This window comes from Hymenobacter sp. UYP22 (genome assembly GCF_040547285.1).
In the GTDB taxonomy this organism is placed as follows: Bacteria; Bacteroidota; Bacteroidia; order Cytophagales; family Hymenobacteraceae; genus Hymenobacter.
The window spans coordinates 461,373-576,715 of record NZ_JBEPPK010000002.1 but is presented as its reverse complement, the minus strand read 5'-3'; the positions used below and the strand labels follow the sequence as shown (position 1 = coordinate 576,715).

General features: G+C 60.0%; 92 protein-coding genes and 1 riboswitch (2 of these 93 cut by a window edge). Of the genes, 38 read left to right on the top strand and 54 right to left on the bottom strand.

Annotated features, from left to right (window positions below; genetic code table 11):
• From ABIB60_RS05835 to ABIB60_RS05820, 4 genes are all read right to left on the bottom strand, one after another.
• A protein-coding gene (locus tag ABIB60_RS05835; RefSeq protein ID WP_354578392.1) for an NAD(P)/FAD-dependent oxidoreductase crosses the window boundary here: on the bottom strand, positions 1-528 show its 5' portion. The gene continues 420 nt to the left of window position 1, outside the view; 528 of the gene's 948 nt are visible here — the first part of the coding sequence; its start codon is at positions 526-528; its stop codon lies off the left edge, out of view.
• A gap of 147 nt (positions 529-675) precedes the next feature.
• Positions 676-7,992 carry a T9SS type A sorting domain-containing protein gene (locus ABIB60_RS05830; protein WP_354578391.1) on the bottom strand — a complete coding sequence of 2,439 codons (7,317 nt, stop codon included), beginning with the start codon at positions 7,990-7,992 and terminating at the stop codon, positions 676-678.
• Between the two features lie 253 nt (positions 7,993-8,245).
• Complete coding sequence (locus ABIB60_RS05825) at positions 8,246-15,232, bottom strand: T9SS type A sorting domain-containing protein (protein ID WP_354578390.1); 6,987 nt, start codon at positions 15,230-15,232, stop codon at positions 8,246-8,248.
• Positions 15,233-15,825: 593 nt separating this feature from the next.
• Entirely contained in the window at positions 15,826-18,558 is a 2,733-nt protein-coding gene (locus ABIB60_RS05820) for a 4-alpha-glucanotransferase (protein WP_354578389.1), read from the bottom strand.
• 491 nt (positions 18,559-19,049) lie between these two features.
• Here ABIB60_RS05820 and ABIB60_RS05815 point away from each other — a divergent pair, with 491 nt between their 5' ends.
• Positions 19,050-24,536, top strand: coding sequence for a translocation/assembly module TamB domain-containing protein (locus ABIB60_RS05815; RefSeq protein ID WP_354578387.1), 5,487 nt, complete (start codon positions 19,050-19,052; stop codon positions 24,534-24,536).
• Between the two features lie 60 nt (positions 24,537-24,596).
• On the top strand, positions 24,597-27,035 hold the full coding sequence (gene tamL / locus ABIB60_RS05810) for a translocation and assembly module lipoprotein TamL (protein WP_354578386.1): 2,439 nt from the start codon (positions 24,597-24,599) through the stop codon (positions 27,033-27,035).
• A gap of 139 nt (positions 27,036-27,174) precedes the next feature.
• Here the strand turns inward: tamL and ABIB60_RS05805 are convergent, their stop codons facing one another.
• Genes ABIB60_RS05805 through fdhD form a run of 3 tightly spaced genes read right to left on the bottom strand, consistent with a single transcriptional unit; the run spans position 27,175 to position 31,001 of the window.
• Complete coding sequence (locus ABIB60_RS05805) at positions 27,175-29,724, bottom strand: FdhF/YdeP family oxidoreductase (protein WP_354578384.1); 2,550 nt, start codon at positions 29,722-29,724, stop codon at positions 27,175-27,177.
• 45 nt (positions 29,725-29,769) lie between these two features.
• On the bottom strand, positions 29,770-30,096 hold the full coding sequence (locus ABIB60_RS05800; protein ID WP_315997372.1) for a DUF7009 family protein: 327 nt from the start codon (positions 30,094-30,096) through the stop codon (positions 29,770-29,772).
• A gap of 26 nt (positions 30,097-30,122) precedes the next feature.
• On the bottom strand, positions 30,123-31,001 hold the full coding sequence (fdhD, locus tag ABIB60_RS05795; protein ID WP_354578382.1) for a formate dehydrogenase accessory sulfurtransferase FdhD: 879 nt from the start codon (positions 30,999-31,001) through the stop codon (positions 30,123-30,125).
• A 151-nt stretch (positions 31,002-31,152) separates the two neighbouring features.
• Here fdhD and moeB point away from each other — a divergent pair, with 151 nt between their 5' ends.
• The 4 genes from moeB (at position 31,153) to ABIB60_RS05775 (ending at position 34,546) form a co-directional block, all read left to right on the top strand.
• Positions 31,153-32,310: a molybdopterin-synthase adenylyltransferase MoeB gene (moeB, locus tag ABIB60_RS05790; protein ID WP_354578380.1), complete on the top strand. Its 1,158-nt coding sequence runs from the start codon at positions 31,153-31,155 to the stop codon at positions 32,308-32,310.
• A gap of 105 nt (positions 32,311-32,415) precedes the next feature.
• Entirely contained in the window at positions 32,416-33,018 is a 603-nt protein-coding gene (locus ABIB60_RS05785) for a hypothetical protein (RefSeq protein WP_354578378.1), read from the top strand.
• Between the two features lie 40 nt (positions 33,019-33,058).
• On the top strand, positions 33,059-34,222 hold the full coding sequence (locus ABIB60_RS05780) for a putative sulfate/molybdate transporter (protein WP_354578377.1): 1,164 nt from the start codon (positions 33,059-33,061) through the stop codon (positions 34,220-34,222).
• Between the two features lie 6 nt (positions 34,223-34,228).
• On the top strand, positions 34,229-34,546 hold the full coding sequence (locus ABIB60_RS05775) for a hypothetical protein (RefSeq protein WP_354578375.1): 318 nt from the start codon (positions 34,229-34,231) through the stop codon (positions 34,544-34,546).
• 162 nt (positions 34,547-34,708) lie between these two features.
• Here ABIB60_RS05775 and ABIB60_RS05770 read toward each other — a convergent pair whose 3' ends face one another.
• The gene (locus ABIB60_RS05770) at positions 34,709-35,530 is read right to left on the bottom strand and encodes a DUF2490 domain-containing protein (RefSeq protein ID WP_354578373.1); all 822 of its coding nucleotides are present in this window, start codon (positions 35,528-35,530) and stop codon (positions 34,709-34,711) included.
• Positions 35,531-35,632: 102 nt separating this feature from the next.
• A complete protein-coding gene (locus ABIB60_RS05765; RefSeq protein WP_354578371.1) occupies positions 35,633-36,436 on the bottom strand; it encodes an alpha/beta hydrolase in 804 nt (267 codons plus the stop codon).
• Positions 36,437-36,511: 75 nt separating this feature from the next.
• Between ABIB60_RS05765 and ABIB60_RS05760 the strand changes: the two genes are divergently transcribed.
• Entirely contained in the window at positions 36,512-37,003 is a 492-nt protein-coding gene (locus ABIB60_RS05760) for a TlpA family protein disulfide reductase (protein ID WP_354578369.1), read from the top strand.
• Positions 37,004-37,060: 57 nt separating this feature from the next.
• Here ABIB60_RS05760 and ABIB60_RS05755 read toward each other — a convergent pair whose 3' ends face one another.
• Positions 37,061-37,339 (bottom strand): DUF1294 domain-containing protein, encoded by a 279-nt coding sequence (locus tag ABIB60_RS05755; protein ID WP_354578367.1) that lies wholly within the window; start codon positions 37,337-37,339, stop codon positions 37,061-37,063.
• Between the two features lie 174 nt (positions 37,340-37,513).
• Complete coding sequence (gene moaA / locus ABIB60_RS05750) at positions 37,514-38,524, bottom strand: GTP 3',8-cyclase MoaA (protein ID WP_354578365.1); 1,011 nt, start codon at positions 38,522-38,524, stop codon at positions 37,514-37,516.
• Between the two features lie 178 nt (positions 38,525-38,702).
• On the opposite strand from moaA, the gene moaD reads away from it, so the two are divergent.
• Entirely contained in the window at positions 38,703-38,945 is a 243-nt protein-coding gene (moaD, locus tag ABIB60_RS05745; RefSeq protein ID WP_354578363.1) for a molybdopterin converting factor subunit 1, read from the top strand.
• Positions 38,946-39,115: 170 nt separating this feature from the next.
• Positions 39,116-39,535, top strand: a complete 420-nt coding sequence (locus ABIB60_RS05740) for a molybdenum cofactor biosynthesis protein MoaE (RefSeq protein ID WP_354578361.1) — start codon at positions 39,116-39,118, stop codon at positions 39,533-39,535.
• Between the two features lie 3 nt (positions 39,536-39,538).
• Here the strand turns inward: ABIB60_RS05740 and ABIB60_RS05735 are convergent, their stop codons facing one another.
• The 3 genes from ABIB60_RS05735 to moaC all read right to left on the bottom strand — a co-directional run bounded on the left by ABIB60_RS05735 (position 39,539) and on the right by moaC (position 43,110).
• Positions 39,539-41,332: a S41 family peptidase gene (locus ABIB60_RS05735; RefSeq protein ID WP_354578360.1), complete on the bottom strand. Its 1,794-nt coding sequence runs from the start codon at positions 41,330-41,332 to the stop codon at positions 39,539-39,541.
• 115 nt (positions 41,333-41,447) lie between these two features.
• Positions 41,448-42,632: an NTP transferase domain-containing protein gene (locus ABIB60_RS05730; protein WP_354578358.1), complete on the bottom strand. Its 1,185-nt coding sequence runs from the start codon at positions 42,630-42,632 to the stop codon at positions 41,448-41,450.
• Positions 42,622-43,110 (bottom strand): cyclic pyranopterin monophosphate synthase MoaC, encoded by a 489-nt coding sequence (gene moaC, locus ABIB60_RS05725; protein ID WP_354578357.1) that lies wholly within the window; start codon positions 43,108-43,110, stop codon positions 42,622-42,624. The genes ABIB60_RS05730 and moaC overlap by 11 nt, the downstream gene beginning before the upstream one ends.
• A gap of 251 nt (positions 43,111-43,361) precedes the next feature.
• Between moaC and ABIB60_RS05720 the strand changes: the two genes are divergently transcribed.
• Positions 43,362-44,600 (top strand): molybdopterin molybdotransferase MoeA, encoded by a 1,239-nt coding sequence (locus tag ABIB60_RS05720; RefSeq protein ID WP_354578355.1) that lies wholly within the window; start codon positions 43,362-43,364, stop codon positions 44,598-44,600.
• A 4-nt stretch (positions 44,601-44,604) separates the two neighbouring features.
• Here ABIB60_RS05720 and ABIB60_RS05715 read toward each other — a convergent pair whose 3' ends face one another.
• The 10 genes from ABIB60_RS05715 to metH form a co-directional block, all read right to left on the bottom strand.
• Entirely contained in the window at positions 44,605-45,219 is a 615-nt protein-coding gene (locus ABIB60_RS05715; protein WP_354578353.1) for a hypothetical protein, read from the bottom strand.
• A gap of 52 nt (positions 45,220-45,271) precedes the next feature.
• A complete protein-coding gene (locus ABIB60_RS05710) occupies positions 45,272-45,688 on the bottom strand; it encodes a putative signal transducing protein (RefSeq protein WP_354578352.1) in 417 nt (138 codons plus the stop codon).
• A 94-nt stretch (positions 45,689-45,782) separates the two neighbouring features.
• Positions 45,783-45,929, bottom strand: a complete 147-nt coding sequence (locus tag ABIB60_RS05705; protein ID WP_354578351.1) for an MFS transporter small subunit — start codon at positions 45,927-45,929, stop codon at positions 45,783-45,785.
• A 32-nt stretch (positions 45,930-45,961) separates the two neighbouring features.
• Positions 45,962-47,365 carry an L-lactate MFS transporter gene (locus ABIB60_RS05700; RefSeq protein ID WP_354578349.1) on the bottom strand — a complete coding sequence of 468 codons (1,404 nt, stop codon included), beginning with the start codon at positions 47,363-47,365 and terminating at the stop codon, positions 45,962-45,964.
• A 346-nt stretch (positions 47,366-47,711) separates the two neighbouring features.
• Positions 47,712-49,262, bottom strand: coding sequence for an N-acetylmuramoyl-L-alanine amidase (locus ABIB60_RS05695; protein WP_354578348.1), 1,551 nt, complete (start codon positions 49,260-49,262; stop codon positions 47,712-47,714).
• 71 nt (positions 49,263-49,333) lie between these two features.
• The gene (locus ABIB60_RS05690; RefSeq protein WP_354578347.1) at positions 49,334-49,861 is read right to left on the bottom strand and encodes a hypothetical protein; all 528 of its coding nucleotides are present in this window, start codon (positions 49,859-49,861) and stop codon (positions 49,334-49,336) included.
• 80 nt (positions 49,862-49,941) lie between these two features.
• On the bottom strand, positions 49,942-50,511 hold the full coding sequence (locus ABIB60_RS05685) for an energy transducer TonB (RefSeq protein WP_315997349.1): 570 nt from the start codon (positions 50,509-50,511) through the stop codon (positions 49,942-49,944).
• 292 nt (positions 50,512-50,803) lie between these two features.
• Entirely contained in the window at positions 50,804-51,274 is a 471-nt protein-coding gene (locus ABIB60_RS05680; protein ID WP_354578345.1) for a tetratricopeptide repeat protein, read from the bottom strand.
• 112 nt (positions 51,275-51,386) lie between these two features.
• Entirely contained in the window at positions 51,387-52,343 is a 957-nt protein-coding gene (gene metF / locus ABIB60_RS05675) for a methylenetetrahydrofolate reductase [NAD(P)H] (protein ID WP_354578343.1), read from the bottom strand.
• A 104-nt stretch (positions 52,344-52,447) separates the two neighbouring features.
• Entirely contained in the window at positions 52,448-56,182 is a 3,735-nt protein-coding gene (metH, locus tag ABIB60_RS05670) for a methionine synthase (RefSeq protein ID WP_354578341.1), read from the bottom strand.
• Between the two features lie 73 nt (positions 56,183-56,255).
• A riboswitch (SAM riboswitch) is annotated at positions 56,256-56,369 on the bottom strand.
• A gap of 442 nt (positions 56,370-56,811) precedes the next feature.
• Between metH and ABIB60_RS05665 the strand changes: the two genes are divergently transcribed.
• From ABIB60_RS05665 to ABIB60_RS05645, 5 genes are all read left to right on the top strand, one after another.
• Positions 56,812-57,933, top strand: coding sequence for a PA14 domain-containing protein (locus tag ABIB60_RS05665; protein WP_354578339.1), 1,122 nt, complete (start codon positions 56,812-56,814; stop codon positions 57,931-57,933).
• Positions 57,934-58,038: 105 nt separating this feature from the next.
• The gene (locus tag ABIB60_RS05660; RefSeq protein WP_354578337.1) at positions 58,039-59,043 is read left to right on the top strand and encodes an SDR family oxidoreductase; all 1,005 of its coding nucleotides are present in this window, start codon (positions 58,039-58,041) and stop codon (positions 59,041-59,043) included.
• Between the two features lie 85 nt (positions 59,044-59,128).
• Positions 59,129-59,719, top strand: a complete 591-nt coding sequence (locus tag ABIB60_RS05655; RefSeq protein ID WP_354578335.1) for a gluconate 2-dehydrogenase subunit 3 family protein — start codon at positions 59,129-59,131, stop codon at positions 59,717-59,719.
• A gap of 106 nt (positions 59,720-59,825) precedes the next feature.
• Complete coding sequence (locus ABIB60_RS05650) at positions 59,826-61,517, top strand: GMC family oxidoreductase (RefSeq protein ID WP_354578333.1); 1,692 nt, start codon at positions 59,826-59,828, stop codon at positions 61,515-61,517.
• A gap of 78 nt (positions 61,518-61,595) precedes the next feature.
• The gene (locus ABIB60_RS05645) at positions 61,596-62,933 is read left to right on the top strand and encodes a family 1 glycosylhydrolase (protein ID WP_354578331.1); all 1,338 of its coding nucleotides are present in this window, start codon (positions 61,596-61,598) and stop codon (positions 62,931-62,933) included.
• Between the two features lie 75 nt (positions 62,934-63,008).
• Here ABIB60_RS05645 and ABIB60_RS05640 read toward each other — a convergent pair whose 3' ends face one another.
• Positions 63,009-64,517, bottom strand: a complete 1,509-nt coding sequence (locus tag ABIB60_RS05640; protein ID WP_315997340.1) for a catalase — start codon at positions 64,515-64,517, stop codon at positions 63,009-63,011.
• A gap of 117 nt (positions 64,518-64,634) precedes the next feature.
• On the opposite strand from ABIB60_RS05640, the gene ABIB60_RS05635 reads away from it, so the two are divergent.
• From ABIB60_RS05635 to pulA, 4 genes are all read left to right on the top strand, one after another.
• Positions 64,635-65,564, top strand: coding sequence for a LysR substrate-binding domain-containing protein (locus ABIB60_RS05635; protein WP_354578329.1), 930 nt, complete (start codon positions 64,635-64,637; stop codon positions 65,562-65,564).
• Positions 65,565-65,667: 103 nt separating this feature from the next.
• Positions 65,668-66,279 (top strand): TlpA family protein disulfide reductase, encoded by a 612-nt coding sequence (locus tag ABIB60_RS05630; protein WP_354578327.1) that lies wholly within the window; start codon positions 65,668-65,670, stop codon positions 66,277-66,279.
• Positions 66,280-66,347: 68 nt separating this feature from the next.
• Complete coding sequence (locus ABIB60_RS05625) at positions 66,348-67,097, top strand: alpha/beta fold hydrolase (protein WP_354578325.1); 750 nt, start codon at positions 66,348-66,350, stop codon at positions 67,095-67,097.
• A gap of 60 nt (positions 67,098-67,157) precedes the next feature.
• On the top strand, positions 67,158-69,167 hold the full coding sequence (gene pulA, locus ABIB60_RS05620) for a type I pullulanase (protein ID WP_354578323.1): 2,010 nt from the start codon (positions 67,158-67,160) through the stop codon (positions 69,165-69,167).
• 173 nt (positions 69,168-69,340) lie between these two features.
• On the opposite strand, the gene ABIB60_RS05615 is transcribed toward pulA, so the two are convergent.
• The 7 genes from ABIB60_RS05615 to ruvX form a co-directional block, all read right to left on the bottom strand.
• Entirely contained in the window at positions 69,341-71,632 is a 2,292-nt protein-coding gene (locus ABIB60_RS05615; protein ID WP_354578321.1) for a patatin-like phospholipase family protein, read from the bottom strand.
• Between the two features lie 336 nt (positions 71,633-71,968).
• Entirely contained in the window at positions 71,969-72,310 is a 342-nt protein-coding gene (locus ABIB60_RS05610; protein ID WP_354578319.1) for a DUF2752 domain-containing protein, read from the bottom strand.
• A gap of 79 nt (positions 72,311-72,389) precedes the next feature.
• Positions 72,390-72,707, bottom strand: a complete 318-nt coding sequence (locus ABIB60_RS05605; protein WP_354578317.1) for a CD225/dispanin family protein — start codon at positions 72,705-72,707, stop codon at positions 72,390-72,392.
• A gap of 86 nt (positions 72,708-72,793) precedes the next feature.
• A complete protein-coding gene (locus ABIB60_RS05600; protein WP_354578315.1) occupies positions 72,794-72,973 on the bottom strand; it encodes a DMT family protein in 180 nt (59 codons plus the stop codon).
• A 39-nt stretch (positions 72,974-73,012) separates the two neighbouring features.
• A complete protein-coding gene (locus ABIB60_RS05595; RefSeq protein ID WP_354578313.1) occupies positions 73,013-73,990 on the bottom strand; it encodes a zinc dependent phospholipase C family protein in 978 nt (325 codons plus the stop codon).
• Positions 73,991-74,159: 169 nt separating this feature from the next.
• Positions 74,160-74,759, bottom strand: coding sequence for a peptide deformylase (gene def, locus ABIB60_RS05590; protein WP_354578311.1), 600 nt, complete (start codon positions 74,757-74,759; stop codon positions 74,160-74,162).
• On the bottom strand, positions 74,756-75,166 hold the full coding sequence (ruvX, locus tag ABIB60_RS05585) for a Holliday junction resolvase RuvX (RefSeq protein WP_354578309.1): 411 nt from the start codon (positions 75,164-75,166) through the stop codon (positions 74,756-74,758). The genes def and ruvX overlap by 4 nt, the downstream gene beginning before the upstream one ends.
• A gap of 489 nt (positions 75,167-75,655) precedes the next feature.
• On the opposite strand from ruvX, the gene ABIB60_RS05580 reads away from it, so the two are divergent.
• Entirely contained in the window at positions 75,656-77,269 is a 1,614-nt protein-coding gene (locus tag ABIB60_RS05580) for a S41 family peptidase (protein WP_354578307.1), read from the top strand.
• Between the two features lie 162 nt (positions 77,270-77,431).
• On the opposite strand, the gene ABIB60_RS05575 is transcribed toward ABIB60_RS05580, so the two are convergent.
• On the bottom strand, positions 77,432-78,421 hold the full coding sequence (locus ABIB60_RS05575; RefSeq protein WP_354578305.1) for a transglutaminase-like domain-containing protein: 990 nt from the start codon (positions 78,419-78,421) through the stop codon (positions 77,432-77,434).
• Positions 78,422-78,613: 192 nt separating this feature from the next.
• On the opposite strand from ABIB60_RS05575, the gene ABIB60_RS05570 reads away from it, so the two are divergent.
• Both ABIB60_RS05570 and ABIB60_RS05565 read left to right on the top strand, forming a co-directional pair.
• Positions 78,614-79,822, top strand: a complete 1,209-nt coding sequence (locus tag ABIB60_RS05570; RefSeq protein ID WP_354578303.1) for a homogentisate 1,2-dioxygenase — start codon at positions 78,614-78,616, stop codon at positions 79,820-79,822.
• A gap of 263 nt (positions 79,823-80,085) precedes the next feature.
• A complete protein-coding gene (locus ABIB60_RS05565) occupies positions 80,086-80,616 on the top strand; it encodes a hypothetical protein (protein WP_354578301.1) in 531 nt (176 codons plus the stop codon).
• A gap of 97 nt (positions 80,617-80,713) precedes the next feature.
• On the opposite strand, the gene ABIB60_RS05560 is transcribed toward ABIB60_RS05565, so the two are convergent.
• From ABIB60_RS05560 to ABIB60_RS05540, 5 genes are all read right to left on the bottom strand, one after another.
• On the bottom strand, positions 80,714-82,270 hold the full coding sequence (locus ABIB60_RS05560; protein ID WP_354578299.1) for a hydroxymethylglutaryl-CoA reductase: 1,557 nt from the start codon (positions 82,268-82,270) through the stop codon (positions 80,714-80,716).
• Between the two features lie 103 nt (positions 82,271-82,373).
• Positions 82,374-82,580: an energy transducer TonB gene (locus tag ABIB60_RS05555; RefSeq protein WP_354578297.1), complete on the bottom strand. Its 207-nt coding sequence runs from the start codon at positions 82,578-82,580 to the stop codon at positions 82,374-82,376.
• A gap of 238 nt (positions 82,581-82,818) precedes the next feature.
• Entirely contained in the window at positions 82,819-83,337 is a 519-nt protein-coding gene (locus ABIB60_RS05550) for an energy transducer TonB (RefSeq protein WP_354578295.1), read from the bottom strand.
• A complete protein-coding gene (locus ABIB60_RS05545) occupies positions 83,334-84,137 on the bottom strand; it encodes an energy transducer TonB (RefSeq protein WP_354578293.1) in 804 nt (267 codons plus the stop codon). Before ABIB60_RS05545 ends, ABIB60_RS05550 begins: the two co-directional genes overlap by 4 nt.
• A gap of 125 nt (positions 84,138-84,262) precedes the next feature.
• On the bottom strand, positions 84,263-85,045 hold the full coding sequence (locus ABIB60_RS05540; protein ID WP_354578291.1) for a WG repeat-containing protein: 783 nt from the start codon (positions 85,043-85,045) through the stop codon (positions 84,263-84,265).
• A 225-nt stretch (positions 85,046-85,270) separates the two neighbouring features.
• On the opposite strand from ABIB60_RS05540, the gene ABIB60_RS05535 reads away from it, so the two are divergent.
• Positions 85,271-86,086, top strand: coding sequence for a phytanoyl-CoA dioxygenase family protein (locus tag ABIB60_RS05535; protein ID WP_354578289.1), 816 nt, complete (start codon positions 85,271-85,273; stop codon positions 86,084-86,086).
• 92 nt (positions 86,087-86,178) lie between these two features.
• Positions 86,179-86,961: an SDR family NAD(P)-dependent oxidoreductase gene (locus ABIB60_RS05530; protein WP_354578287.1), complete on the top strand. Its 783-nt coding sequence runs from the start codon at positions 86,179-86,181 to the stop codon at positions 86,959-86,961.
• Between the two features lie 27 nt (positions 86,962-86,988).
• Here the strand turns inward: ABIB60_RS05530 and ABIB60_RS05525 are convergent, their stop codons facing one another.
• Positions 86,989-87,621, bottom strand: coding sequence for a phosphatase PAP2-related protein (locus tag ABIB60_RS05525; RefSeq protein WP_354578285.1), 633 nt, complete (start codon positions 87,619-87,621; stop codon positions 86,989-86,991).
• A 323-nt stretch (positions 87,622-87,944) separates the two neighbouring features.
• Here ABIB60_RS05525 and ABIB60_RS05520 point away from each other — a divergent pair, with 323 nt between their 5' ends.
• Both ABIB60_RS05520 and ABIB60_RS05515 read left to right on the top strand, forming a co-directional pair.
• Entirely contained in the window at positions 87,945-89,261 is a 1,317-nt protein-coding gene (locus ABIB60_RS05520; protein ID WP_354578283.1) for an amidohydrolase, read from the top strand.
• Between the two features lie 129 nt (positions 89,262-89,390).
• Entirely contained in the window at positions 89,391-90,287 is an 897-nt protein-coding gene (locus ABIB60_RS05515) for an ATP-grasp domain-containing protein (protein ID WP_354578281.1), read from the top strand.
• An 82-nt stretch (positions 90,288-90,369) separates the two neighbouring features.
• On the opposite strand, the gene ABIB60_RS05510 is transcribed toward ABIB60_RS05515, so the two are convergent.
• Entirely contained in the window at positions 90,370-91,161 is a 792-nt protein-coding gene (locus tag ABIB60_RS05510) for an SDR family oxidoreductase (RefSeq protein ID WP_354578279.1), read from the bottom strand.
• 302 nt (positions 91,162-91,463) lie between these two features.
• Between ABIB60_RS05510 and ABIB60_RS05505 the strand changes: the two genes are divergently transcribed.
• A complete protein-coding gene (locus tag ABIB60_RS05505; protein ID WP_354578277.1) occupies positions 91,464-93,935 on the top strand; it encodes a M4 family metallopeptidase in 2,472 nt (823 codons plus the stop codon).
• Between the two features lie 106 nt (positions 93,936-94,041).
• Here the strand turns inward: ABIB60_RS05505 and ABIB60_RS05500 are convergent, their stop codons facing one another.
• Positions 94,042-94,797, bottom strand: coding sequence for an outer membrane protein (locus tag ABIB60_RS05500; protein WP_354578275.1), 756 nt, complete (start codon positions 94,795-94,797; stop codon positions 94,042-94,044).
• A 79-nt stretch (positions 94,798-94,876) separates the two neighbouring features.
• Positions 94,877-95,584: a tetratricopeptide repeat protein gene (locus ABIB60_RS05495; RefSeq protein ID WP_354578273.1), complete on the bottom strand. Its 708-nt coding sequence runs from the start codon at positions 95,582-95,584 to the stop codon at positions 94,877-94,879.
• 164 nt (positions 95,585-95,748) lie between these two features.
• Here ABIB60_RS05495 and ABIB60_RS05490 point away from each other — a divergent pair, with 164 nt between their 5' ends.
• Positions 95,749-96,630 carry an alpha/beta hydrolase gene (locus tag ABIB60_RS05490; protein ID WP_354578271.1) on the top strand — a complete coding sequence of 294 codons (882 nt, stop codon included), beginning with the start codon at positions 95,749-95,751 and terminating at the stop codon, positions 96,628-96,630.
• A gap of 50 nt (positions 96,631-96,680) precedes the next feature.
• Here ABIB60_RS05490 and ABIB60_RS05485 read toward each other — a convergent pair whose 3' ends face one another.
• A complete protein-coding gene (locus ABIB60_RS05485; RefSeq protein ID WP_354578269.1) occupies positions 96,681-97,187 on the bottom strand; it encodes a methylated-DNA--[protein]-cysteine S-methyltransferase in 507 nt (168 codons plus the stop codon).
• A gap of 324 nt (positions 97,188-97,511) precedes the next feature.
• Here ABIB60_RS05485 and ABIB60_RS05480 point away from each other — a divergent pair, with 324 nt between their 5' ends.
• On the top strand, positions 97,512-99,053 hold the full coding sequence (locus ABIB60_RS05480; protein WP_354578267.1) for a PA14 domain-containing protein: 1,542 nt from the start codon (positions 97,512-97,514) through the stop codon (positions 99,051-99,053).
• Between the two features lie 65 nt (positions 99,054-99,118).
• Here ABIB60_RS05480 and ABIB60_RS05475 read toward each other — a convergent pair whose 3' ends face one another.
• Genes ABIB60_RS05475 through ABIB60_RS05465 form a run of 3 tightly spaced genes read right to left on the bottom strand, consistent with a single transcriptional unit; the run spans position 99,119 to position 102,045 of the window.
• Entirely contained in the window at positions 99,119-99,835 is a 717-nt protein-coding gene (locus ABIB60_RS05475) for a phospholipase D-like domain-containing protein (RefSeq protein WP_354578265.1), read from the bottom strand.
• Positions 99,836-99,844: 9 nt separating this feature from the next.
• On the bottom strand, positions 99,845-101,044 hold the full coding sequence (locus tag ABIB60_RS05470; RefSeq protein WP_354578264.1) for an amine oxidase: 1,200 nt from the start codon (positions 101,042-101,044) through the stop codon (positions 99,845-99,847).
• A gap of 44 nt (positions 101,045-101,088) precedes the next feature.
• Complete coding sequence (locus ABIB60_RS05465; RefSeq protein WP_354578262.1) at positions 101,089-102,045, bottom strand: cation diffusion facilitator family transporter; 957 nt, start codon at positions 102,043-102,045, stop codon at positions 101,089-101,091.
• 130 nt (positions 102,046-102,175) lie between these two features.
• Between ABIB60_RS05465 and ABIB60_RS05460 the strand changes: the two genes are divergently transcribed.
• On the top strand, positions 102,176-103,588 hold the full coding sequence (locus ABIB60_RS05460; protein ID WP_354578260.1) for an APC family permease: 1,413 nt from the start codon (positions 102,176-102,178) through the stop codon (positions 103,586-103,588).
• A gap of 36 nt (positions 103,589-103,624) precedes the next feature.
• On the opposite strand, the gene ABIB60_RS05455 is transcribed toward ABIB60_RS05460, so the two are convergent.
• The 3 genes from ABIB60_RS05455 to hemB form a co-directional block, all read right to left on the bottom strand.
• Positions 103,625-103,825, bottom strand: coding sequence for a hypothetical protein (locus ABIB60_RS05455; RefSeq protein WP_354578259.1), 201 nt, complete (start codon positions 103,823-103,825; stop codon positions 103,625-103,627).
• Between the two features lie 405 nt (positions 103,826-104,230).
• Complete coding sequence (locus tag ABIB60_RS05450; protein ID WP_354578258.1) at positions 104,231-104,734, bottom strand: GNAT family N-acetyltransferase; 504 nt, start codon at positions 104,732-104,734, stop codon at positions 104,231-104,233.
• A gap of 95 nt (positions 104,735-104,829) precedes the next feature.
• Positions 104,830-105,822 (bottom strand): porphobilinogen synthase, encoded by a 993-nt coding sequence (gene hemB / locus ABIB60_RS05445; RefSeq protein WP_354578257.1) that lies wholly within the window; start codon positions 105,820-105,822, stop codon positions 104,830-104,832.
• A 362-nt stretch (positions 105,823-106,184) separates the two neighbouring features.
• Here hemB and ABIB60_RS05440 point away from each other — a divergent pair, with 362 nt between their 5' ends.
• The gene (locus ABIB60_RS05440) at positions 106,185-106,502 is read left to right on the top strand and encodes a hypothetical protein (protein ID WP_354578256.1); all 318 of its coding nucleotides are present in this window, start codon (positions 106,185-106,187) and stop codon (positions 106,500-106,502) included.
• A 114-nt stretch (positions 106,503-106,616) separates the two neighbouring features.
• Here the strand turns inward: ABIB60_RS05440 and ABIB60_RS05435 are convergent, their stop codons facing one another.
• The 5 genes from ABIB60_RS05435 to ABIB60_RS05415 all read right to left on the bottom strand — a co-directional run bounded on the left by ABIB60_RS05435 (position 106,617) and on the right by ABIB60_RS05415 (position 110,089).
• Entirely contained in the window at positions 106,617-107,159 is a 543-nt protein-coding gene (locus ABIB60_RS05435; protein WP_354578255.1) for a hypothetical protein, read from the bottom strand.
• Positions 107,160-107,311: 152 nt separating this feature from the next.
• Entirely contained in the window at positions 107,312-107,533 is a 222-nt protein-coding gene (locus ABIB60_RS05430; RefSeq protein WP_354578254.1) for a hypothetical protein, read from the bottom strand.
• Between the two features lie 213 nt (positions 107,534-107,746).
• Positions 107,747-109,006 carry an ornithine--oxo-acid transaminase gene (gene rocD / locus ABIB60_RS05425; RefSeq protein ID WP_354578252.1) on the bottom strand — a complete coding sequence of 420 codons (1,260 nt, stop codon included), beginning with the start codon at positions 109,004-109,006 and terminating at the stop codon, positions 107,747-107,749.
• 69 nt (positions 109,007-109,075) lie between these two features.
• The gene (locus ABIB60_RS05420; protein WP_354578251.1) at positions 109,076-109,588 is read right to left on the bottom strand and encodes a DUF2314 domain-containing protein; all 513 of its coding nucleotides are present in this window, start codon (positions 109,586-109,588) and stop codon (positions 109,076-109,078) included.
• A gap of 42 nt (positions 109,589-109,630) precedes the next feature.
• Positions 109,631-110,089, bottom strand: a complete 459-nt coding sequence (locus tag ABIB60_RS05415) for a hypothetical protein (protein ID WP_354578250.1) — start codon at positions 110,087-110,089, stop codon at positions 109,631-109,633.
• 91 nt (positions 110,090-110,180) lie between these two features.
• Here ABIB60_RS05415 and ABIB60_RS05410 point away from each other — a divergent pair, with 91 nt between their 5' ends.
• From ABIB60_RS05410 to rimO, 7 genes are all read left to right on the top strand, one after another.
• Positions 110,181-110,369: a C1orf53 family protein gene (locus ABIB60_RS05410; RefSeq protein ID WP_354578249.1), complete on the top strand. Its 189-nt coding sequence runs from the start codon at positions 110,181-110,183 to the stop codon at positions 110,367-110,369.
• 121 nt (positions 110,370-110,490) lie between these two features.
• Positions 110,491-110,730, top strand: a complete 240-nt coding sequence (gene rpmB / locus ABIB60_RS05405; RefSeq protein ID WP_044003635.1) for a 50S ribosomal protein L28 — start codon at positions 110,491-110,493, stop codon at positions 110,728-110,730.
• 194 nt (positions 110,731-110,924) lie between these two features.
• Positions 110,925-112,574 carry an aminopeptidase P family protein gene (locus tag ABIB60_RS05400; protein ID WP_354578247.1) on the top strand — a complete coding sequence of 550 codons (1,650 nt, stop codon included), beginning with the start codon at positions 110,925-110,927 and terminating at the stop codon, positions 112,572-112,574.
• Positions 112,575-112,723: 149 nt separating this feature from the next.
• Positions 112,724-112,906, top strand: a complete 183-nt coding sequence (gene rpmG, locus ABIB60_RS05395) for a 50S ribosomal protein L33 (RefSeq protein ID WP_022825071.1) — start codon at positions 112,724-112,726, stop codon at positions 112,904-112,906.
• Positions 112,907-112,913: 7 nt separating this feature from the next.
• On the top strand, positions 112,914-113,075 hold the full coding sequence (locus ABIB60_RS05390) for a DUF4295 domain-containing protein (RefSeq protein WP_315997292.1): 162 nt from the start codon (positions 112,914-112,916) through the stop codon (positions 113,073-113,075).
• Between the two features lie 193 nt (positions 113,076-113,268).
• The gene (gene ftsY, locus ABIB60_RS05385) at positions 113,269-114,246 is read left to right on the top strand and encodes a signal recognition particle-docking protein FtsY (RefSeq protein ID WP_354578246.1); all 978 of its coding nucleotides are present in this window, start codon (positions 113,269-113,271) and stop codon (positions 114,244-114,246) included.
• A gap of 270 nt (positions 114,247-114,516) precedes the next feature.
• On the top strand, positions 114,517-115,343 hold the 5' portion of the coding sequence (gene rimO / locus ABIB60_RS05380) for a 30S ribosomal protein S12 methylthiotransferase RimO (protein WP_354578245.1). Its footprint extends 487 nt past the window's final position; only the first 827 of its 1,314 coding nucleotides appear in the window; the start codon lies at positions 114,517-114,519; its stop codon lies off the right edge, out of view.

Genomic DNA, 115,343 nt, shown 5'->3' with positions numbered 1-115,343 from the left:
GCGGCTCACCAGCAGGGCCAGGCCGGTAACCAATTTGGCCCGGCCATACACAGCCAGCGGCTGGTTACGCACTTCCCAGCCATGGCAATACGGGCAGTGCAGCACCCCCCGGCCCCATAGGTCGCGCATACCGTCAATAGGTGGCAACTCGTCCTCTACACCAGTAGCCAGCAGGACTTTACGGGCTGTGACGGCAGATGTGCGGCCGGATTCACCTTCCAGCGTCAGCTCAAAATGGCTCCCTACTTGCTGAACGGCTGTTACCCGGCCCGTCCGGATTTCTACGGTAGTGTAAGGGGCCAACTGCTCCCGGCCCAGGCGTAGTAGTTCGGCCGGCTTGGTTCCGTCGCGGGTGAGAAAGCCTTGCACGGCCGGAGAAGGAGCATTCCGCGGCGCCCCTCCATCCAGCACCAGTACCCGGCGCAGGCAGCGGCCCAGCGTCAGGGCCGCGCTTAATCCCGCTGCACCGGCCCCAATTATGGCAACGTCAATGTCAGTAGAGGGCTGGCTGGGAACAGAGTGGCGCATGAGGTACGGGGGAAAAGGTGTGACAAGCCTATACCTGAAAAACTGGGTGCAGGTTGACCACGCTTCCCGAACAACCGGGGTGGACAACAAAAAACCCCTTCTCCTGAGAGAAGGGGTTTTTTTGAACGAACCAGGTTAAGAAGCTGGCTATTCTTTGATCAGACGCTTGGTGAAGGTCTGGTCGTTGCCGCGCACCTGCACGAGGTAGCTGCCGGTGGGCAACTGCGTTACCTGCAGGTAGTCGTTGCTGCCACCGTTCCGGGAAAGGGTGCGCACCGTGCGGCCCGCCATGTCCGTAATGGTTACCTGGTAGCTACCAGCGGGGGCACCCGTCAGGTCCAGGCGAGCATCCTGCAGGCTGGAAGCCGGGTTGGGGTACACCTCAACTGTGGCCTGAGCGGCAACCGGGAAGCTCACGCTCTGTACCGTGCTGAAGGACTCGGTGCCATCGGTATCTACCTGGCGCAGGCGGTAGTACACTACGCGGCCCTGGGCTTTGGCGGCTACCTGAGCATCCACCTCGGCGTACACCGTGGCAGTAGATTTAGTACCCTGGCCTTTCACCTGCTTCACCGTGGCGAAAGTCTGGCCGTCGAAGCTGCGCTCCACCACGAAGTGGTCGTTGTTCACTTCCTGGGCCGTGGTCCAGGCCAGTTTGGCATCCTGACCAGCGGCCTGGGCCGTGAAGCTCACCAGCGTTACCGGCAGCGGGCTGGCACCCACCGGAATGGTTACGCTCTGGGTGGTAACGCCACCGTAGATATCGGTGGTGGTGATGCTCACCGTGTACGAACCTTGCTTGAGCAGCAGGCGGTTGGCTACGAATACCTGACCCGTAACCGGGTTCAGGGCCAGACCTACGGCGCTGAGCGTGTTCTGATCAGCCGTGGAGATGGTAGCGTTGGTACCCGAGGTGGGCAGACCATTGGCAACCGACGTATTTACGAGCACACCGGTAGTGGCATCGTAAATAGCTCCTGTGCTGTTGTAAACTGCTCCATTGATGTCTACCACGAAGGCCAGCACGTCGTTGTTCTGGTACCGGTTAGTGCCACCTTTGGTAGGCGTAGTAGCGTAGCGCGAAGCGTTATCGGAGGCAACCGGAATGGTGTATACCGCCGTGTTGCTGGATACCGCGTTGTCGTTGTCGATGGCAGTGTAGCTGAAGAAGGCATTGCCAACGAACGAGCTTACGGGGCGGAAGGACAGCTTGTTGGCATCAGCCAGCAGCACTACCTGGCCTTCCGTAGCGGCCACGCCATTCACGAACAACGTGCCTTGGGTGGTCGTGTTCGGGAGGTTGGTGAGCGTGAACGACTTGATGGTACCGTCTGCATCGGTGGCAGCCAGCGTAGAAATCGGCTGAGCAACCACGGCGCTGTTTCCATCAGGAGCCGTTACGCTGTTAACCACGTTGCGGGCTACCGGAGCCTGGTTGGCAATGTTCGTGGTGAAGGGGTCCGTATTGTTAGCCGTTACGCCGCCTTCCGCAGTAGTAGTTGTTACGTTGGCTACCAAGCGGTAGGAAGTCGTCGGGAACGGGAAGCTGATGGTGTTCGTAACCGCTTGCGCAGTGCCGGAGTTCAGCGTGGTAATAGTTGGGAAAGTTACCAAACCATTGCCGCTGTCGTAGCTGCCACCACCCGATACTACTACACCCGTCAGACCCGTGGGCAACTGCACCGTTTGCTGTACGTTGCTGGCCGGGGAGGAGCCGTTGTTACGGGTAATGACCGTGTACGAAACTTGGCTACCGGCTGAAGCCGTGCCTACTCCGTCCAGTACCGTCTGAACATCGGCCAGTGCGTTGATGGTTACACTGTTTTGGCTGATGTTGTTGGCGGGCACGTTGTCCGTGTTGTCGGAAGATGTGCTGGCCACTGCTACCACCGGACCAGCGCCCGGAGCATTAACGCTGAAGGTGTACGTGAGCGAGGCATTACTAGCCAGTGACACACCAGCCGAAACCGGCGTTACCAGCACAACCCCAGAACCAGTACTGTAAGAAGCACCCGTGGGGCCCGAGAAGCCAGTCAGGTCGCCGGGCAGTGCTACCCGCGTCCGCACATCCGTAGCCGTGGCCGAGCCGTTGTTCGTAACCGTTACGGTATACGTGATGGGCGAACCGGCCGTGTACGTGCTGGCATTGGAGCTGATGGCTACTGCCAGGTCGCTAACAGCCGTAGTGGGCTGGTTGATAGTAGTGCTCGACTGCACCACGTTGTTACCCAGGTTCAGGTCGTTGGTAGCGTTGGTTACGTTAGCCGCCGCCGTTACCGTCAGGCTCTTGGCCTCGGGGGCCAGGAAGCTGATGGTGTTGGTTACGGTGCCATCAGGGCCGGCCGGTACTTCAGTACGAGCAGCAAAAGTCACTACCCCGGTAGCAGCGTCGTAGGTGCCACCACCCGATACCGTTACGCCCGTTAGGCCCGTGGGCAATTGTACCGTAGTGGTTACCGAGGCGGCTGGGGCCTCTCCGTTGTTCACGGTAGTAACCGAGTAAACTACTGGCGTACCCGTTACAATGGGGCTAGCCGGAGATGCCAGGTATACCTGTACATCCGAGGAGCGCTGGCTGGTGGTCGTTACCGTAGCCGTGTTGTTCGTCACGCTGGTTTCCGGCGTACCGGTAGCCACCGACGACACAACACTGATTTGCGTTTCCGTCGGCATGAAGAAGCTGATGGTATTCTGCACCTGCGTACCGGCATTCACCGTACCTAGGTTGAAGGTGACTTCACCAGTAGTGTTGTTGTAAGTGCCACCACCCGTAACAGTTACATTGGCTGTACCCAAGTAAGGCGGAATCCGGACTACCTGTGTGCTGCCAGCTGCGGCAGCTGCACCGTTATTAACAGCCGTAGCATTGTACGTAACCAGTTGATTGGCAACAGCCGTGCTCGGGCCCGATACACTGGTCAGCAGATCGGTGCGGGGCGTTACTGTTACCGAAACTTCTGTCTGGTTATTGCCGGGTACTGGGTCAATAGTAGTGCCAGCAATAGAAGACGTAGCCAGCACCGTTCCTGCAACCGGAGCCGTTACGTTAAACGTGAAGCTTGAGGAGAAGCCGCTGGCCATGGTAGCCGTTACGGCCGAAGGCGTAATCTCGCCCGTGGTTGAGTTGTAGGAGTAGCCCGTAGGCAAGCCCGTAACCGTCAGGCCGGGAGCCAGCAAGATGCGCAGGCTGGTGTTCGTAGCCGTAGCGGGGCCGTTGTTACCAAAAGCTACCGTGTACGTATACACCTCACCCGGGGCCGGTGCCGTCGTCGACGAAGTGATGGTCGAGAACAGGTTGGCCTGGTTGGTAGTGGTGGCGGCGTTAACCGTCAGCGCCGCCGTAGCCTGGTTGTTGTTGGTAGGCGTTTCATTACCGGTGCCGGAAATGTTAGCTACCGCCGAGATGTTGCCGGCTGCCAGGGCTACAAAGCTTACCACGTGGTTCACGTTCTGTCCGCTGGGCAGGGTAGCCAGAGTCGGGAACGTAACAACGCCGCTGGCGGCATCATAGGTACCGTTGTCGGATACGTACACGTTCGTCAGGTTAGCCGGCAGCGTAACGGTTTGCGCTACTGCAGTAGCTAAGCCGGAGCCCAGGTTCAGGGAAGTAACGCTGAAGGTTACCGGCTGGCCTGCTACCACCGTGGCCGGCCCGCTGATGCGGGTAGTCAGATCGTAAGTGGGAGTCACATTCACGGAGGCCGACATCAGGTTGTTGGTCAGCACGGTTTCGTTGCTGGCCGTGGTTACCTGAGCGGTGCCCACAATCGGGCCGCTGGCCGGAGCCGTGATGGTGATGCCGTAGGTGTTAGTAGCACCCAGGGCCAGCGTGCCATTGCTCAGCAGCGTTACCAGGCCCGTAGTGTTGTTGTAAGAGCCCCCATTGGAGAAGGTGGGAGTACCCAGACCGGCGGGCAGCTGCAGGGTTTGCGTTACGCCCGTAGCAGGCGTGTTGCCCGTAGTATTAACGTTGGTAGTAGTTACAGTGAAAGTAACCGACTGACCAGCCGTTACCGTGCTAGCGCTGGCGCTAACGGTAGTGGCCACATCAGCCAGGGCCCGAACCGTTACGGCAATGTTGGCTTGGTTGGAAACCGCGCCCGAAGTGCCGTTGATGGTGTACGGAATTACCGCAGTGCCCGTGAAGTTAGTTGCTGGCGTGAAGGTTACCAGGCCCGCATTATTCACGGTGAAAGTACCCTGGCCCGCTACCGTCTTCGTGGTTTGAATGCCGGCCGTGTTGGGGTCCAGGTCAACCGTCGCCGCATCTTTGGTACCAGTATCGTTGGTGGTCACGTTGAACGATACCGCTGTGTTCGGGGCCGTAAAATTCTGGTCGTTTACCGCCACTGGGGACACACCCACCGGAATGGTATACGTAGCCGTATTCGTGGAAACGGTGCCGCTGTTATCAGTAGCCGTGTACGTGAAACTGGCCGAGGTGGTGCCAACCGTGGGGTCGAAGCGCAGGTTACCGGCGTTGGCTACCGTAATCACCTGACCTACCGTAACGACCGTTAGGGTGGAGCCCGAAGCCAGGTAGAGGATACCAGTTGAAGCAGCCGGCAGCGTTACGATGGTGTAGCTGTCAATTTGCCCATCGGGGTCAGTGGCGCTCAGGGCGGCAATGGCCGTCGGACCGTTGTTGTCCGGCATAGTGGGCGAGTTGGTCACGTTGTTGGCCACCGGCGGCTGCGAAGCGCTGGCGCACAGCACCGAGTTCGGAATGATCTGGCGGGCCACATTGGCCGTGCTGCTGGCGTACTCCAGCGTCAACACGTTGCCGCCTCCATTCTCCCCGTAGATTACCAACAGATTATGTACGCCGGCCGACAGGTTCAGGGTTGCCGTACGTTCTACGGTACCGTGCGCACCGCCGTTGTTGATGGTAGCATTAGCAATAGTAGGAGCCAAGGCCGCACCATCCAGCCATAGGTAAGAGGCGTCGTCGGAGTTCAGGTAGAACGTGTAGGAACCAGCCGTGGCAATATTGATGCTACCACTGTAGCGAGCGGTAAACGTTTCCGGGTTGCTGGCGGTACCCCCGGACGTGGGCGTCAGGTTGCCCCAACTGTTGCTGGCGGGAAAGTTCAGCGTAGCGTCGTAACGAGTCAGGCCAGCTGTTCTGGTATTGAAGAACGTCAGGTTATCGGCGAAATAACCGTTGAAATATTCGGCGTATAAACCGCTGCTGCGGGTGGGGCCGTACTGGGCACCAGCGCAACCATTGGTGGGCAGCGTCACAACCGTGGTTACGTTGGCATTGGCCAAGCTACCGTTGTTGTTGGTGGGGGTGAGGTCGGTAGTGGCCGAGGTGCTAGCTGCCTTACCCGTGATAGTCGTGCTGTAGTTCGGAGCCGGGAATACGATGCGATAAGTTGGAGAGGCTCCGCTGTTTATCGTCGTGCTGGGGAAGGTCACCAGGCCGTTGTCGTTGTTGTAGCTACCACCGTCAGGCAGGTTCGTGGCCGTCAAGTTAAGTCCGGTTGGCAGTTGTACCGTGGGCACCACTGCAGTAGCCGCCGACGGGCCGTTGTTGGTTACCTGCGCCGTGTACGTGATGGAGGTGCCGGGCGCTACGGCCGTCTGCGAAGTGCTCAGGGTAGTGGCAATATCCGCTACCGGCGTAACGGCCGTAGTTGTGCTGGCCGTATTTACCCCGGTATCAGCCCCTTGGTCGGTGCTGGTAGTGGTGGTGGTGGTAGCGGTAATGCTGGCAACTGGCAACGGAGTAACCGTAAAGGTGTAACTAACCGAATTGCCGGAAGCAAAAGAGCCGCCTGGGTAAGTGATAGTCCAGCCAGTAGTCTGGCTGCCGGTTACCGTACCGCCGGCCGAAGCAACGGCCGAAGCTGTGTTAGCAGGAATAGTTACCACGCGAGTAGTGGTGTTAGCTACGTCAGGGCCATTATTGGCATACGTAACGGTATAGTTACCCGATACCTGCCCGGCCTGCAGACTGGCCGGAGGCGTGATAGTGGTAGCTACATCAGCTTCAGCGCACCAGCCAAACGAGTTAAATCCGATAACCTGCCCGCCCGGGTCGGCCTGAGAGGTTTGCCCGTTGCGGTAGGTGATAACCACCCGGTTGATAGCTACCGGGAAGGTAACAATTACATTGCTGAGCAGGCCAGTGCTGTTACCGGTGCCCGTAATTTCGTTGGTGCCAGCAGCATATGAGTTTACGCCGTTCGCAGACAAATCAATATCAGCAGCAGTAAGGGTGTACACCGTGTTGTTAGGCTGAAAGCCCTCTACCTTCACGATATCGGTCCAGCCGGTGCCGTTAGTAGTACCGACAAGTCTGTCGATGTCGTTAATGGCAAACGTGAACCCTTTTACTGCCCGACTGAGCGTAAAGGTCAGCACCGCGTTGTTAGTTGTGCTGGCGTTGGTAGTGTAGTCAGTCGTCAGGTTCAGCGTTTTACCCCCAAATGCATTAACTACCGAAAGTGACGTTTCGGTGGCTGCTACCGAGGAGGTAAAGCTTGAGGTAATGGTAGTGCCCGCCGCTGTCAGTGTGCGGCTAGGTTTCCAGTCTTCCCCCGTAGTCTGAGCCCGGAAGTTCACCGCGTTGCCATCGGAGCAAGTGCTTTTGGCAACCGGAATTGAATAGTTATTAGGGGTGAGGTCAGTGGCAGCAGCATCCTGCGCAGAATACGTAAACACCACCGACCCAAAGGCGGTGGCCACAGGGTCGAAGGTAAGGTTGGCAACCTGATCAGCCGGGATAACCTGATTCACACTTACCGGCGTACCGTTCAGGGCCAGCGTGCCCTGAGTGGAGGTATTCGGAATAGAGTTGATAACGTACCCCGTGATGGTGCCGTTGTTATCGGTACCAGACAGTGAAGGAGCTAGTATAGTGGCGCCTGCTCCGCTGGAAACGACGTCATTCCATCCATCCACTGAAACAGGGCCGCCTACCTGAAACCGGTAAGTAGCCGTGTTAGAGAAACCATTCTGGGCATCATATGCCTGAAATGTAAAGGATGTAGTACCAACGGTAGCCGTAGTAGCCGCCGAAAAGCGCATGTACGATATCTGCTCGCTCGTGTAGTTCGTGTTCGTAGCGGCAGTGATGTACGCAGTGATACCAGCATTTGCAACCTGCATAGTACCCTGAGAAGCCGGAGGCAACGTGACAAAACGGAAGCCTCGCAGGTCATTATCTGCATCCGTACCGGATAAGACAGGAGCCAAGTTGGTGTACGTGGCCGTGGTAGGCACTACCGTAGTGGACGTAATGTTTGTCACCACCGGGTTAGCCAAGGGGCGCAATACAGTGTTCTGCTGCTTGGCATCTGGCTTGGCGAAAGACGGTATGATGGCTTGGTAAGAGGGCTGCCATACGGAGTCATCGGTAACATCCCGGTACGGCTGTGCAAGCTGAGCCATTAACGGCAGCGTGCCGAGCCCACCCCATACCAGCAGCGTAGCTACTACTCGTAAGTGTGTTTTCATTTAAAAAAGAGTTAGAAAAGAAAGCAAATGAAGTGTTGTCCCGGAGTGGGAAAGGCGCCTCAAAGTTACAGGCATAACTCTACAATACATCCGCGCTTTAACTACAATAAAGGTGCGTTCAGCTAGTTAAAAAGCATGTTGAGCTCTGATTCATTCTGAAACTGAGCAGGGAGGCTGTTTGTACGCAAAAAGGTCCGACCCCGGATTTGGGGTCGGACCTTCGCTGATAAAAGGTAATGGAATAGTAAAGACGCTACTCGGCTTTGGTGAGGCGCTTGGTGATTACCTGGCCATTGCCCTGCACTTGCACTACGTAGGTACCCTTAGATAAACCCGCAGTAGGTAAAGGTTCCTGAACGCCGCCGGTGCTGGAGAAGGTGCGCACTACACGTCCTGCCATATCAGTAACCGTAACGGTATAGCGGCCTGTGGGCATGCCCGTCAGATCCAGATAGGTAGCAGTCTGGTCGGTAGACGGGTTAGGGTACACCGTCACATCAGCTTTAGCGGTGAAAGTTACCGTCTGCACGCTTGTGAGGCTGCTGGTACCATCCGTATCAACCTGGCGCAGGCGGTAATACACGGGGCCGGTTGCTTTCCGGCCAATGCCTTCATCGGTGAAGTTGTAGGTGGTGGCCGTAGACTTGGTGCCCTGACCCTGCACTTCATCAATGGCAGCAAACTCCTGCCCATCAAGGCTGCGCTCCACCACAAAATGACTGTTGTTGAGCTCCTGCGCGGTGCTCCAAGTCAGCAGAGAGTTCATGCCTGCTGCTTTGGCCGTGAAGCTCACCAGCGTAACCGGCAGCGGGGCCACCCCAATAGTGAAGGTAACGGGCTGCGTATTGGTGCCCCCGAAAACATCCACAGTGGTTACCTGCACAGTGTAGGTGCCGGCCTTCAGCTTCGTGCGGTCCTGCACTGAGATGAGCCCGGTAGTGGGGTTGAGCTGCAGGCCCAGCGAGGTGAGCAGGGTAACGCCGGCCGGGTTGGTAGCGGCACTGGCCAAGCCATTGGCGGTAATGGCCCCAGCTGAGCTGTACTTGCCCCCGTTCACGTCAAACACCGTGGTAATGGGGTCGTTGTTCTGGTAAGAGGTGGCCACTGTGCCGCCTTTCACGGGCGAAGGAGTATACAGGGAGTTGATATCCTGACCCACCGGCAGCGTGTACAGCGCCGGAGCCGAGGTGGCATTACCATTGTCGGTAGCCGTGAAGGTGAAGAACACGTTGCCAACGTAACCAGCCGCCGGGTCGAAGGTGAGAAGCGCGGCATCGGCCGCCGGAATTTCCTTGTCCACGGTCAGCGGGATGCCCTGGTAGTACAGTACACCCTGCGTAGAGGCCGGCAGGGCGGTGACTTTGAAGAACGACACTGTCCCATCAGCGTCCCGGCCCAGCAGCGCCGACAACGACACCTGGCCGGCCGAGTTGCCCACCGGAGCAGGTTGGGTGCTCACCACGGCAATGGCCGTGGGGGGCTGGTTGGTGAGGGCCGTGTTCTGGGTGGAGCTGTTGTTGCCGCTATTGGTTTCGGCGGTGGTGGTAGAAACCGAGCCCACTGCCGCAAAAGCCGTAGCCGGGGCCGTGAAGCTGATGGTGTTGGTTACCGCGTTGGCCGAACCGGGCTGCAGAGCCGTAATAGCTGGGAACGTTACTACTCCATTGCCACTGTTGTAAGTGCCACCTCCCGATACTACTACGCCTGCCAAGCCGGTAGGCAGTTGCACCGTTTGCTGCACGCCCGCCGCTGCCGACGGACCGTTGTTGAGCGTTACCACATTGTACGTAGCCGAAGCACCGGGGCTGATGCTGCTGGGGCCGGTTACGGTGGTGACTACATCGGCCTGGGGCGTTACTGTAATCGGGCTGGATGCCGAGTTGTTGGCCGTGTTGGTTTCCGTCTGGTTGGCGCTGGCGAAAGCCAGGGCTGTAAACGAGCCGCTGGCCGGCGCATTCACGGTGACGGTATACGTCACCGCAGCCCCGGCGGCCAGAGAACTGGTAACTGGCAGAGTCACCACGCCGGTCGTGCTGTTGTACGTGGCATTTGCGGGCACCTCTACTCCCGTGAGGCCGGCGGGCAGGTAGAGGATCGGCTGCACGTTGGTAGCACCCGTCGAGCTACCGGCGCTGTTGGTAGCCGTAACCGTGAAGGTAACGGGCTGCCCCGGCGTGCGGCTGCTGATGTTCGCCGAAATGGTAGTTACTACATCCACCGTCTGGGCCGTGGGGGCCGTAACCGTGGTAGTAGCCGTGGCCGAGTTATTGGTGGTTATTTCCTCGTTGTCCGCTGCCGTGTTGGCGGCCACCACCAGTTGGGTAGTAGCTGGGGCCGTGAAGCTGATGGTGTTGGTAACGGAGCCGGCTGGCTGGGAGGCAATAGCCGGGAAGGTGACCACGCCGGTAGCACTGCTGTAGGTACCCCCACCCGACACCGTCACGCCCGTCAGGCCCGTGGGCAGCTGCACCGTAGTAACCGAGTTCTGCGCCGAGGAAGTCCCATTGTTGGTAGTGGTAACCGAGTACACCACCGGGTTGCCCGCTACCACGGTGGCCGGGCCCGTCAGGCTTACGGCCAGATCAGCCACTGGCGTTACGGCCGTGGTTACGGCCGAGCGGTTGTTGGTGGTAATGGTTTCGGCCGTAGCCGTAGATACGGCCGCCACATTGTTGAGCGTGCCACCGGCCGGAGCTGTGTAGGTAATTGTGTTGGTAACAGAAGCGCCGGGCAGCTGGGAGGTAATGGCCGGGAAGGTGACCACGCCGGTAGCGCTGCTGTAGGTGCCCCCGCCCGATACCGTCACGCCCGTCAGGCCCGCCGGAATCTGCACGGTCTGCTGTACGTTGCTGGCCGCCGTGCTGCCGTTGTTGGCGGTAGCCACAGTGTAGGTTACTACCTGGCCGGCTGTGGCCGCCGTCGGGCCCGTGAGCGTGGTAGCTACATCCGTTACCGGGCTCACCCGCACATTGGCAGTGGAGATGTTGTTGGCCGGCATGGGGTCGGGAGTGCCGGATTTTACGCTGGCTCCGGCCATGAGGGTGCCGGTGGCCGGGGCATTTACCGTCACGGTATACGAGGTGCTGCTACCGGCGTTCTGGGTGCCGATGGATGGGAAGGTTACTACCCCAGTCAGTGGGTCATACGTGCCCCCACCCGACACTACCACGCCCGTCAGGCCCGCCGGCAACGACACGGAGGTTACCACATTAATAGCCGGGTTCAACCCGTCGTTGCCCTGCGTAATGGTGTACGTTACTGCTCCACCCGGCGCCACCGAAGTAGCTGAGGGCGAAATGGTGGTGAACAGGTTGGCGCTGGTAGCGGGAGCTCTGGTAATGGTCGTGGCCGCGGCCGTAGCCGAGTTGTTACCCGGGTTAGTGTCGCCGGAAGTGGGGGTTACGCTGGCCGTAGCCGTGAAACCCGCCGCCGGGGCCAGGAAGCTGATGGTATTGTTCTGGCTGGCTCCACCGCTCAGCGTGGCAATAACCGGGAAGGTCACCACGCCGCTGTTGCTGTCATACGTACCGTTGTTGCTCACGTACACGCCCGTCAGGCCGGTGGGCAATTGCACCGTTTGGGTAGCACCCGCGGCCACCGAGGGGCCATTGTTCTGGGTGATAACGCTGAACGTGGTGAGGGTGCCTTCTACCGTAGTGGTCGGCCCACTGATGCGCGTAACCAAATCAAATACCGGTGTGAGGGCAATGGTAGCGGTAGCGGTGTTGTTGGCCGTCTGGCCCAGCTCCACGTCCGGCGTGGCAATGCTGGCCGTGGCCGTTACCCCGCTGCCCGTGGCCGGGGTGGTGAACAAAATCCGGAAGCTGCTGGAAGCGCCGCTGGAAAGGGTGGCGAGTGTGGGGAAGGTCACCAGGCCGGTAGCCGGGTCGTAGGAGCCGCCATCTGGCAACGATACGCCCGCGAGGCCCGCAGGCAGCTGCACTTGGCGGGTTACGCTAGTGGCCGTGTTAGGGCCATTGTTGCTGAAGATGGCCGTAAACTGGCCCTGCGCTCCGGCGTTAACCGGGCTGGCCGCCGCCGTTAACGTTACCGCCACATCGGCCACGGCCTGCACATCCAGCGCCAGCGTGAACTGGTCGGGAGCCGCATTGGGGCCTTGGCCGGTAGTGGTGCTGGTAGTGGCTACTAAGCTAGCCGCGCCCGGAGTAGCCGGAGCCGTAAAGCTGAACTGGTACGCATTGGATGACCCCGCCACCAGGGTTGCCGCGGTGCCGAAGTCAATCACGCGGGTAGTGGCGTTGTAAGTTGCGCCGTTCGGAATAACCACGCCGGTAGCACCAGCCGGCAGCGTAACGGTTTGGGCTACCGTGCTGGCAGTGCTCAGGCCATTGTTGCTGAAGGTAGCCGTGTAGGTACCCGACGGCTGGCCGGCCAGTAGGCTGGTGGGGCCGTTGATAACCGTGGTTACATCCGCCAATGGGTTTATTACCACGGTGCCGCTGCCCGAGTTATTGGCCGTATTGCCGCCCTCGCTGGCATCACCGCTGATAACGGCCGCTGCCGTAACCGAAGGTGCGTTGGCTGGGGCCGTGAACGTAATAACGGAGTTCTGCGAAGCCCCGCTGGCCAACGATGGCAGCAGAGTGTAAGTTACCACGCCGGTAGCCGGGTTGTAGGTGCCGCCGTTGGTGGCCGTTACACCCGCAAGGCCGGCCGGAAGCTGCACCTGCCGCACTACGTTGTTAGAAGCATCGGGGCCGGTGTTGGTGAAAGCTACGTTGAACTGCCCCTGGGTGCCAGCATTAATGGGCGTGGTCTGGGGAGTTACCGTGGTAGCCAAATCGGCCTGGGCGCAGAACGAGATACTGTTGATACCCAGGTTCTGCTCCCGGGCCCCGGTCAGGCTGGTAGATGCGTTGGAATACGTGAGTACCAGGCGCCGGATGGGCGTGGTAAAGCGCACCGTCAGGTTGCCGGCAGCATCACCGGCGGCGGCCGTAGCCGTGCCCCGGGCCGTGTTGGGCGAAATGAAGCCGTTGGCAGTTCCAAAGGTGAAGTTGGAGGCCGTCAGTGCAACGGCTGTTCCGCCAGTCTCCGTTGAATACCCGTCAAACCGCAGGTTGTCGATGAAGTTGGTGTTCGTAATGTCCCGGTCAATATCCTGCAGGTTCAGCGTCAGGTTATCTACTAGGCGGTTGAACAGCAGCGTAACGGTGGCGTTGCCGGCTACAGTTGTGGTGTTCAGCGTCCATACCAATGACTGGCCTTGTAGTACGCCGGCATTGGTACCCACACTGAACACGTTAGTACCCGCTGAGGTAGCCGTGTAGCCGGTGTAGGTGAAGGAGGTTCCACCCAGTGTTTCGGTGGCAGCGCGCCGGTCGCCGGTAGTGGTGGTAGTGGTGTAGTTAAGCGTGCTTACCTGGTTACAGTCGCTCACCGTGAGGGTACGGGTGGCGGTGTTGTTGGCCGTAGCCCCATTCTCGTTGCCGGGGGTAGAGGTGTTGGCTACCAGGCTGTAAGTGCCGGTAGCAGTAGGCACCGTGAAGCTAAACGTAAATGAGCTGGGGCTACCGCTGGCCACCGAAGCTGCCGTGCCGAAGTTAATTACCCGGGTAGCGGGGTCATAGGTGGCGCCCGTCGGAATGGTCACATTGGTAGCACCCACCGGCAGGGTCACCTGGCGGGCTACCTGCTGGGCGGCATCGGGGCCGTTGTTGCCGTACTCCACGGTGTAGCTTACGGTATTGCCCACGTTGGCCGCTACCGGGCCCGCCGTAAAGCGGGTGTACACATCCACTACCGAGCACCACGACATGGAGTTGATGCCAATCAGCTGTCCGCCGGGGTCAGCCACGCCTTCGGCGTTGCGGTACGTAAGCTGCAGGCGCACAATGGGCTGCGGAAACGTAACCACCACGTTGCTGCTGGGCCCGAAGTTGTTGGCGTTGCCCTGGCCGGTAATAGTGTTGGGCGTAGAGAAGTTGTTGGAGTTGTTCGGGGCCAAAGCCACATCTGCCGCCGACAGGGAAATCACCTGCCCGGAAGCGGTGTACCCGTTCAGCTGCAGCTGGTCGCGCCATACGTTATTTACTTGGTCGATATCAGCCAAAGCCAGCGAGAAGTTATCTAGTGGCCGGCTAAAAGTGAAGTCTACCGAGGAGGAAGCATTGCTGGAAGAGGTGTAATCAGCCGTCCAGGCCAGGCTCTTGCCCGGCAACGACTGGTTGTCCTCCACGCGCAAAGTTGTCTGGCCACTGGGAGCCGTGTAGTTGCTGGCCGTTATGGTTACGCCTTCAACTAATACCGACTGCGTAGTCTGAAAATCCTGGCCAGTGGTGAGGTTGGCGAAGTTGAGCGTGCTGGCCTGGCCGCAGATGGTCTTGGCTACCGGAATGCCGTACGTGGCCGTAGTACCGGGGGTACCGTTGGCGTTGCGGCCCCGGTACGAGAATACCACCGTGCCAAAAAAGCCAGCCGCCGGGTCAAACGTCAACTGACTGGCCTGGGCGGCCGTTACAATCTGGCCCACCGTAATGGCCGTGCCGTTCAGGGCCAGAACGCCCTGGGTGGTGCTGGGCACCGACAGAATGGCAAAATCAGTGGCCGCAATGCTGCCGGGCTCCACCGAAAGCGGCTCGGTGAGCGGGGTAGCCGGGGCTCCAGCCGGCACAATCTGCGACACCAAGACGGCTGCTACCGGCGTCTGCTGCACGTTAATGGTGTATGTGGCCGAGCCCGTCGATAGCTCGTTGTTGCTGTTGCGGGCCCGCCACAGGAAGCTAGTGGTAGCCGTAGCGTTGACTACTGGCCGGAAAATAATCTGGTCGTACTGCGAGAGAAGAACCTCATCAGGAGCCGTAGTTATCTGCCGTAGTGCCCCCGATGAGGAATTGTAAGCATATAGCTCCACCACAGCGGGATCGGGCACCGAGAAAAACCGGTAGGCCGTAATTGGGAAGCCGCCGTTGTTGGGAACGTTAAGGTTTGCTATATAATACGCGCTAGTGATTCCGCCCACAGTTATGGACTGGCTGGCTACTGTAGGCGCTGCCGTGGGCTTGCCCGCTACCGGTCCGCCAATTATGGCAGTTGTTACCGGCTTAGTGTCCACAATTTCTGGGCGTTGCTGCCGGAACGAAGGGGGCTGCAGGTCACTGATACTGGGCATTACAGCCGGGAGGGTGCTTGGCGGCGTAACGCGTTGGGCCTGCACGTCGGGTGATGCCAGGCAGATGCTCGCAAGCAGCGCAGCCCAGAGACGTAAAGCTTTCTTCATGGGATAAATAAGTTGGTGCAAACTATATCCAAGCAGTAGCCAACATCTCGGAGTGGAATGCGCCAATGCGGCGGGCTTAGCTTCTCTACTATGAAGCCCACTAGTTTTGCCTCGGCAACTCTTCCTATCCGACAAAAGCCAACTATTGCTGTGTGAACCTACGCAAGCACCAGGGCAAATGGTTCAATGGTCTAGTAATGAGCTACATACATTCTAATAATGGGAATTATCCGTAAAATGGGTCAAATCGGGACAAAGCGTCGGTGCCTGAGTAGTGCCGGTAATGTTATATTTTATCTGATTGATAATCAGAGGATATGAAAGAGTAACCAACTTTGCGGAAATGGCAGCAAATCAGCAGCCGGTGTTGTGCAGCACAACAGTAATTCCGGGAATGAGACAAAAAATATTGTGGCCTCTTCAAGGTCATTTTGCGGTAACCAGAACCGTAAGAGGCTTATGGGCGCAACGTAAGCGCCCTGTAGTTAGGCTAGCCCGGGGCTGACAACTTCCTACTGCGGCAGGCCCAAACAAAAGCGCCCGACCATGAGGCCGGGCGCTTGTAATGCACAATAAAAAAGGGGCGTTTGAGCTTAGTACACTTGGTTGCGGCCGCTTTGGTTTACCAGCTGCTGTACTTCCTGGTTGAAGTCGTTTTCCGCCCGCAGATCTTCCAGTGGGATGTGGAAGCGGTATTTCCAGAAGTGCATAGGGTTGGCGGGCACGTTGATTTGCTCGGCCAGTGGATCCTCGCGGCGCAGGCGGGCATCCATTGCCAGCAAATCCTGGAGCGGGAAGATGGCCCACATAGCCGGGGAATACAGGTGCTGCACCGTTAGCTCCCGGGCTACCCAGGGCTCACAATACTGCGGCGCCTGCTCGCCCCAGTGGCCCAGAATGGTTTCGAAGAACTTCTGGGTCTGTTCCCGGTCCTCTTCCCACCAACCGCGCACTGTACTCATATCGTGGGAGCCGGGGCTCACTACGCTCAGGTACGGCGCCGCGTTGGGGTGGCCGAATTCCACGGTGGGGTCGGAGGGCATGCGCTGGATGTTGAGGCCCAGGATGCCCAGCGCCTTCATCACGCCTGGCACCGACTCGGGCACCATGCCCAGGTCTTCGCCGCAGATGAGCATATCGGTAGCCCAGCGCACGGCCGGTAATTTCACCAGCCCTTGGCGGCGCCAGAAATCCTCGTGGCGGCGGAAGAAGAAGTCGATGTACACCTCGTGCATGCGCGGGCGGCTCTGCTCATCCAACTCCTTGAAGGAGCGGCTGAGGTACACCGTAATGCGGGGGTGGTAGAAATCAGGCCGCAGGTCGTCGGGCACAAACAGCACCTCGTTGGCCAGCTTGTAGAGGCCAGTGCGCAGCCACGTGTAGTGCTCGGTGTTGGCCGGGTCGTTGTTGATTTTTTCCGCAAACACCGCTTCCATCTGGCGCTGGGTGCGCACGTGCTCCTTCAACCGGATTACGCCGTGGCCAGCATCTTCCATAAACTCATCGAACACGCTCTGGGCCTGACCGTGGAAGATTTCCTGCAGGATGTGCCAGCGGATGTAGGGCTCACACATGCGGCCGTAGTCAAACCAGCCCACGCGCTGCTCAATTTCGTGCTGGTGCAAGGGCAAAGCGGGCGAGAAGTGCCCGAGCAAGCCTTCCACCGAGTGCCCCGGAATTTCCCAGATGCGGAAGAACCCCAGGATATGGTCGATGCGCAGGGCATCGAAGTAGCGGGCCAGGTGGCCCATGCGCTGCTGCCACCACTGGTAGCCGTCCTCGGCCATCCGTTCCCAATTGTAGGTCGGGAAACGCCAGTTCTGGCCCGTCACCGAGAAATCGTCGGGTGGGGCACCGGCCTGCTGGTGCATGTGGTAGAGCTCGGGCTGGGTCCAGGCATCCACGGAGTGGCGGTAGATACCTATGGGTAGGTCGCCCTTCACCACCACGCCGTGCTGGCGGGCGTAGTCCACGGCGTCCAGTAGCTGCTTATCCAAGTGGAACTGGGTGAACAGGTGCACGCCAAACTCGTCGAAGTCGGGGTTGTCCTCGCGCACCAGCTCGGCGGCTACGGCCGGGGTACGGAACTCCTCGGGCCACTGCGAGAAGTCAGCCGTGCCAAACCGGTCGCGCAGGCCGCAGAAGGCCGCGTAGGGCAGCAGCCAGGATTTCTGCTCGTCGCGGAACAGCTGGTACATGGGGTCGGCCAGCAAGGCGGCCTTTTCCTGCTTGTACAGCTGCTTGATAAACTTCCACTTGGCGTTCATCACCGGCTCGTAGTCCACGAAATCCTTGGCGTTAAACTCCTCACGCAGCCGGGCTAGCTCCTCGCGGGCGGCCGCATCCTGCAACTCGGCAATGGCATCGAGGTTGAGATACTGGGGGTGCAAAGCAAACACCGAAATGGCGGCGTAGGGGTAGCTGTCCACCCAGGTATGCGTCGCCACAGTATCATTGATGGGCAGAATCTGCACCAGCTTGAGGCCAGTGGCCACGGCCCAATCCACCAGCAGCTTGATATCGGGGAACTCGCCCACCCCCAAGCCCTGGCGGCTGCGCAGGGCAAACACCGGCAGCGCCACGCCGGCTCCGCGCCAGTTGCCAGTAGCGTAGCGGAACTGGTCGTCGGCCATTACGCGCAGGGTGCGCTTGTCATTAGAGGCGGTAATCAGGCGGTCCTCACCGGCTTCCAGCTGCAGAATCTGCTTCTGGCGCGGGTCCCAGATACCATATTTATACTGTACGGTCTGGCCCGGATTCTCCAGGGCCACGTCGGCGCACCAGGTGGGGTAGTCGGCATCCGAAAGCACCACGGCCTTTTTGGCATCCCAGGCACCCAGGGCCGGGTCGGAGCCGAGCACGCAGAGCTGATGGTCGGAGTCAACGCGGGGAGCAGTCAGCTGGAAGCGTACCACCGAGCCAGCCAGGCGGGCTGCCTTGGCAACGGGAGCCGCCGCGGTGCGGCGCATCAGGGCCTTGGTGAAAGCAGCGGTGTGCAGCTCGTTTTCGGGTAGGGCCGGGGCGCGCCAGAAATCTTCCAGCACAACGCGGGTAAACTGGCCGGCATCGTAGCCGATAGTACGGTTGGGACCCCATTCCCAGTGCTTGCCCCCGTCCCGCTCATCCAGCAGCACATACTTATACTCTACGGTACCCAATTGGTCGTCGGGCAGGCTGATTTCCTGGGTCCAGAGGCCAGACTCAGGGTGGTAGTGCAGGCTCAGAGCTTGGTCGAGGCTCCACTGGCCCAGGCTGGGCAAAGAGCCGCATACCACCAGGCGCTGGCCCCAGGCCGTGCGGAAGGGTAGCGTAAAGCGAAGAATCATCGGGTACTGATCAGGTAAAAAATGGGCCCGAAGATAACTCTTAATAGGCTAAAACGGCATTAGTTAGCCCCGTGTAATGAGGCGCTTCCGGGTAAGTTTACCTGATTTTTTTCAAAGCTAATGCCTGATTGATGGGTAGTTGGTGCCGCATTGATACCGGGTAACGGTGGCGGGAGTGAGTGCTCAATAACTCTGCTTCTGCATACCAACTACTGCTTTCCTTGCAGTGACTTTCCGGAAAGCAAGCAGACCCTGCAAAACAACCGGAGGCCGCCTGAAAACGGAGGCAACTACAACATCTATCATCGACCTGTACTTCCCCTTATAAGGTACAATAAGCGTGCAACTCAACAGTTGTCGGCCATCTTACTCGGTCGAATTGCGGGATCAGTCGGCGAAATTGCCTACTTAGTCGTTTAAAAAGACCGTCGCCAACCCATACGGGGGTTTTTTCGTTTGGCCCACTGAGTTTCATTTCTACGCTCTGCCTTTTGCCAGTTACTCTACGTCGTATTCTGTATGGCCTGCTGGGCCTGATTGGGCTGGTACTACTGTTGGTGGCCGGCTTATACGTGTACATTCAAACCCCATCGGGTCAGGATTTTGTGGCCCGAAAGGCTGAGAATTACCTGCGCGACAAGCTGCAGACCGAAGTACGCATCGGCAAGTTTCGCTCTGACTTCAAGCACGCCATCAGCTTCGACGGGGTGTACCTGGAAGACCAGAAGGGCGACACGCTGCTGTCGGTGGGCCACCTGGGCCTGGACCTGGATTTGTGGGCGCTGACCAAGTCGGAAATCAATCTGAAAAGTCTGGAGTTGAATGACGGCCGGCTGGCCATTACCCGCACCGAGCCCGACAGCATCAGCAACTACGACTTTATCCTGAAAGCCTTTGCCACCGGCGACACGAGCACCGTGGCTACCACCCCGGCCGATACCACCGGTGCGGGCTTCAAATACAACATCGGCGACTTACGCCTGACCAATATTCTGCTCACCTACAACGACCAAGTGGACGGCATGAACGTGCGTACCCGGGTGGGTGAGTTGGCCGTGAGCATGGACGAGGTAAACGTGGACGCCTCTACCTATAAAGTAGATCAGGCCGCGCTACGTAACACGGGTGTCACCATCGTGCAAACCAAAGTGCCACCGGATACTCCCCAGGATACGGCCGCTTTGCAGTTGGAATTCGGCCTGAACCGGGCCCAGTTGCAGAACGTAAGCCTGAGCTATAAGAACGACCCTTCAGCCCAGTTTATCAGTACCCGTATTGGCGAGGCCGACGTGACGGCTGACAACATCGACCTGAAAAATAGCCGGGTGGCGCTGAACACGCTCCGGCTCAAGAACACCACCTTCGCCTACGCCCAGAACGAGAACGTGCCAGTGGAGCAGCGCGTGGTAAACCCCGCCGAGGCTGTGCGCGACCTGAACGCCTCGGTGGAAAACGCCACCGGCCGGGAAGCCAGTTGGGTAGTTACGCTGAAGCAGTCGGATATTAGTGGGGTAGACGTGGCCTTCGACAACTTCAACGAGCCCCGGCAGCAGACGCGCATCAAGGGCATGGACTACAACCACCTGAAATTCACGAACCTCACGCTCAATACCGAGAACCTGCGCTACTCGGCCGACAGCACCACCGGCCGCATCACGCAGCTAGCTGGGCAGGAGCAGAGTGGCTTTGTGGTAACCCGCGCCGCTGCCGACGTGCTGTATGACGCCAACCGCATCCAGCTCAACAACCTCGACCTGGTTACGCCCCACAGCCACCTCAAGCGCCGCATCGGTATTGGCTTCAAAGACCTGGCTGCTATTCCCGACGACTTGCCGAATCTGCGCATGAACGGTGATTTGCGCGAGGCCCGCCTGGGTTTCCGCGACGTACTCTACATCACGCCCAGTCTGATTGACACGCCGCCCTTTAGCAGCGGGCCTAATCAGTCGTTCCTGATTTCGGGGCTGGTGAGCGGGCGGCTGGGTGATTTGCGGGTGCAGAACCTGGATTTCGTGGGTTTCCGCAACTCTATCGTGCGCGGCTCGGGTCGGATTCAGGGTTTGCCCAACACCGACGACCGGCTGATCTTGGACCTGAATCTGGGCTACGTGCGCACCACCGAAAATGACCTGCGCAGCCTGCTGCCCAAGGGTACGCTGCCGGAGCTGGGCATCAACCCCAACGCCCCCATGACCATGAGCGGGCAGGTGAAGGGTCGCATCAGCAACCTGGCCCTGAACAACATCAACTTTCAGGGCCTGCAGGGTACCCGCATCCGCACCACCGGCCGCCTGGTAGGCCTGCCGAATACGGACCGCCGCTTGTTCGTGGATTTCAACATCAAGGAGTTTACCTCCACTGCCGCCGACATTCGGGGGATTCTGCCGGCTGGCACCATTCCGGCGGGCTACAACTTGCCGCCCCGCATTTCGGCTACCGGCACGTTCCGGGGCCGGCCCACGGCGTTGGTGTTTGATACCGATTTGAAGGCCAACACCACCTACGGCAATCTGGCCGCCAAGGTGAACGTGGGCGAGGGACCCCAGGGGCAGGAGCCGGTTTCGGCCGTGTTCAGCACCCAGGGCCTGGATGTGGGTAAGTTTATGAACGACCCCACCATTGGTAAAGTCACTGCTAATGGCACCCTCACCGGCCGCGGTGGCCTCGACCCCAACCAACTGCGGGGGCAGCTGAAAGCCAACGTGCAGCAGGCCACCTACAACGGCTATACCTACCGCGGCATCACCGCCAATGTGGACATCGACCGGAACCGCTACGTGGTGGATGCCAGCAGCAAGGACGACCCCAACCTGAACCTGGACGTACTGGCTACCATCGACCTGCGCAACGCCGCCAACCCCACCTACACCGTGGACCGCCTGAACCTGCGCGGAGCCAACCTCACAGCCCTGGGCTTCTACTCCGGCGGCGACTTGCGCGTGCAGGGCGACCTGACGGCCAATCTCAGCGGTTCCGATTTGAATACGCTCAACGGCACGTTCTCCGGCAACCGCATCGTCATTGTGAGCAACAACCAGCCGTTTGCGCTGGACTCGGTGAGTGGGCGCATTGTGCAGCGCACCGGCCGCACGGAGGTGAATTTTGCTAGCTCGGTGGCCGACGTGACGCTGCGGGGTAACACCCGCCTCGGCGACATTGCCACGGCCCTGCAGCAGCACATCGACCGGTACTTTGACCTGCCCGGCGTGCAGTTCCGGCCCGGGGGCGAGTACCGGCAGTTCTCGTTCGAGGCCAATGTAAAGCAGCCCCGCCTGATTCAGCAGCTAATGCCCGACCTCAAGCGCCTCACACCCTTTAAGCTCACCGGCAGCTATGACAGCCGCCAGGCCGACCTGCGCCTGAACACGGCCATCCGCCGCATTGTGTACATGGGCTACGCTATGGATTCGCTGAAGCTGGCGGTGCAGTCGGACCCGCAGAAGCTGGACTACGCGCTGGGGCTGCGGCAAGTAAGTCAGGATACCACCCTCACCATTCCGAACCCCAGCCTCACGGGCAGCATCCAGAACAACGAAATCGGGACCCGCCTGCGCATTGCGGAATCGGACAGTGCCGAGCGGTTAAACCTGGCTGGGGCGCTACGGGTGCTGAACCAGGGCGAAGCCTACGTGTTCCGCTTCGACCCCAAGCTGATGCTGGACCGCAAGCAGTGGGATACGCCCCAGGACAATGAGCTGCGCTACACCACCAGCACCGGGGCCATCTTCGCCCGCAACGTGAGCTTCTCGCGCAACCAGCGCCGCCTCAGCCTCGAAACCCTCACTGGGCCCCAGTTCCCGCTGCAGGTGACCATGCAGAACCTCGAAATCAACGCCCTGGGTCGGGCGGCTGGCTTCCAGGATTCCCTGATTGCCGGGACGCTGAACGGGCAGGCCGTGGCGTTCAGCCTGGGCCAGCCCAAGCAGGCCTTCACGGCCAACGCTACCCTGGGCGGTTTCGCCTTCAACAAAACCCTGATTGGGGACGTGGCCGTGCAGGCTACCAACCCCACCCCCGACCGATTCAACGTGGATGCCCGCCTCACCAACCAGCAGGGTATGGATGTGCGCGCCGTGGGCTACTACCTGGCCACGCCGCCCTCCCCCATTCAGTTTGATGTGAACGTGAACCGGCTGGATCTGAAAATCATCGAGCCCTTCTCCCTGGGCCAGCTTCAGCAGATGGGCGGGGGCGTAACCGGGCAGCTGGCGGTAACGGGCACCGTGAGCAAGCCCGACATCAACGGTACGCTCACCACCACCCCCGATGCTACCTTCACGCTCAGCCAGTTGGGCGCGCCTTTCTTCCTGAAGTCGCAGGAAATTGAGTTTACCAACCAAGGTATCGGGTTCGATGACTTCGCGGTGACGGACTCCCTGGGCAGCAAGGCCATCATCAACGGGCAGGTGCTGACTACGGATTACGTGTCGGATTTCCGCTTCAACCTCGAAGCCACCACCGACAACTTCCTGGCCGTGCAAAGCTCCCGCCGCGAGAATAACCTGTTCTGGGGCAAGCTGTTCGTGGACTCCGACTCCCGCATTACCGGCTCCTTGAACCTGCCGGTGGTGCGCACCCGGGCCCGCGTGGCCGATGGCTCCAACCTATTCGTGGGTATCCCGACGGACGACCCGGTGAAAGTGGAGCGCGACGGCATTGTGGAATTCGTGGATAAGAGCGCCCCCATTGACACCATGCTGGCCCGGCAATTGGCTCTGGACACCGCTCAAACCGCCGGCAGCTACGACATTCAGGCCGTGGTGACGGTAACGGAAAACACGCCCTTCACTATTGTGGTTGATGAAGCTTCCGGCGACAATCTGAAAGTGCAGGCCAACGGCACGCTTAACACCGCCATTGACCCATCGGGCTCCATCACCCTCACCGGTCGCCTCGATGTAGCCAAGGGCAAGTACCAGATGTCGTTGTACGACCTGGCTTCCCGGGAATTCGACATTGCCCCCGGCTCGTCCATCACCTGGAGCGGGGACCCCTACAACGGGCAGGCCAACGTAACGGCCCTCTACAACGTGCGGGCCGCTCCCGCCGAGCTGATTTCGGCCCAGGGTACCACCGATGAAACCCTGAACGCCCTAGGCCGCAACGCCCTGCCGTTTGTGGTCGATCTGAAAGTAACTGGGGAGTTGCTCAAGCCCATCATCGGGTTTGATATCCGGCTGCCCGAGGAGGCCCGCTCCGATTTGCGCGGCCCCATTGAGGCTCGCCTCACCCAGCTGCGCCAGCCTTCCCAGGAAAGTGAGCTGAACAAGCAGGTTTTCTCCCTGCTGGTGCTGGGCCGCTTCCTGGCTGATGACCCCTTCCGCAGCAGCAGTGGCAACCTGGTGGCCCAGCAGCTGCGCGGCTCGGCCAGCCAGGTGCTTACCCAGCAGCTCAATAACCTCACCGGCTCTTACCTTTCCAACCTGGGCGTAGAGTTGGGCGTGAACTCCTACGCCGACTTCAGCAGCGGCCAGGAGAAAACTCGCACCGACCTGAACGTGGCCGTGCGCCGCCAGCTGCTCAACAACCGCCTCACCGTGCGCCTCGGTACCGATGTGCCTTTGGGCGGCGGTAACCAGGCCAGCACCGGCCAGAACGGGGCCGGCGTAAGCGCCTTTGCCGGGGATGTGAGCGTGGAGTACAACGTGCTGGCTAATGGCCGCATCCGTCTGCGGGCCTTCCGCAACAACGCGTATGGCGACATTGACGGGCAGTTTGTGCGCACCGGTGCCTCGCTCATCTTCCAGCGCGACTATCAGACCCTGGCCGACCTGTTCAAGGGCATTGATGATAACGTGAAGGAGGAAGTGAAGCTGGAGCGCCGCCAGCGCCGCCAGGACCGTCGCGCCGGCCGTGACTCCACCAACGCTGCCCCCAACACCCGCCCCGATTCCCTGCGCCAGCGTCCCGTGTCCCGACCCGATTCGGCCCGACGTGCCAACCGCCCGGTTTCCCGTCCTGATTCTACTCGCCGCTAGTTTTACTACCGGAGCGGTAGGCTTCCCGCTGCCGCTTCTCCTTTCTGATTTTCTGCCTGCATGCTGCCTCATCTGCCTTTCCTGTCCAAATCACCACAAACGGCCGACTCTACTCGTCAGGGGGCTGCTCCGCGCTGGAGCGGCTACCGGGCTGCCGGGTTGAGCGTGGGCTTGGCACTGCTGGCGGCCTGTTCGGGCACCAAGTTCATTCCGGAGGGCAGCAAGCTCTACACGGGCAGCACCGTAAAGGTGAAGTCGGAGAGCCCCATTCCCAAAGAAGCTGAACTGACTACGGAGCTGACGGGCGTAATCACCCCCAAGCCCAACGCCTCCTTTCTGGGGATGCGGCCCAAGCTGTATTTCTGGCATATAGGTGAGGGCAAAACCAAGGGATTGGGCCACTGGCTGGCCAATAAGTACGGCGAGAAACCCGTGCTGCTCAGCCAGGTAGATACTCAGAAGGTGAAGGGGCTGATGATAAACCGCTTGTACAACAACGGCTACTTCCAGCCGGTGGTGCACAGTAAAGTGCAGGTGAAGGGCCAGGCCGCTTCCGTTGACTACACGGCTACCGTGGGCCGGCCCTACACCATCAAGGAAATTCACTTTCCCGAGGGCGACTCCCTGTTGCCCCGGGCCATGCGCGCTACCCAGGCGGCTTCTTTGCTGAAAGTGGGTGACCCGTATAGCCTGCAAACCTTCACCAACGAGCGACTCCGCATCGACCAGGCCGTGAAAAACCAGGGGTTTTACTATTTCAACCCCGACTACATTCTGTTCCAGGTAGACAGCACCCTGAATAACCAGGTGAACATTTACTTGAAAATTAAGGGTAAAACCCCGGAGCAGGCTACCAAACCCTACATTTTGGATCGGGTGCGGTTGAATACCGACTACACCCTGAACGATACGACGGTGAGTGAGCGGCCCATTCGCTACCAGGGCTACATCTACTACCCCGATGAGAAGGTGTTCAAGGCCAAGGCCATCACCAACGCCGTATTCCTCTACCCCGATAGCCTGTACCGCCGCCGCCGCCAGGACCAGACGCTGAGCCGCCTGATGAGTCTGGGGACTTTTAAGTACGTAGATATCGGCTTCCGGCCCGCCCGCCAGAAGGCCGACTCGGCTGGCTACGGCTTCCTGAACTCCTACGTACGCATGACCCAGCTGCCCAAAAAGAGCCTCCGGGCCGAGGTGCTGCTGGTAAGCAAATCCAACGGGTTTACCGGGCCGGGCTTTCAGGTGCAGTTCCGGAACCGCTCGGCTTTGCGCGGGGCTGAGCAGCTTTTGGTAAACGTAACCGGCACTTTCGAAAACCAAACCCGTAGCAACACCAACACTATTGGCCTCACTAGCTATGAGCTGGGGGCCAATGCCCAACTGGTGGTGCCCCGCCTCATCACCCCACCCTTCGATATCCGGCTCAAAAATTCTGATTTTCAGCCCCGCACTACGTTTGGCATAGGTGCCAAAACCGTTACCCGCCTCGATGCCTTCACCCAGCAGGCGTTCAACGTAAACTACGGCTATACCTGGAAAAATAAACTCACCAACGAGCATGAGCTGCGTCCCATTGACGTACAATATCTGCGCTTGAGCGATACCAAACCCGCTTTCGATTCTTTGCTGCGGGAGCGGCCGTTCCTGGCTAACTCTTTCCGTCAGCAGTTTGTGCTGGCCAGCTCCTACCGCTACACTTACAACCAGCAGGCCCTGGAGCAGCGCCGCAACCAAGTGTATTTCAGCGGAGGCATTGAGGTGGCCGGCAACCTGGCGTACCTCGTCAGCTCACTAAGTGGGCAGCCGCGCGTTACCAATGAAGATGGTAGCCAGGCGTACACCTTGCTTGATCAGCAGTTTGCCCAGTACACCAAGGTCGATCTGGAGTTCCGCAACTACTTCCGCACCTCAGCCAACCCCAGCAGCGGCAACAAGTTTGCCACCCGCTTGCTGGTGGGCGTGGGCCTGCCCTACCAGAACTCCACGGTATTGCCCTACCTGAAACAGTACGGCATTGGTGGGCCCAACAGCGTGCGGGCCTTTGCCGCCCGGGGCCTGGGGCCGGGTACCTACCGCGCCCCCATTGCCAGTGAAAACAGCTCGTTCTACGACCAGGTGGGCGACATGCGCATTGAAGCTAACGCCGAGTACCGCCAGGATCTGTTCCCCTACGTGAAGGGCGCTTTATTCGTGGATGCCGGCAACATCTGGCTCATCAACCAAGACCCCAGCCGTATAACCGTGGATGAGAATGGCAACCCTGACGGCAAAAACGGGCAGTTTTCGCCCAGTACATTTTTGAAAGAACTGGCAGTAGGGGCTGGGGCCGGTATCCGTATTGATGTGCAGTTCTTCGTTATTCGCTTCGATTACGCCTACCCACTACGGGTACCCTACACCAACAACGAAGTTATTCGGCCTAGCCTCAATCAGTCGTTCAATAAAGTTGATCTGGGAGCCGGCCGCCTGAATATTGCCATTGGCTACCCATTCTAATAACGCGTACAGGCTAGCTCAAAAAAATATCATCCTGAGCAAAGCGAAGGACCTTATTCCGTTAGAGTATGCCGTTTCCACGAGCATCTTTCTAACGGGATAAGGTCCTTCGCTTTGCTCAGGATAACAATACTGCTTTCTAAGCCTCAGCGGCCATTCTTATTTCAACTGGGGCACCCACGGTTTTGCGGGTAGGCACTACAGTTACCACCACGTACTTGGAAGTGGGGGTGTTGCTGGTTTTGGCTACGCTGCCCACCGGTACTAAAGGGTTGGCCTCCGGGAAATAAGCGGCCACATTGCCTTTCGGAATATCGTAGGGCACAGCAATGAACTTCTCTACCGTGCGCTTCTCGCCTTTGAAATGGCTGGTGATGTCGATCAGGCCTTTCGCCTCAACGCCCCGCTCTGCCATGTCCTCAGGGTTCATGAACAGCACCCGCCGCTCACCATGCACGCCCCGGTACCGGTCGTTGTACTCGTAGATGGTGGTGTTGAACTGGTCGTGGCTGCGCACCGTCATCAGAATAAGCTGGTTGGGCTCGTTGGTATACTTCTCCAACTCGGTGGTAGTGAAGTTGGCCATACCGTTTTTGGTGGTAAACTTCCGTTCGCGGGGGCCGTTGGGCAGGTAGAACCCGCCGGGGCGGCGCAGCTTCTCGTTGAAGTTCTCGAAGCCCGGAATTACGCGGCTGATGTGGTCCCGGATGACGTCGTAGTTCTCCGTCATGGCCACCCAGTCGGCAATGTTGATTTTGCTACCGAAGGTGGCAATAGCTATACCGCAGAGGATGGCTACTTCGCTCATCATCTGACCTTCCAGCGGCACCAATACGCCCTTGTTCTGGCTGACCACGCCCATGGAGTTTTCGCAGGAAGTCATCTGGTGGCCCGACTTCTGCATGTCCACATCGGCGTGGGTGAAGCAGGGCAGCAGCAGGCTGGTTTCGCCGGTGGTCAGGTGGCCCCGGTTGAGCTTGGTGCCCACGAATACCGTCAGCTTCTGCTTGCGCATGCCCTCGGCAATTACCTCCGTATCGGGGCCGGCGGCCAGCAGGTTGCCGCCCAGGCTGAAGAATACCTTGGTTTTGCCCTTGTACATGGCCTTGATGGCTTCCACGGTATCGTAGCCGTGCTCGTAAGGCGGCTGGAAGTTAAACTCCTTGCCCAACGAGTCCTGAAACTCCTTAGTAGGCTGCTCCCAGATGCCCATGGTCCGGTCGCCCTGCACATTGGAGTGGCCGCGTACCGGGCAGGTGCCCGCGCCGGGCTTACCGATGGCGCCCTTCATCAACTGCAGGTTTACAATTTCCTGGATGGTTTGCACGCCCTGGCGTTGTTGGGTAACGCCCATGGCCCAGCAGGTGACAATCTTCTGCTTGGTAGCCAGCATGTTGGCCGCTTCCAACAGTTGCCCCCGTGAAATGCCGCTCAATTCCTCAATATCCTCCCAGGAAGTATTGCGGATATTCTGCTCAAACGACTCGAAGCCAGTAGTATACTTGTCGATGAAGGGCCGGTCAACTACTGCGCCAGGGTTGCGGTCCTCCGCCTCAAACAGGTGCTTCATAATGCCGCGCAGCAGGGCCATATCTCCATCCACGCGCACCTGCAGGAACAGGTCGGTAATCTGGGTGCCGTCGCCGAGCAAGGCGCCCAGAGCCCGGAAGGGGTTCATGAAGTCCTGAGGATTCTTGAAAGCCAGCAGGCCCGCTTCCGGCAGGGGGTTTACCGAAATGATTTTGGCCCCGTTGCGCTTGGCCTTCTGCAGGGCCGTGAGCATGCGTGGATGGTTGGTGCCGGGGTTCTGCCCGATAATCAGGATAACCTCGGCCTCATGAATATCATTAAGCGTAACGGAGCCCTTGCCCAGGCCCAGCGTGGGGCTCAAGGCCGCTCCGCTGCTCTCGTGGCACATATTCGAGCAGTCGGGTAGGTTGTTGGTACCCAGGAGCTTGGCAAACAGCTGAAACAGGAAAGCCGGCTCGTTGGGTACTTTGCCCGAGGTATAGAACACGGCTTCGTCGGGCGAGGCCAGGGCGTTCAGGTTATCGGCAATCAGCTGGAACGCATCAGGCCAAGCAATTGGGGAGTAGTGGTTGTCGCCGGGGCGCTTTACCAGCGGGTGCGTGAGGCGGCCGGCATTGTTCTGGTCCCGGTCGGTCATCTGGGAAAGCTGGGCCAGACTGTGCTTGGCAAAGAACTCCGGGCCGGCGGCTTTGTCGTCGGCATCCGAAGCGGTGGCTTTGGCCCCGTTCTCGCAGAACTCGGCCACCGAGCGGTGGTCGTCCGGGTCGGGCCAGGCGCAGCTGGAGCAGTCAAAACCGTCCTTCTGGTTCATTTTGAGCAGGCCCCGGGTGCCGCGGTTCACGCCGCCCTCACTCCAACTGAACTCCATGGATTTGATAACCGCCGTAACGCCGGCCGCCACCTTGGCGCGCTCCTCCAGCTTGAGGCCGGTGGGTGCTTCCGGGGGTTGCGCCAGAATGGGGTGGTGGTACTTGGCGTTGGCTACGTCGGGGGCTGGTATCACGCTTTCGTCACGTTGGTGTTGAGGGTCGGGGCGGTAGTGGTCGGGGGCGGGAGCAGTACCCTGGTCGGGCCGCTCCCCGCTTTTAGGCTTGTTCTCGGCCTTTTGCTGGTGAGTATTGCCCGCGTTGCCGGGGTTATTGATGGGAGACTCTTCCATGGTGCATGGTGGGAATGACGGTGGAATAGAGAGAAGTACAGGGTGCTAATGCTTACAGCCCAGGTCTTTCTCTACCAAAATATGCAATACTTGATTATCGGCAACTTCGCTGGTGCCGCGCAGGCTCACCTCATCCGTTGAGGTCCAGCTGTCGGCCAGGGAGGCAGGTAGCAACACCCGAATACATCCGGCTTCGTAGCGGGTGCTAAGAGTCAGGGCATCGGCGTCGCGCTCCAGGCTATACGTAAGTTGCTCGGCGGAGGTCGGGCCCAAGGGTACCCTGATTTTCAGACTTCCCTGCTGACGGAAAATATCCACCTCAGGTGGGTCGAGGCGCAGGCGGAGCGTATTGTCTTCGAGGCGAAGTTTCATAAGGAATACAAGAGAAGTGCAGCGTATCAGACAGCGGCTGAACCGACTATCCGCCAGGCGTGGCTATACACATTAAAGCGGTTCTGGCGTACAAAGCCGCACACCGTCATGCCGAAATTATGCGCCGCCTGCACCGCCAGGGAGGAGGGCGCGCCCACGGCCGCCAACACCGGAATACCCGCTACGGCCGCCTTCTGCACCAGCTCAAATGAGGCTCGGCCACTCACCAGCAGCACCGTGTTGTGCAAGGGCAGCAACCCCTGGAGCAGGGCCGCGCCAATTACCTTATCGAGGGCATTGTGGCGGCCTACATCCTCACGCAGGAGTAGCAACTCACCTTCCGGCGAAAATAAAGCTGCTGCGTGCAGGCCGCCCGTTTGCTCAAACAGCTCCTGGGCTTGGCGCTGCTGCTCCGGTAGCAAGTGAATAACGCTGGCCGCCACCTGTGGCCCAGTAGTGGGCAGTACCGGGCAGGCGGAGGCATGCACCGCCTCAATACTGGTTTTGCCACACACACCGCAGCTGCTGCTGGTGTAAAAGTGGCGCTCCAGTCGGGGCAGGTCGGGGAGGGTGGAGGGAGCCAGTTCGGCCCGCACCACATTTTCCCGCTCTTCTTCCTTCTCCACATCGGGGCAGTAAACAAGGCCCTGCAATTCCTGGCGGCTACTGATGATGCCCTCCGTAAGCAGAAACCCCGCTGCCAGCTCAAAGTCGTGGCCCGGCGTGCGCATGGTAATGCTCAGGGTGCGGTGCTGCCGCTGCCCGGCGGGCCCGAAGCCCACCCGGATTTCCAGGGGCTCCTCGGCCGCCAGCACGTCGGTAGCTTCCATAGCGGTAGTGCCTTGCACGCGGTGTACGGTTACGTACTCGTAGCTGGTAGGTGGAAGAAAAACGGGAGCTGACACGGCAGGAAAAAAAAGATGAAACCAGCAGACTTTACGTACAACCGCCAAAGCCGGCGGCACATTGGGTTAACCTTCGGGAGGAGAAGTAAGTTTGAGCCTAACAGGCGTTGCTATTTGGCGGGGCCTTCGTAAGCTGTTACCGCTACCCTCCATGCTCACCCAAGAAGAACGCCAGATATACCGCCGCCACTTGCAGCTACCCGAAATTGGCGAGGCCGGCCAGCAAAAGCTGAAAGCGGCCCGTGTGCTGGTAGTAGGAGCCGGAGGATTGGGCTGCCCCGTGTTGCAATACCTGGCCGCGGCGGGTGTGGGTACTTTGGGTATTGTGGACGCCGACAAAGTGGACCGCAGCAACCTGCAGCGCCAGATTCTGTACGGCCCTGCCGACCTAGGCCAGTCTAAGGCCGAAACCGCCGCCCGCGCCGTGCGGCGCATCAATCCGCTGGTGCACACAGAGGTGTATGGCTGCCGGGCCACGCTGGGCAGCGTGCGTGAGCTGGTGAGTAAGTATGATGTGGTGGTTGATGGCTCCGACAACTTCCCTACCCGCTACCTCCTCAATGATGCCTGCGTGAGTTACTGTAAACCACTGATTTCGGGCGCTATTTACAAGTTTGAGGGGCAGGTGTCGGTGTTTAACTACCAGGGCGGACCTTCCTACCGCTGCCTGTTTCCGCAGCCGCCCTCGGCGCAGGAGGCTCCTAACTGCGACGCCACCGGCGTGCTAGGAGTGCTGCCCGGGCTGGTAGGCACGGCCCAGGCCACCGAAGCCCTGAAGGTGGTATTGGGTATTGGCGAAGTGCTAAGTGGGCGGCTGTGGCTGTTTGATGCTCTCACGTTTCAGACCCGCACGCTCAAATTTGCCCGTCGCCCCGAGCAAGCCACCATCAACCTCGACACCGCTAATACCGCCGACTATGCTGACCTGTGCGGGGCCCCGGTGCGTAGTATTTCAGCTGCGGAGCTACAGGCGCAGTTGGCTTCGGCCCAACCGCCTTTTCTGCTGGATGTGCGAGAACCCCACGAGTACGCCGCCGGTCATTTGCCCAATGCTACTCTTCTGCCCCTGAGCGCTCTGGAAAAAGGCGTGGCTACCCTGCCCAAGCAGCACCCGGTAGTAGTGTACTGCCGCTCGGGCCGCCGCAGTGCCCAAGCCGTTGAGCGCCTGCAAACTGAGTTCGGCCTAACCAACCTGCTGAACCTGGAAGGTGGTATCCTGGCCTGGGAGGATGAGGTGGAAACGGTGGAAGAAGCAGCCCGCCCGGAAGCGGCCGAAAACCAGCAGGGGGGCTCGTGCGGAGTACGGTAGCACTGGCTGGGCACTTGCATCAGACCCGCCAACTGCCGTGCTTGGTAACTACTGTTATCTTAAGGAGAAAAGAAAAGTGACTATACCCAACTAATCCTCAAGACTATGACCAGGAAATTGGTACAGATGCTACTGCTGCTGGTTTTTTTGGGCGTGATACCCATGGGCTGCTGCAAGGAGCTGCGTGACTACGCCAACGTGCGGGTGGTGCAACTGCTGGTGGCAGAAACCAGCAATGGCCCCGCCTTCACCGCTGGCACGCGCACCGCCGCCGCCCAGCTGCTGGTAAGCTTGGTGCTTAAGTACGACTACCTGGCTGCTGCCCCGTCCCGAAACTGGTTTGCGGCCAGTGCTATGGCCTTTCAGTGCGATGAGCCCGGCTCAAGGGGGCTGAAAGACAAAATATCCGAGCTGTCCTTGACTAGTACCGGGCAGTTTAACGGGGTAGCTGCCGGGCAGCCGCTAAACCAGTTTGTGCGCTGCTTGGCGGGTAACAGCAGCTACCAGGGCGTATCTTTCCCGCTGGCGCAACTGGCCGACTCCCTGAACTCCTGGAAATCGGGGGGATACGATGAACTGGACCGGCCAATTGAACTAATAGTAAGCCCCAAGCCCGCGGACAACGCGCAGCAGCAATTCCGCTTGCGTATCCGGCTGCAAAGCGGAAAAGAAATTGAGCAAACCACCCCCAGCTTTATCTGGGAATAACTACCAGCGCCCTACTGGCCGCATTCCGCCCTCTAACACCATGCCCCTCACCGCTACCCCGCCGCCCCGCCCCCGTATTCGATTCGACCGGAATGAGCTGGCGGGGGCTTTTGGCGACCTGGGTACCGACCTGCCCCTGCTCATTGGCATCATTGCCGCCTCCGGCATGGATAGCGCGGGTGTACTCATCATGTTCGGGCTGATGCAGGTGTTTTCGGGGCTCTGGTACGGGATGCCCATGCCGGTGCAGCCCCTCAAGGCCTTTGCCGCCCTGGTTATTGCCCAGAAAATTCCCGGCCGCGTCATCTTCGGGGGTGGGTTAGCTATTGGCGTGAGCATGCTGTTGCTATCCTTAACCGGCCTGATTGACGCTTTGGCCCGGTTGGTCCCCAAGCCCGTTATCCGGGGCATCCAGTTCGGGCTGGCTTTGCAGTTGGCCACGCTGGCGCTCAAGAAGTACGTGCCCGCCGATGGCTTGGCGGGGTATGTGCTGGCCGCGGCGGCCTTCCTGGTGACGGTGGTGCTCCTGGGCAACCGGCGCTGGCCGGCCGCGCTGGTGGTGCTGGCCCTGGGCGTCAGCTACGGCCTGCTGTTCAAGCTCGATTTTGCCACCGCCCACCGCGCCATTGGGCTGCACCTGCCGGGCTGGCAGGTACCCACCTGGGACAATGTAAAGTACGGAGCCATCCTGCTAGCCCTGCCCCAAATTCCGCTTTCCCTGGGCAACTCGGTGCTGGCTACCCGGCAGGTGGTGGAAGATTACTTTCCGGAGCGTCCCCTCTCGGTGCGGCAAATCAGCTTCACCTACGGCCTCATGAATCTGGTAAACCCGTTTCTGGGTGGGTTTCCGGTGTGCCACGGCTCGGGGGGCATGGTGGGCCACTACACGTTTGGGGGGCGCACCGGGGGCTCGGTGGTGCTGTACGGCGGGCTGTTTCTGGTGCTGGGGCTGGGGTTCAGTCAAGGTTTCCAGCAAATCGTGCAGATTTTCCCCCTGCCTATTCTGGGGGTGCTGCTGCTGTTTGAGGCTCTCACGCTGGCCACCCTTCTGCGCGATATCAGCGGCTCCCGCTCCGACCTATTGCTGGCTTTGCTGGTGGGTTTGCTGTGTAGTGGGCTGCCGTATGGTTACCTTGTGGGCCTGTTGGCGGGTACGGCCCTGTACTACGCCATGCAGCGCGGCTGGGTAGGGCTGGGTAAGTAACTGCGTATGGAAGAACAAGTACTCTGTCGGATCTGGAAAACAGTGCGCATTGAGGCCGGCCCCCAGCCGTTCCAGGGCTACTGGAGCATGGGCGAAGGCGTGGTGTTCGACTTCAGCACCCTCAACCAGGCTCCTGATACACGGCTGACGGCTACGGGCTGGATGAAACAAGCCGGCAAAATCGTGCATCCCGGCAACGAATCATCCCTGTATCTGCTCATCAAAACTCTCTCCGACCAGCACCTCACCCTGGAGCTGCACATGCTGTACTCCGGCGAGGCCCGGCATACGCTTACCCTACACCTGGTGCCGGTGGCGGCTTAACTGGGTTGGGAGGATACGCTGATAGTACATCATGCAGAGCGCAGCGAAGCATCTCGCGTGCTGACGTTGCGGTAGTAATCAGACATCAACACGCGAGGTTCTTTGCCGTCGGCTCTGCATGACGACCCGGATAGTAGCGAATAGCCATAATGCTCAAACATCCTAGTCGGGTTGGGAGGGCACGTACTCTGGCGAGGCGGTAGCAGTAGCCGGGCGGCCCAGGCGGTAGATAACCGACAGCACCACATTGTTTTTGGCTACGGTAGTTTGGGGCGTGAATACGTTTTGGCGGTAGTTAGCGGGCGTGTAGTTGGCCTGGTTCAGCCAGCCGCCCTGCACCGTCCAGTGCTTATCAAACTGGTAGCCCACGCCCGCGTACAGCCGGTTGCGCTCAAAGAACGGCCCCCGGGGGTTAAAAAATACCTCGTCGTACACCGACAGAAACGCCGTTTTGTCCGTAAAAGTGGGCCGATTAAGGGGCAGAAACGTGTTGAAGCGGTAGCGCATGCGTGTGCGGTAGCGCGAGGAGCCGGCCGGCACCACATTGTCGCGGAAACGGTACCAGCGTTCCTCCATGCGGTAACGATGCTCCAGCTTGAGGCGGGCGGCAAACTGCGTAAGCGTAAGCTGCTGCCAGAGGCGTCGTTCCACGTTGAGGGGGCCGGCGCTCAGGTCGCGGTAGTCGGCGGTGGAGTAGCGGCCGCCGGCCAGCATTAGGGTGAAGTTTTTGGCTACATCGTAGCTCACGCCACCTTTTAGCTCGGTGTAGAAATACTGGCGGAACAGGCTGTTGGAGCGGGTTTGTACTTCTGCGTATCCGCCCCAGTGTTTGGGGCCGCCGGGCAGCACCACCGTAGCAACGTGCCAGGTACCCGTTTTCGGGTCAGGAATAGCATTGGTCTGGCCCTGGGCAGTGGTGGGCGCCAGCAAAGGTGCAAGTAGCAGGCCAGCACAAAAAAGCAGACGGGAGGGGAAGGGCAGCATTAGGAGCCGAAGGTAAATAACCTGGCTTCCTCCACCCAATTTGGCCCGCATTCCGGCCTGCTCTTCTCTCATCACTGAGCTCCATCAACCTGACCTTTCCACCTACAGTCCCGCCAAAATCCGGCGCATGGCTTGCTGGTAGGCTGGGTTGTCCGTCATACCATTGTGGCCCGCCCCGGGCAGGGTAATAAACTGGTCCTGGGGTTTCAGCGCCGTTTTTAGCCGCTGGGTTGACTGAGGACTGATAACCTCGTCCCGGTCGCCGTGGAAGATGACAATGGGCGCTTGCACTTGCGGCAGCACTTCATCAGTAGCCAGCGGGTAGCGCACAACAAAGGCCGGAACCCAGGGGTAATGCTGCCGGGCCATAGCGCGCATGCTGGCGTAGGGTGCCTGCAGAACCAGAAGTTGCGGCCGGTGCCGGGCCGCCAGCCACGCCGCCGGCCCCGTGCCCAGCGAGTAGCCTAACAGTACCGTACGGTTTTCCGCAAACTCGCGCGTAAGCTGTTGGTAAGCCGTATCCACATCGGCGAGCAACTGCGTTTGGCTGCTGATGCAGCCCTCACTTTTGCCGTAGCCCCGATAATCGAGCAGAAACACCGAGTAGCCCAGCCGGGTGTAGGTAGCCGCCACCTCACCCCAGCTATCCAGTGCCCCGCCGTTGCCGTGCAGGTAAAAAATCAGCCCTTTGGCCGCCGAATCGGCCGGGAACAGCAGGCCGTGCAGGCGGGTGCCATCGGCCGTCGGAATCCACCGCTCTTCAAACTGGCCATTGAAATTGAAGCGGTGATTGGCGGGGAGCTTGGTGGGGAAGAACAGCAGCCGTTCCTGCTGAAAATACAGTAGCACACACACCGCCACATATAAGGCTGCTCCTATGCCTAGTATCCAGAATAACAACTTCATAGTAGGCTAAGGATACGAGCAATGAATAAAATGCTACTTTACTGAAATTCCTGTGGTTAAATATATCCGTCCGTTATGACCATGCCGCCACTATTCCTCTTTCTGTTCCTCAGCTCCAGCTTCGCAATGTCTCCTACTACACGAGAGCGGGCCCCCGATTTTCGTTTACAGGACACAGCAGGTAAAGCAGTCCAGCTCCAAGATTTTCGGGGTAAGGTCGTATATCTGGACTTTTGGTACAGCGGCTGCAGGCCTTGTGTGGCCGAAGCACCCGCCGCGGAGCGCCTGAAAAAACGGTTGTCGGGCAAGGATGTCGTTTTCGTTTACATCTCGACCGATGTGGTGTTGGAGCCTTGGCGAAAGACTATTATCACGCACCAACTCGCCGGTCCTACCAGCGTCCATTTGCTTGACCCAGAAGGAATACGCGCAGCAAGGCCGTATCATGTGGACGGATTTCCTACATACATGATTATCAGCCGACAAGGGGAATTTATTCAACGCAATGCCCCCCGACCATCAGAAGGTAACGCCGCCGAGCGGGCGCTTCTACAAGCGTTGAAATAAGCTTGCTTGGTTGATCGAGGACACATAAGCTCCCTGTTTACTCAGCGTATAGCCTAGCTAAAACGACGTCTGCAAATAGGGCCACATAAAATAAAGAGCCGTCCCTTGCAGCAGCGTCAGCAACAGGGTGATGCTCCAAAAGGCGGCCTTGCGGTTTTTGTGGTGGAGCAGTAGAATTGCCACCCAGGCACCAAGAGCCGCGCCCGGCAACGTAGCGAAGTGCAGCGTTTTTTCCGGGATGCGCCGCTGGCTTCGTTGGGCTTTCCGTTTATCCAAGGCGAAAAGCAGAAAGCACAGCAGGTTGAGAAAGAGCAGGCAGCTCAGGAGTACATTCATGGTGCGGGAGGCAGGCTGCCGGTGGCGTGGGGGGCGAAAAGCGCATCAGTAGGGCCACAATGTATAGAGCCGGGCTCAGACAAAAGGCCAGAATAGCTAAGCGAATTTGTGGGTACACTTGGTAAGCCGCTTGCACAATGGGCTGGTACCAGCACCTGAAGTTGCTGACTTCGCTTATCCCCCAATCGTGCTCATCGACTCGAAGCTGAGCTGGTGCAAGGGGCGCTGGCTCTCGGCCTCGAAGCCGTTGGCGGCGCGGTTCCGGAACGCCGACTTCAGGGCTTCCGCAACCTGCTCATCAGTGGAACCACCACGCAGCAGAGCCCGCACATCCAGCACACCCTGGTCGTAGAGGCAGGTTTTTACACCGCCTTCGGCCGTGAGGCGGATGCGGTTGCAGGTGCCGCAGAAGGTGCGCGAGTAGGCCGCAATAATGCCCAAACGGCCCTGGTGCCCGGCCACGGTGTAGTGCGAGGCCGTGTCGCCGGGGCGGGTGGCCACTGGTGTCAGTTCGCCCAGGTTGAGCTCCAGATGCTGGCGGATACGGCGGTGGTTCCAGGGCAGAACGGCCGCGTCGTGGCTGCCGCCGTTGAAGGGCATTTCCTCAATAAAGCGCACATCCACGGGTAGGTCGCGGGTCAGTTCCGCCAGGGGCAGTAAATCCTGGGTGTTTTGGCCGTCCATCACCACCGCGTTGATTTTGACCCGAATACCGGCCCCCAGCAACGCATACAGCGTGTCCAGCACCCGGGGCAGTTCGTCGCGGCGGGTGATGCTGGCGAAACGGGCTCGGTCCAGAGTATCCAGGCTCAGGTTCACGGCTTTTACGCCCATACGGGCAAGCTCCGGTACGTGGGGCGCGGTGAGCACCCCGTTAGTGGTCATGGTTAGCTCCTCAATGCCCGGAATCTGGCTGAGGCGGTCCATAAACGGCACTAAGTCGCGGCGCACAAATGGCTCCCCGCCCGTCAGGCGCACTTTACGCACGCCCAGCCCCGCCATGATGGTCACCAGCCGCTCCATTTCCTCGTAGGTCAGCAGCTCCTGCTTGGGCAAGTACTTGATGCCTTCCTCGGGCATGCAGTAAAAGCAGCGCAGATTGCACCGGTCCGTTACGGCCAGCCGCAGGTATTCCAGCGGGCGGCCATGATTATCAAACAGAACGGAGGGTACGACAGCGGACATAGACAACAGAGCGAAATAACGGCGGCGCCAGCGCAACCAAACAAACAACGTAAATCAGGCGTTTCCGTTCGGGTAAACTGCAACCGAGGGGGCACCGCCGGTTGGCTGCTTCCACCTGGTCTGGCAGCTACCCCACCTGGCGCGGGGCCTTTCCCGAACAAGAACTACTAGATAACCAATGAACCTGAAAATTGCTTTGTTTGGCATTGCCCGCGAAATCGTGGGGCAGCCTACGCTGGAGGTGGCAGCCCCGGAAGGGCAGTCGGCTCAGGGGCTGCTGCAGGACCTGCACGCCCGCTACCCCGAGCTGGCCCGCCTCAGCAGCCTGGCCGTAGCCGTTAACAACGAGTACGCCGCCGATGATACTCCGCTGCAGGAACGCGACGAAATAGCCCTGATTCCGCCCGTGAGTGGTGGCTAATCTCAGTTGCCGGTTATCAGTTATCAGTCTTCAGATAATGTAGCCCGTCATGCTGAGCTTGCCGAAGCATCTCTCCCGCTTCGTTGAATCGTTGCAGCCGAAGCGCGCGAGATGCTTCGGCTGCGCCTCTGCATGACGTTCCGTTTGTCCATTACTATTCCCTCCTTCCTTTGATTCACATCGACCTGACTGACCAGCCCATCGACGTAGCCGCCGCCCTGCAAAGCGTAGAAGCGGACGGGGCCGGGGCCATTAACACGTTTATTGGTACCGTGCGCAACCGTAGTACCGGCCGGGCCGTGGTACGCCTGGAGTACGAGGCTTACGACAGCATGGCCCTGCACCAACTGCGCAAAGTGGCCGAGCAGGCCGCCGAGCAGTGGCCGATGGTAGAAAAAATAACCGTGGTCCACCGCAAAGGCACCCTGCACATCGGGGATGTGGCCGTGGTGGTAGCCGTTTCCACGCCGCACCGGGCCGAGAGCTTCGCCGCCTGTCAGTACATCATCGATACCCTAAAGCAGGTAGTCACTATCTGGAAGAAGGAATTTTACGAAGATGGAGACGTGTGGGTAGCGGCCCATCCGTAGCCGTTATTTCACGAGCGGCGCGCCGTTTTCAATGTAGGCAACGGCGCGCTCCAGCACCTCGTCGCGGCCCGCTTTAATGCCGGCAATGGTGGGCTTTACTTCCACATCGGGCACAATACCGATGCGCTGAGTTTCGCGGCCGTCGGGGTAGTACACGCCCAAGCCGGAAATGCGGGTGGTAATGTTGCCGGGCAGCACAATGGTTGATACGTTACCATCGGCCCCGGCCGTGGTGCTGCCCATTACCACGGCGCCCGGCACCGCGCGCAGGGCCATGGTGGTGTATTCCGACTGGCTAACCGAAAGCTCATTCACCAGAACCACCACCTTACCCGCGTACGGCTTTTCCTTACCAGGAAAAACCTGCAACGGCTCCGTGGTGCTGAACAGCCCAGGGTAAGTGGGCGTGGGTACGCTGAACCGCACAAACTCGGTAGGTTTGCTCAGGAGGTATTTCGTGAGGGAAAACACCACGAAGTCCGACGGGTAATTGCGGATATCAATAATAAGGCCTTTGGTGCTCTGCGCCTCCTGCATAATGCTGGGCAGCTCCTTGTTTTGAATTGTGCCCAGCGTGAGGTGCCCGATATTGCTCGGTAGCTTGCGCCAAGCGGGAGCTTTCGGGTCGGGCGTGCCCAGGTTATACAACAGGTTTAGCTTGTTGGGTAGGTAGCGCGGGATGCTGAACGTCAGCTCTTTACCATCGCGCTGGACTACCAGTTGGGCTTGCTCGGTGTTGCCGCGTAGCAGGTCGCGGGCAATGTTACGCAGCTGGGTGGGCTCGTTGGAGGCCGGGGTAAGGGGCTTGCGCTCAGTAACCAAGTCTTGCACCTTGCGGCCATCCACGGATAGTACGATGTCGCCCTTAAGCAGACCAGTGGCCGGGCCCAGCTGCGGATCGAAATACTCCGTAACAACCGGCTGCCCTTCCACAAACCGCACTTGCACCGGCGCGTAAAACCTGCCTCGGTAGCTTGCTATTACCGGGTCCCCATCCGAGATGTTGGCGTGAGTATCATGAATGCGGGCAATGAGGGCCAGGGCCGCCAGGCGGTATTGCTCCGGGGTGCGGGCTCCTACAAACTGTGGCAGAAACTCCGGTAGCACTTGCTGCCAGTCCTCGCCCGTGGCGTAGCGGTAGGGGAAGAAATAGTCAATCATGTTCCAGTAGCGGAACAGGGCCAGTACCCGCAAGCCATCGTCGGGCAGGTTACCGGTGACAGAGGGATACGCTAATTCGTGCTCAAACAGCGGGTTGTCTATTTTCGGGACATTGCGCACGTAGTAGTGCGGGCCTTGGTTGCGGTTCTGGCGCAGGTACAGCAGCTGCTGGCTAAGCTCCGAGCTGAGTTGTTTCGTGTCAGTCAGCCAAGCTAGGTCGGGTTGCAGCCGTACATCCTCGGGTTTCGGCTCCCGGCAAGTAGAGCAAGCCGGCACCGGGCCCAAGCTGGTAAGCCAGCTACTCAGCACCCGGCTGCGGGCCTTTTGGTTAGAAGCCTGCAACACCTTGGGCATCAATCGAAACAGCTCGGCATCCATGTTAAACTGGCCCGCCGCCACGGCCGGGTGGTAGTATTTCGCGAAGCCCCACACCCGGCCCAGCACCGCCAGGTTTTCGAGCTGCTGCTGGCTAAGGTTGGTAAGAGTGATGCCAGAGCCCCGCGCAAAAACCGTGTCCTGCTCGGCCTTGAAGTGTTGCTCCGGTTTTAGCGAGGAGTTGGAGCTTGGAGTTGACTGCTGCGCCTGGGCAGAGAGCGTGCAGGCCACCAGGGCCACTATTGGATAGATGCGTTTCATATAACGGAATAGAGTCAGAAAGATGCCCTAAAGTAGCGGCAACTCCCTGACTCTATCCTGTTTATTTTTGCCTGGGCCGCTCTACGTATGCAGCCCTGACGAGCGTTTTCGCTTTTTACTGCAACTCCTGCCGCACCTGGGCCGCCTCCTCGGGCGTGTTCACGTTGCGCAGTTCCTGGGGTGAGGGGGCAGGCAGCAGCTCAATATCGGAGTTGATGAGCGACTTACGGGGGCAGCTGTAGCCCAGGCTCAGAAAACGCAGCAGGGTACCGTAGCTGCGGGGCTCCCAAATGGCAATTAGCGGCTCGGGCCACTCGTTTTCGGGGCTTTGGAAAGCCGTAGCCATGCGGCCGGGGTGGCGGTTTTCCAGCAGGTGCTGCAGGGTAGTGGCCGAGAGAAACGGTAAGTCGCAGGCCACTACCAGCCAGGCCGCGTTGGGGTCGAGGCGAAACGCGGAAAGCAAACCACTCAGCGGACCCAGGTCGGCAAACGTATCGGGCAGGGGGCGCAGGCCGGCATACTCCAGCTCCGTTACCTGGTCGGGGCGGCAGGATACGTGCACGTCCTGGCAGAAGGGAGCCAATAGCTCGGCGGCGTAGGCGCGCTGCTCCTGCCCGTGGTGGTAGGCGAGTTTGCCCTTATCCTGACCCATGCGCTGGCTGCGGCCCCCGGCCAGTACCAAACCGCGCAGGGGAGGAGCGGCAACGCGCCACTCTTCCAGGATCAGCTCGGCCAGGGCGGCCGTATCGTGCAGGGGCAGTACGGGCACGTTGGCTTCCTGCAGGTGGGCGCGCAGGTAAGCAGGCACTTCCGTCACGCCTTCGGGCAGAAGCAGGGCGCGCACATCGGTTAGGCGGTCCAGCTTCTTCTCCACTGGTTTGGCCGGGTCGAGAATGACGAGTTGCTGCCGGGCCCGGAAGTGGTTGCCGTTCACCAGTACCAGGCTCTGGTGGTGTAGCAGCTCGGGCTGGCTAAACCGGTCCAGGGGGCGTTTTACATCCAGGCGAGTGAAGGTGATTTTGTCGGTTAGCTCAGCCGTTGCGCCGGCCTGCAGAATGGCATCCTGGCCGCCACTGCCACCCTGGGCCGCATCGTCGCCGGCGGCGTGGTCGGCATCTACGTAGGCTACGCGCAACGTGTCAGAAAGCAACGGTAGCAGTCGAGCCGCCAGCTCCTTGATGCGGCCACAGGGCGCACCCAGAATAGCCAGCTCGTGGCGCCCAAACTCCCCAATATCGGGCCGGGCTAGTTGGGCATGTTTGCGGCGGGGCTGGTCGGCGGCGTGGGCGTTATCCGGCATGGTGGAAGTCCTGTTTGCCGCCGGTTTTGCTCACCAAGCGGGTTTCCTGAATCAGAATATCGTGGGAAAGTGCTTTGCACATGTCGTAGATGGTGAGGGCCGCCACCGAAGCGCCAGTCAGGGCCTCCATTTCCACGCCGGTTTTGCCGGTTACCGTGGCCGTACACTCAATTAGTACGGCATCTGGCCCATCCACTTCAATGGTTACCTGGCAGTTATCCAGGCCCAGCGGATGGCACAGGGGAATCAGCTCCGAGGTGCGCTTGGCCCCCATAATACCAGCCAGAATGGCCGTCTGGAACACGGGGCCTTTGCGGGTGGGCAGGTCGCCTTCCTGCACTAAGGCCATAATTTCGGGGCCCAACACCACGCGGCTGCGGGCCCGGGCCACGCGGCGGGTAGGCTGTTTGGCGCCCACATCAACCATGGCGGGTTGGCCGGCGGCATCGAGGTGGGTAAGTTTGGGAGAATCGGACATAAGTAGCACAAACTTCCGCTTGTGGTTGGAGGAAAAGTAAAAAGTAGCGAGTAAGGGCTGTACGAAGGGCCTGCCGGAAAGTAGCGTGAACTTTGTAGTTCGCGTCCGCATGCCATTAGGTCTTCAGCCATTCAGTTAACGTTCGAAGGCGCGAACTACAAAGTTCGCGCTACGGCTTTCCTGCCTGAACAACCAGCCGGTTTCCTCGTTGGGTAACAGCGCAAGCTACGGCTTGCCCTACATTCGCACCTATGATTTCCGTTGAAGAAGCCACCCGCCTCGTTGCCGCCACCGTCCGTTCCCTGTCCGTTGAGTACCTGTCGTTAGGCTTGGCCGCGGGCCGCATCCTGCGCGAAGACCTTCGTGCCGACCGGGACTTCCCGCCCTTCAACCGGGTGGCTATGGACGGTATTGCCTTGCAGTTCGCCGGTTTAGCGGCGGGCCAAACGGAGTTCCGCATTGAAAGCGTCCAGTTTGCCGGCCAGCCCCCCGTGCCGGTGCAGGATGTTAAGGCCGCCGTGGAAATCATGACCGGGGCCGCGCTGCCGCCCAACCTCGACACCGTTATCCGCTACGAAGACCTCACGTTCCGCATTGATGCGGCGGGGCAGCGCTGGGCCACCGTGCAGGTGCCCGCGCCCCACGCCGGCCATAACGTGCACGCCCGCGCCGCCGACCGCCAACAGGGCGACTTGCTGGTGCCTTCCGGTACGCGCCTGGAGCCGGCCGAAATGGCGGTGGCTGCTACCGTAGGCGCCGCTACCGTGGCCGTATCGCGCCGCCCCCGGGTGGCCGTGGTCAGCACCGGCGACGAGTTGGTGCCCATCACGCAGCAACCCCAGGCCCACCAGATTCGGCGCTCCAATGCGCTTATGCTGCAAGCCGCTGCTTGGCAGGCCGGGGCCGAAGCAGAGGCCTTTCACTTCGACGACGACCCGGCCGCCCTACGCCAGGGGCTGCCGGCTTTGCTTACGGGTTACGACGTTGTTATTCTGAGCGGGGGCGTATCCAAAGGCAAGGCCGATTTTTTGCCGGAAACCCTGCGAGAGTTGGGCGTGGAGCAACGGTTTCACGAGGTGGGCCAGCGGCCCGGCAAGCCGTTCTGGTTTGGGGAGCAGCCGGGCGGCGCGGTGGTGTTTGCCTTGCCCGGCAATCCGGTTTCCACCTTTGTGAACTTCTACCGCTACGCCCGGCCCTGGCTGCTGGCCGCGCAGCAACCCGAGGGCGCCATCTTCGGGGAAGTGGCCCTTGGCGGACCCGTACCGGCCGTGCTAACGGAGAATATAGCCTTCAAGCCGCGCATCACCCATTTCAAGCTGGTAAGTCTGGCCCCTGGCCTCAATAGCCACCTGCTGGCCACGCCCGAGCGGGCCGGCGGCTCCGGCGATATGGCCAGCCTGCTTACCTCCAGCGGCTTCCTGGAGCTGCCGCCGGAGCCGGAAGTTTTTCCGGCCGGAGCGGTGCTGCCGGTATGGCGGTTTCGGGGGTAGTGGGTTATCGTTTCAATAGATTCTGTAAAGTGTTGCGGGTGCGAATTACCTGCCCACGGTTAAAACCTTTGCCTTCGCATTCTTCATAAAAATCGGGTGCATAAAAGCTGGCTGACCTTGCGCTGGTACGGGTGAGAAAATGCAGGATACTAGTTTCGGCGTCATCCACTCCGCAGATTTGGCCCGTTGGATGTGGATCAGCATCCCGTACTTTCCAGAGCTGCGTAGGGTGTAATGTTTGCCAAATCTGCGCCAGATTCCTAACATTCACTTCTGGTAGAAGTAGATATCGGTTAGTATCGGGTATAGTGGTCCGAAAGCGCGCCTCTTGTTCATTAAAGTAATGGGCAAGGCCGCCAGGTATGAAGTCTTCTTGAGAGTATGTATAGGGGCTTCGATACGTGAAGAAATATACTTCCCTGCCCTGCTTGGCCAAGATTAGCAAGTCAGGCGCATCAAGCCAGCCAGAGTTTTCGTACACCAATGTGCTGTCGAAGTTCTGCTGGAAAAACCGGAATAGAGGCGGGGAAGTTGGTGCCACCTGCGCCCGCGCCAGAATGGGCGCAGCTATGTACCCGACGAGCAGGATAAGGAGTATGTGGACAGCTAAACGAAGCATAGGCGTTTTACCGCAGTAGAAGCGGCCGATAAATATACGGCCAGCGGGCCCTTCACCCCTCGAAATCGAACCCACACTGGAAGCAGTGGCACTGGGGCCGCTCGGGGGCCAGCAGCCAGAGGCGCAGCTTCACAAATAGGTTGTCGTGGGGCTGGGGCTGGTGACGGCATACCACGTCGGGGTGGTGGCAGCGGGGACAGCGCGGGGCGGTGGATGCAGCCGGCTCATCTGAGAGGGTATGCATAACGGAATGATGGGGCTGCAAGGCCTGCTGGGCGGCGGCTACGTCCTCGGCCCGCACAAACAGGCGTACGGCTCCCAGTACAGGTCCATATGGGCGGTTTTCGTTGCCCAGGAAACAGGGAATATCGGCGGCTTCCAGCTGGTTTTTGGCCAGGTGCGCGGCAATGATATCCGTGAAAGAAGCCAGCAGGACAATTTGGGAAGGCTCGGTGGAGCTGGAGTGCATGGGAAGAAGCGCAGGAAAGCAGCCGCGCCGGGCCAAAAACAACAGAAGCACCCGTTTGGGTGCTTCTGAAGATGGAAAAGTTAGCGCAGAAAAGCTACTTAAACAGGGCCAGCGCTTTAATAAACGTTTGGGATACGCCCCACAGCAGGGGAATGCCCACGTACAGCCAGGCAATAACGGCCGACCCACCTACTGCTGCGGGCTCGGCGGTTGGGGTGGGGGAGTTGGATGGGGTGCTCATACGAAAGTTGCTGGTTAGGAATGGATAATTGCCTAGTGGCCGCCGGCTTCAACTGTCACCGGACCTTTCTCATAGTATTCCTCCTTCACGGGGCGCACCGCTAGGTTGGCTAGCAGGCCCAGGACCAACACACCGGCCATGGTGTAGAATACGTTTTGGTAAGCCGCTGCCCCGGTCAGACCCTGCTCTTTGGCATGCTCGTGCAAGGTGTGCACGATGAGCGGGCCCAGTACACCAGCCGTACTCCAGGCCGTGAGCAGGCGGCCGTGAATGGCGCCTACCTGATACTTGCCAAACATATCGGAGAGGTAAGCCGGCACGGTAGCAAAACCGCCGCCGTACATGCTGATAATCACGCAGGCTACTACCACAAACAGCGTGAGCTGCAGGCCGTGGCCCAGGGTAGGAACTAGCGCATACAGCAGAATGCCCAGCCCAAAGTAAATAGCGTACGTCATCTTGCGGCCCAGCTTATCGGAGGCCGACGACCAGAAAAACCGGCCCAGCAGGTTGAACAAGCTGAGCAGGCCCACAAAGCCCGCCGCCGCCGCCGCCGTTACGCCCCGGCCCGCGCCCATGGCCCCATCCGAGAAGGTTTCCTGAATCAGGGGCGAAGCCGTTTCGAGTACCCCGATACCCGCCGTTACGTTGGTAAGCAGTACCACCCACAACAGCCAGAACTGCGGCGTTTTGATGGCGTTATCGGCCGATACGTTGGCCGTAGTAATCATGGCGTTGTGCTCGGTACTGGGCACGTAGCCGGCTGGTTTCCAATCGTCGGCGGGCACCCGGATGCTCCACACCCCAAACTGCATAAACAGTAGGTACACAATGCCCATCACAATGAAGGTAGGAGCTACACCCTGCGGAGCCGAGTCCTTGAAGTAGCCCATCAGGTTGTTGGCCAGCGGGGAGCCAATCATAGCGCCGCCCCCGAAGCCCATAATGGCCATGCCGGTAGCCACGCCCTTGCGGTCGGGGAACCACTTAATGAGCGTACTCACCGGCGAGATATAGCCAATGCCCAGCCCAATGCCGCCCACAAAGCCGTAGCCGAAATACACCAACCAGATACTGTGCAGGTGCACGCCCAGCGAAGCAATCAGAAAGCCTCCGCCGAAGCAGAGTGCCGAGGCCAGCATGGCCTTGCGAGGGCCTACCCGCTCCAGCCACTTTCCAAAAATAGCCGCCGATAAGCCCAACAGCACAATAGCAATGGAGAAGGTAATGCCGATTTGGGTAGGCGTCCAGTCGTCGGGGGCCGGCTTATTCACGTCGCCGCTGATGAGGGCGCCCAGGGGCTTGTTGAACACGCTGAAAGCGTAGGCTTGCCCAATAGCCAAGTGAATGGCCAGGGCCGCCGGCGGTACCAGCCAGCGGTTGTAGCCTGGTCCGGCCACGGTGCGACTCCGGTCCAGTAAAGAATCGTTTGCCATAAAGAGTGTGGGTGTTGGGGGAGAGTGAAAGAACGAACTGGCCGCCGGAGCAGCACCGCCTGTGCAGGGGGCTGTACGCATTGGCCACCAATAAGGTAGAGCTGCTAGCTCCGCTTTGGTACCCGCCGGCAACTATTTTTTGCTAAAAAGCTATAGCAATGTTAGCGCAGGAGCGAGGCCCCTACCGCCTAAAGCTGTTGCCCAGCGCCTACCTATCATACGATCCTAAAGGATGTAGGTACACGCCACTGCCCTCTAGGAAGCACTTTTTGACAAAATAATTCCCGGTGTTGTGCCTGCAGTAAGCCAGACCGTGAGGCGTTTGTGGAGGCAGTGGCCGAGAAAATCAGTGGTTTTCGGTGGCTGGTTCTTGGCCTAGCCAGCCCCGAAGCCCCGGAGCCCGGGTGCCCTTCAGAAATTGCTCCAGCCCCCGCTTCATGGCTTCGGCCATGCGCTGCTGAAACTGCGGGTCAGTGAGTCGCTTTTCATCCTCGGGGTTAGATACGAAAGCCGTTTCCACCAATGCGTTAGGGTATTCCGTGGGGCCATTCAGGCCGAAGTTGAAGCTGCCCACATTCCCAAAACCGGCCAGCCCAGTACCGCGCATCTGCTCGTACAAGGCCACCGACAGCGGCCGGAAAGCCACGTAGCGGTAAAACGTGCTGGTACCGTGGGCACTGGCACTACCCGCCGAGTTGACGTGGATGCTGACCAGCACATCGGGGTTGAGGCGGCGCAGGAGCAGCACCCGGTCGCCATTGTCCACGGTGGCATCGGTGGTGCGCGTCATCAGCACCCGGGCCCCGGCCTGCTCCAACTCCCGCTGCAGCTTCAGAGCAATGGCCAGCGTCAGGTCTTTCTCCCGGGCTCCGGTGGCCCCAACGGCTCCGATGTTGGTGCCGCCGTGGCCGGCATCAATGGCTACGGTAAGGCCACGCAGGCGCAGCTTTTGCGGTGGCCGCTTCACCCGGATTTCCAATGTATTACCCCGGTAGCCAATGTGGTAGCCCCAGCTCTGGCGGTGGCGCAGGGGCAGAATCATTCGGAACACGTCGGGCTGTAGCTGCTCATAGGTCACGTCGCCCAACTCCTGTAGGCCCTCGCGCTGGGTTATCCAGTTGGTATTGGAAGTAGCCCCGAATACATCCACTACCAGTCGGCTGGGCCCGGTAAGCAGCTGGGAGCGGTAGGGCAGGCGTTGGGAAAGGGGCACCCGCACGTAGTCATACACCGAGTCGCCCTGCACGCTCCAGGAGCCGGTGAGAGAGCTGGGCACGAAGCCACCCGGGGGCAGCAGGCGCACTACCTCCTGGGGCACCCAGGCCACGTTGGTTTCCGAGAGCTGCACCCGGTACTGGTTGCCCACGCGCCCGGTCAGGTGCAGCACTACCGCCGAATCGAGGTAGCCCAACTTGGCCCCGCCCAGTCGGTCTTCGCCCAGCCCGTAGTTCAGGTAGGCCAGCTCCCCTTTGGTGAGGGCTAGCTGGGGCTCATGGGGGCTGAGAAACCGGACTTTACTTCTGCTGTACGCCGTGGCCTGCACACTGTCGAGGGTGAGCAGCTGGAAGCTGATGCGGCGGTTACGCAGCGTGTCGGTGGGCTGCACCACGTAGGTTCCCTGGTACACGCCGCGTTTGCCCTGGGCCTGGGCGGGCAACAGTTCTACGAGCGGTTGCCCGTTCAGGAAGGAGGCGCGCAGGCCCGGCGTGCCTACCAGGCGCACCTGCAGCCGGTCGCCGGGGCGCAGCCATTGGTCGGTGGCTGGTACAGTTTCGGCGGTGGTAATAACTGGTGCCGGCTTGGTTGGGGCAGCACCAGGCCGCCGCTGGGCCTGCGCCGCCATTAAAGAAATCCAGCTCAGAAAAACCAGGCAGTATACACGAAGCAGCAGCAGCATAGGCAAAGGCAACGAAAAAGCCCCGCGCAGGGCGGGGCTTTCATTCAGATACTTCCAACGCAGGAAACGGGCTACGGTTGCTTCACGGCATCGCCCAGGTCCTTCACGTCGCGGCCGGTTTCCAGGGCCGTAAACTCGGTTTGCAGGGCCCGAATGTGCAGTTCGTCGCGGCCTTTAATATCAAGGCGGATGTTGCGGAACTGCGCGTTGAGGCGGCGGCTGATAGCGGTAGCATAGTCCCAGTCGCGCTGAGTCCACTGGCGGCGGTTGGCCCGCACCTGCTGCATAAACTGCACAAAGGCCGGCTCAATGGTGGTAGGCGTCAGGCCTTCAACGGCCGCGTAGGTACCCAGCAAGTCATTGGTGAAAGCCGTTTCCGAACTTTTGTCCAGGGGCTGGCGGCTGCGGGATTTCGACACCGAGTCGAAGCGGGCGGCGCGGCGGCCAGCCACGCGCAGCTTGGCGGCGGCCTCATCTACGGCCGTATCCAGCTTGCGGGCTTCCTGTTTCACCATTTCCTGCCGCTCCCGCGGGGTCGAGTCGCAGGCGGCCAGCAGCAGAGCGCCTGCCGACAACCCAAACAAAACGTGCTTTTTCATGGCCGTAAGATACGAGAACAGGCAGTCAACAGTTAGCCCCCGCAGATGGGCGCCGGAGTTCCGGTGGCATCTGCGCCGTTTTACTGCTGGCTTAATCGGAACGTGAAGGGTAGCTCAAATTTTGATACGACGGCCCGGCTGCCCACGCGGGCCGGAATCCACTGGTTGGGAATACTGCGGGCAATGCGCAGGGCTTCTTCGTCGCAGCCCGAGCCAATGCCCAGCAGCACCTGCTGGTTGGAGGCGCGGCCCAGCGTGTCAACCACAAAAGAAACGACTACCCGGCCCTGCACGTTTTTGGCCTGGGCCGCCGGCGGGTAGTTCAGCTTGCTCATGTACGGTGCCAGAGCAGCGTCTCCACCCACAAAAAACACCGGATGCGTAACCCGTTGCCGCGTCCATTCGCCGCTGGCCGTCTGCACCGGGTAGGGCACATCATCAAAGGGCCGGAAGAACAGGAGCTTATTGGTGGAGTGGTCGTACTTCTGGGTGATTACCTGGCTACCGTCGCGGGTGTAGGCATAGTATTCCCACACCCCCACTTTCTCGCCTTTATCCAGCAGGCCACTGGCAGTATCGGTTTTGCGTAGCTTCTGGGCCTGGGTGCTGAAGCAGATAAGTACTAAGCTAAAGAGTAGGAGTTGTTTCATGAGCGGCGGGATTGGGGTTGGGCAGGCAGGGCAAAATGTAGGAACGGCCGGCTGGAAACCCAGTCGGCCTACTTGGTTGTGGAAAGAAAATTATAGTTTTAGTACAAAGCAGGCCTAGGCCTGTAGGGGTGGGAAAAGAAGTAAAACCAACAGAACTATCGGCCTGAAGCGGCAGACATACGCAAAACTACGTCGGGGGGATTGACGAGCTTGCTCTCCTAGTCCGGGAAATATACAACTATCCGTGCAACTACCCAAAGCCTAAAGCTCCAGACAGTTGAGTCAGCGGCAGTTACTCTTCCAGCGCATCGCGCAGACTGCGCAGTTGGTTTTGCAGGCCCGGCCAGCCGGGGCACAGCTTCTCTAGGCGCTGCAGCACCAGCAGCGCCCCCCGGTTATCCCCGATAGTGCGCAGGATGGCCGCCCACCCCGACAATGCCCCAAAATGCCGGGGCTCCAGTCGCAGAGTTTCGCGCACGTCGCGCAGGGCCGCGTTGAACTCCCCGCGCAGGTAATACGCCGTAGCCCGTTTATTCCACCCTTCAGCGTACTCCGGCGAGGCGGTAGTCAGCTCCGTAAATTCCGCAATGGCTACCGTGTACTCCTCCGCCGACAGGGCCCGCATGCCCGCCTCCAGGTGCTTGTCGAGCAGCGGGTGGTTGGTAGTGAGCCACAACTGCCAGATTCCGTCCTGCAGGGCCTCAATTTCTGTGGGCGAGGTAGCAACCCGCAGGCGGCTGAACAGGTCGTCGAGGGAATTCAAAGTGTGAATTTGTGAAAGGTGAAATGGGAAAGAACAGGCGCCCTTACAGTACGCTAAGCCCGGCCGCCCAGGTAAAGAACGAGGCACAACTTCATCTTTCACAACAGCACTCCTAAAAAAGTGCCGCCGCCACCCGGCGCACCGCCTCGGCCTTGCCCATGCTGTAATAGTGCAGCACCGGTACGCCGTGGGCCATTAGCTCGCGGCTCTGGTTGATGCACCACTCAATCCCGATTTCGCGGGCGGCGGCGTTGTCGGGGGCCAGGTGCACGGCATCCACCAGCTCGTCGGGCAGGTTGAGGTAGAACGAACGGGGCAGGGCCGTAAGCTGGCTTTTGGTGGTGAGCGGCTTGAGGCCTGGTATGATGGGCACCAGTATGCCAGCCGCCCGGCACTTTTTCTCGAAGTTGAAGAACTGCTCGTTGTCGAAGAACATCTGCGTCACGATGTACTCGGCGCCGCGGTCCACTTTGTGCTTGAGGTAGCGGATATCCGCCCCCGAGTTAGGTGATTCGAAGTGCTTTTCGGGGTAGCCAGCCGTACCAATACAGAAGTTGGTAGCCCACACATCATCCTGCTCCTCATCCAGGTACGCCCCCTTGTTGAGGTCGGCCACCTGCCCGATTAAGTCGCAGGCGTAGCCGTGCCCATCCGGGTGGGCCTTGAACACACCCTCCGATTTAATGGGGTCGCCGCGCAGGGCCAGCACGTTGTCGATACCGAGGAAGTGTAGGTCGATCAGGGCATTTTCGGTTTCTTCCTTCGAGAAGCCACCGCAAATTAGGTGGGGCACCGTATCCACGTCGAAGCGGTTTTTGATGGCAGCGCAAATGCCAACTGTGCCCGGCCGCTTGCGCACCGTTTTCTTTTCCAACAGGCCGTTGAGGTGCTGCCGGTACACATACTCCTCGCGGTGGTACGTAACGTCAATAAACGGCGGCTTGAACTCCATCAGGGGCTCAATATTCGAAAACAGGTTCTGAATATTTTCGCCCTTTTTGGGGGGTAGGACCTCGAAGGAAAACAGCGTTTTGCCGTTGGCCCGGGTCAGGTGTTCGGTTACTTTCATACTGCTGGCGCGAGTCTCCCAGGGCTGAAGCCCTGGGCTAGTCAGCGGGCTAGGATTGATGAGATTATTGGAGGGCGGAAATGCGCGCTGCGTAGCCCAGGGCTTCAGCCTTGGGATGTCGGGACAGGCACAGCCGCCGGCTCATAATTCAGGTTAGGCATCAGCCAGCGTTCCAGTTCCGGCAGGGGCATGTGCTTGCGCTCGGCTATGTCGGCTACCTGGTCTTGACCAATACGGCCAAGCCCGAAGTAGCGGGAGTCGGGGTGGGCGTAGTACAGGCCGCTCACTGAGGAGGCCGGGTACATGGCCAGGTTTTCGGTGAGGCGGATGCCGGTTTTGGTTTCCGCGTCGAGCAACTCAAACAAGGTGATTTTCTCGGTGTGGTCGGGGCAGCCGGGGTAGCCGGGAGCGGGCCGCACGCCCTTGTATTTCTCCTGAATGAGGTCTTCGTTAGACAGGTTTTCGGCCGGGTCATAGCCCCAGAACTCCTCCCGCACGCGCTGGTGCAGGCGCTCGGCAAAGGCTTCGGCGAGGCGGTCGGCCAGGGCCTTCATCATGATGCTGGAATAGTCATCGTGCTCGGCCTCAAACCGCTCCAGGTGTTTCTCGATGCCAATACCCGCCGTCACGGCAAAGCCCCCGATGTAGTCGGCCCGACCGGTTTCGCGCGGCGCCACAAAGTCAGAGAAAGCTAGGTTGGGCACGCCGGCCGCTTTTTCGCTTTGCTGGCGCAGGGTGAAAAACTCGGTTTGCACTTCCTGGCGGGTATCGTCCTTGAACACCTGCACCGTGTCGTAGCCGACGGTGTTGGCGGGCCAGAACCCCAGCACGGCGCGGGCCGTGAGCTGCTTCTCCTCAATGATGCGCTTGAGCATGGCTTGCGCGTCGTTGAAGAGTTGGGTGGCGGCCTCGCCCACATTCTCGTCGGTGAGGATGCGGGGGTAACGGCCTTTCAGCTCCCATGTCTGAAAGAACGGCGTCCAGTCAATGTATTCGGCTAGCTCGGCCAAGTCGTAGTCTTCCAGGGTTTTGGTGCCCAGGAAAGTCGGCTTCACGATGGGCGTGGTTTCCCAGTCGGCCTTGAAGCCATTTTCGCGGGCGGCTTCAATGGTGAGGTAGTTTTTCTCGCGCTGGCGGCCGGCGTAGTCTTCACGGAGCTGGCGGTACTCCTCACGCACGGTGCGGGCGTACTCGACATCGGCGGAACCCAGCAGCGCGGCGGCAACGCCCACCGAGCGGGAGGCATCATTCACGTGCACGATGGGGCCGCTGTAGTTGGGGGCAATCTTCACGGCGGCGTGCAGGCGCGAGGTAGTGGCACCGCCAATGAGCAGTGGGGTTTTGAGGCCGCGCTTCTCCATTTCCTGCGCTACGTACACCATTTCATCCAAGCTCGGCGTAATCAGGCCACTTAGCCCGATGACATCTACCTGCTGCTTCTGGGCTTCGTCGAGGATGGTTTCCAGCGGCACCATCACGCCCAGGTCCACAATGTCGAAGTTGTTGCAGGCCAGCACCACGCCCACGATGTTCTTGCCGATGTCGTGCACGTCGCCTTTCACGGTGGCCAGCAGGATTTTGCCGGCGGTTTGCCGGTCGCCGCTTTGCTTGTCGGCCAGCAGGTAGGGCTCCAGATAGGCTACGGCTTTCTTCATCACGCGGGCCGATTTCACCACTTGGGGCAGGAACATCTTGCCGGCGCCAAATAGGTCACCCACCACGTTCATACCGGCCATCAATGGGCCTTCAATCACCTCCAGCGGGCGGCCTACCAGCTGCCGCACCTCCTCGGTATCCTGGTCGATAAACTCAGTAAGACCTTTTATCAGAGCGTGTTGCAGGCGTTCCTTCACCGGCAAACTGCGCCAGGCGTCGGCCACCACTTCCACTTTGTCTTTCTGCTTCACCGTGTCGGCGAAGTCCACGAGGCGCTCGGTGGCATCGGGGCGGCGGTTAAGCAGCACGTCTTCCACCAGTTCCAGTAGGTCCTTGGGCACCTCGTCGTACACGGCCAGCTGGCTGGGGTTCACTATGCCCATATCCAGGCCGGCCCGAATGGCGTGGTACAGGAACGACGAGTGCATGGCCTCACGCACCACATCGTTGCCGCGGTACGAGAAGCTGATGTTGCTGACGCCGCCGCTGGTGAGGGCGCCGGGCAGATTCTGCTTGATCCAACGGACGGCTTCGATGAAGTCCAGCGCGTAGTTGCGGTGTTCCTCCATACCGGTGCCCACGGTCAGGATGTTGGGGTCGAAGATGATATCCTCGGCCGGAAACCCGACTTCGTTCACCAGAATGTCGTAGCTGCGCTGGCAGATTTCGATGCGCTTCTCGTAGGAGTCAGCCTGGCCGTTTTCGTCGAAGGCCATAACCACCACGGCCGCGCCGTATTGGCGCACGGTGCGGGCGCGCTGCTTGAACACTTCCTCGCCTTCCTTCAGCGAAATGGAGTTGACGATGCTCTTGCCCTGCACGCATTTCAGGCCGGCTTCTAGCACGCTCCACTTCGAGGAGTCAATCATAATCGGCACCCGCGAAATGTCGGGCTCCGAGGCAATGAGGTTCAGGAACGTGGTCATGGCCTGCTCGGAATCCAGCATGCCTTCGTCCATGTTCACGTCAATCACCTGAGCACCGCCTTCCACCTGGTCGCGGGCTACTTGCAGGGCTTGCTCGTAGGCACCGGTACGGATGAGGCGGGCGAAAGCGCGGCTACCGGTCACGTTGCACCGCTCACCCACGTTCACAAATAGGCTTTCCCCGGTGATGCCGAACGGCTCCAACCCGCTCAGGCGGGTGGCCTGGGGCACTTCCGGCAAGGGGCGCGGCTCGTACTTTTCGGCCAGCTTGGCTAGCTCGGCAATGTGCTGGGGCGTGGTCCCGCAACAGCCGCCCACCACCGTCACGAGCCGGTCGGAGAGGTAGCCTTCTACCACGCCCGCAAACTCCTGCGCCGACTCGTCGTAGCCGCCAAAAGCGTTGGGCAAACCGGCGTTGGGGTAAGCGGAAATGTGTACGTCGGCAATACGGCTCAACTCCTTGATGTACACCTTGAGCTGGTCGGCCCCGAGGGCGCAGTTCAACCCCACACTCAGCAGCGGCAGGTGGCGAATGGAATTCCAGAAAGCTTCTACCGTCTGCCCGCTCAGCGTGCGGCCCGAGGCATCCGTAATGGTACCGGAAATCATGACGGGCACCACCCGGCCACCTTCGTCGAAGAACTTCTGCACCGCGTACAGCGCGGCTTTGGCGTTGAGCGTGTCGAAGATGGTTTCGATGAGCAGCGCGTCGGAGCCGCCGTCAATCAGGCCGCGCACCTGCTCGTGGTAAGCGGTGGCCAGCTCGTCAAAGGTCACGGCGCGGAAGCCAGGGCGGTTGACGTCGGGCGAGAGGGAGGCCGTGCGGTTGGTGGGGCCAATGGCCCCGGCTACAAAGCGTGGCTTGGCCGGATTCTGAGCGGTAAACTCGTCGGCGGCTTCCTTGGCCAGCCGAGCTGACTCGTAGTTCAACTCATATACCACGTGTTCCAGCGCGTAGTCGGCTTGGGCAATGGTGGTGCCGCTGAACGTGTTGGTTTCCACCATGTCGGCCCCGGCGGCAAAGTACTCGGCGTGGATGCCCTTGATGATGTCGGGGCGGGTGAGGCTAAGCAGGTCGTTATTGCCGCGCAAGGGGTGCGAGTGGTCGGCGAAACGGGTGCCCCGGAAGTCCTCCTCGGTCAGCGGGTGGCGCTGAATCATGGTGCCCATGGCGCCGTCCAGCACCAGGACGCGCTGGCGCAGAATGTCGTAGAGGGGCGAGTCGGGGCGGGCGGAGGCGGTGAGAACGGTCGGCATATCGGCTCTTCTAAGGAAAATCAGCGGCGAAAAGTGCCTATCCAGAAAGAGCCGGGCGCGGAGGCCGGTTCCGTACTTATCTTCTTTCAAGGCCCGCAAAGGCCTTGAAAAGGGAGTTAGCACCTTGTTTTATTTCAGGTTGCTAAGACGTCATTGGGCCCAATCCCTCGGTCTTTCTGGATAAGTAACACAGCGAAGATACAGCGCAAGCCGCTAAAAACAACAAGCCCGGCCGTTGGCACGGCCGGGCTCTAAGCAAGGAGTAGTGAGGTAGCTAGTCCTTTTTGATGCAGTTGGGCACGGTTTTACCGTCTTTCTTCTTGGTACCGGCTTGCTCGTAGCCTTTCCAGCAGGGGTCTTTTTTGGCGGAGGTTTCTTTCTTGTCAGCCATGGGATGGGGTGGTTTGTTAGTTACGGGAGAGGTACCGGGGTGTACGCAGGAGTGGGCCGCCGAGTTGAACTGGGCAGGCGAGGGGGGGCGGCGTCTGCTGTCTTGGCCGGGCCCGGCCTATGCCCGGGCCGGCAGAGCAGGGCGTTTGGTGGAATGGGACAATGATGCGCTGAGTGCTTCGTTGAAATGAAAGGCAGTTTGCCTAGCTTGGGTCTTCCTTATCACTTCCGCTTTTATCATGCTACCACTATCCTATGCCGCCGGGGTTGCCGCCCTGCTCCTGGCACCGCTCCTCAGCCCCGCCCAGACCCTGACGCCGCGCGGCCTGACGGGCACGTATTACCGGGGACAGAATTTCGAGCGGGCCGTACTGACGCGCATTGACAACCAGCTGGATTTTGAGTGGCGCAAGCTGCCGCCCGCCCCGGGCGTGCCGGCCGAGCATTTCTCGGTGCGCTGGACGGGGTTTCTGGAAGCCCCCGTGACGGGCCAGTACGTGCTGCACCTGACCGTGGACGACGGCGTGCGGGTGTGGCTGGACAACCAGCTGCTGTTCGACTCCTGGCGCGACCAGTACTTTACCAAGGGACAGGCCCGCGTGCGGATGGAGGCCGGGAAGCGCTATGCGCTGCGGGTGGAGTATTATCAGAACGCGCTGGACTCCCGGCTGCTGCTGGCCTGGCAGCGGCCCGACGCGTCGATGGTGGATTTCTTCGGTAGCCAATCCAACGTTCAGCCCATTCCAACGCGCTACCTCTGGTCGGCGCGGCCAGTGCGGGTTAAACTCACCAACGCTGCTGATTCGGCGGCCTATCTGGTCGCCCGGCGGGGCCGTATCAAGTCTACGCCTGTAAAGGCGGCCCTGGTCATCGGGTACCGCCCGCGCCCCACGCCCGCACCGTTGCCAAAACCCACGCCCGTTCTGACTACCAAACCAACTCCCCGGCCCGTCGTGGCCAGCCGGCCGCGCCCGCCTAAGAATGACCGGCCGGCGCTGGCGGAGCTGGGCAACCTGGCCAAAGGCGCGGCCGTGGAACTACCCAACCTGTACTTCACCCAGAGCACCGCCGAGCTGCTGCCTTCGAGCCAGCCCATGCTCAACGAACTGGCCCAGACCCTGCGCCGTCAGCCCGCTCTGCGCCTGGAAGTGGCCGGCCATACCGATAACGTGGGCGAGGCCCACCTGAACCTGCGCCTCTCCCAGCAGCGGGCCCAAGTGGTACGTCGCTACTTGGTCCGGCAGGGTATCGATTCGGTGCGGCTGACGGCCGTGGGCTACGGGGGAACCCGGCCGGTGGCCGATAACCGCCAGCCAGAGCAGAGGCCTCGAAACCGTCGGGTGGAAGTAATAGTGCAGTAATAGCCTGAGCTGCCGCGTGTACGTACATCAATTTGGCCAAGGCTCAACAACCTCAGCAGTTTCGCGTAAGGCATAAGCTCAGCACTATTCCTTACCACTTCCGCTATGGCTGCAAAGAAAGCTGCGACTCCTAAACAAGACGCCACTCCCGCAAATCCTATTCCCGCCAAAGCCGCCAAAACGGCCGCTACGCCCGCCGCCAAACAGGCGTCCAAAGTTGCCGCCGAAGTGCCTGAGCCCGTGAAACGCCCCACGGCCAAGGACATGAAGCAGCACGCCCAAACGCTGCCCTACCCCGCCAAACAGGCCGACATGAAGCTGCAGCCCGGCATGAGCTTCAGTACCTACCGGGCGGCTGGCAAGCTGCAGGATAAAATTGCCCTCATAACCGGTGCCGACTCGGGCATTGGGCGGGCGGTAGCAGTGGCGTTTGCCATGGAAGGAGCTCACGTGGCTGTTCTCTTCAACGAAAACGTGGAAGATGCCGAGGAAACCAAACGGCTAATAGAAGCTCAGCAGCGCCGGTGCATTCTGCTGCAGCTGGATGTGCGTGACCCGGAACAGTGCAAGCAAGCCGTGCGCCGCACCCGCGCCGAGTTAGGTGGCCTCAACATTCTGGTCAATAACGCGGCCTTCCAGATGGCCCAGGAGAAGTTCGAGGATATTTCGGAGGAGCAAATCCGCCGCACGTTCGATACTAACATTCTCGGCTACATCTGGATGGCGCAAGCCGCCATTCCTCACTTCAAGCAGGACGACTGCATCATCAACACCGGCAGCATTGTAGGCCTCACTGGCATTCCTATTCTGGTGGATTACGCCTGCACGAAGTCGGCCATTCATGCCCTTACCAAAAGCCTAGCTACTTATCTGGGAGAAAAGGGTATCCGGGTGAATTGCGTGGTGCCCGGCCCCGTCTGGACGCCCAACATTCCCGGCACCATGCCCCGGGAGGAGGTGGAAAAATTTGGCTACGAGGTGGCCCTGGCCCGCCCTGGTCAGCCTGAGGAGCTGGCTCCTGCCTACGTGCTGCTGGCCTCCCAGGACGGCTCCTTTATGACTGGCTCCCTGGTGCACGTTACCGGCGGCAAAATGAGCAGCGACCAATAAGTAAACGGGTGAAGCGGTGAAGTTGCGAAGCGCCGTTGGCCAGCAGCTGCCTTTCACAAGTTCGCAAACTCTCCACCTCACCCCTATGAAATATCCCCAAGGCACCGTCCGGGCGCTGCTTGATTCCGAGCATGTGACGCCCGCCACCAAAGCGGCGCTGGAAGCCCGGCTCACTATTTCGACAAACTATGTGCCGCAGTTTTTCGACGCCGATACCTACCAGTTGTTACGGGCCGTGGCTGCCCGCCTTTTCCCCCAGCCCGAACGGGAAGCGCCCATTGAGCTGGCCCCGAACGTGGATAAGCGGCTGGCGGAAGGCCGGGCCGATGGCTGGCGCTATGATGTGATGCCCCCCGACCGGGAAGCCTACCGGCTGGGCCTGGGTGGTATCAATCAGGCGGCCCAGGCGCAGTTTCAGCAGCCGTTTATGGAGCTTAATGAAACCGCCCAGGATACTGTGCTGGGGCAGTTGGCGGCCGAAAAAGCGTCGGGTGAAAACTGGGCGCAAGTGTCGCAGAAATACTTTTTTGAGGAAATGCTGGCCGAACTGACGGAAAGCTACTACGCCCACCCTCTGGCCCAGGAGGAAATAGGGTACGTGGGCATGGCCGACCAACCCGGCTGGACGCGCATCGGCCTCAACGAGCGGGAAGACCGGGAACCTGCTGAGAGTTAGTGAGTCAGTGAAATGGTGAGTTTGATGGTCAAACTGCATCATGTAAGCTGCTTACGTCGATGGAACGTCCAACCCACCATCTCCCCACTTCACCATTTCACCGCACATGCCCGAAGAAGAAGTACTCGAAGAAGGCGTGCTGAACCCGGTTCAGCCCGAAATACAAGACCCACTGCTTAAAAATATTCTGGCCGAGAATGAGGCGGCCCCGGCCGCTACCCCTACCGAGCAGGAGCAACCAGCTGCCCTTCCTGATTTTATTGAGGAAGTAGACTGCGTGGTAATTGGTACTGGTGCGGGTGGAGCGCCCCTGCTGGCCCGGCTGACTATGGCCGGTTTAAAGGTGGTGGCCCTGGAAGCCGGCCCACGCCGCGACCCGACCAAAGACTACGCCACCGACGAGAAAGCCCAGAACTTCCTGTTCTGGAATGATGAGCGCCTTTCGGCCGGGCAAAACCCGGTGGCTTTCGGTAAAAACAACTCCGGCACCGGCGTGGGTGGCTCCACGTTGCACTACACCGCCTACACGCCCCGCGCCCACCGTGGCGACTTAAAGCTGCACACCGACTTTGGGCAGGGTGTAGACTGGCCGTTTGGTATCGAAGAGCTGGAGCCGTACTACGAGGAAATAGAGCACTTTCTGGGCATATCGGGTCCTACGCCTTACCCCTGGGATGCTGGCCGCCGCAAGGGCTACCCGCTGCCTCCGCTGCCACTCAATGGAGCGGCCCAGCTTATGGAGCGAGCCTGTGCCCAACTCGGTATTACCACCTCTCCGGCGGCCAACGCGGCGTTGTCGGCGCGCTATTACCAGGAGGGCATTGGCTGGCGTGAGGCCTGCACCAACCGGGGCTTTTGCCAGGCGGGCTGCAACCGGGGCGCCAAAGCCAGTATGGACGTAACCTTTCTGCCCTTGGCGGAAAGCTACGGGGCCGAAATCAGGGCTGATGCCTACGTGACCGAAATTGAGCGCGACGCCACCGGCCGCGTAACGGGCGTGGTGTATGAGCAGCACGGCCAAACGGTGCGTCAGCGTTGCCGCCATCTGTTTTTGTGCGCCGGGGCCGTAGAAACGCCGCGCCTGCTCATGCTCAATAAGCTAGCATTAAGCAGCGGGCACGTTGGCAAAAACTTTATGGCTCACCCCGGCATGCAGGTCTGGGGTACTTTCCACGAAGATGTCCGGCCCTACAAGGGTATTCCGGGTGGCCTGATTTCCGAGGACACCCACCGCCCCAAAGACGCCGATTTTGCCGGAGGGTATTTGCTGCAAAGTATAGGGGTGATGCCCGTTACGTTTGCCACCCAAATGGTGCGCCAGCGTAAGCTGTGGGGGCAGCCCCTGCGCGACTATATGCGGAGCTACAACCACGTGGCCGGCATTAATATTCTGGGTGATTGTCTGCCGCACGAGGCCAATTTTATGGAGCTCAGTGAGGAGAAAGATGCGCGCGGCCTGCCCAAACCCCGCCTGCACTTCACGGCCCAGGAAAACGAGCAGCGCATGAACCGCCACGCCGAAAAGCTGATGCGGCAGATTTGGGAAGCGGCCGGCGCCACGGATATCTGGGCGTTTGAGCGCTACGCTCACGTCATTGGCACGGCGCGCATGGGCCTGAGCGGCGACGATGCAGTGGTGAACCCGGATGGTAAAGCCTTTGATGTGCCCAACCTCTATATATGTGATAACTCCGTGTTTCCCAGCGCCCTGAGCGTGAACCCGGCCCTCACCATTATGGCCCTGAGCCTGCGCACTGCCGATAAGTTTCTGGAAGCGCAAAACCGGCTGGATACCTGATTTGGGTTGTCAGTTACTGGTTGTCAGACTCTGATAGCAACCCGCCGCTGACACCCAGTAACTGACTTCTAACACGTCATGTCCAAGAATTTTCTTACGCACATTAAAGACCGGTTCGGCGACGGCCGGTATGAGGGCGACCAGTTTGGTGGGGCCGGTGGCCACGATGGTACGGGACTGCCCACCGGCACGCCCGGCAACTTCATGTTTGCCACCGGTGTGGAGTGTTCTTATCCTACTATTGCCAACGGTACCATCCGGCGCGATTTGCTGGCCGAAACCGACCACTACAACCGCTACAGGGAAGACCTGGGGCTGGTGAAGGAAATGGGCCTGAAGGTGCTGCGCTATAATCTGCCTTACTACCTCATTCACAAGGGACCCGGCCAGTTTGATTGGGAGTTTGCCGATTTGGCCATGGCCGAAATCAAGCGCCTCGGCATTACGCCTATTCTGGACTTAATGCACTTTGGGGTGCCCGATTGGATCGGGAATTTCCAGAACCCCGAGCTACCCGTGCACTTTGCCGAGTACTGCGGGGCCGTGGCCCAGCGCTACCCCTGGGTACGGTTTTATACCCCCGTCAACGAAATTTACGTGACGGCCCGCGCCTCTGCCAAAGATGGTATCTGGAACGAGCAGCTCAAGGATGATCGGGCTTTCATCACGGCCATGAAGCACATTACGGCGGCCAGCATCATGGGCAATCAGCAAATTGCCCGCTACCGCCCCGACTGCATCATCGTGCAAAGCGAATCGGCGGAGTACATCCATGAAATGCGGGCAGTGGAAAGCGCCGAAATCCGGCTGCAGAACAAGCTGCGCTTCTTGTCTCTGGATTTGCTGTACGCCCACACCATTGACGCCGAAGTGCTGCTTTACTGCCTCGACAACGGCATGACCCGGGAAGAAATGAAGTGGTTTATGGCTGGTGAGCCGCCCGGCTACCAGATTATGGGCAACGACTATTATGGCCGCAACGAGAAGATAATCAAGCCCAATGGTGACCTGTGCGAGGCCGAGGACGTGCTGGGTTGGTATACCATGACCAAGCAGTACTACGAGCGGTACCGCAAGCCCGTGTTCCACACCGAAACCAACACGTTTAATGCCAAGGATGCCGAGTGCTGGCTCTGGAAGCAATGGGTAAACGTGCAGCGTATTCGTCAGGATGGGGTGCCGGTGGTCGGGTTTACCTGGTATAGCCTCCTCGATCAGCTCGACTGGGACATCAGCCTGCGGGAAAAGCGTTTGAAGGTAAATGCCTGCGGCCTCTACGACCTGGACCGAAAAATCAGACCGGTGGGGGAGAGCTACAAGATGATGATTGAGGAGTTTGGCCAGATTACCGTTGTGCCCCACGCCGAAATGTTCGAATTCACCAGCCGCCCCGCTACCCTCAAAGTGGAGAAATAGTAACGCAGTTTTAACCCGAAAGCGCCCCCTCACACGTGTGAGGGGGCGCTTTTGCGTGTTGCCTTATGCAGTTTCCTATACCGCAGCAGCGGGAGCGTGTTCGGCGGGCATTTCGGCATCTACGCCCAGGCCTTTAGCAATGGCCATGCCCAAGCGTACATCGGCCCGGAACCAGTGGCACAATTGGCGCTGAGTGATAAGGTCCTTTTTGGGGCCTTCGATGCCGCTCATGGCACCTACCACGTTGGCAATCAGGTTCTGTTGGGCCTGCTTGTCGAGGAGGCGGAACAGGTTGCCGGCCTGGGTATAATGGTCGTCGTTGCCGGGGCCTTCATTCCGGTCGTAGCGGGCGGCAAAACCGTCGAGCTCCTGGGCAGGCTCACCCTGGGTTTTGTCTTCCTCTGGGCCATCGAACGAGTTGGGGAAGTAGTTCGGGCCGGGGCCGCCGTTGGCACCCAGGGCCATCAGGCCGTCGCGCTGGTAGTTGCTGAAGCCGAAGGGGCAGGCGTTTACGGGCAGGTGCTCGTAGTTGACACCCAAGCGGTAGCGCTGTGCGTCGGGGTAGCTAAGGATGCGGCCTTGCAGCATCTTGTCGGGCGAGTAGCCGATGCCGTCTACCACGTGTGCCGGGGCAAAAGCGGCCTGCTCTACGTGGGCGTGGTAGTTTTCAGGCACCGCGTTCAGCTCCATCACGCCAACTTCTTGCAGCGGGAATTCGCCTTGGGGCCACACTTTGGTGAGGTCGAAGGGGTTCCAGCGGAAGTCGCGGGCCTGCTCCTCGGTCATGGTCTGGATGAACATGGTCCACTTCGGGAAGTTGCCGTTGTCGATGGCGTCTACCAGGTCGTGCTGCGCGAAATCAGCGTCCTCGGCCTTCATCAGCTTGGCTTCCTCGTCGGAGAAGTTCTTCACGCCCTGCTGGGTACGGAAGTGGAATTTTACCCAGGTTCGCTCGTTGGCTGCGTTGATCAGCGAGAAAGTGTGGGAGCCGTAGCCGTGCATATGGCGGTAGCCGTAGGGCGTGCCGCGGTCCGACATCAGGATGGTTACCTGGTGCAGGCTCTCGGGGTTCAGGCTCCAGTAGTCCCACATCATGGTAGGGCTCTTGCGGTTGCTGCGGGCCTCCCGCTTCTGGGTATGAATGAAGTCCATGAACTTGATGGGGTCCTTCACGAAGAACACCGGCGTGTTGTTACCTACCAGGTCCCAGTTGCCGTCTTCGGTGTAGAACTTCAGGGCGAAGCCGCGGGGGTCCCGCTCGGTATCGGCCGAACCTTTCTCGCCGCCTACGGTGCTGAAGCGGGCGAACAGTTTGCACTCATTGCCAACCTTGCTAAATAGCTTGGCGCGGGTCAGGTGGGTGATGTCGTGGGTGACGGTGAACTTGCCGTAGGCGCCGCTGCCTTTGGCGTGCACCACGCGCTCCGGAATCCGCTCCCGGTTGAAATGGGCCGACTTCTCGTGGAAGAAATAGTCTTGCAGCAGCAGCGGCCCGCGGGCACCAGCCGACTGCGTGTTCTGGTTGTCAAAAATCGGGCGACCCGAAGCGGTAGTTAGTTTCTTGGGCTGAGTTGATTCTTCCATGGAGTAGAACGGTTGAGCTCTCTAGTAAGGCGGAGCTTGGCAAAGGTGCGGCAATACCGTTTATAAGTAAAATTGATTGTTGCTATAGGTTTATAGTCTGTATCTATATTTGTGCCCATGACCGTTCAGCAACTGGAGTATGTGGTAGCGTTGGATTCGTACCGGCAGTTTGTGCTGGCTGCCGAGAAGTGCCACGTTACGCAGCCTACGCTCAGCATGCAGCTCCAAAAGATGGAGGAAGAGCTGGGCGTGCTGCTGTTTGACCGTACCACAAAAGGCGTGCAGCCCACGGCCGTAGGCGTTAAAGTAGTGCAGCAGGCCCGGCAAGTATTGCGGCAGGTGCAGCAGCTGCACGAGGTGGTGCAACTGGAAAAAGGCGAGCTGGTGGGGGAGCTGCGCTTGGGCATCATTCCCACGCTGGCACCCTACCTGGTGCCATTGTTTCTGGTGGCCCTGGTGGAGCACTACCCGCAGCTACGCGTGCAGGTGGAGGAGTTGCAGTCGGCCCAGATAATCCAGCGTCTCAAAGACAATCAGCTGGATATGGGCCTGTTGGTAACGCCCCTGGAGGACCGGCAGCTGCGGGAAGTTCCGGTGCTGGAAGAGCCTTTCCTGGGGTACATTTCCCCGGCTCACCCCCTATACCCGCAGGCCACCATTGCCCCGGCCGATATGGGGGAGCCGGGCCTCTGGCTGTTGCAGCAGGGGCACTGCTTCCGGCACCAGGTACTCAACATCTGCGCCCCGGCCCCGGCGGCTACCAACCGGCCCTTCACCTACGAAAGCGGCTCCATTGAAACGCTGAAGGAACTGGTGCGCCACAACCACGGCTACACACTGGTGCCGGAGCTGTCGGTGCTGCAGGAGCTGGATAACCCCATGGTGAAGCGGTTTGCTGCTCCCGAGCCCGTGCGCGAAATTAGCTTGGTAGTACACCGGGGGTTTGTGCGCCTGCCGCTGCTGGAAACGCTCCGTGCTATTATTCTGCGGCAAGTACCGGAGCGTTTACAGGCTGGCAGGGCCAAACAAAAGATCCGGTGGCGCTAAACGGCCCGCGGGGTTTTGGCGACCCCCTTGCTGTGGGCACAGATATTTACAGTACTGGCGGCCAAGTGGCGTGTCTTGAGCAACTTTTTCTGAGTAGAGCATCATGCAACTTTCAAAGTCAACGTGGGGTACCGCTCTGCAATGGGGCGGACTAGCGGCGTTCCTGCTTATTCTGCTCACCGATTTGCGTACACCCGTGCTGGGCGGCGTACAACGGGCTCTGCTGGCTACGGGCCTGTGGCGCCCGGCGCTGCCCGCAGCTCCAGCATCGGCGCCCGGGCAGCCCACTGGCGGCTACCCCCACAATGTGCCCCTGCTTACTCTGGATGGGCAGCCCGCCAACCTGCGCGACCTGCAGGGCAAGGCGGTGCTGGTGAATCTGTGGGCCAGCTGGTGCCCGCCCTGCGTGGCAGAAATGCCCGGCCTACAGAAACTCTACGCGCAGGTAGATAAGCGTAAAGTAGCCTTCGTGATGGTATCCCTGGATCAGAACCATGAGAAGGCCCGCCGCCTGGTAGCGCGCAAGGGTTACACGTTTCCGGTGTATTTCCCCGCGGCTCCGCTTCCCCCAACTTTCGATTCTGAGTCCATTCCGACAACTGTTATTGTGGGCCCCGACGGGCGTATTGCCGCCCGCCATGAGGGCATGGCCGATTACGATACCCCCGAGTTTAAAGCCGCCCTGGAGAAACTAGCCAGTTCAGGCCAGCTGTAAACCCCTCGGCTGCGTATTGCCGCTACACGTAACCGGCTCCGAAAGGGCCTTGCTTTGTACCTGCTCCTATGCCCACATCCTCTTCCGTTGCCTTTGTTGGCCTGCACTACTGGGCGGGCTCCGGCCGCGAGTTTCAGGCCGTAGCCCGCCTGCTGGCACCCGCGTACTCTCTGCTGGCCCCCGACCTGGCCGGGTTCGGCGACGCGCCCCCGCCGGAGGTAAGTAGTTACACTGTGGATGCCTACGCCAACCAGGTAGCGCAGTTTATTGAGGAAAACCAACTAACGCAGTACGTGCTGGTGGGCCACAGCATGGGTGGTAAAATTGCGCTGGCTCTGGCCTCCCGGCAGCCGGCGGGTTTGCTGGGGGTAGCGCTGCTGAGTCCTTCGCCGCCTACCCCCGAGCCCATGACCGATGAGGACCGGATGAGCAGCCTTAAAGCCTACGGTAAGCCCACCGAAGCCGAAAAAAACCTGCGCACCATTACCGTGCGGCCCTTATCAGCAGCTGATCAGCAGCAGATTGTGCAGGATAACCTGCAAAGCGCCCGCCTGGCCTACGATGCCTGGCTGCTACACGGCAGCCGGGAGGATATCAGCGCCCGGATGTGTAACATGGAGGTGCCCTGCACCATTTTGGCCGGCGACCAGGACGCGGTAATGTCGCCCTCGGTGCATGGGCTGGAAACGCTGCCGCTGCTGCCCGAAGGCACGCCCCTTGAAATTATCAGCGGCGCGGGCCACTTGCTGCCCTATGAAGCTCCGGAAGAAGTAGCCCAGCTGCTGCGCGACTTTGCCCGAAAAATCCGGCCGGAGTAGCGGCCCAGTTTCCGGGCGCAGCTTAAACCACCGAACTTGGGGGTTCAATTCCGTACCCCTATGCAACTCCGGATTCTGCTTGCCCCTTTACTGGTCCTAAGTACGCTCACTACCTGCCGTACCGCTCAGGTGGGAGACGTATATGATACCTACCCAACCTACGACGGCCCCGACCTCGGCCTGACCTTTCACCAAGGCCAGGCCCGACTGCGAGTGTGGGCTCCTACGGCCGAGAAGCTGCAACTAAAGCTGTACACCGCCGGAACGGGGGGCAGCCCTGCGGCGGAGTACTCCATGCAAAAATCGACCAGCGGAACCTGGGTGTACACGCTGCCCGCCCAGCCGGCCGGCAAGTTTTACGTGGTGCAGGCCACCATTAAAGGGCAGCAGATGGCCGAAGTGCCCGACCCCTACGTGCACGCCCTGGGCCTGAACGGGCAGCGCGGCGCCCTGCTCGACCCTGCCACCGCAAGCCCGGCGCAGTGGGCCGAAGATGAGCGACCCCGCCTTAAGCAAGCCACCGACGTGATGATTGGGGAGCTGCATGTCCGTGACTTATCCATGCATCCGCAGTCGGGCGTGCAGCAGAAGGGCAAGTATCTAGGCATGGCTGAAACCGGCACGCGTGGCCCGGGCGGCGTTACAACCGGCCTCGACCACCTCACCGAACTGGGCATCACTCACCTGCACCTACTGCCCACCAATGACTTTTCCTCGGTTGATGAAAGCCGCCTGGCCGATAACCAGTACAACTGGGGCTACGACCCGCTGCACTACACCACCCCCGAAGGCTCCTACGCCACCGACCCCGCCAACCCCGCCAGCCGCATTCGGGAGCTGAAACAGCTGGTGCAGGCTCTGCACCGCCAAGGCCTGCGGCTGGTGCTGGATGTGGTATACAACCATACCACGGCTATTTCGCGCACTTCCTTCGAGCAGCTGGTACCCGGCTACTATTACCGTCACCGCCCCGATGGCAGCCTCTCCGACGCGGCGGCCTGCGGCAACGAAGTAGCCTCTGAGCGGCCCATGGTGCGCAAGCTGATTGTGGAGTCGGTGGCGTACTGGGCCCGGGAGTACCACGTGGATGGATTCCGATTTGATTTAATGGGCGTGCTGGATTTGCGCACCATGCGGGCCGTGCGCGTGGCTCTCGACCAGCAGGACCACAGCATTTTCGTGTATGGGGAAGGCTGGACGGCTGGTAGCTCGCCCCTGCCCGAAACCGAGCGGGCCCTGAAAGCCAACGTGCTTAAGCTGGACCGCGTAGCGGCCTTTTCGGATGAGTTACGCGACGGAGTGAAGGGCCACTTCGCCCGCCAGACGGAGCCAGGCTTTGCCAGCGGGCAGCCGGGGCTAGAGGAAAGCGTGAAGTTCGGAATAGTAGCCGCTACTCAGCATCCCCAGCTCGACTACGCTAAAGTAAATTACTCCAAAGCGCCCTGGGCTGCTTCCCCGGCCCAAACCATCAATTACGTGGCCTGCCACGACGATATGGTACTCTGGGATAAGCTGGCGGCCTCCAACCCCACCGCTTCCGAGCAGGAGCGCATCAAGATGGATCTACTCAGCAACACCATCGTGTTTACCTCCCAGGGCGTACCATTCCTGCCCATCGGCGACGAGTTTCTGCGCACCAAGTTTGGGTCCCACAACTCCTACAACCAGCCCGACAGCATCAACCAGATTGATTGGGCCCGGAAAGTGCGTTACCGGCGCGTATTCACGTTTTACAAGCAGCTGCTGGCGCTGCGGCAGGCCCACCCAGCGTTCCGGTTGCCCACCCAGGCGCTGGTGCAGCAGCACCTGGAATTCCTGCCCAACCTGCCGCCTACTACCATCGGCTACCGCCTCAAGGACCACGCCGGCGGCGACGAGTGGAATAACATTGTGGTGCTCTTCAACGGCAACCGTCGGGCTACCCGCTTGGCAGTGCCCGAGGGTACGTACTCAGTGGTGCTAGCCGGCGACGAAATCAACCCCCAGGGCCTGCGCCAACTTAGCCTGGCCGGCGCAGCTGCCGAGGTAGAAATTCCCGCCTCTTCCGCTATGATACTGGTGCAGAAGTAGGGAAGTAGCGCCGAGCTGCCCGTACTTTTCAGGATTGAAGCCCGGGAAGAAACACAAAGCCCTTGATGGCCAGGTTGGCATCAAGGGCTTTCATGTATGGCAGCAATAGAAGCGAAGCAGGCTAAGTCGTTCCCAGAGCTGTTGGCTTACTTCCTAAAGCATCATTTCACTTCCTACTCCAACGACCGGTCCCGGAACAGCACGTAGCCAATGTGGGCGAATACCCCGAAGCGGTGGTTTCGGTCGTCGTAGTGGATGGCTTGCACCGACAGCGGGCCAACCGGCGTTTGATACACCAGCCCAGTCATAACGGTGAGGTAAGGGCGGCTGATAGTTTTGGCCCGGCGCACCAGCACTGGGTTTTCCGGAACCTGCTGCCAGGGGCGCACCAGTAAGTGGGTGAAGGCCTCAGTGCGCCACTCCACGCCCCTAAAAATGCCTTTTATGTACCGTAAGCCTATTCCTGCGTAAGCGGTGCCCCGGTAGTTGTCCAGGAACAAAGTGCGCGAGTCGGGGAGGGGCAGAAAAGCCGCCGAAGTGGTCAGGGAAGATCGGTAGGTGGCAAAGGGCCCCTGCGTACTGGCTACGGCATCCAGCAGAACGCCCCAGGCGTGGGCTTTGGCCCCCACCGAGTCAACTTTACCCAAAGAAAAATACTGCTCCGAAAATACCGACAGGCGCAGCCAGCGCTGGTTGTTGGTGCGGTCGGGCACGCCGTTGGAGGTGGTGCCGGCTTCATACTTCTCCTGGCCCGTAACGCCGCGCAAAGCAAACTCCGCCCGCCGGCCTTTGGTAGCGTATTGCCGGGAGTTCAGGGAGTTACGCTCAAACCGGATGCCGGCCGTGACGCCCTGGAAGCGGTTGAGGTCCAGTTCGTCGGTGCTGCTCACCTCGCGCGTGTTGGCAAACCGGTCACGGTTGGTAAAGGCACCAATGTCCAGTATGTAGCGGCTGCGGTAGTTGGGGCTGATACCGATGTTGAGGGCCGTTTTCAGGTCGCGCTGCACCAGTTGGCTGGTTTCCGCATTCTGGCCCAGCAAGCCACCCGTATCCTGGTAGTTGAGGTTGTTGAAGGTGATAATGGGCTCAAAATAGAGCGGAACCTGCCCTGGCACACTCACCCGGAACGAGCCCTGCACGGCATTGTAAAAGCGCCCAATGGTAGCATTGGCCCGGGCCGTGTACAAGTAACGGTTCAGGTAACGGTAAGCGCCCCCAATGTACACGTTGCTCATGGAGCGCGAAGACAACAGCACGCCCAGGTCGGCGGTGAGGTTGTTCGCCTGGCGGGCATCAATGCTCAGGCCATAACCCTTGTCAGCCGCCGAGTAGCGCACCCGGGGGTATACATTCGTGAAAAAGTCGTTGCTCACGAGGCGGAAATAGCCTTCCTCCACGTCGCTGGGCGTGTAGGTGGAGCCGCTGCGCTGGAAAAATCGACGCACGAAATCCTGCTGCTGGCGCGGCAAACCCTGCACCGAAATCCGGGTGAAATCGGGGCGGGGGGCACGCTGCTGGAACGCCAGCCGCCGCTGCTGCAAGGCCAGGGTATCCTCCCGGCGCTGAATCCGCTGCAGGGTAAGTTGCAGCTTTTCCTCGGCGGCTTTTTCGCCCAGGGCAACCAGGCGCTTCACCCGGCCAAAATCGGCGGCCGTGTAGTCGGTCAGGTCGGGCTGGATAAAGATGCCGTTGGGCCCCACCGACAGGGTATCGGCGGCGTTGGAGCCCAGGAAAACCAGGGTGCTGGTCAGGAGCTGGTCGTCCTTCTCCTTGGGATATTTGCGGTAGGCCACGTCGCCCACGTTTACCCCAATAATAATGTCGGGCTTGAACTCCTGCTTGATAACGCCGGTCGGGAAGTTGTCAACTACTGCCCCATCAAAGAGGTAACGCCCATCTTCCTGACGAATGGGACGAAAAGCCAGCGGGAAAGCCATGGAGTTGCGCACTGCATCGGAGAGGGAGCCGCTGCGTTGTACCACCCGCTGGCGCGTGAACACCTCCGAGGCCACTGCGCGGTAGGGTACAAACAGGTTGTCGAAGTTGTAGTCGGCAATGGCTCCGGCCGGGGCCAGCATGGTGGCCAGCTTATAGTTCAGGGTGGCGTCGTTGATGATGCGCGGCGTAACCCGGGTGCGAAAGGCCGAGTCGATGGACAGGCCCAGGTGCAAGGCAGCCGGGGAGGGGTCGGCATCGTAAAAGTTGAACACCTTGCCCTCCAGCGGGCGGTTAGCCACCCAGTCCTGAAACTCGGGCCGCATTACAATCTCCTCAATTTCTCGGGGAGAATAGCCCGCCGCATACATGCCGCCCACAATGGCCCCCATACTGGTACCCACAATGTAGTCGATGGGGATGCGGTTTTTCTCCAGCACTTTCAGTACGCCTACGTGGGCCAGGCCTTTCGCTCCGCCCCCGCTAAGCACCAAGCCTACTTTCTGGGCCTGAGCAGTAAAAGTGGCCAACAGCCACGCACACAAAAAAACAACGGCGCAAGTACAGTTACGCATATAAGCAGAGGGGCTATAACGGGGAGAAACCCCGGGAGTGGGGCGCGTTTCCTACGCATACCATACGGGCAAGTTGCCTGATCAAAGCTGGGCCGTACGCAACGCTCGGCGTACGCAGGTTCCTGCTGGCCCAAAGTACCTGCATCCTCCGCCAAGGCAAGCCGGTTCTGCAGCCCGCTGCCGCAGCTAATGGTCTGGCAGAAGTTGGCGCGGGCAGAAATAAAAAGCGCACCACGACGGGGTGGGCGCGTGCCGGCATTGTGCTGGCCTCGTCGTTACTAAGCTGTCCGTTCAGGGAGCTAACCAGGCCTGCAACGGCCCAGGCAGGTTGCGGAGCAGCGTGAACACAACCGTAGCCGCTACCACTGCCCAGCCAAACCAAGGGCGGTACAGGAGCGTGAGCCGGCGCGGGGTACCTCGCAGGCTGCTACTTATTTCCTGCACGGCCCCAAACAGCATAACGGGGGCGCACAAGGCCGCCAGCAAATTATGGCCTGCGGCCACCTGCAAGCGGCCGTGCAACAGTGCGTGCAATGCCCGCTGGGTGCCACACCCCGGGCAGTGCAGGCCCGTGAGCCAGTTCACGGGGCAGCGCGGAAATGGGTGTTGGGCGGGGTCGAGGCGGAAATACAAAACAGCCAGTGCCAGCCCGGCCAATAGGCCTAAAGCTGTTACACTGGCTGTTTTCGATACGGAAAGCCGAAAAGCCAAATTACCGGCCGCTGATGCCGTTCAACATGCCGGCGCCTACTCCCATTACTACCACAAATACCACGTATAGCACGCTTAGTACGGCCCAGGTGATAAGCGAGTATTTTACCCACTGCCCGGCTTTGCGCGAGGCATCCAGGGCACCGGCGTAGTCACCTACTGCCACGCGGGAGTTTACATTGGCGGCATTCACAATGGCTACGATACCGAAGGGTAAGCAGCAGAAAATGGTAACCAGAATAGACTCTACGAGCCAGTTTTTGGGTGGCGGGCCGCCAGCGGGCGGTGTAGGCGTAGAGGAAGCGTAAGGTTGTTCCATGAAAAGATAGAGGTGAGGGAAAGAATGCCGGAAAATAGATATTCTTCCGGCAAATATCCTACACTGCTTTCGGTATTCACCATTTCTTAAACGCACACTGCTAGCATCAACGGCCGGAAACCAGCTAGGTAGCTCCAAGCCAGTTTATTGGTTTCGAGTACGCACACGGTACACAGCGCACATACCGCTAGCAACACCACGCTCTGGATGGCTTTAAACTGAACGAGGCTGATTCCAGGTGTTAACCAGTTTCCTGAGCCAAACACTTATCAGTTTTGCTTACCGGAGTGGTTTTGATGGGCCGCTTAGTCCTCGTGGCCCGCTACGGGCTTGGCGGGAGTTTGCTCGGTTTGCTTGGCTTCCAGGGCCAGGCGCTGCTTTTCTTTCTCGGAGGGGGAGCGGGGGAGCGTGCCCAGGTCGGGCTGGCCGGCATCTACCCAGGCCGTGTACCAGAACGCGCCCACCAGCCGTAAAGCCAGGCGCATCTGCCGCTCCACCTGCCCGTTCAGGCGCTGGTGGTACTCCCGGGCAAAGTCGCGGGAGTAGGTGCGCACCGTGAGGTTACCGCGCTGCTCGAAGCCGTACTTGCGGTCCTCGGGCGTTTTCAGGCTCAACTCCCGCTCAAACCGCAGCACCGAATCTACGGCCGCATTGGAGCGGGCCACCACCGCCCAAATGGCATCGGTAGGCCTGTCGAGGTAGGGCGCGGGGCCAGTGAAAAAGTCGTATCCGCTGCTGAGCAGCTCAGGCAGACGGCTTTCCCAGAGGCCATGAATGCCGCGCTGCCCGGTAAGCTGTCCGTTGTAGTTGTGCGTGGTATGCAAAGGCACGCAGGCATCGGCCACGTAATGCCCCATATCGGCCGAGAGGTGCAGAATCCGGTCGGCATCGTGGGCCTGGAAGGCGGCCGTCAGCTGCCCCTTCATGCGGGCTACCTGCCAGGGCACAATGCCGTGGCGCAACAGGGAGTCTTCACCCAGCAGGGCCACCGCGTCGGCGTAGGAGCGGGGCAGTTTGGTCAGGGCCGAGTCGCCGTACACATCCACGTCCAGAAAATGGCGTGGCGCCTCGCCGGGCACCACCGTGCGCCGGGAGTCGGGCCGGGTAGCGTTGTCGGTCAGATAGTCGATGTTGGCTTTGTAGAAGCCAATCATTTCGGGCGGCAGCGTGTACACCGCCAGCCGGTTAATCAGCCGGTGCCCGAAAAACCCCCAGGCCTGCGCCGAGGAGGCCGTAAGCAAAACGCATAGTATAGTCAGATGATAACGGGATACTGATTTCATGGGACATAAGGTAACAAGCTCAGCTATAAGAAAAAACTGTCATCCTGAGCATAGCGAAGGGCCTGCTCACGTCAGCACGGTTTTGTGCAAGTGTGAGAAGGCCCTTCGCTATGCTCAGGATGACAGAACTGCTTTGACTTTTTAACTTTCTGACTTTTCCCTTAAAAACTTACCGTCGGCCCTGACCGGCAAACTTCATCCGGTAGTCGGCATTCACGTCGCCCTTGCTAATGCGGGCCAACTTGCCCTTCAGCAGCTGCTTTTTCAACCCCGACACGTAGTCGGTGAACAGCACGCCCTCCAGGTGGTCGTACTCGTGCTGAATTACGCGGGCCGTCATGCCCGAGAAAGTTTCCTCGTGCTGCTGGCGGTTTTCGTCTTCGTAGCGCAGCACAATGGTGGAGTGGCGCACCACCTTTTCGCGCACGCCCGGAATGCTCAGGCAGCCTTCCTCAAACGCCCATTCTTCCCCGGTTTCGCTTACCATCTGGGGGTTGATGAAGGCGCGCTTCACGGGGCCGGCCGTGGGCTCCTCCACAATGGGGTTGCCTTCTTCGTCCTCGTCCATCATGGGCTCGGAGTCAATTACAAACAGGCGGATGCTCTTGCCGACCTGGGGCGCCGCCAGCCCCACGCCGTGGGCGTAGTACATGGTGTCGTACATGTCGGCAATAATTTGCTGCAGCTCAGCGGCCGGAAAATCAGCCGGAATGGGTTTGGCCTTGGTCTTGAGCACGGGGTCACCGAAGGCGACAATGGGGTAAATCATCGGGATTCGAGGTAGGATTGCAGAATGATGGTAGCGGCCACTTTGTCTACGGTGGCCTTGTCGCGGCGGTCCTTTTTGCTTAGCCCGCCCGCCAGCATAGCCGCGTGGGCCATGCGGGAGGTAAACCGCTCGTCTATCTCGTGCACGGGCACCGCCGGAAACTCCTTGCGCAGCTTCCGCACCAGGCCCACTACGGCACTGGTAGAGTCGGTGGCCTCGTTCTGAAGATTCTTCGGCATCCCAATCACCAGGGCATCCAGCGGGTCGCGCTGATGGTAGGCTTTTAAGTACGCCAGCAAGTCCTGACTATGAATCGTATCGAGCGGAGAGGCAATAAGCTGGAGCGGGTCCGTAACGGCCAGTCCTACGCGCTTGTGCCCGTAATCAATGGCAAGAATTCGGCCCATGGCAACAAGGTAAAAGGTGAAGCCGCTTGGCTGCGGTTTGGGAGTAGGCCGTAGCCGCCCGCAAAGATACGAGGCCCTGCCGGAAAGGTACCAGATGCCCAGCCTGCGGTTAGTGGCCGGTACCGAGTGTTAGGGCCAATTCATCCGGTGAAGCCAGGCGTCAGGCGAATAAGTAAGGTCTTTCTAAAATCATAAATTAATCTTTGCACCAGGTTCATAATCAGGTAATTTAAAGTTGAACTGAAACAGGTTTACTAATCCAATTTTTGGGTTTGATCAAGGTAAAATTGTACTGTTATCTGAAAATGATTCTGCCTGTATAGGTGCCTTGGCATTCTTGGAAAGTTTCAATAGTTTTGAAGGCTTGCCCGTACCGTGTATTTCTGACTATCGATTGAACTGCTACTCTCTCAACGCGTTATGACCCCCGAGCCAATCGACTCGTCGCCATCCGCGTCGCAGCCAACTCCGCAAAATGCCCGGTGGCGTGTGCGTCAGCCGCTCCTGTTGGCGCTGGCCTTGCTGGCTGGGGTGCTGCTCGGGGCCAACCCGTTTCGTCCCTCCGACCAGAACCCCGACCTCACGGCCCGTGGCTACCTAAAGTTCAAGGAAATACTCAGCTACGTGGATCGGGACTACGTGGACTCGGTAAACGCCGAGGAGTTGTCGGATTACGCTATCAGCCGCATGCTGGAGCGGCTGGACCCGCACTCGGTTTTCATTCCGGCCAAGCAGCAGCAGCAGGCATCGTCCTTCTTGCAGAGCGACTACGATGGCATTGGGGTGGAGTTTAACCTGTTCCGGGACACCGTAACGGTAGTGGCCCCGCTAAGCGAGGGCCCCGCCGAGCAAGCCGGCCTGCAGCCCGGCGACCGTATCCTGACCGTGAATGGGCAGCGAGTATCGGGTATGCACCACACCACCGAGCAGGTATTTGGCAAGCTGCGCGGCCCTCGGGGCAGCAATGTGCAGCTGCTACTGCTGCGGCGCGGCCTGCCCAAACCCATTACCGTGCAGGTAACCCGCAACCGCATCCCCAACGCCTCCGTGGATGTAGCCTACATGGTGGACAGCCAAACCGGCTACATCAAAGTGAGCCGCTTCGCCAGCGGTACGTATGATGAGTTCAAGTCTGCTTTGGGTGATTTGCGCCGGCAGGGCCTCACGCGGTTGGTGCTGGATTTGCGCGGTAACCCCGGCGGCTACCTCGACCGGGCCACCAAAATGGCCGATGAGTTCATCGGGGGCACCAAGAAGATTGTGTACACCGACGGCAAAGGTGACCAGTACGACACCCAAACGTTTTCCCGGGTAGTGGGTGAGTTTGAGGAAGGCTCCTTGGTAGTGCTGGTGGATGAGGGCAGCGCCTCGGCCGCCGAAGTGCTGGCCGGCGCTCTGCAGGACCATGATCGGGCCGTGCTGGTGGGCCGCCGCACCTTTGGCAAAGGCCTGGTGCAGCAGCCCATTGCCCTCCACGACGGCTCGGAGCTGCGCCTGACCATTGCCCGCTACTACACACCTTCGGGCCGGAGTATCCAGAAATCTTACCGGGGCGGGCTCACCGAGTACGAGAAAGACCTGCAGAACCGCCTGCGCCACGGGGAGTTGTTCCACGCCGACAGCATCCACTTTGCCGACTCCCTGAAGTTTCGCACGGCCCACGGCCGCACGGTGTACGGCGGGGGCGGCATCATGCCCGATTTGTTTGTACCCCGCGATACTTCCGCTACCTCGGCTTACTACACGCGGCTGCAGAGCAGTAACCTCATTCGGGAGTACGCCGTGGCCTATTACCAGGAGCACAAGGACGAGATGGAAGCCCTGCGCTTTGAACAGTTCAACCAGACGTTCCGCGTAGGTGAAACCCAGCTGCAGCAGCTGGCCGCCCGCGCCGCCCATAACGGTATTGCGCAGGATGCAGCGGGCCTGCGCCGCAGCACCCCACTGCTCCGCACCCAGCTCAAGGCCCTCATTGCCCGCAGCGCCTACGGCAAATCGGCCTACTTCCAGGTGCTTAACCAAGACGACGTGGAAATGCAGCAAGCCCTGAAAGCCGTGCAAGAGCCCAACAATCCGGTAATGCTAGGGTTGTTGGAGAAGTAAGCAGGCAGAGTTACGGTCAGGCCGCTCCAAAGAAACAGAACGTCATACTGAGCGCAGCCGAAGCATCTCTACCACTTCGTCTGAGCCGTTCATCGAAGCGGTAGAGATGCTTCGGCAAGCTCAGCATGACGTTCTTATAAGCTTTCCTAACGGCCATAATCCCTACTTCATATCCTGAAACCGAAACGTCTGCTGGATGCCCGTCAGCGGTTTGCCGTCGGCTTCGGCATAGGGGTAGATAAAGTAATTGAGCGGGGCGCTTTCCTGACGCGGCGACAATACCAAATCTCGGCCCCGGGTGAACTCCAGGCGGTTTTCGTCGTGGGCCCCGAAGAAGTAGTTGCGGCGGGCGGGGTTTTTAGCAGCTTCCGAAGCATCCACGGGCACCCAGCCCGTGGCGGGTGTGTAGAACTCGGCCCAGCAGTGGTAGCCCTTGATTTCGCCCTGGCCCCGCTCGGGCGGGAGTGGAAACCCGATGCTGAAGCGGGCCGGAATGCCCAACGCCCGGCAGTAGCCGATGAACACGGCGTGGAAATCGGTGCAGTTGCCCCGGCGGGCGTCGCAGGCGTAGTAGATGTCGCCCCGGCCCCAGCCCTGGCCAGTTTTGTCGTAGGTCACGGTGCTCACCACGTGCTCGTAGATGGCGCGGGCTTTTTCGAGGTCGGTTTTGGCCTGGGCCTTCGTGACTACTTCCTGGGCCCATTGTTTGATTTTATTGTCGAGGGGCACGAGGCGGTCGGGCTGAAGCCAGCGGGCCATGTTAGGGTCGGCGGCTTCGGTGGGGCGCGGTTTTTTAGGCGCGGGGGTGGTCAGGTAGGGGTTGAGGTGCTCCCGGCGGGTGGCCTGCAGCTGCATTTCTACCCGCAGGTTGGCAGCCTGGGCAGCGGCTACTTTCAGGTGCAGCAGCTGGTTACCGTACTGCCCCGTGCGCACGGTGTAGGGAACGATGGTTTTCACCGTCAGGCTGCTGACCTGCTGGGAGGCATCGGGGTGAGGCACTGGCAGCCACAGCTCCACCGAGTCGGTGCCAGCGGGCAGGGGCGGCACCGTGGCCGCGTACGTGAAGGTGAACGTGCGGCTGCGCGGCGCGGGGGCGGCCGGTGGGGAATCGGGCGTCAGGAACGAGAGCAGGGGCAGCAGGAACGACAGCATAATGGGATAAGAGGTGTGGATTGGGGAAAGCCGAAACGCACCGGAAAAGTTGCCAGGGCCGCCGTTGTGTAAAGGTACGGTGGCCGTTGCCGGGTGGTCTGCGTTGTACTGGGCCAGCACTTCAGCGGCAAATCCTGTACCTTCACTGCCCGGCATTCCTTGCTTGTTTCCCACCCGCAATTTTCCACCCGTATGCCCTTCTACCAACGCCTAGGCCAGATTCCGCGCAAGCGCCATACCCAGTTCCGCCAGCCCGATGGCTCCCTCTACCACGAGCAGCTGGTGGGCACGCTGGGCTTCCACGGCGTCTCGTCGCTGCTCTACCATAAGCACGCGCCCACCGAAATCAAGAAGGTAGGGGAGCCCCGGCCCTTCGCGCCCAAGCTGCTGAAAGACCGGCCGCTGGAGCCCGCCCACCTGCGCACCCTGGCCCAAACTACCACCGGCGGCGACTATCTGCAGGCCCGCCAGACCCTGCTCGGCAACGCCGACGTGACCATGAGCATCTGCAACCCCACGGAGCAGCGCATGGATTACTACTACAAGAACGCGCTGGCCGATGAGGTAATTTTTGTGCACGAGGGTCGGGGCGAGCTGTGGAGCCAGCTGGGCAAGCTGGCCTTCGAGCCCGGCGACTACGTGGTAATTCCGCGCACCATCATTCACCAAATGCACTTTGAGGAAGGGCCGGTGCGCCTGCTCATCATCGAGTCGTTCAGCCCCGTGGAAACCTGCCGGCGCTACCGTAACCACTTTGGGCAGCTGCTGGAGCACGCGCCCTACTGCGAGCGGGACTTCCGGGGGCCATCGGAGCTGATTGAAGGCGACGTACGCGAATCGGGCGAGTACGAGGTGCGGGTGAAGAAGGACGGGCTGCTGCACACGCTGGTGTACGGCCACTCACCCTTCGACGTGGTGGGCTGGGACGGGTACTTCTACCCCTACGCCACCAGTATTCACGACTTCGAGCCCATTACCGGCCGCATCCACCAGCCGCCACCCGTGCACCAGCAGTTCGAGGGCAACAACTTCGTGATTTGCTCCTTCGTGCCGCGTTTGTTCGACTACCACCCGCTGGCCATTCCGGCTCCCTACAACCACTCCAACGTCGATTCCGACGAGGTGCTGTACTACGTGGCAGGCAACTTCATGTCGCGCAAGGGCGTGGATCTGGCCTCGTTTACCTGGCATCCTAGCGGCATCCCGCACGGCCCGCACCCCGGCACCGTGGAAGCCAGCATTGGCAAAAAGGAAACCCACGAGCTGGCCGTGATGCTCGACACGTTCCGCCCACTCTACCTCACCGAAGCCGCCCTGCCCTACGTAGACCCGCGCTACCCCATGAGCTGGCAGCCCGGCTTCGTGCCCGACCCACCGCGCGCGGCGGATATGATGGATTAGCCGGCTAGAACTGTCATTCCGAGCGAAGCGAGGAATCTGGGTAAAGTCGTTAACCGATTCTATCAGATTCCTTGCTTGGCTCAGAATGACAGTTCCGTTGGTTTGCACGCGAAAAACCGGAACCGGGACGTTAGGCAGCTAGCGTCCCGATTCCGGTTTTATCGAGTTGCTGATGGAGTTGGTGTGGCACAATTCGTGTTCTGGCGGCTCAGGCAAACCGGAACAAACCGGCGCTTCGTACCTTCGGGCAAATTGCAAAACCCATGAAAAAAATCCTGTTTCTGGCCCCCGTACTGGTGGTACTGGCTTTTCTGAGCAGCTGCGACAAACTGGACAAGCTGCTGACGTTTTACATTGAAGATTCGCAGTCGGTGAAGATTGCCAGCGCGTTTCCGGTGGGGCAGATTATTCCTCTCACCCCCATTTCGGTGCCCACCCGCTCCGATGAGAAGTTCAAAAACGAAAACACCAGCGCCAACCTGGTGAAAGACGTGAAGCTCGACCGCCTCACCCTCACCGTGACGGACCCCAGCACCGAAAACTTCGACTTCCTGCAGAGCATCAGCATCTACATCAGCACCGACAGCAACGACCGGATTCTGCTGGCTTCGCAGGACAACATCCCCACCGGTGTCAACACCCTGCAGCTCACGCCTACCAAGGAGAAGCTGGATAAATACGTGAAAGCCAGCAGCTACACGCTGTCCACGGAAGCCCGCATCCGCAAGCCCATCAGCCGCGACATCACCATCCGCACGGATTCCCGCTTCAAAGTAACCGCCGACCCGCTGTAACGGTGATTTAGTGAATTGGTGAAATGGTGAGTGGCCGTTCCGTCGGCGCAGAATGCGCTAACAGAACGGCCACTCACCATTTCACAACTTCACTAAATCACCGATTCCGGCCGTATTGCTCGTGGCTGCTTACCCAGTCGGAGCTGCTGATGGCGGCACCCAGGCTTAATTCTCCGGCCAGCACCACGCCGGCCACTATTTCAGCAAATTTGTTGACGGTGCCGCGGCCCACGCAGCCCAACATGCGCAGAAACTCGTTTTGGGTGGCCAAGCCGGTGCCGCCGCCGTGGGTGGCTACAATGAGGCTGGGAATGGTGATGCTGATGTACAGGTCGCCCTCGGGCGTGATTTCGGAGTAGAGCACGCCGGCTGAGGATTCCGAGACGTTGGCCACATCCTGACCGGTGGCAATGAACATGGCCGTGATGCCGTTGGCCGAGTGCGCGCCGTTGTTGTTGGCCCCCGAGATGAACGCGCCCACGTTGCTCACCTGCCCGTGGTAGGCTAGCTGCTCGGGCGTCACGCGCATCCGCTGCTGCAGAATGTCGCGTTTGATGACGGCCTCGGCTACCACGCGCTTGCCCCGGGTGCGCATCACGTTGATTTGGGAGGCCTTTTTATCGGTAGCGAAGTTGCTTTCGAGGTAGAAGTGGCGGATGGGTGCGCCTTTGTAGTGCTCCAGAATCCAGGAGCAGGCCGCGAAGGTAGCCCGGCCCACCATGTTCTGGCCCGCCGCGTCGCCGGTGCTGAAGTTGAAGCGCAGGTAGGCGAATTTGCCCGCCAGGTAGGTGTCAATGTACTGGAGCTTGGCTACGCGGGAAGTGCTTTCCGCCTCGGGCCGAATCTGGTCGATTTCCTCCTCCACCCACTTGCCAAAATCCCGGGCCCCACGGGCGTCATCGAATACAAACACCGGGGCCCGCTGCATGGCATCCCCAATGACGGTGCATTTCACACCCCCACACAGGTTCAGGAGTTGAATGCCGCGGTTGTAGCTGGCTACCAGCGTGCCTTCGGTGGTGGCCAGCGGAATCAGGAAGTCGCCCTGGGCGTGCTCCCCGTTGACGTGCAGCGGCCCGGCCAAGCCCACCGGAATCTGGGCCACGCCGGTGAAATGCTCACAGTTGCCCTGCAAATCGTGGGCATCGAAGGAGTAGTGCTTGAGGTGCTGAAACTGCTGACCCGAAAACTCCTCGGCAAACCGCTGCCGGGCCTGAATGGCGTCGTCGGCGTAGTCGTCTTCCTCGGAGCGCGGAATCTTGTTGCCCTGGGCCGGCAGGTTGGTAATGGAATCCTCCACCTCCACTGTCAACTCCCCGAACGGATCAGCCGAAAACTGCACCTGCACCTTGTGCATGCCTTCGGGCAGCGGCTCAGTGTGCAAATGGAATGTGGCTGACTGGCCCACCGGCAGCGTGAACCCGGCGGCATCGGCGTTGAAAGTGGTGGCCGGCCGCACGTCGCCCCCGCCCAGGTCCAAGGCAATCTGCTCCACACCAATTCGCTTGCCATCCAGCACCACGGCCTCCACGCGGGTAATGCGCACGGTATCGAGGCGGTTTTTGATGCTGAAGGCCACGCCCTCGGGCGTGTTGTGCAGGCTGCCGCGGGTATACAGCAGCTTAAGCAGCATGGGGCTGGGCGTGAAAAGCATAGGGCGGGAGAAGTTGAGTGGAGGTTCTACGGGAGCGGAAAATAGAAAGGTTTTCCGGACTACGGACAACAGGATTCAACTTACACCAGAACCGTAGCAGTGGTTACGGATGAAAGAAGAATGGGAGCGTGTAGCCAACATCGATTGGCTGGCGCTTTTTGTTGGTTCCTGGCAGGAAGTGCCCGCTTAGTAGGTTGGCTACCCGAATTGCCTCAGCATCGGCGGCGGGATGCAAAGTGCGCACAACAGCTACGTTGCCGACATGGCCTTTGCGGTCTACTATAAAGCGCACGTATACTCTTCCGCTCACGGATATAGGCTATCAGGCCAATGGATATTCCTGTTTAAGAAGCCGATGAGGGCAGTATCGCCACCAATAAAAATGGGCATACTGTTCTCTCCCGGCCCAAAACAGTCGCGTACGGGCAGGACTTCTATGTTGGAGTTTCTATGCAACCCGGTAGCGTCTACCGCTTCGGCTATCTGGGCAAAGGCCCGACTGCTGACGAAAAGCAGACCCAAGCCGAACAACCTGAATGACGCAGTCTTCATTTCAAAGCGAAATAAACAGGAACTACTACCTCGTGCGCCCGTGCTATGCCGCCGCAGAGGGCCGGTGAAAAGCAGCCATTGAGCAACTGCGCTACGCGTAAGGCTTCGGCATCAAAAGCAGGATGCAGTCCTTTTATAACCTTAAAACGATAGGCGTTGCCATCCGTGTCAACTATAAAGGAAATAAGCACCTTACCCTCAACCTGCATGCGTAACCCCATGCTGGGCCATCGTATATTCTGCTGGATGAATAGCAGCAGGTTGTCTTTCTTGTTACGCTTGATATAAGCGGGCATCACCTCACAAATTGTAACGGGTCCGCCCTTGCCAATGGTTCGGTAGGTTTCGGAAGTAATGATGCCTGATACTCCATCTTCGGCCAGCGGTTCAGTCTTTAATTCTAGTGGCCTGCCACGCAATCCGACAGTGTCTATTGTTGCCTGCGCGGCAACCGTTTGGCTACCCGCAAGCAGACACGCCACTACCCAAACCGTGGAAATCGACTGAATTTTCATTTGCGCTTGCGGGCTGCTGGTTGTGTGGCGGCAGCTGACTTAAACGTAAACGGAATAGTGTAGCCTACGGGTACCGGCCGCTTGTTCTGCTGGCCGGGCGTGAAGTTGCCATCCAGTAGTTTTACTACGCGCACGGCCTCCGCATCCAGCGCCGGGTGCAAGCTCTTGGCTACTTGCACGTCGCGCACGGCCACGGTTTCGGTAATTATGAACTTGACAAATATCCGGCCCTCAAGCGTCTCCGGAGCCTCAGTGGGTCGATGAAAATTAGCGGCAATAAACTTCATTAGCGCATCGGTACCGCCCTTGAAAACGGGCATCTGCTCCACATAGCCAATAAATGGTAAAGCGGCAGTGGCTGCCGGTTCAACTGAGCTAAGAGCGGATTTATCTGGTATGCCCTTCTCGTTGCTCGGCAGTTGAGGCAGATACATTTTGATGGGTGTAGTTGCTGGCAATGCTTTTCGCACCTGCCCCACCGCCTCCCGCGCCGACAGCCCCAGCCCGCACACCAGCAGCAGCGCCACCAGAAACTTCCGCTGCCGGGGCCGTAGCGCCACGCGTCGCGGCAACGGCTCCGGCTGCTCCGGGGCCAACTGCTGTGGCTGGAACCGGCCGCACACCCGGCCATCGGGGGAGGTGCGGAAGGCGGCTTGCAGTTCCGGTTGGGTGGCTTGGGTGAAATCCAGCACGGTGCGGCTGCATTGGGCGCAGTGGCGGCCCTGGGCGGTGGGCGTCATCTGCTGCCAGTCCTCGTGGCAGGCTTGCAGGCGCACATTCAGGATGGGAAGCGGCAGCATAAGAGTATAAGATACTGAATTAACCCCACCCCCAGCCCCTCCCCTCCGGGAGAGGGGTGCGTTCAACGACACACTGAACTTGCATCTGGCACCCCTCTCCCGGAGGGGAGGGGCTGGGGGTGGGGTTACTGCTCGTCGGTCCAGAACTCGTGGCCGGTGCTGTCGAGGTAGCCGGCGCGGCCGTTGGGGGTTTGCACTCGGGCTACGTCCTGCAGGAAGGGCTCGGCCTGGAGGTAGCGGATTTCGGTGAGGCGGTTGCCCTCGGCGTCGAGGTAGCCGAACAGACCGTTTTGCTGCACCACGGGGTATATTAGGTTGCCGGTGAGGCGGATGGCATCGTACTGCAGGGGCTGCACCAGCTTGCCTTTGGCGTTGAGCACGCCCCATTTGCCGGCCTGCCGCACAAACAGCAGCCCGTTGTAGTTGTCCCGGATTTCATCGTAGATGGCCGGCACCGAGGCCGTGCCCACCGTGAAGCGGAAACCCACTTTGCCGTCTTTGCGCACCACGTCGCCCTGTTCCAGCGGCTCCTCTTCCAGCTCAGTGGCTGCCGGCTCAGTGAGCCGGTGCCCGCTGGGCCCGATGTCGAAGGTTTCGCCGCTGAGCTCCACGGTTGCCCGACCCTGACGGAAATTGCCGGCGCGGGTATACTGGATAGGCGTTACGGGGTTACCGCCCCCATCAATGTAGCCGAATAGGTTGCCCTGCCGCACCCAGGCTAACTCCTCCTGAAAGGGGCCGGCCTCATCAAAGCGGGCGGGCAGCACCAGGCGGCGGCTACGGTCGGCGTAGCCCCAGCGGGTGCCCTGGCGAAAGGGCACGAGGCGGGTAGCAGTGGTTTGCGCGTGTGCCACGAGAGCGGCTCCTGCGCACAGCAGGAGCAGCCACGACAGCAGCAGTCGTTTCATGCGGAACGGTGGTTGGTAGGGCAGCGGCAGTACCTGCCAAGATACGCATTACGCTGCAAACCAAATAGGCGCTGGCTGGTTGGTTCACTCATTCTTCACTGGTTATTGCGTACCCTGGGCGCTGGATTCGAGCAGATGAATTGACCTCAATACCGCCCGGCCCCGCCTTTACCTGTTATCTTTGCCGCTGCCTGAACGGGCGTGTTCCTGACCGCCTCTCCCCTTATGTCACCACAATCAACCTATCCACGCTTTACCCTGGGCGAGAGCCTAACACCGGAGCAGCTGGATTTTTTTCGCCAAAACGGGTTCCTGCATTTTCGCGCCTTCATTGAGCCCGCCACCGTGCACAGCCTGCTGCGGGCTTCCGAAGCCGTGCAGCGGCAGTGGCTGGCCGATGATGTAAAGAAGGTGAACGGGGTACCCATCAAATACGGCAAGGACGTGGACGGCTCGCCCATCGTGCAGCGGTTCGCCTTTGCCTCCCACCACAGCCCGGTGCTGCACCAGTTTCTGCAGGACCCTCGTTTTCGGGCGCTGTTTCCGCTGCTGGAAGCGCCCGGTGGCCGGGTGGGCGTGAATGAGAAAGACGGCCTCGTTATCAATCACTATGTGAACGTGCCCGGCTCGGAGTTTTCGCAAATGGGCTGGCACACCGATTCCCTACGGGACGTGTTCTACGGCAAGAAAATCGGACCAATGCTGAACGTGGGCGTGCACCTGGATGGAACGCCCGCCACCAACGGCGGCCTGCGCCTGATACCCGGCACCCACCGCCAGGGCCTGCGCGACATCCTCTTCCGCAAGAAATACTACAAAGACGTAGGCCCCGACGAGCACGAGGTGGCCGTGGAAACTGAGCCCGGCGACCTGACCGTGCACGACGGCCGCATGTGGCACCGCGTAGCTCAGTCGCCGCTGGTGGGGGAGGTGTCGCGCCGCCGGGTGATGTACGTCCCCATCATTGCCGGTAAGTACGAGCCCAAGCACGACAACAGCCCCACGCCGTTCTACCTGCGGTTTTTACACTTGGTTAAATAGTGAAGTTGTGAAAGGTGAAGTTGTGAAAGTCCCGGCAACCTGGATTGGCACAACTTCACCATTTCACAACTTCACCTTTCACAACTTCACCCTTGAAAACAGCACTGATTACGGGCGCCTCGCGCGGAATAGGGCGGGCCATGGCCCTGGAGCTGGCCCGGCGCGGCTACGATGTGCTGCTGACAGCCCGCTCAGAAAATCAGCTTAGGGAAGTAGCCGCCGAGGTGCAGCAACTGGGCCGGCAGGCGCAGGTACTACCGCTGGATCTGGCCGTACCGGGCGCCGCCGGCCAACTAGCCGAGTGGGTTCTGGCGCAAACTACTGAGCTGGCGGTGCTGGTAAATAATGCCGGCTATGGCCTCTGGGGGCGGTTTGAAGAGCTGAGCATGGAGGAGCAACAAAACATGCTGCAGCTAAACATGCACCTGCCCGTGGCCCTCACGCATGCTCTGCTACCCACCTTGCGCCGCCAACCGAAGGCCTACATCCTGAACGTGGCCAGCACGGCCGCCTACCAGGCCGTGCCCACGCTTACGCTGTACGCAGCCAGCAAGGCATTTGTGCTTAGCTTCAGCCGGGGCCTGCGCTACGAGCTGCGCGACACCTCCGTATCGGTAACCTGCCTGAGCCCTGGCGCTACCACCACCGATTTCGCCGGCCGGGCCGGTATGAATGCCGAGCTGCAGGCTACCGCCAACAAAGTATCCATGACACCCACGCAAGTAGCCCGGGCCGGTATTGCCGCCTTACTGGCCGGTGAGGCCGAATTGATTCCCGGCGCCCTCAACAAAGTGTCCGCCACGCTCACCAGCCTCGTCCCGAAAAGCCTGACGGAGCGCATTGCCGCCGGCATTTACGAGAAGCATTTGAAGTGAGGATGACAGCTGTTTATGCCCTTTGGATTACACCAGTCTGCTAACTCGCCCACTCAGCCACCAAGCCAGCGCCGCAAACGGGGGGGCGGCCAGCACATCATACGTATAATGCGCGTGCTGCACCAGTACCAACGCCCCAATCAGCAGGGAGCCAGCTAGTAACGCCCGGCGCCGCCCGCCCGGCGGCACGGCCAGGGCCAACAGAACCAGCGTGGCGGTGTGGCCGGAAAAGAACAGGTCTTTGGTAATGGGAGCGGGAGCGGCGTAAATGAGCTGATCCACCAGCGGGTCGCGGAGGAGCACCAGGCCCGGGGGGGGCTCCAGGGGCAGCAGGTACAGCGTGAGGCACCGCAGCAGGTGCAGCAGCAGGTAAGCCCACAGCGCCCGAAGCAGGCGGTAGGGCCGGGGCAGCAGCGTAACCACCCCCAGCCCGATACCCAGGTAAATCACCGCAAAAGCCGCCCCCGATACGTCGTGCGCAGGCAGGGCCGCTAGCAGCGGGTCGGGGAGGATGCGGGCGGGGCGGGCTTGCACCCAGGCAAAGTAGCGCGGCAACTGACTGACCAGCAGCAGTAGCAGCGCCAGCACGGCCCCCAGCCGCCATCGGAAGGCGAAGTTGCGCCACGCGGCCGGCCAGGTCAGGGAGTCAATGGGTAACATATGCGGTAGGCTTTGGCATGCTGTCTGCTCCGGTTGGATGGCGGCAAGCCATGAGGCCGGTTGTTGCGCGCTGACGCCCGGACGAGGTTACCGGACGGCCGCACCCGTAGCAGCATCAGCCGGTAATACCCGGCCGCCGAGCCGGGGAGGAAGCCGCAAAGAAGCACCATAAATTCGGCCGGGGCACAACTTTCTGGCAGTAAGGTCGGCTGTCAGCAGCCCGAAATTTCTATTCTGGACGGTTCCGGCTTACATTGCCTGGCCAGAGCGGGCCTGGCGTCCAGGGCCGCCCCGGTCATTTTGCTACGTTTTTACTTCTGCCCATGCACCACCGTTACCTGCTGGCCTTCACCGGGGCATTGCTGACCGCCGCGCCCGTTTTTGCTCAAACCAAACCTGCTTTTCCGGCTGAGCGCATTGCCAAGCTCTCGGCCCAGCAAGAAGCCAAAGTAATAGCCTGGCGGCGCGATTTGCACGAGCACCCTGAGTTGGGCAACCAGGAAACCCGCACCGCCGCGCTGATAGCCGAGCATCTGCGCAAGCTGGGCCTGGAGGTGCAAACCGGCGTGGCCCGCACTGGCGTGGTGGCGCTGCTGAAAGGTGGTAAGCCCGGCCCCGTAGTGGCCCTGCGCGCTGATATGGACGGCCTGCCCGTCACGGAAAGCAACAACCTGCCCTTCGCCTCCAAAGCCCGGACCCAGTACAACGGCCAGGAGGTAGGCGTGATGCACGCCTGCGGCCACGATACCCACGTGGCCATGCTGCTGGGTGCCGCCGAGGTATTGGTACAGATGCGCCAGGAGCTGGCTGGTACCGTGAAGTTCATCTTTCAGCCCGCCGAGGAAGGCTCCTTACCCGGCCAGGAAGGCGGGGCCCGGCTCATGGTGAAGGAAGGCGTGCTGCAGAACCCCAAAGTCGATGCCATCTTCGGGCTGCACATTCAGGCCCAGACGGAAGTAGGTAAGCTCAGCTACCGGCCCGGGGGCGAAATGGCCTCCTCGGACGTGTTCAACATTAAAGTGAAGGGCAAATCGGCGCACGGGGCTTACCCCTGGCTGGCCGTAGACCCCGTGGTAACCGCCGCCCAAATTATTCTGGGCCTGCAAACTATTGTCAGCCGGCAGGCGGAGCTGACGGAGGACGCGGTAGTGCTGACGGTGGGCATGGTGCACGGCGGGGTGCGCAACAACATCATTCCGGAGCAAGTGGAGCTGACCGGCACCATCCGCTGCCTCAACAAGGAAATGCAGCAGAAAGTATGGGCCGCCGTGCGTCGCACCGCTACCAACATTGCCGAAAGCGCCGGGGCTACGGCCGAGGTAGACATCGTGAACTACGCCCCCGTTACCTTCAACGACCCGGGCCTGACCGCGCAAATAGTGCCCAGCCTCAACCGGGCTGCCGGCCCGGCCAATGTGAGCGTGCAGAAGGCCGTAACCGGAGCCGAGGACTTTGCCTTCTACCAGGAGAAAGTGCCCGGCGTATTTGTATTCGTGGGGGGGATGCCCAAGGGGAAGAACCCCGCCGATACCGCTCCGCACCACACCCCTGGCTTTTTCGTGGATGAAAGCGGCCTGACCCTGGGCGTGCGGACGTTGGTAACCCTGGCTACTGATTACCTGGCTACTGGTAAGAAATAAATCTGTCTGGCAGCAGCCGGTTGGCCGCTAATCAGCCATTGAACGCAACCTGCGGCCAGCTTTATCGTCTGCTAGCCTATTCACTTCCCGAATTGGGCGTGCTGCTCCGGCGCGCCCATTGCATTGCGTATGTCTTCTTCTGCCCCCACCCTCTCCATAGCCCTCGTTACCTGCGAAAGCCTGGCCCAGTACGCCGCCCCCAACGTGGATGATGAGGACAGCCTGCTCACCCGCTACCTGCGTGAGCAGGGCCACACCGTGGAGCCCCGCATCTGGAGCAATCCGGCCGTGGATTGGCTACGCTACGATGTGGTGGTAGTGAAGTCGCCCTGGGATTATTTTGACCGGGTGGCGGAATTCTACGAGTGGCTGGACCGCATGCAGCAGTTGGGCGTGCGCATGCTCAATCCCGCGGCTACCATCCGCTGGAACGCCGATAAAAAGTACCTGCTGGAAATGGAGCAGGCCGGGGTACGCATTGTGCCCACCCGCCTGCTGCCCCGGGGCCAGGCCGTGGATGCCGCCGAACTGCTGCGGGAAATGAACCAGGAGCAGCTGGTAATTAAGCCGGCCGTGAGCGGGGGCGCCAAAAATACGTTCGTGCTGACCCGGCAGGAAACCGCCGTGCGTCAGCCCCAGCTCACGGAGCTACTTCAGCACGAGGATTTCCTGGCCCAGCCCTTTTTGCCCCGCATTCAGGAGGAAGGCGAGTGGTCGTTGCTCTACTACGGCGGCCAGTTTAGCCATTGCGTGTTGAAAACGCCCAAAGCCGGCGACTTCCGGGTGCAACACTACCTGGGCGGCGGCATTGAGCCCCGGGAAGCTCCCGCCCACCTGCGCCGCGCCGCCGATGCTATTGTGCAGCAATTTGCCCAAGGTTGCCTCTACGCCCGCGTAGACGGCGTGGACCAAGACGGCGAATTGCTGCTCATGGAACTGGAGCTTATCGAGCCTTTCCTCTACCTCGCCTCCGATGCCCAGGCCCTGCCCCGCTACGAAACTGCCCTCCGGGCAATGGTGAAGTAGTGAAAGGTGAAATTGTGAAGGGTGAAGTTGTGCTGTTCGGGCTAAATAGACGGCACAACTTCACCCTTCACAACTTCACCACCTAGAACCCATTCACCGTGAAGCCGCCGTCTACGGCCAGGGTTTGGCCGGTGATGTAAGCGGCGGCCGGCAAACACAGGAAGGCTACGGCGGCGGCTACTTCCTCGGGCTCCCCGATGCGGCCGGCCGGCGTACGGCTCACTACTTCCTGTAAATACGCTTCGTTTTGCAGCACGCTGGCCGCCAGCGGCGTGCGGATATACCACGGCGCCACGCAATTCACCCGGATGCCCTGGCCGGCCCATTCCGCCGCCAGGTTGCGCGTCAGCTGCACCAGCGCCGCCTTCGTCATGCCGTAGATGGCCCCGGTGCGCACGTGCGTGAGGCCCGCCACCGAGGAGATATTGACGATGCTACCCGCGCCAGTTGCTGCCAGCAGCGGCTGCACGCCCCGGCTCAACTCCCAGGCCGATTCCAGATTGGTTGCCATCAGGCGGCGGTATTCATCCTCGGAGTACTGCACGGTGGGCTTGCGAATGTTGGTACCCACATTGTTCACCAACATGTGCAGCCCGGTTCCCAACTGCTGCACGGCCTCCAGCACCGCATTCCGCCCGGCAGTTGTGCTTACGTCGGCGGCTACGGCGTGGGCGGCTAGGCCCTGCTGCCGCCACCCCGCCACTTGAGTTTCCAGCTCCGGCGCGGTGCGGGCTACCGCCAGCACAGTAGCGCCAAAGCGTAGTAGTTCAGCGGCTACGGCGGCCCCAATTCCTTTGGAAGCTCCCGTGACAACGGCTGTTTGCCCCCGCAGGCTCCAGCGCGAATCGGTGAGAATGAAAGATGAAGGATTCATGAAGACAATCTTGGAATGTTTAAAATTTTGTGTTCCCAAAGTCTGAGAAAAACCGGTGCATTATACGTCAGATCGAAGAGTATTCGCTAAAAGATTGAACAGTAGTAGTTTTAACATTTGCTCATAAATACTGATGTTATTGAAATATGATTAAATTATCATGCACTTTGATATAAATATTTTAAATAATAGGTATTAAGATTAAAAATACATTAATTAGATGACTGGATCCGAGTTCTGACTAAACACAAGGCGCGGTCCAGGAGCAGTTCAATTTCACTCCCCACAACCAACCACACAGCATGATCAACAAATACTCCGCGGCAACTCTGTTGCTGCTCGGTGGCTTAACGTCGTCGGCGCTGGCGCAGGATTACTCCCGCGTGCAGGTGCAGGACCAAAACGACAACGATACGCCCTACCTGGTACGGTTCCGGGCCGGCAAGGAAGCCCCGCTCAGCACAGCCTCCGCTGTATTGCGGGAGCAGCTGCAACTCACTCAGGACGACCAACTGGTTCAGGCCAAAACCGACATTGACCAGCTCGGCTACGTGCACGAGAAGTACCAGCAGTATTACAAAGGCATTAAGGTGGAGCACGCCACTTACTCCGTGCACGCCCGCAAAGGGCAGGTAGAAAGCATCAGTGGGCAGTTTGAGAAGGTGCGCGGCCTTACTACCACCCCTTCCCTGGATGCCAAAGCCGCCTTGGAGCGGGCTATGGCCTTTGTGGGAGCCCGCACTTACATGTGGCAGGATGCCCAGGAAGAGGCCAGCCTGAAACAGCAGGAAAACAACCCCGCCGCCACATACAAGCCCCAGGGTGAGTTGGTGATTGTGCGCAATCAGCGCAACGCCAATGCTTTGCAGAGTAACAAGCCCGTTCTGGCCTGGAAGTTCAACGTGTACGCCAAAGCCCCGCTGAGCCGCGCCTACATTTACGTGGATGCCCGCTCCGGTGAGGTAGTACTGCAGGACAACATCATCAAACACGCCGGTGCCACGGCTTCCTTCGCCACGGCCTACAGCGGCACCCGCTCCCTGGCCACCGAAACCACTACCGGCGGCTACCGCCTGCGCGAGTACACCCGGGGCCTGGGCATCGAAACCTACAACGCCAAAAAGAGCAACAGCTATACCGCCGCCGTCGATTTCATTGACGCCGACAACAACTGGACGGCCGCCGAATACAACAACGCCAACTACGACAACGTGGCCGGCGACGCGCATTTCGGGGCCCAGGCTACCTACGATTACTGGAGTGCCGTGCACGGCCGCAACTCCTACGATAACGCCGGGGCCAAAATCAAGAGCTACGTGCATTTTGATGATGTGCCCGGCGGGGCTGGTTACGAAAACGCCTTCTGGAACGGCTCGGTAATGACCTACGGCGACGGGGCCAGCACCTTCAAGCCCCTCACGGCCATGGACGTGTGCGGCCACGAAATCGGGCACGCCGTGTGCGAGAAAACCGCCAACCTGACCTACCAGAACGAATCGGGGGCCATGAACGAAGGCTTCTCCGATATCTGGGGCGCCTGCGTGGAGGCCCGGGCCGTGAGCCAGTACGGCCTCAGCGGCAAAAGCACCTGGCTGATTGGCGAGGAAATTATGAAAGCTGGCGGGGCGCTGCGCTCCATGAGCAGCCCCAACACCTACGGCCAGCCCGATACCTACAAGGGCACCTACTGGAAGGCTACCACTACCTCGCCTACCTCCAGCAACGACTACGGCGGGGTGCACACCAACTCGGGCGTGCTTAACTTCTGGTTCTACCTGCTGGCCCAGGGTGGCTCGGGCACCAATGACATCAGCAGCGCCTACTCGGTAGCCGGCATCGGCATTGATGCCGCCGCCAAAATTGCCTACCGCACCGAAAGCGTATACCTCACGGCTTCCTCCACCTACGCCAATGCCCGCACGGCCTCCATTTCGGCCGCTACCGATTTGTACGGCGCGGGCTCGGCCCAGGTGACGGCAGTAACCAATGCCTGGTACGCCGTGGGTGTAGGCGCTGCCGCCGGTGGCACCACGCCACCGCCCACCACGGTTACCTATTGCACCTCCAAGGGTACTAACGTGGCCTACGAGTGGATTGACTACGTGAAGCTGGGCACCATTGCCCGTACCTCCGCGGCTGATGCCGGCTATTACAACGGCACGGCTTCGTCTACCTCCATTGCCGCTGGTTCCTCGCAAACCATCAGTTTCTCGGCCGGCTTTGCCTCCACGGCCTACACCGAGTACTGGAAAATCTATATCGACTACAACCAGGATGGTGACTTTGCTGATTCCGGCGAAACGGTTGTATCGGGTTCCTCGGCCAGCACCGGCACCCTCACCAGCACCTTCACGGTACCCAGCACCGCCAAATCGGGCGCTACCCGCCTGCGCGTGGTAATGAGCGACGCCTCGGCTACTACCAGCTGCAACAGCTACAGCTACGGCGAAACGGAGGACTACACCGTGAACATCACGGGCGGTACCCTGGCCTTCGATGGCGTGGCCGGCATTACGGGTGGCACTACCCTGGGCAACTCAGCTGAGAAAGCCATTTCGGTGTTCCCCAACCCGGCCTCCGACGTGCTGAATATTGCCCTGGCCAGCAAAGCCCCGGTAATATCGGCCACGGTAACCGACCTGCGCGGAGCCCGCGTGGTGGGAGCCCGCTTCGAGAACGGCCAGCTTAACGTGGCCGGCCTCGCCAAAGGCATCTACCTGCTCACAGTAACCGACGGCCAGAAAGCCTTCCACGAGCGTTTCGTGAAAGAGTAGTGGGCCTTACTGCCCATACAGAAACAGAAAAGGGTTGCCACTCGGCAACCCTTTTCTGTTTCTGTACCAATTGGTAGCGTTAGGCCACGGACACTATGACTACTGGCTAGCGGCTCCAGGGCGAGTACTCCAGCTTCAGCTCCAACTGGCCATAGTTATCATTGCGCGCGGAAGAAGAGCGGCCCGATACGGGGCTGATGTCGTCGAGCTGGTCGGTGGAGGTGAGGGAGTAGGAGCCCTCCAGGGTAGCGCCCAGCTTGGGGGTCAGGCGCACGGTAACGCCCACACCTACGGGCAGTACCACGGCCAAGGCCGAGTAGTCGTTCCGCTCGGAGGCCAGGTACTCCGGAGTAAAGTTGCCGCTGGGCCGTTCCGTGCCCCGAAATGCTTTGGGGTTATAGAGCAGCCAGCCGCCCCCCACCTTCAGGTAAGGCTTGATGATGGACGCTGGTTTGCGCTGAGCGGCATAAGCGCCTCCATCATGCAAAGGCTCCCAGCGCACAAAGGCAATACCGGCCAAGTTGCTGCCCTGAAAAGCCAGGCCGCGCTCCGGCAAGTAGTCCTTGGCTCCTAGCCGAATATAGGAAGCCTCGCCACCCAGCTGCCAATGCGGATGCAGCTGATACTGCACTCCACCGGTAAGGCTGGGCCCCAGAAACTGGTCGCCGAGGCGGCTGGTCAGGTCGCCGTTGTAGTACCCTATGCCGCCCCCCAGCGTGAAGCGCACTGGCCCCCGGTAATATGCCCGCGCCTGCGCATCATAGTGGCGACGACGACGCTCGGGGCCAGTGCCCTGGGCACTGACGTGGTGGGCTGTAACGGAGATGAGTAGGGCGGTGGGCAGGAGAGAACGGAAGATCACGCGGTAGGAGCAATAGGTGAGGAAGCCTCGGCTTACGCGCACTGGCAGCCGGGGTTGCCACGGCCGAGAGGCAAGGCGCTTACTTGATGGTGCCCTGAGGATCGGGAAGTTTGGCTTTCAACTCAGTTATCAAATCGAAATCCATAGAAGCCAGGCTGATATTCTGGCCTTTGTGAATGGCCTCCCAGGCCTGGGGGTATTTCTCCTGGAGGTAGTAGGCCCGGGCCAGCTGCTGCCAGGCAGCGGCGTTGGGCGTTGCTTGGGTGGTAGCCTTTTCCAGCAGTTCAGTGGCAGTGGTCAGGTCTTTTTTCTTGTTGGTTTGCTGGTAACGAATCAGGTAGCTGGCTCCCAGGTCGCTGAGCAGAAAGGCATTGGTGGGTGCCAGGGTCAGGCCCTTGTTGAGCAGACTGATGGATTGCTCGGGGGCCGAAGTGCTGGTGACGATGCCGAGGCCGTGGTAGGCATCCGCATTGTTGGGGTCGAGTACCCAGGCTAGGTTGAAGCGGTACGCAGCGGTGTCGGTTTGGCTTTCGGCCAGGTATTCGTAGCCTTTGGTGCTGAAAAACTGGCTGGCCTCGGCCCGCGAGGGGAAACTGCTGGCTAGCTTCGTCAGGAAAGCCGGGCCCAGCGCTTGCTCGGCTTGGGCGTGGGTGAGGCCCCCGAACTGAGGCTGGAGCCGCTGGAAAGAGGCGGCTGCGGTAGTAGCTGTTTTGGCTTTGCGCTGTGCCTGCGCTGGTGTAGCAGCCCAAAGCAGGCCGGCCGCTGCCAGCAAAACAAGTGGTTTCATGAAAGGAGAACGAACAAGCGAAGTAAAAATTGGCGGGAGGCCCACAACCAAAGATAGAAAGACTCTACAACCCGGCGCCCCGCGGGCCGTTGCAGGCACGGGGCTGCCAATCCGGGGCCTGGAGGATGTGCGTACGTCCGGTTTCCTGATTCACTAAAAGTAATATGATGCGGTTTTGGCTGTGGCGGGTGTTGCCTGCGCTGGTAGGTATGATGGGCGCGCTGGTAGCCGGAACCGAATATGCCGTGGCCCGGCCCAGCCACCGCACCGCCGATGTGGCCTACGTGCCAGCCACCGACACGGCCTACAGTCCCACCCGTCACCGCCTGGATGTGTATACGCCCAAGCAACAAGCGGCCACCCCGCGTCCGGTGGTCGTGTTTATACACGGGGGCAGCTGGAATAGCGGGAGCAAAGATTTTTACTCCTTTATTGGGCGGCGGCTGGCCAAGCAGGGGGTAGTGGCTGTTATTATCAACTACCGGCTGGCCCCGCAGGTGCGCGTGCCCCAAATGGCCGACGACTGTGCCCGGGCCGTGGCCTGGACGGCTGCCCACATTCAGGACTATGGCGGTGACCCGCAACGGCTGTTTGTAATGGGGCATTCGGCCGGCGGCGGACTGGCCGCCCTACTCACGGCCAACAACGCACTGTTTCAGCGCTGGGGCCTGCCGCGCAACCCCATCAAAGGGGCCATTCTGGATGACCCCGCCGGCCTGGATATGTACGATTATCTGCAGAAGTTAGAGTACCCCCACGATGAGCAGTACCTGGTGCCGTTCAGCAAGAACCCGGCTGTCTGGAAGCAAACCTCGGCGCTGTATCACCTCTCCGCCTACACGCCGCCTTTCATCCTCTTCATCGGCGGCGAAACCTACCCATCCATCAGTAGCAGCAGTGCCCGGTTTCGAGAGCGGCTGCAGGCCCTGGGCCACGCACCCCAGTACACCGTGCTACCGGGCAAAAAACACATTCCCATGGTGTTGCAGCTATACTGGCAGCACAATATTATCTACCGGCAGCTGCTGGACTTCGTGGGCAGCTGAGGGGGTAGGGTGCTTGACGCGGGAAATGGCTCAGGGCATATTCAAACACCTCAGAACAGGCTGGTTTGCAGGCTGGGACGCTCGAATTCGAGTAGCCAACGCTTCCGGGCCAAACCGCCGGCATACCCCGTCAGCTGCCCGGCCGCCCCAATGATGCGGTGGCAGGGCCAGATAATAGTCAGTGGGTTTTGCCCGTTGGCTGCGCCCACGGCCCGTACCGCGCCTGGGTTGCCCAACTGCCGCGCCACCTCCAGGTAGGAGGCAGTACGGCCGTAGCCAACGGCCGGCAGTGTGGCCCATACCAGCTGCTGAAACTCGGTGCCGGCGGCTACATCTGTTGCCACGGTAAAGTGCTGCAGCTCGCGGCCAAAGTAAGCGCGCAGCTGGGTCCAGGCTTCGCGCAAGCACTCAGGTACTTGCAGGGTTAGCGTTTCGGGTGGGGTAGAGGGCGTGCCCATCAGCGGATGCAGGAACCGGGCCGTTCGCAGGCCAGCTTCGGTACCCTGCAATTCCAGGGGGCCAAGGGGAGTAGCCAGAATGGCGCGGGCATCGGTCATGAAAACGGCAGTACGTGGAGAAATCCAAAAATACTGAATTCGCTTAAAAAGACTGTTTGTAAGCCTGAAATGCTGGTTTTGTACTAGAAGCGTAAAGCTGGCAAGGCCCGACTTATGCGTTGGGGGCTGAAAAAAGGCGTATATTAGTGAGGGCGGAATCGGAAAAATATAAATCTGTTTCTACTTTTTTGGGTGGTTCCCAGATGCCCAACAGTGCCTTCTACCATCAACGCTTTCCAGCCTGTGCGGTATTTACTTCTTTGCTCTGCGTTAGGGCTAAGCCTGACCGGTCAACTGCAGCCTGCTTCTGCCCTCGCATTTCCCTTGTTGCCCCCCACAACGGCCGCCCGTCCGTTGCCCGTGCAAGGCTGGGGAACAGGCCTCACGGCTTTCTATTTCAATAATGGCTCCCTGGCCGGTGCCCCCGTGCTGAAGCGGCAGGATGCCAGCATCGATTTTAAGTGGGGTGCCGCCGCCCCGGCGCCGGAGCTGCCCACCGATAATTTTTCGGTGCGCTGGGAAGGCCTGCTGGCCGCGCCCTCCACGGGCCGCTACCGGTTTGTAGCCGTTACCACCGATGAGGTGCGCCTGTGGGTGAACGGTAAAAAAGTGCTGGATACCTGGAACGGCCGCAAAGCCAGCAGCACCGATGATGCTACCGTAACGCTGGCCGCTGGCGAGAAGACCACTATCAAGCTGGAGTACAACGACAGTGAAGGCAACGCCGGTATTCAGCTGCAGTGGGTAGCCCCCGGCCAGTCGGCGCAGGTGATTCCCTCGGGTAACCTGTACCCGCTGGGCTCCCCGCTCACCCGCGACCCGGCCGGTCCGCCGCCCGTAGCCAAGGCCAAAGCCGTCCCGACGCCCAACCCCAACGCGGCTCCTAAGCCGGCTCCTGCCAAACCGGCCCCAGCCAAGCCCGCCGCCACGGCGGCCAAAACTGCCCCCACCGACAAAGCTCCCAAACCAGCCGCTAAAGCCGTAGCCCAAGCCCCGGCTAAACCAGCCAAACCTGCTCCGGCTGAAAAGGCTCCCAAACCAGTGAAGCCGCCCAAGCCGGTAAAGGAAGTTGTTGAGGCCGCGCCCCCAGCTGATCTTTCGGGACTGTATATGCTCACGGTGCGCTCCACGGGGCGCCCGCTAAAAATAGACCAGGGCCGACCAGCCACCCGCGCCGAGCAGCTGGCTGCCCAGGCCGCCGGGGTAAAAGAGGAGGCTCAGTGGCGCATTGAGTCCGCCGGGGAGGGCCTCTACCGTCTGGTGTCGCCGGGCAGCAATAAAGTGCTGGAAGTTCTGGGCAGCTCTACCTCCAACGGGGCTCCGCTTAGCGTCTGGACCTACTATAGTGGCTACAACCAGCGCTGGAAAATTGAGGATGCGGGCGAGGGGTACTACAAGTTTACCCCCCACCACGTTCGGAAGAAGGTGCTGACTTACGGCGACACGCTGCAAGGCGGGTTGCAGCAGCTCAAATACAGCGGTGCACCTAATCAGCAGTGGAAACTGGTGGCCGTGAAACCGGCCGAAGAACCCCTGTTGGCTGGAGCTCCGGCCACGCCAGGCGTAGGTGCCAACAACATGAGCGTTTACCCCAACCCTTCTAATGGCGTGATGCAGATGTCGTACTCCCTGGCAGAAGCCCGCCCGCTGGGCTGGGTGCTCTACAACCAGAATGGTACGGCCGTGCGCGTATCCGACTACCGGAAGCAGACGGCCGGAGCGCACCATCAAACTCTGGACTTCACTGGCCTGCCCGCCGGCGACTACTACCTCAGCCTGACGGTGGGCGTCACGAATACGCGGCAGATGATTTCCATTCGTCGGCCGGCCGCCGATGTGCCGGAGGTAGGAGCCAGCGGTAAATAATAGCTGGGCTTTATATGAATAAGAAGGCCGGGTGTACGCAGCTGCTGCGTACACCCGGCCTTCCTTTATCCGGTAAACTCCGGCAGCTGTTCCCACAGCCGGGAAAACTCAGCGGCGTATTGCTCCACAATAAAGGAGTCGGTGGATATCAGGAAGTTTTCGAGGTTAAACTCAGCGGCCGAGCGGGTCCAGTTATAGCTGCCGGTCAGCACGGCCCGGTTATCGGCCAGGGCAAACTTGTGGTGCATGTGATTCGCGGAACGGTCGGTGCGCACCGAAATACCGGCGTCCCGCAACTGGCGCACATCGGAGCCCCGGTCGTGTAGCTTCTCATCGTCGGTGAGCAGCCGCACCCGCACGCCCCGCCGGTGGGCTATCAGAATGGCATCGGTCAGACGATTGTCAGCTACGGTAAACACGCATAAATCCAGCGTGTGCCGGGCCCCAATAATAAACTGGCGGATAGCGGCCACGCACTCATCGTTGGGGCTGAAATACACCTGGGCGCTGCCAGCTCGGGGAGTGGTTGTGGGAGCGACCGAAGCCGGCAGCAGGGCGCTGGCCGCTTCCAGCCACTCTATCACGGCTTTGTCTTTGAAGGTGTTGAACCGCTCTTTCGCCAGCTCAAATAACTGGTGGCGCAGGTGCTCCACGTTGCCGTGCTGCTGCTGGAACGACGTGAGTTGGTCGCGTAACTGCCGGGCTTCCACGGGCGAAAGGTTGACATCCGCAAATGCCTGGCGGAAGAGGTGGAGCAGCTCGGCCTCAGAAGAGAAGGACATACGCGCAAATTAAAACGTGAGCTGCTGCGCCTTAGTCGGCTGCAGCGCCTTGGCTACTACCCGCTGGGCCTGCTGCAACGCGTGGGCCGAGGAAGAGTGCAGCACGCGGGTAAGGCCCGGAATGGGCTGGGTGGTATCGGCATCCCAAAGGCCGGCGCGGTGCCAGGGCGTGAGGTGGTCCCAATCGGGCCGGTCAATGATGGGGTAGAGGCAGACGCCCAGCAGCGGCACGCCCTGCCGGATGGCCAGCGCGGCTTCGTGGGCAATCATGCGCAACCAGGGTGCCCGGTCTTCGCCGGGGTGGCTGGTTTCGGTAAGCACCACCGGGCGGTTGTAGCGGCGGTAGGCCTTTTCCAGCAACGCGCTCAGGGGCCGGAACCGGGAGTCGTGATACTCATTGGCCCAGCCCAGCGTGGTGTGAGGCTCCAGCTGCCACTGGTTGTCGTAGTAGTAATTAAAGCCCAGCATATCCAGGTAATCGGGGCGCCCGCCCAGCTCGGGGCACAAGCGGCCGGCCAGCATGTCCACACTCTGAAACTGGTTGAGGTCGAACTCCCGGGCGCGGCGTGTTTCGGCGGGCCCGGCTCCCAGGCGCGGTACAATGTTAATAAGCGGCTCGGTAGTTAGAATGCGGATGCTGGGGTCGGCCTCACGCAGGGCTGCCACGCCCTCAATGTAAGCACGCATCAGGCCCCGCTTCACCTCCCAGCCCTGGCCCACGCAGTAGGGCGAAGTACCGCGCACATCCCCGCCCAGCCAGCTCATGAAACTGACCTCGTTGATGGGTGTCACAATCAGAGTTTCCTCGGGGCAATGCTCCCGGTAAAACTCCACAAAAGCCCGGCACAAATGCGCGAAACGGCGCGCAAACATGGGGTGCAGGGGCGTCAGGTCATCGGGGTAACCGAAGTGGCACAAATCCCACACCTGCTGAATGCCGTGGCGGCGGCCCGCCTGCAACAGCACCAGCACCGTGCTCCAATCGTATTGATAAGGCATTTTTTCCACCTGGCTCCACCGGATGCCCTCCCGCACCGTAGTTAGGTTCAGGGCCTGAATGTTCTGGTAATCCGTGTCCAGCAGTTGCAGGTGGCCGGTCAGGGTCAGGAAATCAACCCGGTGGCCAAAGGCATTCTGTTGGTCGGTACACTCAAAGCCAGCCATCCAGAAAGAACGGAACGGAGAATCAGCGAAGAAGTCATGTTGCATAGCACAGAGCAGAAGTGAACAGGAACCCCCGGCGCCAATAAAGGCTAAATCTGAGGGGAAGGAGAATCGGTGACGGAGGGGTGACGGTTTTTGCCCGTCAGGCCCTTGGCCTCCACAAAAATGCGTTTGAACTCGGGGTGCTTGGCCCGGATAGCGTCCTGCAGACGGTCCACGGCTTGCTCCACCTCATGGGCCGAAAGATGGTCATGAAACTCCACATCCAAGGCCAGTACCACGTCGTGGGGGCCCATGTACATGGTAAGGGGGCGGCGCACCTGCTCTACGCCGGTCTGGGCCCGGGCCACCGTTTCCAAGCTGTCGAGCGTTTCATCGTCTACCCCTTCCCCCACCAGCAGACCCTTGGTTTTGTAAATCAAGAAAATAGCCACCGATACCAGCAGGATGCCAATACAGATGGACGCTCCCCCGTCGAAGAGTGGGTTGTTGAGCAGATGCCCGAAATAGACGCCCGCCAGGGCAATTGCTAACCCCACCAACGCCGCCATATCCTCCATCAGAATGGCGAAGATGGAGGGGTCCTTGCTGCGGCCCAGGGTAGCCCAAAAGCTTAGGTCGCCCCGGCTTTTATTGAACTCCCGCAGCGCCAGGAAACAGGAAATGCCCTCAAACACCAGGGAAAGACCCAGCACCCAATAGTTCCAGGTTGGGTCGGTGATGGGAGCGGGATGTTTGAGGTGTTCCACGCCCTCGTAAAACGACATGCCGCCGCCCACCGAAAACACCAGAATAGCCACAATCAGGGACCAGAAATACAGCTCCTTGCTGCGCCCGAAGGGGTGGCGCGCATCGGCCGGCTTCTCCGATTGTTTTACCCCGTATAGCAGTAGCAGCCCATTGCCGCTATCCACTAGGGAGTGAATTCCTTCCGACAGCATGGCGGAACTACCCGTGAAGAAGGCTGCTACAAATTTGCTGATGGCAATGGCGACGTTGGCCCCAATGGCCCCGTAAATGGCAATTTTTGATGAACCAGCCGACATGTTGGGCGTAGTGAGATGCGAGGGTGGTACGGGGGGCGGCCCGCTGGGGTTAGATCAGGCGGGGTAAGAGTGGCCGGACGTTGAACAAACGGGGCGGCTGCGGCTTTAGCAACTCCAAGCCTTTCTCAGCATGCCCAACCTCTCCTCGCCGACCCCATCTTCGCCCATTACTGCGCCCCTGCGCCGCCGCCTGGGCCTGGTGCAGGCCACGGCCCTGAACATGATTGACATGGTGGGCATCGGGCCCTTCGTGACCCTGCCCTTGGTGATGGGATTCATGGGGCCAAACTTCCTGCTGGCCTGGGTGGTAGGGGCAGCCCTGAGCCTGGTAGATGGCCTGATCTGGAGCGAGCTGGGCGCGGCCTACCCCGAGGCGGGCGGCTCCTACCGCTTTCTGAAGCTGGCCTACGGGGAGCATAGCTGGGGCCGCTTGCTTTCTTTCCTGTACGTGTGGCAGACGCTGGTGCAGGCCCCCTTGGTGGTAGCATCCGGGGCCATTGGCTTCGCGCAGTATTTTGAATATTTGGTGCCCCTAACAGAATGGTGGCAGCCGAAGCTGGTAGCCGGTACGGTAGTGCTGCTGCTCATTGCGTTGCTCTACCGCCGCATTGAGGACGTGGGGCGGCTGGGCGTGCTGCTGTGCGTGGGCGTGCTAGCCCTCATGGGCTGGCTGATTTTTGGCGGGCTCACGCACGGTACGCAACCGGTGGCCTGGCTGCCGGCCGGCGGGGTAGGGGAGCTGCCGGGCGTGCTGCTGTCGGTGGCTATGGGGCAGGCTACGGTCAAAACCATTTACAGCTACCTGGGCTACTACAACGTGTGCCACCTAGGCGGGGAAGTGCAGGAGCCGCACAAGCTGATTCCGCGCAGTATTTTCCTGAGTATAGTGGGTATTATGGCTTTGTACCTGCTGCTGAACTGGAGCGTGGGGGCCGTTATTCCCTGGCAGGAGGCGGCTCAGTCCAAGTTCATTGTGAGCACCTTCGTGGAGCGCCTCTACGGGCCAGTGGCGGCCAAAGCGGCCACCGCCCTGGTGCTGTGGGTGGCGTTTGCCTCCCTGTTTGCGGTGTTGCTGGGCTACTCGCGCATTCCCTACGCCGCCGCCGCCGACGGGGAGTTTCTGCCGGTATTTGCCCGCACTCACCCTACCAAGCAATTTCCGCACGTGTCGTTGCTGCTGCTGGGGGGCGTGGGGTTTGTGTTCAGCCTGTTGTTTAAGCTGGGCGAGGTTATCAGCGCCATTCTGGCCATGCGCATTCTGGTGCAGTTCGTGGGGCAGGCTGTGGGCGTGGTGCTGCTGCGCCGCCGGCGCGGGGCAGCGGGGCTGCCCTTCCGGATGCCCCTGTACCCGCTGCCGGTGGTGGTGGCCGTGGCCGTGTGGCTGTGGGTGTTTGCCAGCATTCAGGAAGGCATTGAAGTGTCGGTGCTCAACACAACGGTATTTCTACCCTTTCAGGTAGGAGCCTTGTTGATGATGGCGCTGGGTACAGTGGTATTCCTACTCTGGAGCCGCCGCCTGGGCCGCTGGCCGTTCGACAAGTAGTGCTACCTGCCATGCTCGTGCTGATTAGGCCTGCGTCTATCGGATGAATATTGAGCCAGGTGGGTGCTTTACAGACTTGGCCTTGGCCAGCTCAATGGCAATTACGGCTTCCGGTGCCTGGAGCGTAGCCGGCGTAACGCACACTTGCCCGATAGCGCCGAGGGCAATCCGCAGGCCCGACACCTGTTCGGCGCTGAGCGTGCGGCCGTTCATCACTACCCGAAAAGGCCGCGGCACACTTTGTTGGCGGGCTATCTGCGCAAACGACTGACTGGGGATACGTTTTTTGTAGTCGGTGGAAACAATATGTCCCGAAGTCAGACCAGTTAGTTCACGGGGTATATCGTCTCCCTTGTAAATTACAATTCGTGAAATTTCGCGGGAATTTATCTGGGCAAGAAACCCGCTGCCCATGATGACAGTAGAGTTTAGTACATACAACGGCTCTATTATCTGATGCCTTGAATACTGCACAGAAGTAGAGTCCTGCCCGTAGCCAAGGCCGGCGCAGGCTGTTAGGCCCACGAAGAGCAGGAAGCAGAACGAGCGCTTCGCCATAGTAAATGATAGATTAATACGAGTTAGGAATACAGGTAAGCCAGCCGCTAACCTGATGGGCTTCCATGATTTATGTCGCCAGTGCTACGCCAGCCACTTCTCGTAGCAGAAAAACCGCAGGCCGGGTCGGAAAGCCAGCGTGATTTCGCCCGCAAACCGGTAGCCCAGCTTCGGGAACAGCCGTTGCGTGGCCTGATTTTCCGAGTTGGTATCTACGCGCAGCACCCGCAAGCCCTGCTCCTGGGCCAGCTTTTCCGCCTGCGCCAGCAGAGCCGCCGCCAGCCCGTGGCCCTGGGCAACTGGCGACACCGCCAAGCGGTGTGTAACCAGGGCCGGCTCGGCCACGTCCCAGTCGGCCTGGGCGTATTCCGGGTCTTGATGGTTATGGGTAAGGGCCGCCAGGGCGGCTACTTGGCCCTCGTGTTCCGCTACCCACAAATGGCCCTGCTCAATGTCCCGTTGGAATACCTCCGCATTCGGGTAGTCCGCTGTCCACTGAAAATTGCCGCTGGCTTGCATCAGAGGTACCACTTGCTCAATCAGGTGCAGAATAGCCGGAATATCGGCCAGGGTTGCCAAACGAATCATACAAATACAGAAGGTAAATGAATAGCCGAAAGTAAAAGCTCCCGGCAAAACCCTGGTCAGGGCCACACCGGGAGCTTGCAACGCAACGTGAAAACTTAGCCGCGGCGCAATACCTCGGCCGCTTCTTTGGCGAAGTAGGTAAGAATGGCGTCGGCCCCGGCCCGCTTAATGCTGGTGAGTACCTCCATCATAGTCTTTTCGCCGTCGAGCCAGCCTTGCTGGGCGGCAGCTTTCACCATGGCATACTCCCCCGATACATTGTAGGCCGTTACGGGCAGCTGGGTGTTGTCGCGCACTTCCCGAATCACGTCGAGGTAGCTCAGGGCGGGCTTAATCATGACCATATCAGCGCCTTCCTGCTCATCCAGGGTCAACTCACGCAGGGCTTCGCGGCGGTTGGCCGGGTTCATCTGATAGCTTTTCTTGTCGCCTTTTTTGGGAGCCGAGTCCAATGCGTCGCGGAAGGGGCCGTAGAAGGCGGAGGCGTACTTGGCCGTGTAGCTCATGATGCTCACACCCGAAAAGCCGTTGCTATCCAACACCTCCCGAATCCAGGCCACGCGCCCATCCATCATATCCGAAGGTCCAATGATGTCGGCGCCGGCGCGGGCCTGAGCTAGGGCCATCTGACCCAGCACTTCCAGGGAAGCATCGTTCAGAATTTCGCCCGATTCCGCGTCCACAATGCCGTCGTGCCCATCGGAGGAGTAGGGGTCCATGGCTACATCAGTCATTAGCACCACCTCCGGAAACTGCCGCTTGATGTCGGCCACGGTTTTCAGGTACAGGCCCTCCATGTTGGCCGATTCGCGGGCCAGCCGGTCTTTCAGGGCCTCGTTCACCTGCGGAAATGGCGCAAAGCTTTTGATGCCTAACTCCACGCAACGGCCAATTTCGTCGATAACCCGGTCGGCGGAAAACCGGTGAATTCCTGGCATCGACTTAATTTCAATCTGCTGATTCTGGCCCTCCGTGATAAAAATCGGGTAGATAAAGTCGGGGGTGGCGAGGTGAGTTTCCTGCACCATGTCGCGGATAACCTGAGATTTGCGGTTGCGGCGCGGGCGGTGCGTGGGTACAATGGGCATAAGCTGCTTTCAGTTGAGTAGATGGGGTAGAACAACTGCGGCAAAGGTAAGGTTGCGGCCGGCAATGGGTTTGTGCCTGACTAGCTCTTCACCACTACCCGGTAAGTATGTTACTAACGGCCCTTGGTCGAGCACTCCTCATATCCGGCACCACCTCCGCAGCTAGCGGCCGAGGTGCCGCTCTAATTTTATACGAATGCGAAGCCGGTGCTCGAAACCGAGAAGCTGCTCCGGGCCTGGGTAAGCGTAGATACCTCAGCCGGCCACAGCCCAAAATTTTGTGCTGGCTGCTCCTTCTTTCAAACCGTATGTAAATAGGCAGGTAACCAGCCTGATGCACCTCACCCTTTGTTTCCATAGCCATGAACGACCCCAAGCAAACCCCGAATCATCCGAATAGCGGCGAAACCGGCAAACAGGCTCCCGGCGTGAGTGGGCAGCCCTCCGGTCCGCACGAAGGCCCGGTAGCCGGTGGAGCCGATAACACCCGCGGCGAGAATGTGTCCAGCTCTGAAGGCCACAGCGGCGGCGCCAAGAAAGCCAAGGCCGATACCAACCCCGACAGCCCCCAGGGCTCCCACGCCAACCCCTCCGATGAGCGGGGCGCCGACAGTTCCGACAAGGAATTCCGTAACAACCAGCCCAACGACAGCACCTCCCAAACCGGCCAGCACAAGTAGCCCGGCCCACGTAAGCCTTTACCCGATAAAAGCCTCCGTGCCCTGTCCCCACTCATGTTGGGCGCAGGGTACGGAGGCTTTCATTGGGTAAAAGCTTGTTCGTAGAGGAAGTACCTACATGTTGAAGAACTCCTGAAATATTTCCAGCCAGGCGTGCTTGCCACCAATGCCCAACACCAAAAAATAGTAGCCCAGCAGCACCACCAGCGCCCCCACGCCTAGGCCCAGCCACCCACCCAGCGCTATACCACCTATTACCCCACCTACTACCAGTAACGCCCCCAGTATAATGTGCAGGGTATCGTGGCGGGTGGGCTGATTGGGTTGAACCGCTACTGCTGTTTCCGGCTGCTTACGCTGCACAACTGAACGAACCAGGTGCCGCATGGCGCTTAGCCGCTGTGGTGCTGCTGCCTTTGCTGGAGTGGCTGCCACGGGTCTTCGATGCGTTTGCAGCCGCGGCTGTTTTCCTCTCTGGGCATGAGCAGGCATAACAGTAGCAACGGTAGCAACTGGTTCGGCGGCAGAAGGCAGAGGCACCTCGGCGTGCACAGTGACTGGTGGCGTGGGGTGAAACCGGAAAGCGGCCTGCTGACTCTGGCAGCCGCTGAGCAGCCCCAGCAACAGCCCCCAGCTAAGTCGGGTAGATGATTGCATGCCCCAAAGTACCCACAAACTGCCCGAGGTTTCACCTGGCAGTGGGCTAGCAGGCAAAATTACTGCGCAAAAAAGCCGCGCCCCACCCCAGGCAGGTGAAAGCGCGGCCCTATACGCTGAGGGGAGCGGATGATTAGTATGGTGTCGGTGACTTACTGCTGGCGGAAGGCGGCGGCTTCGGCAGTAGTCATGATGGCGCGGGTAGCCTGGGGGCCCTGCGAGTCGTGTAGGAGCAGCACCGTGCTGGCCGAATCAGTGGGGAAAGAGGTTACAGTGCCCGATGTGCGGGTAACAAACGTGGGCCGGCTTACCTGGCAGCTTGCCAATGATGCAACCATACATCCACCGAGTACTACCAGTTGAAGAGCACGCATGACGACTAGGTTTAGAAGGAGTAACGGCTCAAAGGTACCGCCTCGGCCAGGCGCCGCGCCTGGTTCTTCGGTCAGCAGCCTGGCCACCACTATCAGCACCCCCGATTCGTCGGTGAAGGAAATGCCCGCCCGGTGAGTGCTCCAACTTACCCGACAAACGGCCCACCAGTCTGGTGAGCCGTTCGGTATAGTGGGCCTCGGGCAGCTGGCCGCCTAAAACTCCTGAATTACCTGCTCAATGATGTCGCAGGCTTCGTGCAGCTGCTCTTCCGTGATAACCAGCGGCGGGGCAAACCGGATAATGTCGCCGTGGGTGGGTTTGGCCAGTACGCCGCGTTCCATCAGCGTCACGCACACGTCCCAGGCGGTGCGGCCATCGGGGTGGGGCTTAATGATGACAGCGTTGAGCAGCCCTTTGCCGCGCACCAACTCCACCACCTCGGGGCGCCGTTGCTGTACGCGGCGCATGCGCTCCCGAAACACTTCCCCCAACGCCTTGGCGTTGCTGGTCAAGTGCTCCTCTACCAACACATCCAGCGCCGCCCGCAGCACTACGCACGCCAGCGGGTTGCCCCCAAACGTGGAGCCGTGCTGCCCAGGCTGAATGGTAAGCATGATGTCGTTGCGGGCCAGCACCGCCGACACCGGCAGTACGCCCCCACTCAGGGCTTTACCCAGAATCAGAATATCGGCATGCACGCCCTCGTAGCAAACGGCCAGCAGCTCACCGGTGCGGCCCAGCCCAGTCTGGATTTCATCGGCAATAAACAGCACGTTGTGCGCCTTGCAAAGCGCGGCTGCCTTGGCCAGGTACCCATCCGAAGGCACCATCACGCCAGCCTCACCCTGAATAGGCTCTACCAGAAAGCCGCAGACGTGCGGGTCTTGCAACGCTTCTTCCAGCGCCGCCACATCATCGTAGGGTACCACCTGGTAGCCGGGCATGTAGGGCCCAAAGCCGCCCGTGGAGTCGCCGTCGGTGCTGAAGGAAATAATGCCGGTAGTGCGGCCGTGGAAGTTGTGTTCGGCCACAATGATGCGAGCCTGGTTTGGGGCAATACCTTTCTCCTGGTAGCCCCACTTGCGGGCCAGCTTTAGCGCCGTTTCCACGGCCTCCGCCCCGGAGTTCATCAGCAGGGCCTTATCGTAGTTGAATAACTCGCACAACTGCTTTTCAGCGGGCCCCAGCTGGTCGTTGAAAAATGCCCGCGAGGTAAGCGTGAGCTTTTGGGCCTGCTCGGTAAGGGCCCCAATAATGCGGGGGTGGCAGTGGCCCTGGTTTACGGCCGAGTAGGCCGAAAGAAAATCATAGTACTGCTTGCCTTCCACGTCCCAGAGGTGCACACCCTCGCCCCGGCTCAGCACCACGGGCAGGGGGTGGTAGTTATGGGCACCGTAGTGGTCTTCCAGGGCCATCAGCTCCTGGCTGCGGCTGCGGGTAGTGGGGGCAGAATCAGGGAAGTGGGCGGGCATTGACATAAGCAGAACGGAATGTGGGTGGGTGTTTCCAAAACTACGCAAAACCGGGCGGGCCGGTCAAGGCTAGCGTTGCTGGGCATCAAGGAACTTGCCCACAAAGTTGCCTTCTTCCCCGCCATCGGGCATGGCTACCGTCCAGTCCAGCACCGCCGATTCCGGGAAGGTAATCAGCTGGCCGGGCTGATAGGAGCGTACCACGTTCAAGTCGTTGCTAATGATGCCTTTTACTGTAGTCCCGTTCCATTCGCGCACCCGCACAAACACCTGCTCATACGCGCCGCTGGGGTCGAAAATACGGGTAGTCAGAAAAAAGGCATGGCCTGCAGGCAAGCCTTTAAGGAAGCGTTGCTTGGCTTGGGGCAGCGTCCGGCGCGCCTGCTTAATGGCGGGGGCTAACAGCTTGTCAAACGCCCGCAGTTCTGCCTCCGCCGAAGTGCCCGCTATGGCTACGGGCCGGTCGGTGGGGGCCGTGGAGGCCAGCGGGGCCTCATTGCGAGGCTGTTGAGCCACCGCTGCCTGGCTGCTTAGTAGAAGTGCCACCAGTCCCAGGAATCGGCAAACAGGAATACGCATCATGCCCAGCAGAATAAAATAGAGGTGAATGAAATGCTGGTAAAACTACTCTTCCTCCTCGGTCAGGCGTTCTTCCAGGTCCCAATATTTACCCAAATAATTGCCCTCTTCCCGGCCGCCGGGGTGCAGAATCAGCCAATCCAGCACCTCACCCTCCGGCAGCTCAAGGGGGGCCGGCGGGCCGGGCGTAGTGCCAATAATCTGCCCGCTCAACTGCGAGCTTCGCCAGTTGAGTACCCGCACTACCAGCAGCTCCGGGGTGGCAGCTTCGTTGAGGCCCCTGGTTACTACGTACAGCTGAGCGCCCGTTGGCAAGCCCCGCTGAAACTGGCGGCGGGCAGCATCCAGGGTGCGGCGGGCCTCTTTTAGCGGCAACGGCGGAAGTAGGGCCGGGGCCCGCGCCACCTGCCGCACCAATTGCTGCGGTCCAACCGGCCCCGGCTGCGCCGCCGCCCACACCGGGTACAAGCAAATAACCAGCACAAGAGGCCGCAGAACACGCATACCGAGGGGCTTGAAAAGATAAGCAAGATAGGGCCTAGGCGCTCACCTTGGCTGAGCTGCGTAACTTGCCGCCTCACCCAGCCCGCCCACTGTGCCGCGCCCCACTCCCCAGCCCCTGCAACCCGGCGACTTTTACTACACCCCCGAAGGCTATATGGTTTTCACGGAGCAGTATCACCGGCGGCGGGGCTCCTGCTGCGGCAGCGGCTGTCGGCACTGCCCCTGGAAAAAGAAACCCGGCGCAGCCCAAAGTACCGACTCAACTTCCTTGGAAGGGTGAAGATTCGGTGCAATTTTTAGTTAACCCGCTATTTTCCAGTACAACGGTTTGATTTCGAAATATTAATTACGATATTTGCGGCCCCGTTTTTCTGCTTTGTAACACTCAACTTTCTGATATCATGGCCCGTGTTTGTGACCTTACTGGCAAGCGTACCCGCGTAGGCAACAACGTTTCGCACGCCAACAACAAAACCAAGCGCAAGTTCTACCCGAACCTGCAGAAGAAGCGTTTCTACATCCCCGAACAGGATGCTTGGGTTACGTTGAAAGTGGCAACCAGCACCATCCGCACCATCAACAAGAACGGCATCATGTCGGTCCTGAAGAAGGCGAAGGAGCAGGGCTTCATCGTTTACTAGTTTCTCTTTCCGAGAAATCAGTCGTTTTTTCGCGAAGCTTCTGCGGCCTATGCTTCTTTGTAAGGAGCATATAGCCGCGGAAGCTTCGCGTTTTTCGGTTTTTGGGTAGGCAGGAGCTGAGCCCGGGCTATTATCTTCGCTTGGCGGCCTGCCCCGCGCAACGGATGCCGCGCGGATAGGTCTTTCTCCCTGCTATGTCTACTCCCTCTCTTTCGCGCGCTTTCCGGCCCGTGCTGCTGCTGGCGGCGGCCTTGCTCACGTTGGCCCCAGCTGCCCAGGCCCAGCACACCGTCGGCCCCGACCATCCGGCCGATCAACTGGCCCCGTCCTTCCATAAGCAGCGCCGCGAGTTGGTGCGGCAGGCACTGCCGGCCGGTTCAGCGGCCGTGGTGTTTGCCGCCCCCGTTCGCAACCGCGCCAACGACGTGGACTTTGTGTACCACCAGAACCCCGACCTGTATTACCTGACGGGCTACCAGGAGCCAAACAGCTTGCTGGTTTTATTTAAAGAGCCCCAAACGGTAAACGGGCAGCCTGGCGTTACGGAAATGCTGTTCGTGGACCCCCGCAACCCCCAACGGGAGCAGTGGACTGGTCACCGCCTGGGTGCTGAGGGTGCCAAGCAGCAGTTGGGCTTACAGTTCGCCGCCGATAACAACGCGTTTGTAACCTCCGGCATCAAGTGGTACGATTTCAAGACGGTACTGTTTGCGGAGCTGCCTGCCGATGTGCGCGACGATGACCGGGACCCATCTGACCTGTTCAACTTGGTGGCCTCGTTTCGGCAGCAGGCCGCCGTGCCCACCGATTTCAACCCCCAACAGGCCGAGCTGTACACAACCATTCAGCGCTACGGAGTAGCCAACGCCGCCAACCTGCGGCCCTACCTCGAAAACCTGACCAAGCAAAACCCCGGTGTGGCCCAGGATGCCTACGTGCAAGCCTACCTGAAAGCCACCACCGACGCCGACCGCCAGAAAGCCATAGCCAACCGCCCCGTGGCTCGCTTCGATGCCAGTACCCTCAATGATGTATTGGGCGACCTGCGGGCCGTAAAAACACCGGAAGAAATAGCCCTGCTGCGCCGGGCCGTCCGCATCAGCGCCGTGGGTCAGCAGGAAGTCATGAAAGCCACCCGCCCTGATATGGGCGAAATGGAGCTGCAAGGCCTGCATGAGTACGTGTACAAAAAGTACGGGGCCGAGTTTGAGGGCTACCCTAGTATTGTGGGCGCCGGCAACAACGCCTGCGTGCTCCACTACATCACCAATGATAAACCTCAGGTAAAAAACGACCTGCTGCTGATGGACTGCGGTGCCGAATACCACGGCTACACCGCCGACGTTACGCGCACCATTCCGCCCAGCGGCAAGTTTAGCCCGGCCCAGCGCCAGATCTATGACATTGTGCTGGCCGCCCAAGAGGCCGGCTTTGCCGCCTGCAAGCCCGGGGCCGAGTTCCAGGCCCCCCACAAAGCCGCCCAAAAAGTTATTGCCGACGGCTTGCTTAAGCTCGGTATCATCCAGAAGCCGGAGGACGTGCGCACCTACTTTCCCCACGGCACCAGCCATTACCTGGGCCTGGATGTGCACGACCGGGGCAACTACGGCCCCCTGCAGGCCGGCAACGTAATTACCGTGGAGCCTGGCATCTACATTCCCGAAGGCAGCCCCTGCGACAAGAAATGGTGGAATATTGGCGTCCGAATTGAAGATGATGTGCTGATAACCAGCGCAGGCTCCGAAAACCTCTCCCGGGAAGCTCCCCGCACCGTGGCCGAGATTGAGACGCTGATGGCCAAACCCAGTGCTTTGGATGACTTTAAACTGCCCGTATTGCGGTAAGCAGAGCGCAGCCCACACAAATGCTATGCACCCATCCAAGGCCTTGTGAGCATCCTTCTCACATTCCATCAACTATTTAGCTGTGCTATATTTGACTTTTCAGAAAAGCCTTGTACCTTTGCAGTCCTTAATCCCAAAACCCCGTCGAGATGGCTAAGAAAGGCAACCGGGTGCAGGTAATCCTTGAATGCACTGAGCATAAGAACTCGGGGCAGCCGGGCACCTCGCGCTACATCACCACCAAGAACCGTAAAAACACTCCTGAGCGCATCGAGCTGAAGAAATTCAACAACGTGCTCAAGAAGATGACCGTTCACAAGGAAATCAAGTAATTGAGCAATGGCTAAGAAAGTAGTAGCAACCCTGAAGACCCCCGGTGGTAAGGATTGGGCAAAGGTGATTCGTGCCGTTAAATCGGAGAAAACCGGTGCCTATACTTTCCGCGAGGAAATGGTGCCCGTTGACAAAGTGCAGGAGTACATCAGCACTGGCGTTAAGTAATCCGGCGCCACCCGTGGCAACCTGATATAGTGTGAAGAAGTCCCGCCAACGTGGGACTTTTTTGCGTTGTCAGGGGGTAGCCCTTGGTGCTTAGTTGTTAGTGCTTAGCGCCACAGTACCTATACCTACGGCTGTACAGCAGTTTTGCCAACTGGCTTCCACGCACTACCACCTACGCACTAGGCACCAACCAATGGGACTTTTCGATTTTTTCAAGAAGGATAAGGAAAGCAAGGAGCAGCAGCAGGCTCTTGATGAGGGCCTGCAGAAAACCAAAACCAGCTTCTTTGATCAATTGAGCAAAGCCGTGGTGGGCAAAGCCACCGTGGATGAGACCGTACTCGATGATCTGGAAACCATGCTGGTGCACGCCGATGTGGGCATCGACACGACGGTGAAGGTGATTGACCGCATCGAGAAGCGAGTAGCCCGCGACAAGTACGTGAGCACCTCGGAGCTAGACCGCATCCTGCGCGAGGAAATTGTGGAACTGCTGGACCGCAACAGCGGCGCCACTGGCTCCCGCGCCATCCTTGACCGGGCCGACAACACCGGCTCTCCCTTCGTGATTATGGTGGTGGGCGTGAACGGGGTGGGCAAAACTACTACCATCGGTAAGCTGGCGCACCGTTTTCATGCGGCTGGCAAAAAGGTAGTGCTGGGCGCTGCTGATACCTTCCGGGCCGCCGCCGTGGACCAGCTCATTATCTGGGGCCAGCGGGTGGGCGTGCCGGTTATTTCCCACGGCATGAACACCGACCCCGCTGCCGTGGCCTTTGATGCGGTGCAAAAAGCGGTGGATATGCAGGCCGATGTGGTGATTATCGATACGGCCGGCCGCCTGCACAACAAGGTGAACCTGATGAACGAGCTCAGCAAAATTAAGCGGGTGATGCAGAAGGTGATTCCCGATGCGCCCCACGAGGTGCTGCTGGTGCTCGACGGCAGCACGGGCCAGAATGCCTTTTTGCAGGCCAAGGAGTTCACCAAAGCCACCGAAGTTTCGGCCCTGGCCATTACCAAGCTCGACGGCACGGCCAAAGGTGGCGTGGTTATCGGCATTTCCGACCAGCTGCAGGTGCCCGTGCGCTACATCGGCGTGGGCGAGAAGATGACCGATTTGCAGCTGTTCGACCGGACAACGTTCGTGAATTCGCTGTTTAAGAAGTAAGCCTTACTATCTGGCTCGTCATTCCGAGCGGAGCGAGGAATCTCGCGTGCTGTTGTTGCAAAGGTAACTCTGACATCAGCACGCGAGATTCCTCGCTCCGCTCGGAATGACTGTTTTACACTCATCGACTTCTATCATAAAGAAACTTCCTCAGTAGGAAAAGGCGTTGCCTCCTGCGTACCTTTGCGGTCCGATTTTCGTCGCGGGTTCCAAGTGGGCAAGTTTCTCACACAGAAAGTCTTGCCCAGCCGCCCGCCTACTCAATCCAGCATGAAAGTAAGAAGCCAGCAGGCGAATAAAGTCAACGTCATTACCCTTGGCTGCTCCAAAAACCTCGTCGATTCGGAGGTGATGATGGGCCAGCTCCGCGCCAACCAGTTCGACGTAACGCACGAGGCCGACACCAGCGACGCCAACATCGTCATTATCAACACCTGCGGCTTTATTGATAACGCCAAACAGGAAAGCATTGATACTATTCTGCGCTACGCCGACGAAAAGCAGGCCGGCCGCCTGGAGAAGCTCTACGTAACGGGCTGCCTCTCCCAGCGCTACAAGGACGACCTGGAGGTGGAAATTCCGCAGGTTGACGCCTTTTTTGGTACGTTGGAGCTGCCGCAGCTGATGAAAACGCTGGAGGCCGATTACAAGCACGAGCTAGTGGGCGAGCGGCTGCTGACCACGCCCAAGCACTACGCCTACTTCAAAATTGCCGAGGGTTGCAACCGGCCCTGCTCGTTCTGCGCCATTCCGCTGATGCGCGGCAAGCACCAGGACCGCCCCATTGAGGACTTGGTAAAAGAGGCCAAGCGCCTGGCCAGCATGGGTACCAAGGAGCTGATTCTCATTGCCCAGGACCTGACCTACTACGGTTTGCAGCACTACGGGGAGCGGAAGCTGGCTGACCTGATGCGCCACCTTTCCGACGTGAACGGCATCGACTGGATCCGGCTGCAGTACGCGTACCCCTCGCAGTTCCCGATGGATGCCCTGGACGTGATGAACGAGCGGGACAACATCTGCAAATACCTGGATATGCCCTTGCAGCACGTGTCGGACAACATGCTGAAAACGATGCGCCGGGGTATCAGTCGGCG

Bases quoted from the DNA above. Each gene is read 5' to 3' on its own strand.
- ABIB60_RS05830 (WP_354578391.1), bottom strand. From the start codon at position 7,992: ATGAAAACACACTTACGAGTAGTAGCTACGCTGCTGGTATGGGGTGGG.
- ABIB60_RS05825 (WP_354578390.1), bottom strand. From the start codon at position 15,232: ATGAAGAAAGCTTTACGTCTCTGGGCTGCGCTGCTTGCGAGCATCTGC.
- ABIB60_RS05820 (WP_354578389.1), bottom strand. From the start codon at position 18,558: ATGATTCTTCGCTTTACGCTACCCTTCCGCACGGCCTGGGGCCAGCGC.
- tamL (WP_354578386.1), top strand. From the start codon at position 24,597: ATGCTGCCTCATCTGCCTTTCCTGTCCAAATCACCACAAACGGCCGAC.
- ABIB60_RS05805 (WP_354578384.1), bottom strand. From the start codon at position 29,724: ATGGAAGAGTCTCCCATCAATAACCCCGGCAACGCGGGCAATACTCAC.
- ABIB60_RS05800 (WP_315997372.1), bottom strand. From the start codon at position 30,096: ATGAAACTTCGCCTCGAAGACAATACGCTCCGCCTGCGCCTCGACCCA.
- moeB (WP_354578380.1), top strand. From the start codon at position 31,153: ATGCTCACCCAAGAAGAACGCCAGATATACCGCCGCCACTTGCAGCTA.
- ABIB60_RS05785 (WP_354578378.1), top strand. From the start codon at position 32,416: ATGACCAGGAAATTGGTACAGATGCTACTGCTGCTGGTTTTTTTGGGC.
- ABIB60_RS05780 (WP_354578377.1), top strand. From the start codon at position 33,059: ATGCCCCTCACCGCTACCCCGCCGCCCCGCCCCCGTATTCGATTCGAC.
- ABIB60_RS05775 (WP_354578375.1), top strand. From the start codon at position 34,229: ATGGAAGAACAAGTACTCTGTCGGATCTGGAAAACAGTGCGCATTGAG.
- ABIB60_RS05770 (WP_354578373.1), bottom strand. From the start codon at position 35,530: ATGCTGCCCTTCCCCTCCCGTCTGCTTTTTTGTGCTGGCCTGCTACTT.
- ABIB60_RS05765 (WP_354578371.1), bottom strand. From the start codon at position 36,436: ATGAAGTTGTTATTCTGGATACTAGGCATAGGAGCAGCCTTATATGTG.
- ABIB60_RS05760 (WP_354578369.1), top strand. From the start codon at position 36,512: ATGACCATGCCGCCACTATTCCTCTTTCTGTTCCTCAGCTCCAGCTTC.
- ABIB60_RS05755 (WP_354578367.1), bottom strand. From the start codon at position 37,339: ATGAATGTACTCCTGAGCTGCCTGCTCTTTCTCAACCTGCTGTGCTTT.
- moaA (WP_354578365.1), bottom strand. From the start codon at position 38,524: ATGTCCGCTGTCGTACCCTCCGTTCTGTTTGATAATCATGGCCGCCCG.
- moaD (WP_354578363.1), top strand. From the start codon at position 38,703: ATGAACCTGAAAATTGCTTTGTTTGGCATTGCCCGCGAAATCGTGGGG.
- ABIB60_RS05735 (WP_354578360.1), bottom strand. From the start codon at position 41,332: ATGAAACGCATCTATCCAATAGTGGCCCTGGTGGCCTGCACGCTCTCT.
- ABIB60_RS05730 (WP_354578358.1), bottom strand. From the start codon at position 42,632: ATGCCGGATAACGCCCACGCCGCCGACCAGCCCCGCCGCAAACATGCC.
- moaC (WP_354578357.1), bottom strand. From the start codon at position 43,110: ATGTCCGATTCTCCCAAACTTACCCACCTCGATGCCGCCGGCCAACCC.
- ABIB60_RS05720 (WP_354578355.1), top strand. From the start codon at position 43,362: ATGATTTCCGTTGAAGAAGCCACCCGCCTCGTTGCCGCCACCGTCCGT.
- ABIB60_RS05715 (WP_354578353.1), bottom strand. From the start codon at position 45,219: ATGCTTCGTTTAGCTGTCCACATACTCCTTATCCTGCTCGTCGGGTAC.
- ABIB60_RS05710 (WP_354578352.1), bottom strand. From the start codon at position 45,688: ATGCACTCCAGCTCCACCGAGCCTTCCCAAATTGTCCTGCTGGCTTCT.
- ABIB60_RS05705 (WP_354578351.1), bottom strand. From the start codon at position 45,929: ATGAGCACCCCATCCAACTCCCCCACCCCAACCGCCGAGCCCGCAGCA.
- ABIB60_RS05700 (WP_354578349.1), bottom strand. From the start codon at position 47,365: ATGGCAAACGATTCTTTACTGGACCGGAGTCGCACCGTGGCCGGACCA.
- ABIB60_RS05695 (WP_354578348.1), bottom strand. From the start codon at position 49,262: ATGCTGCTGCTGCTTCGTGTATACTGCCTGGTTTTTCTGAGCTGGATT.
- ABIB60_RS05690 (WP_354578347.1), bottom strand. From the start codon at position 49,861: ATGAAAAAGCACGTTTTGTTTGGGTTGTCGGCAGGCGCTCTGCTGCTG.
- ABIB60_RS05685 (WP_315997349.1), bottom strand. From the start codon at position 50,511: ATGAAACAACTCCTACTCTTTAGCTTAGTACTTATCTGCTTCAGCACC.
- metF (WP_354578343.1), bottom strand. From the start codon at position 52,343: ATGAAAGTAACCGAACACCTGACCCGGGCCAACGGCAAAACGCTGTTT.
- metH (WP_354578341.1), bottom strand. From the start codon at position 56,182: ATGCCGACCGTTCTCACCGCCTCCGCCCGCCCCGACTCGCCCCTCTAC.
- ABIB60_RS05665 (WP_354578339.1), top strand. From the start codon at position 56,812: ATGCTACCACTATCCTATGCCGCCGGGGTTGCCGCCCTGCTCCTGGCA.
- ABIB60_RS05660 (WP_354578337.1), top strand. From the start codon at position 58,039: ATGGCTGCAAAGAAAGCTGCGACTCCTAAACAAGACGCCACTCCCGCA.
- ABIB60_RS05655 (WP_354578335.1), top strand. From the start codon at position 59,129: ATGAAATATCCCCAAGGCACCGTCCGGGCGCTGCTTGATTCCGAGCAT.
- ABIB60_RS05650 (WP_354578333.1), top strand. From the start codon at position 59,826: ATGCCCGAAGAAGAAGTACTCGAAGAAGGCGTGCTGAACCCGGTTCAG.
- ABIB60_RS05645 (WP_354578331.1), top strand. From the start codon at position 61,596: ATGTCCAAGAATTTTCTTACGCACATTAAAGACCGGTTCGGCGACGGC.
- ABIB60_RS05640 (WP_315997340.1), bottom strand. From the start codon at position 64,517: ATGGAAGAATCAACTCAGCCCAAGAAACTAACTACCGCTTCGGGTCGC.
- ABIB60_RS05635 (WP_354578329.1), top strand. From the start codon at position 64,635: ATGACCGTTCAGCAACTGGAGTATGTGGTAGCGTTGGATTCGTACCGG.
- ABIB60_RS05630 (WP_354578327.1), top strand. From the start codon at position 65,668: ATGCAACTTTCAAAGTCAACGTGGGGTACCGCTCTGCAATGGGGCGGA.
- ABIB60_RS05625 (WP_354578325.1), top strand. From the start codon at position 66,348: ATGCCCACATCCTCTTCCGTTGCCTTTGTTGGCCTGCACTACTGGGCG.
- pulA (WP_354578323.1), top strand. From the start codon at position 67,158: ATGCAACTCCGGATTCTGCTTGCCCCTTTACTGGTCCTAAGTACGCTC.
- ABIB60_RS05605 (WP_354578317.1), bottom strand. From the start codon at position 72,707: ATGGAACAACCTTACGCTTCCTCTACGCCTACACCGCCCGCTGGCGGC.
- ABIB60_RS05595 (WP_354578313.1), bottom strand. From the start codon at position 73,990: ATGAAATCAGTATCCCGTTATCATCTGACTATACTATGCGTTTTGCTT.
- def (WP_354578311.1), bottom strand. From the start codon at position 74,759: ATGATTTACCCCATTGTCGCCTTCGGTGACCCCGTGCTCAAGACCAAG.
- ruvX (WP_354578309.1), bottom strand. From the start codon at position 75,166: ATGGGCCGAATTCTTGCCATTGATTACGGGCACAAGCGCGTAGGACTG.
- ABIB60_RS05575 (WP_354578305.1), bottom strand. From the start codon at position 78,421: ATGCTGTCGTTCCTGCTGCCCCTGCTCTCGTTCCTGACGCCCGATTCC.
- ABIB60_RS05570 (WP_354578303.1), top strand. From the start codon at position 78,614: ATGCCCTTCTACCAACGCCTAGGCCAGATTCCGCGCAAGCGCCATACC.
- ABIB60_RS05565 (WP_354578301.1), top strand. From the start codon at position 80,086: ATGAAAAAAATCCTGTTTCTGGCCCCCGTACTGGTGGTACTGGCTTTT.
- ABIB60_RS05560 (WP_354578299.1), bottom strand. From the start codon at position 82,270: ATGCTTTTCACGCCCAGCCCCATGCTGCTTAAGCTGCTGTATACCCGC.
- ABIB60_RS05550 (WP_354578295.1), bottom strand. From the start codon at position 83,337: ATGAAAATTCAGTCGATTTCCACGGTTTGGGTAGTGGCGTGTCTGCTT.
- ABIB60_RS05545 (WP_354578293.1), bottom strand. From the start codon at position 84,137: ATGCTGCCGCTTCCCATCCTGAATGTGCGCCTGCAAGCCTGCCACGAG.
- ABIB60_RS05540 (WP_354578291.1), bottom strand. From the start codon at position 85,045: ATGAAACGACTGCTGCTGTCGTGGCTGCTCCTGCTGTGCGCAGGAGCC.
- ABIB60_RS05535 (WP_354578289.1), top strand. From the start codon at position 85,271: ATGTCACCACAATCAACCTATCCACGCTTTACCCTGGGCGAGAGCCTA.
- ABIB60_RS05525 (WP_354578285.1), bottom strand. From the start codon at position 87,621: ATGTTACCCATTGACTCCCTGACCTGGCCGGCCGCGTGGCGCAACTTC.
- ABIB60_RS05520 (WP_354578283.1), top strand. From the start codon at position 87,945: ATGCACCACCGTTACCTGCTGGCCTTCACCGGGGCATTGCTGACCGCC.
- ABIB60_RS05515 (WP_354578281.1), top strand. From the start codon at position 89,391: ATGTCTTCTTCTGCCCCCACCCTCTCCATAGCCCTCGTTACCTGCGAA.
- ABIB60_RS05510 (WP_354578279.1), bottom strand. From the start codon at position 91,161: ATGAATCCTTCATCTTTCATTCTCACCGATTCGCGCTGGAGCCTGCGG.
- ABIB60_RS05505 (WP_354578277.1), top strand. From the start codon at position 91,464: ATGATCAACAAATACTCCGCGGCAACTCTGTTGCTGCTCGGTGGCTTA.
- ABIB60_RS05495 (WP_354578273.1), bottom strand. From the start codon at position 95,584: ATGAAACCACTTGTTTTGCTGGCAGCGGCCGGCCTGCTTTGGGCTGCT.
- ABIB60_RS05490 (WP_354578271.1), top strand. From the start codon at position 95,749: ATGATGCGGTTTTGGCTGTGGCGGGTGTTGCCTGCGCTGGTAGGTATG.
- ABIB60_RS05485 (WP_354578269.1), bottom strand. From the start codon at position 97,187: ATGACCGATGCCCGCGCCATTCTGGCTACTCCCCTTGGCCCCCTGGAA.
- ABIB60_RS05475 (WP_354578265.1), bottom strand. From the start codon at position 99,835: ATGTCCTTCTCTTCTGAGGCCGAGCTGCTCCACCTCTTCCGCCAGGCA.
- ABIB60_RS05470 (WP_354578264.1), bottom strand. From the start codon at position 101,044: ATGCAACATGACTTCTTCGCTGATTCTCCGTTCCGTTCTTTCTGGATG.
- ABIB60_RS05465 (WP_354578262.1), bottom strand. From the start codon at position 102,045: ATGTCGGCTGGTTCATCAAAAATTGCCATTTACGGGGCCATTGGGGCC.
- ABIB60_RS05460 (WP_354578260.1), top strand. From the start codon at position 102,176: ATGCCCAACCTCTCCTCGCCGACCCCATCTTCGCCCATTACTGCGCCC.
- ABIB60_RS05450 (WP_354578258.1), bottom strand. From the start codon at position 104,734: ATGATTCGTTTGGCAACCCTGGCCGATATTCCGGCTATTCTGCACCTG.
- hemB (WP_354578257.1), bottom strand. From the start codon at position 105,822: ATGCCCATTGTACCCACGCACCGCCCGCGCCGCAACCGCAAATCTCAG.
- ABIB60_RS05440 (WP_354578256.1), top strand. From the start codon at position 106,185: ATGAACGACCCCAAGCAAACCCCGAATCATCCGAATAGCGGCGAAACC.
- ABIB60_RS05435 (WP_354578255.1), bottom strand. From the start codon at position 107,159: ATGCAATCATCTACCCGACTTAGCTGGGGGCTGTTGCTGGGGCTGCTC.
- ABIB60_RS05430 (WP_354578254.1), bottom strand. From the start codon at position 107,533: ATGCGTGCTCTTCAACTGGTAGTACTCGGTGGATGTATGGTTGCATCA.
- rocD (WP_354578252.1), bottom strand. From the start codon at position 109,006: ATGCCCGCCCACTTCCCTGATTCTGCCCCCACTACCCGCAGCCGCAGC.
- ABIB60_RS05420 (WP_354578251.1), bottom strand. From the start codon at position 109,588: ATGATGCGTATTCCTGTTTGCCGATTCCTGGGACTGGTGGCACTTCTA.
- ABIB60_RS05415 (WP_354578250.1), bottom strand. From the start codon at position 110,089: ATGCGTGTTCTGCGGCCTCTTGTGCTGGTTATTTGCTTGTACCCGGTG.
- rpmB (WP_044003635.1), top strand. From the start codon at position 110,491: ATGGCCCGTGTTTGTGACCTTACTGGCAAGCGTACCCGCGTAGGCAAC.
- ABIB60_RS05400 (WP_354578247.1), top strand. From the start codon at position 110,925: ATGTCTACTCCCTCTCTTTCGCGCGCTTTCCGGCCCGTGCTGCTGCTG.
- rpmG (WP_022825071.1), top strand. From the start codon at position 112,724: ATGGCTAAGAAAGGCAACCGGGTGCAGGTAATCCTTGAATGCACTGAG.
- ABIB60_RS05390 (WP_315997292.1), top strand. From the start codon at position 112,914: ATGGCTAAGAAAGTAGTAGCAACCCTGAAGACCCCCGGTGGTAAGGAT.
- ftsY (WP_354578246.1), top strand. From the start codon at position 113,269: ATGGGACTTTTCGATTTTTTCAAGAAGGATAAGGAAAGCAAGGAGCAG.